General features: G+C 74.2%; 104 protein-coding genes, 1 tRNA gene and 4 pseudogenes (2 of these 109 running past the window's edge). 67 read left to right on the top strand and 42 right to left on the bottom strand.

What is annotated here, in order from left to right:
• Nucleotides 1-31, top strand: the final stretch of a protein-coding gene (locus tag ACIF6L_RS12710) for a family 20 glycosylhydrolase (RefSeq protein WP_396489262.1). The gene continues 1,895 nt to the left of window position 1, outside the view; only the last 31 of its 1,926 coding nucleotides appear in the window; its start codon lies beyond the left edge, outside the window; the stop codon is at nt 29-31.
• A 160-nt stretch (nt 32-191) separates the two neighbouring features.
• Here the strand turns inward: ACIF6L_RS12710 and ACIF6L_RS12705 are convergent, their stop codons facing one another.
• Entirely contained in the window at nt 192-1,349 is a 1,158-nt protein-coding gene (locus ACIF6L_RS12705) for a Dyp-type peroxidase (RefSeq protein ID WP_396492517.1), read from the bottom strand.
• A 112-nt stretch (nt 1,350-1,461) separates the two neighbouring features.
• Between ACIF6L_RS12705 and ACIF6L_RS12700 the strand changes: the two genes are divergently transcribed.
• Nucleotides 1,462-2,808 (top strand): right-handed parallel beta-helix repeat-containing protein, encoded by a 1,347-nt coding sequence (locus ACIF6L_RS12700; RefSeq protein WP_396489265.1) that lies wholly within the window; start codon nt 1,462-1,464, stop codon nt 2,806-2,808.
• A 78-nt stretch (nt 2,809-2,886) separates the two neighbouring features.
• Here ACIF6L_RS12700 and ACIF6L_RS12695 read toward each other — a convergent pair whose 3' ends face one another.
• Together ACIF6L_RS12695 and ACIF6L_RS12690 are read right to left on the bottom strand one after the other, a co-directional pair.
• The gene (locus tag ACIF6L_RS12695; protein WP_396489267.1) at nt 2,887-3,819 is read right to left on the bottom strand and encodes a hypothetical protein; all 933 of its coding nucleotides are present in this window, start codon (nt 3,817-3,819) and stop codon (nt 2,887-2,889) included.
• 125 nt (nt 3,820-3,944) lie between these two features.
• Nucleotides 3,945-6,656, bottom strand: a complete 2,712-nt coding sequence (locus tag ACIF6L_RS12690; RefSeq protein WP_396489268.1) for an SdrD B-like domain-containing protein — start codon at nt 6,654-6,656, stop codon at nt 3,945-3,947.
• A gap of 784 nt (nt 6,657-7,440) precedes the next feature.
• On the opposite strand from ACIF6L_RS12690, the gene ACIF6L_RS12685 reads away from it, so the two are divergent.
• From ACIF6L_RS12685 to ACIF6L_RS12650, 8 genes are all read left to right on the top strand, one after another.
• The gene (locus ACIF6L_RS12685) at nt 7,441-7,926 is read left to right on the top strand and encodes an NUDIX domain-containing protein (protein ID WP_396489270.1); all 486 of its coding nucleotides are present in this window, start codon (nt 7,441-7,443) and stop codon (nt 7,924-7,926) included.
• 5 nt (nt 7,927-7,931) lie between these two features.
• A complete protein-coding gene (locus ACIF6L_RS12680; protein WP_396489272.1) occupies nt 7,932-8,177 on the top strand; it encodes a hypothetical protein in 246 nt (81 codons plus the stop codon).
• 217 nt (nt 8,178-8,394) lie between these two features.
• Nucleotides 8,395-8,958: a papain-like cysteine protease family protein gene (locus ACIF6L_RS12675; RefSeq protein ID WP_396489274.1), complete on the top strand. Its 564-nt coding sequence runs from the start codon at nt 8,395-8,397 to the stop codon at nt 8,956-8,958.
• Nucleotides 8,959-8,983: 25 nt separating this feature from the next.
• Entirely contained in the window at nt 8,984-9,844 is an 861-nt protein-coding gene (locus tag ACIF6L_RS12670; RefSeq protein ID WP_396489275.1) for a hypothetical protein, read from the top strand.
• Nucleotides 9,845-10,100: 256 nt separating this feature from the next.
• The gene (locus ACIF6L_RS12665; protein ID WP_396489277.1) at nt 10,101-10,247 is read left to right on the top strand and encodes a hypothetical protein; all 147 of its coding nucleotides are present in this window, start codon (nt 10,101-10,103) and stop codon (nt 10,245-10,247) included.
• Nucleotides 10,223-10,456 carry a hypothetical protein gene (locus ACIF6L_RS12660; RefSeq protein ID WP_396489279.1) on the top strand — a complete coding sequence of 78 codons (234 nt, stop codon included), beginning with the start codon at nt 10,223-10,225 and terminating at the stop codon, nt 10,454-10,456. The genes ACIF6L_RS12665 and ACIF6L_RS12660 overlap by 25 nt, the downstream gene beginning before the upstream one ends.
• Before the next feature lie 116 nt (nt 10,457-10,572).
• Nucleotides 10,573-11,061 carry a GNAT family N-acetyltransferase gene (locus tag ACIF6L_RS12655; protein ID WP_396489281.1) on the top strand — a complete coding sequence of 163 codons (489 nt, stop codon included), beginning with the start codon at nt 10,573-10,575 and terminating at the stop codon, nt 11,059-11,061.
• Between the two features lie 169 nt (nt 11,062-11,230).
• The gene (locus tag ACIF6L_RS12650; RefSeq protein ID WP_396489283.1) at nt 11,231-12,400 is read left to right on the top strand and encodes a hypothetical protein; all 1,170 of its coding nucleotides are present in this window, start codon (nt 11,231-11,233) and stop codon (nt 12,398-12,400) included.
• Between the two features lie 117 nt (nt 12,401-12,517).
• Here the strand turns inward: ACIF6L_RS12650 and ACIF6L_RS12645 are convergent, their stop codons facing one another.
• The 6 genes from ACIF6L_RS12645 to ACIF6L_RS12620 form a co-directional block, all read right to left on the bottom strand.
• The gene (locus ACIF6L_RS12645; protein WP_396489285.1) at nt 12,518-13,501 is read right to left on the bottom strand and encodes an SDR family NAD(P)-dependent oxidoreductase; all 984 of its coding nucleotides are present in this window, start codon (nt 13,499-13,501) and stop codon (nt 12,518-12,520) included.
• Nucleotides 13,502-13,581: 80 nt separating this feature from the next.
• Nucleotides 13,582-14,766 (bottom strand): zinc-dependent alcohol dehydrogenase, encoded by a 1,185-nt coding sequence (locus tag ACIF6L_RS12640; protein ID WP_396489287.1) that lies wholly within the window; start codon nt 14,764-14,766, stop codon nt 13,582-13,584.
• A gap of 369 nt (nt 14,767-15,135) precedes the next feature.
• On the bottom strand, nt 15,136-16,581 hold the full coding sequence (gndA, locus tag ACIF6L_RS12635; protein WP_359808537.1) for an NADP-dependent phosphogluconate dehydrogenase: 1,446 nt from the start codon (nt 16,579-16,581) through the stop codon (nt 15,136-15,138).
• A 24-nt stretch (nt 16,582-16,605) separates the two neighbouring features.
• The gene (locus ACIF6L_RS12630) at nt 16,606-16,866 is read right to left on the bottom strand and encodes a co-chaperone GroES (protein ID WP_329485443.1); all 261 of its coding nucleotides are present in this window, start codon (nt 16,864-16,866) and stop codon (nt 16,606-16,608) included.
• A gap of 257 nt (nt 16,867-17,123) precedes the next feature.
• Nucleotides 17,124-17,510, bottom strand: a complete 387-nt coding sequence (locus ACIF6L_RS12625) for a VOC family protein (protein WP_396489289.1) — start codon at nt 17,508-17,510, stop codon at nt 17,124-17,126.
• Nucleotides 17,511-17,632: 122 nt separating this feature from the next.
• Nucleotides 17,633-18,850, bottom strand: coding sequence for an aminotransferase class V-fold PLP-dependent enzyme (locus ACIF6L_RS12620; RefSeq protein WP_396489291.1), 1,218 nt, complete (start codon nt 18,848-18,850; stop codon nt 17,633-17,635).
• A 194-nt stretch (nt 18,851-19,044) separates the two neighbouring features.
• Here ACIF6L_RS12620 and ACIF6L_RS12615 point away from each other — a divergent pair, with 194 nt between their 5' ends.
• From ACIF6L_RS12615 to ACIF6L_RS12585, 7 genes are all read left to right on the top strand, one after another.
• On the top strand, nt 19,045-19,554 hold the full coding sequence (locus ACIF6L_RS12615) for a GNAT family N-acetyltransferase (protein ID WP_380388823.1): 510 nt from the start codon (nt 19,045-19,047) through the stop codon (nt 19,552-19,554).
• A 225-nt stretch (nt 19,555-19,779) separates the two neighbouring features.
• Complete coding sequence (locus ACIF6L_RS12610) at nt 19,780-21,279, top strand: FAD-dependent oxidoreductase (RefSeq protein ID WP_396489293.1); 1,500 nt, start codon at nt 19,780-19,782, stop codon at nt 21,277-21,279.
• A gap of 68 nt (nt 21,280-21,347) precedes the next feature.
• Nucleotides 21,348-22,010: an SGNH/GDSL hydrolase family protein gene (locus ACIF6L_RS12605; protein WP_359808542.1), complete on the top strand. Its 663-nt coding sequence runs from the start codon at nt 21,348-21,350 to the stop codon at nt 22,008-22,010.
• A 77-nt stretch (nt 22,011-22,087) separates the two neighbouring features.
• Nucleotides 22,088-24,373, top strand: coding sequence for a PQQ-binding-like beta-propeller repeat protein (locus ACIF6L_RS12600; protein WP_396492515.1), 2,286 nt, complete (start codon nt 22,088-22,090; stop codon nt 24,371-24,373).
• A gap of 2 nt (nt 24,374-24,375) precedes the next feature.
• Nucleotides 24,376-26,751, top strand: coding sequence for a PQQ-binding-like beta-propeller repeat protein (locus ACIF6L_RS12595; protein WP_396489296.1), 2,376 nt, complete (start codon nt 24,376-24,378; stop codon nt 26,749-26,751).
• A gap of 156 nt (nt 26,752-26,907) precedes the next feature.
• Nucleotides 26,908-27,222, top strand: a complete 315-nt coding sequence (locus tag ACIF6L_RS12590; RefSeq protein ID WP_329485450.1) for a hypothetical protein — start codon at nt 26,908-26,910, stop codon at nt 27,220-27,222.
• A 170-nt stretch (nt 27,223-27,392) separates the two neighbouring features.
• A complete protein-coding gene (locus tag ACIF6L_RS12585) occupies nt 27,393-28,562 on the top strand; it encodes an acyl-CoA dehydrogenase family protein (protein ID WP_396489297.1) in 1,170 nt (389 codons plus the stop codon).
• Between the two features lie 152 nt (nt 28,563-28,714).
• On the opposite strand, the gene ACIF6L_RS12580 is transcribed toward ACIF6L_RS12585, so the two are convergent.
• Complete coding sequence (locus ACIF6L_RS12580; RefSeq protein ID WP_396489299.1) at nt 28,715-29,587, bottom strand: serine hydrolase; 873 nt, start codon at nt 29,585-29,587, stop codon at nt 28,715-28,717.
• A 175-nt stretch (nt 29,588-29,762) separates the two neighbouring features.
• Here ACIF6L_RS12580 and ACIF6L_RS12575 point away from each other — a divergent pair, with 175 nt between their 5' ends.
• Nucleotides 29,763-30,623, top strand: coding sequence for an NAD(+)/NADH kinase (locus ACIF6L_RS12575; RefSeq protein WP_359838649.1), 861 nt, complete (start codon nt 29,763-29,765; stop codon nt 30,621-30,623).
• A 202-nt stretch (nt 30,624-30,825) separates the two neighbouring features.
• On the opposite strand, the gene ACIF6L_RS12570 is transcribed toward ACIF6L_RS12575, so the two are convergent.
• The 3 genes from ACIF6L_RS12570 to ACIF6L_RS12560 form a co-directional block, all read right to left on the bottom strand.
• Nucleotides 30,826-32,229: an amidohydrolase family protein gene (locus ACIF6L_RS12570; protein ID WP_396489301.1), complete on the bottom strand. Its 1,404-nt coding sequence runs from the start codon at nt 32,227-32,229 to the stop codon at nt 30,826-30,828.
• Between the two features lie 209 nt (nt 32,230-32,438).
• A complete protein-coding gene (locus ACIF6L_RS12565) occupies nt 32,439-33,302 on the bottom strand; it encodes a helix-turn-helix domain-containing protein (RefSeq protein ID WP_396489302.1) in 864 nt (287 codons plus the stop codon).
• Nucleotides 33,303-33,693: 391 nt separating this feature from the next.
• Entirely contained in the window at nt 33,694-34,677 is a 984-nt protein-coding gene (locus ACIF6L_RS12560) for an aldo/keto reductase (protein ID WP_396489303.1), read from the bottom strand.
• Nucleotides 34,678-35,384: 707 nt separating this feature from the next.
• Between ACIF6L_RS12560 and ACIF6L_RS12555 the strand changes: the two genes are divergently transcribed.
• Nucleotides 35,385-37,472: a HelD family protein gene (locus ACIF6L_RS12555; protein WP_396489305.1), complete on the top strand. Its 2,088-nt coding sequence runs from the start codon at nt 35,385-35,387 to the stop codon at nt 37,470-37,472.
• 164 nt (nt 37,473-37,636) lie between these two features.
• On the opposite strand, the gene def is transcribed toward ACIF6L_RS12555, so the two are convergent.
• Entirely contained in the window at nt 37,637-38,299 is a 663-nt protein-coding gene (def, locus tag ACIF6L_RS12550; RefSeq protein WP_396489307.1) for a peptide deformylase, read from the bottom strand.
• An 81-nt stretch (nt 38,300-38,380) separates the two neighbouring features.
• Between def and ACIF6L_RS12545 the strand changes: the two genes are divergently transcribed.
• The 11 genes from ACIF6L_RS12545 (at nt 38,381) to ACIF6L_RS12495 (ending at nt 46,816) form a co-directional block, all read left to right on the top strand.
• Nucleotides 38,381-38,962 carry a helix-turn-helix domain-containing protein gene (locus ACIF6L_RS12545; RefSeq protein ID WP_396489309.1) on the top strand — a complete coding sequence of 194 codons (582 nt, stop codon included), beginning with the start codon at nt 38,381-38,383 and terminating at the stop codon, nt 38,960-38,962.
• Between the two features lie 111 nt (nt 38,963-39,073).
• A complete protein-coding gene (locus ACIF6L_RS12540; RefSeq protein WP_396489311.1) occupies nt 39,074-40,285 on the top strand; it encodes an XRE family transcriptional regulator in 1,212 nt (403 codons plus the stop codon).
• Nucleotides 40,286-40,454: 169 nt separating this feature from the next.
• Nucleotides 40,455-41,072, top strand: a complete 618-nt coding sequence (locus ACIF6L_RS12535) for a helix-turn-helix domain-containing protein (RefSeq protein WP_359838667.1) — start codon at nt 40,455-40,457, stop codon at nt 41,070-41,072.
• On the top strand, nt 41,069-41,980 hold the full coding sequence (locus ACIF6L_RS12530) for an SDR family oxidoreductase (RefSeq protein ID WP_396489312.1): 912 nt from the start codon (nt 41,069-41,071) through the stop codon (nt 41,978-41,980). The genes ACIF6L_RS12535 and ACIF6L_RS12530 overlap by 4 nt, the downstream gene beginning before the upstream one ends.
• A gap of 310 nt (nt 41,981-42,290) precedes the next feature.
• Entirely contained in the window at nt 42,291-42,695 is a 405-nt protein-coding gene (locus ACIF6L_RS12525; protein WP_396489314.1) for a DoxX-like family protein, read from the top strand.
• Nucleotides 42,692-43,603 carry a DUF3419 family protein gene (locus ACIF6L_RS12520; protein WP_396489315.1) on the top strand — a complete coding sequence of 304 codons (912 nt, stop codon included), beginning with the start codon at nt 42,692-42,694 and terminating at the stop codon, nt 43,601-43,603. Before ACIF6L_RS12525 ends, ACIF6L_RS12520 begins: the two co-directional genes overlap by 4 nt.
• A 152-nt stretch (nt 43,604-43,755) precedes the next feature.
• Nucleotides 43,756-44,535, top strand: a complete 780-nt coding sequence (locus tag ACIF6L_RS12515; RefSeq protein ID WP_396489317.1) for a DUF2071 domain-containing protein — start codon at nt 43,756-43,758, stop codon at nt 44,533-44,535.
• A complete protein-coding gene (locus ACIF6L_RS12510; protein ID WP_396489319.1) occupies nt 44,532-45,311 on the top strand; it encodes a class I SAM-dependent methyltransferase in 780 nt (259 codons plus the stop codon). Before ACIF6L_RS12515 ends, ACIF6L_RS12510 begins: the two co-directional genes overlap by 4 nt.
• Nucleotides 45,308-45,730, top strand: coding sequence for a hypothetical protein (locus ACIF6L_RS12505; protein ID WP_359811722.1), 423 nt, complete (start codon nt 45,308-45,310; stop codon nt 45,728-45,730). Before ACIF6L_RS12510 ends, ACIF6L_RS12505 begins: the two co-directional genes overlap by 4 nt.
• Before the next feature lie 5 nt (nt 45,731-45,735).
• Nucleotides 45,736-45,900 (top strand): hypothetical protein, encoded by a 165-nt coding sequence (locus ACIF6L_RS12500; protein WP_396489320.1) that lies wholly within the window; start codon nt 45,736-45,738, stop codon nt 45,898-45,900.
• A gap of 247 nt (nt 45,901-46,147) precedes the next feature.
• A complete protein-coding gene (locus ACIF6L_RS12495; RefSeq protein ID WP_396489322.1) occupies nt 46,148-46,816 on the top strand; it encodes a GntR family transcriptional regulator in 669 nt (222 codons plus the stop codon).
• A gap of 82 nt (nt 46,817-46,898) precedes the next feature.
• On the opposite strand, the gene ACIF6L_RS12490 is transcribed toward ACIF6L_RS12495, so the two are convergent.
• A complete protein-coding gene (locus ACIF6L_RS12490; RefSeq protein WP_396489324.1) occupies nt 46,899-47,300 on the bottom strand; it encodes a nuclear transport factor 2 family protein in 402 nt (133 codons plus the stop codon).
• Nucleotides 47,301-47,423: 123 nt separating this feature from the next.
• On the opposite strand from ACIF6L_RS12490, the gene ACIF6L_RS12485 reads away from it, so the two are divergent.
• Nucleotides 47,424-47,873, top strand: coding sequence for a MarR family winged helix-turn-helix transcriptional regulator (locus ACIF6L_RS12485; protein ID WP_396489326.1), 450 nt, complete (start codon nt 47,424-47,426; stop codon nt 47,871-47,873).
• Between the two features lie 223 nt (nt 47,874-48,096).
• Complete coding sequence (locus tag ACIF6L_RS12480) at nt 48,097-48,324, top strand: DUF2695 domain-containing protein (RefSeq protein WP_396489327.1); 228 nt, start codon at nt 48,097-48,099, stop codon at nt 48,322-48,324.
• A gap of 5 nt (nt 48,325-48,329) precedes the next feature.
• On the opposite strand, the pseudogene ACIF6L_RS12475 reads toward ACIF6L_RS12480, so the two are convergent.
• Nucleotides 48,330-48,778 (bottom strand): annotated as a pseudogene (locus tag ACIF6L_RS12475) (IS630 family transposase); the annotation flags it as partial.
• 167 nt (nt 48,779-48,945) lie between these two features.
• Between ACIF6L_RS12475 and ACIF6L_RS12470 the strand changes: the two are divergent.
• The 3 genes from ACIF6L_RS12470 to ACIF6L_RS12460 all read left to right on the top strand — a co-directional run bounded on the left by ACIF6L_RS12470 (nt 48,946) and on the right by ACIF6L_RS12460 (nt 52,720).
• Nucleotides 48,946-49,944 carry a hypothetical protein gene (locus ACIF6L_RS12470; protein ID WP_396489328.1) on the top strand — a complete coding sequence of 333 codons (999 nt, stop codon included), beginning with the start codon at nt 48,946-48,948 and terminating at the stop codon, nt 49,942-49,944.
• A gap of 64 nt (nt 49,945-50,008) precedes the next feature.
• Nucleotides 50,009-50,932, top strand: a complete 924-nt coding sequence (locus ACIF6L_RS12465; protein WP_396489330.1) for a GNAT family N-acetyltransferase — start codon at nt 50,009-50,011, stop codon at nt 50,930-50,932.
• 174 nt (nt 50,933-51,106) lie between these two features.
• Nucleotides 51,107-52,720, top strand: coding sequence for an alpha/beta fold hydrolase (locus ACIF6L_RS12460; protein WP_396489332.1), 1,614 nt, complete (start codon nt 51,107-51,109; stop codon nt 52,718-52,720).
• Between the two features lie 72 nt (nt 52,721-52,792).
• Here ACIF6L_RS12460 and ACIF6L_RS12455 read toward each other — a convergent pair whose 3' ends face one another.
• Both ACIF6L_RS12455 and ACIF6L_RS12450 read right to left on the bottom strand, forming a co-directional pair.
• Entirely contained in the window at nt 52,793-53,224 is a 432-nt protein-coding gene (locus tag ACIF6L_RS12455; RefSeq protein ID WP_396489334.1) for a GNAT family N-acetyltransferase, read from the bottom strand.
• 85 nt (nt 53,225-53,309) lie between these two features.
• Complete coding sequence (locus ACIF6L_RS12450) at nt 53,310-54,752, bottom strand: aldehyde dehydrogenase (protein ID WP_396489335.1); 1,443 nt, start codon at nt 54,750-54,752, stop codon at nt 53,310-53,312.
• Between the two features lie 353 nt (nt 54,753-55,105).
• Here ACIF6L_RS12450 and ACIF6L_RS12445 point away from each other — a divergent pair, with 353 nt between their 5' ends.
• The 4 genes from ACIF6L_RS12445 to ACIF6L_RS12430 all read left to right on the top strand — a co-directional run bounded on the left by ACIF6L_RS12445 (nt 55,106) and on the right by ACIF6L_RS12430 (nt 58,956).
• Nucleotides 55,106-56,176, top strand: a complete 1,071-nt coding sequence (locus ACIF6L_RS12445) for an alpha/beta fold hydrolase (protein WP_396489337.1) — start codon at nt 55,106-55,108, stop codon at nt 56,174-56,176.
• Between the two features lie 166 nt (nt 56,177-56,342).
• Nucleotides 56,343-56,831, top strand: a complete 489-nt coding sequence (locus ACIF6L_RS12440; RefSeq protein WP_396489477.1) for a TetR/AcrR family transcriptional regulator — start codon at nt 56,343-56,345, stop codon at nt 56,829-56,831.
• Nucleotides 56,832-57,101: 270 nt separating this feature from the next.
• Entirely contained in the window at nt 57,102-58,736 is a 1,635-nt protein-coding gene (locus tag ACIF6L_RS12435) for an ABC-F family ATP-binding cassette domain-containing protein (RefSeq protein WP_396489338.1), read from the top strand.
• Nucleotides 58,737-58,882: 146 nt separating this feature from the next.
• A tRNA-Met gene (locus tag ACIF6L_RS12430) sits at nt 58,883-58,956 on the top strand.
• A 124-nt stretch (nt 58,957-59,080) separates the two neighbouring features.
• Here the strand turns inward: ACIF6L_RS12430 and ACIF6L_RS12425 are convergent.
• The 4 genes from ACIF6L_RS12425 to ACIF6L_RS12410 form a co-directional block, all read right to left on the bottom strand.
• Complete coding sequence (locus tag ACIF6L_RS12425; RefSeq protein ID WP_396489339.1) at nt 59,081-59,932, bottom strand: phosphatase PAP2 family protein; 852 nt, start codon at nt 59,930-59,932, stop codon at nt 59,081-59,083.
• Between the two features lie 10 nt (nt 59,933-59,942).
• Nucleotides 59,943-60,914, bottom strand: coding sequence for a YihY/virulence factor BrkB family protein (locus ACIF6L_RS12420; RefSeq protein WP_396489341.1), 972 nt, complete (start codon nt 60,912-60,914; stop codon nt 59,943-59,945).
• A complete protein-coding gene (locus ACIF6L_RS12415) occupies nt 60,915-62,621 on the bottom strand; it encodes a diacylglycerol kinase family protein (protein WP_396489343.1) in 1,707 nt (568 codons plus the stop codon). It lies immediately after the preceding gene.
• Nucleotides 62,622-62,764: 143 nt separating this feature from the next.
• Nucleotides 62,765-64,132: a mycothione reductase gene (locus ACIF6L_RS12410; RefSeq protein WP_396489345.1), complete on the bottom strand. Its 1,368-nt coding sequence runs from the start codon at nt 64,130-64,132 to the stop codon at nt 62,765-62,767.
• 225 nt (nt 64,133-64,357) lie between these two features.
• On the opposite strand from ACIF6L_RS12410, the gene tkt reads away from it, so the two are divergent.
• Nucleotides 64,358-66,502: a transketolase gene (gene tkt / locus ACIF6L_RS12405; RefSeq protein WP_396489346.1), complete on the top strand. Its 2,145-nt coding sequence runs from the start codon at nt 64,358-64,360 to the stop codon at nt 66,500-66,502.
• A gap of 57 nt (nt 66,503-66,559) precedes the next feature.
• Here the strand turns inward: tkt and ACIF6L_RS12400 are convergent, their stop codons facing one another.
• Nucleotides 66,560-67,003 carry a DoxX family protein gene (locus ACIF6L_RS12400; RefSeq protein WP_396489348.1) on the bottom strand — a complete coding sequence of 148 codons (444 nt, stop codon included), beginning with the start codon at nt 67,001-67,003 and terminating at the stop codon, nt 66,560-66,562.
• Nucleotides 67,004-67,212: 209 nt separating this feature from the next.
• Between ACIF6L_RS12400 and ACIF6L_RS12395 the strand changes: the two genes are divergently transcribed.
• Nucleotides 67,213-67,368, top strand: coding sequence for a DUF6131 family protein (locus ACIF6L_RS12395; RefSeq protein ID WP_329485492.1), 156 nt, complete (start codon nt 67,213-67,215; stop codon nt 67,366-67,368).
• Between the two features lie 204 nt (nt 67,369-67,572).
• On the opposite strand, the gene ACIF6L_RS12390 is transcribed toward ACIF6L_RS12395, so the two are convergent.
• Complete coding sequence (locus ACIF6L_RS12390) at nt 67,573-68,028, bottom strand: ATP-binding protein (RefSeq protein ID WP_359808858.1); 456 nt, start codon at nt 68,026-68,028, stop codon at nt 67,573-67,575.
• Nucleotides 68,029-68,398: 370 nt separating this feature from the next.
• On the opposite strand from ACIF6L_RS12390, the gene ACIF6L_RS12385 reads away from it, so the two are divergent.
• Nucleotides 68,399-68,785: a hypothetical protein gene (locus tag ACIF6L_RS12385; protein WP_396489350.1), complete on the top strand. Its 387-nt coding sequence runs from the start codon at nt 68,399-68,401 to the stop codon at nt 68,783-68,785.
• Between the two features lie 228 nt (nt 68,786-69,013).
• On the opposite strand, the gene ACIF6L_RS12380 is transcribed toward ACIF6L_RS12385, so the two are convergent.
• A complete protein-coding gene (locus ACIF6L_RS12380) occupies nt 69,014-69,862 on the bottom strand; it encodes a patatin-like phospholipase family protein (protein ID WP_396489352.1) in 849 nt (282 codons plus the stop codon).
• 85 nt (nt 69,863-69,947) lie between these two features.
• Here ACIF6L_RS12380 and ACIF6L_RS12375 point away from each other — a divergent pair, with 85 nt between their 5' ends.
• Both ACIF6L_RS12375 and ACIF6L_RS12370 read left to right on the top strand, forming a co-directional pair.
• Nucleotides 69,948-70,508 carry a TetR/AcrR family transcriptional regulator gene (locus tag ACIF6L_RS12375; RefSeq protein WP_396489354.1) on the top strand — a complete coding sequence of 187 codons (561 nt, stop codon included), beginning with the start codon at nt 69,948-69,950 and terminating at the stop codon, nt 70,506-70,508.
• A gap of 78 nt (nt 70,509-70,586) precedes the next feature.
• Complete coding sequence (locus ACIF6L_RS12370; protein WP_396489356.1) at nt 70,587-71,384, top strand: hypothetical protein; 798 nt, start codon at nt 70,587-70,589, stop codon at nt 71,382-71,384.
• Nucleotides 71,385-71,470: 86 nt separating this feature from the next.
• On the opposite strand, the gene ACIF6L_RS12365 is transcribed toward ACIF6L_RS12370, so the two are convergent.
• Together ACIF6L_RS12365 and ACIF6L_RS12360 are read right to left on the bottom strand one after the other, a co-directional pair.
• Nucleotides 71,471-72,214 carry a class I SAM-dependent methyltransferase gene (locus tag ACIF6L_RS12365; RefSeq protein WP_329485498.1) on the bottom strand — a complete coding sequence of 248 codons (744 nt, stop codon included), beginning with the start codon at nt 72,212-72,214 and terminating at the stop codon, nt 71,471-71,473.
• Between the two features lie 192 nt (nt 72,215-72,406).
• Nucleotides 72,407-72,838: a hypothetical protein gene (locus ACIF6L_RS12360; RefSeq protein ID WP_396489359.1), complete on the bottom strand. Its 432-nt coding sequence runs from the start codon at nt 72,836-72,838 to the stop codon at nt 72,407-72,409.
• A gap of 469 nt (nt 72,839-73,307) precedes the next feature.
• On the opposite strand from ACIF6L_RS12360, the gene ACIF6L_RS12355 reads away from it, so the two are divergent.
• Together ACIF6L_RS12355 and ACIF6L_RS12350 are read left to right on the top strand one after the other, a co-directional pair.
• Nucleotides 73,308-74,780 carry an FAD-dependent oxidoreductase gene (locus ACIF6L_RS12355; protein WP_396489360.1) on the top strand — a complete coding sequence of 491 codons (1,473 nt, stop codon included), beginning with the start codon at nt 73,308-73,310 and terminating at the stop codon, nt 74,778-74,780.
• 23 nt (nt 74,781-74,803) lie between these two features.
• A pseudogene (locus tag ACIF6L_RS12350) lies at nt 74,804-75,700 on the top strand (class I SAM-dependent methyltransferase).
• A gap of 90 nt (nt 75,701-75,790) precedes the next feature.
• Here the strand turns inward: ACIF6L_RS12350 and ACIF6L_RS12345 are convergent.
• Nucleotides 75,791-77,092, bottom strand: a complete 1,302-nt coding sequence (locus ACIF6L_RS12345) for a hypothetical protein (RefSeq protein WP_396489362.1) — start codon at nt 77,090-77,092, stop codon at nt 75,791-75,793.
• Nucleotides 77,093-77,524: 432 nt separating this feature from the next.
• Here ACIF6L_RS12345 and glsA point away from each other — a divergent pair, with 432 nt between their 5' ends.
• A complete protein-coding gene (gene glsA / locus ACIF6L_RS12340) occupies nt 77,525-78,889 on the top strand; it encodes a glutaminase A (protein ID WP_396489364.1) in 1,365 nt (454 codons plus the stop codon).
• Between the two features lie 120 nt (nt 78,890-79,009).
• Here the strand turns inward: glsA and ACIF6L_RS12335 are convergent, their stop codons facing one another.
• Together ACIF6L_RS12335 and ACIF6L_RS12330 are read right to left on the bottom strand one after the other, a co-directional pair.
• Nucleotides 79,010-79,684: an RDD family protein gene (locus ACIF6L_RS12335; protein ID WP_396489366.1), complete on the bottom strand. Its 675-nt coding sequence runs from the start codon at nt 79,682-79,684 to the stop codon at nt 79,010-79,012.
• 203 nt (nt 79,685-79,887) lie between these two features.
• Nucleotides 79,888-80,868: an ROK family protein gene (locus ACIF6L_RS12330; RefSeq protein WP_359808838.1), complete on the bottom strand. Its 981-nt coding sequence runs from the start codon at nt 80,866-80,868 to the stop codon at nt 79,888-79,890.
• A 128-nt stretch (nt 80,869-80,996) separates the two neighbouring features.
• Here ACIF6L_RS12330 and ACIF6L_RS12325 point away from each other — a divergent pair, with 128 nt between their 5' ends.
• Nucleotides 80,997-81,782, top strand: coding sequence for a DeoR/GlpR family DNA-binding transcription regulator (locus ACIF6L_RS12325; RefSeq protein ID WP_352286541.1), 786 nt, complete (start codon nt 80,997-80,999; stop codon nt 81,780-81,782).
• A 66-nt stretch (nt 81,783-81,848) separates the two neighbouring features.
• Here the strand turns inward: ACIF6L_RS12325 and nagA are convergent, their stop codons facing one another.
• On the bottom strand, nt 81,849-83,021 hold the full coding sequence (gene nagA / locus ACIF6L_RS12320) for an N-acetylglucosamine-6-phosphate deacetylase (protein ID WP_396489368.1): 1,173 nt from the start codon (nt 83,019-83,021) through the stop codon (nt 81,849-81,851).
• 348 nt (nt 83,022-83,369) lie between these two features.
• On the opposite strand from nagA, the pseudogene ACIF6L_RS12315 reads away from it, so the two are divergent.
• Nucleotides 83,370-84,165 (top strand): annotated as a pseudogene (locus ACIF6L_RS12315) (SpoIIE family protein phosphatase); the annotation flags it as partial.
• 112 nt (nt 84,166-84,277) lie between these two features.
• Here the strand turns inward: ACIF6L_RS12315 and ACIF6L_RS12310 are convergent.
• The 3 genes from ACIF6L_RS12310 to ACIF6L_RS12300 all read right to left on the bottom strand — a co-directional run bounded on the left by ACIF6L_RS12310 (nt 84,278) and on the right by ACIF6L_RS12300 (nt 86,032).
• Nucleotides 84,278-84,478, bottom strand: coding sequence for a hypothetical protein (locus ACIF6L_RS12310; RefSeq protein ID WP_396489370.1), 201 nt, complete (start codon nt 84,476-84,478; stop codon nt 84,278-84,280).
• Nucleotides 84,475-84,891, bottom strand: coding sequence for a VOC family protein (locus ACIF6L_RS12305; RefSeq protein WP_329485508.1), 417 nt, complete (start codon nt 84,889-84,891; stop codon nt 84,475-84,477). The genes ACIF6L_RS12310 and ACIF6L_RS12305 overlap by 4 nt, the downstream gene beginning before the upstream one ends.
• A gap of 253 nt (nt 84,892-85,144) precedes the next feature.
• Complete coding sequence (locus tag ACIF6L_RS12300; protein ID WP_329485510.1) at nt 85,145-86,032, bottom strand: LysR family transcriptional regulator; 888 nt, start codon at nt 86,030-86,032, stop codon at nt 85,145-85,147.
• A gap of 532 nt (nt 86,033-86,564) precedes the next feature.
• On the opposite strand from ACIF6L_RS12300, the gene ACIF6L_RS12295 reads away from it, so the two are divergent.
• The 7 genes from ACIF6L_RS12295 to ACIF6L_RS12265 all read left to right on the top strand — a co-directional run bounded on the left by ACIF6L_RS12295 (nt 86,565) and on the right by ACIF6L_RS12265 (nt 94,108).
• A complete protein-coding gene (locus ACIF6L_RS12295) occupies nt 86,565-87,839 on the top strand; it encodes an extracellular solute-binding protein (RefSeq protein WP_359808831.1) in 1,275 nt (424 codons plus the stop codon).
• 121 nt (nt 87,840-87,960) lie between these two features.
• Entirely contained in the window at nt 87,961-88,899 is a 939-nt protein-coding gene (locus ACIF6L_RS12290; protein WP_396489372.1) for a carbohydrate ABC transporter permease, read from the top strand.
• Nucleotides 88,896-89,795, top strand: a complete 900-nt coding sequence (locus ACIF6L_RS12285; RefSeq protein WP_396489374.1) for a carbohydrate ABC transporter permease — start codon at nt 88,896-88,898, stop codon at nt 89,793-89,795. Before ACIF6L_RS12290 ends, ACIF6L_RS12285 begins: the two co-directional genes overlap by 4 nt.
• A 136-nt stretch (nt 89,796-89,931) precedes the next feature.
• Nucleotides 89,932-90,897 carry an ROK family protein gene (locus tag ACIF6L_RS12280; protein WP_396489375.1) on the top strand — a complete coding sequence of 322 codons (966 nt, stop codon included), beginning with the start codon at nt 89,932-89,934 and terminating at the stop codon, nt 90,895-90,897.
• A gap of 434 nt (nt 90,898-91,331) precedes the next feature.
• Nucleotides 91,332-92,216 carry an SIS domain-containing protein gene (locus ACIF6L_RS12275; RefSeq protein ID WP_352286528.1) on the top strand — a complete coding sequence of 295 codons (885 nt, stop codon included), beginning with the start codon at nt 91,332-91,334 and terminating at the stop codon, nt 92,214-92,216.
• Nucleotides 92,217-92,274: 58 nt separating this feature from the next.
• Nucleotides 92,275-93,192 (top strand): 1-phosphofructokinase family hexose kinase, encoded by a 918-nt coding sequence (locus ACIF6L_RS12270; RefSeq protein WP_396489378.1) that lies wholly within the window; start codon nt 92,275-92,277, stop codon nt 93,190-93,192.
• A 31-nt stretch (nt 93,193-93,223) separates the two neighbouring features.
• Nucleotides 93,224-94,108, top strand: coding sequence for a ketose-bisphosphate aldolase (locus ACIF6L_RS12265; RefSeq protein WP_396489380.1), 885 nt, complete (start codon nt 93,224-93,226; stop codon nt 94,106-94,108).
• 139 nt (nt 94,109-94,247) lie between these two features.
• Here ACIF6L_RS12265 and ACIF6L_RS12260 read toward each other — a convergent pair whose 3' ends face one another.
• Complete coding sequence (locus tag ACIF6L_RS12260; protein ID WP_396489381.1) at nt 94,248-95,522, bottom strand: ROK family protein; 1,275 nt, start codon at nt 95,520-95,522, stop codon at nt 94,248-94,250.
• A 193-nt stretch (nt 95,523-95,715) separates the two neighbouring features.
• Between ACIF6L_RS12260 and ACIF6L_RS12255 the strand changes: the two genes are divergently transcribed.
• The 6 genes from ACIF6L_RS12255 to ACIF6L_RS12230 all read left to right on the top strand — a co-directional run bounded on the left by ACIF6L_RS12255 (nt 95,716) and on the right by ACIF6L_RS12230 (nt 104,059).
• Nucleotides 95,716-97,014 carry an ABC transporter substrate-binding protein gene (locus ACIF6L_RS12255; RefSeq protein WP_396489383.1) on the top strand — a complete coding sequence of 433 codons (1,299 nt, stop codon included), beginning with the start codon at nt 95,716-95,718 and terminating at the stop codon, nt 97,012-97,014.
• 7 nt (nt 97,015-97,021) lie between these two features.
• Nucleotides 97,022-97,981 (top strand): sugar ABC transporter permease, encoded by a 960-nt coding sequence (locus ACIF6L_RS12250; protein ID WP_359808817.1) that lies wholly within the window; start codon nt 97,022-97,024, stop codon nt 97,979-97,981.
• A gap of 55 nt (nt 97,982-98,036) precedes the next feature.
• The gene (locus tag ACIF6L_RS12245) at nt 98,037-98,849 is read left to right on the top strand and encodes a carbohydrate ABC transporter permease (protein WP_352286517.1); all 813 of its coding nucleotides are present in this window, start codon (nt 98,037-98,039) and stop codon (nt 98,847-98,849) included.
• Nucleotides 98,846-100,735 carry a DUF5107 domain-containing protein gene (locus tag ACIF6L_RS12240; RefSeq protein ID WP_396489386.1) on the top strand — a complete coding sequence of 630 codons (1,890 nt, stop codon included), beginning with the start codon at nt 98,846-98,848 and terminating at the stop codon, nt 100,733-100,735. Before ACIF6L_RS12245 ends, ACIF6L_RS12240 begins: the two co-directional genes overlap by 4 nt.
• A 126-nt stretch (nt 100,736-100,861) precedes the next feature.
• Nucleotides 100,862-103,087 carry an RICIN domain-containing protein gene (locus ACIF6L_RS12235; RefSeq protein ID WP_396489388.1) on the top strand — a complete coding sequence of 742 codons (2,226 nt, stop codon included), beginning with the start codon at nt 100,862-100,864 and terminating at the stop codon, nt 103,085-103,087.
• A 126-nt stretch (nt 103,088-103,213) separates the two neighbouring features.
• Nucleotides 103,214-104,059 (top strand): DeoR/GlpR family DNA-binding transcription regulator, encoded by an 846-nt coding sequence (locus ACIF6L_RS12230; RefSeq protein WP_396489389.1) that lies wholly within the window; start codon nt 103,214-103,216, stop codon nt 104,057-104,059.
• A gap of 93 nt (nt 104,060-104,152) precedes the next feature.
• On the opposite strand, the gene ACIF6L_RS12225 is transcribed toward ACIF6L_RS12230, so the two are convergent.
• The 3 genes from ACIF6L_RS12225 to ACIF6L_RS12215 all read right to left on the bottom strand — a co-directional run bounded on the left by ACIF6L_RS12225 (nt 104,153) and on the right by ACIF6L_RS12215 (nt 107,017).
• A complete protein-coding gene (locus ACIF6L_RS12225; protein WP_396489391.1) occupies nt 104,153-105,481 on the bottom strand; it encodes a hypothetical protein in 1,329 nt (442 codons plus the stop codon).
• 247 nt (nt 105,482-105,728) lie between these two features.
• A complete protein-coding gene (locus ACIF6L_RS12220; protein ID WP_329485527.1) occupies nt 105,729-106,157 on the bottom strand; it encodes a nucleoside deaminase in 429 nt (142 codons plus the stop codon).
• The gene (locus ACIF6L_RS12215; protein WP_359838989.1) at nt 106,154-107,017 is read right to left on the bottom strand and encodes an LLM class flavin-dependent oxidoreductase; all 864 of its coding nucleotides are present in this window, start codon (nt 107,015-107,017) and stop codon (nt 106,154-106,156) included. Before ACIF6L_RS12215 ends, ACIF6L_RS12220 begins: the two co-directional genes overlap by 4 nt.
• A gap of 94 nt (nt 107,018-107,111) precedes the next feature.
• On the opposite strand from ACIF6L_RS12215, the gene ACIF6L_RS12210 reads away from it, so the two are divergent.
• Nucleotides 107,112-107,585, top strand: coding sequence for an Lrp/AsnC family transcriptional regulator (locus ACIF6L_RS12210; RefSeq protein ID WP_329485529.1), 474 nt, complete (start codon nt 107,112-107,114; stop codon nt 107,583-107,585).
• 85 nt (nt 107,586-107,670) lie between these two features.
• Here the strand turns inward: ACIF6L_RS12210 and ACIF6L_RS12205 are convergent, their stop codons facing one another.
• Entirely contained in the window at nt 107,671-107,898 is a 228-nt protein-coding gene (locus ACIF6L_RS12205; RefSeq protein WP_396489394.1) for a beta galactosidase jelly roll domain-containing protein, read from the bottom strand.
• Between the two features lie 297 nt (nt 107,899-108,195).
• Between ACIF6L_RS12205 and ACIF6L_RS12200 the strand changes: the two genes are divergently transcribed.
• Entirely contained in the window at nt 108,196-108,936 is a 741-nt protein-coding gene (locus ACIF6L_RS12200; protein ID WP_396489395.1) for a hypothetical protein, read from the top strand.
• 43 nt (nt 108,937-108,979) lie between these two features.
• Here the strand turns inward: ACIF6L_RS12200 and ACIF6L_RS12195 are convergent.
• The 3 genes and pseudogenes from ACIF6L_RS12195 to ACIF6L_RS12185 all read right to left on the bottom strand — a co-directional run.
• Nucleotides 108,980-109,102 (bottom strand): annotated as a pseudogene (locus ACIF6L_RS12195) (histidine phosphatase family protein); the annotation flags it as partial.
• Between the two features lie 256 nt (nt 109,103-109,358).
• The gene (locus ACIF6L_RS12190) at nt 109,359-109,925 is read right to left on the bottom strand and encodes a GNAT family protein (RefSeq protein ID WP_359808803.1); all 567 of its coding nucleotides are present in this window, start codon (nt 109,923-109,925) and stop codon (nt 109,359-109,361) included.
• A gap of 69 nt (nt 109,926-109,994) precedes the next feature.
• Nucleotides 109,995-110,528: a GNAT family N-acetyltransferase gene (locus ACIF6L_RS12185; RefSeq protein WP_396489397.1), complete on the bottom strand. Its 534-nt coding sequence runs from the start codon at nt 110,526-110,528 to the stop codon at nt 109,995-109,997.
• Nucleotides 110,529-110,883: 355 nt separating this feature from the next.
• On the opposite strand from ACIF6L_RS12185, the gene ACIF6L_RS12180 reads away from it, so the two are divergent.
• The 3 genes from ACIF6L_RS12180 to ACIF6L_RS12170 form a co-directional block, all read left to right on the top strand.
• A complete protein-coding gene (locus ACIF6L_RS12180; RefSeq protein ID WP_396489399.1) occupies nt 110,884-111,795 on the top strand; it encodes a phytoene/squalene synthase family protein in 912 nt (303 codons plus the stop codon).
• A gap of 132 nt (nt 111,796-111,927) precedes the next feature.
• Nucleotides 111,928-112,731 (top strand): glycerophosphodiester phosphodiesterase, encoded by an 804-nt coding sequence (locus ACIF6L_RS12175; RefSeq protein ID WP_396489400.1) that lies wholly within the window; start codon nt 111,928-111,930, stop codon nt 112,729-112,731.
• On the top strand, nt 112,728-112,732 hold the 5' portion of the coding sequence (locus ACIF6L_RS12170; protein ID WP_359808799.1) for an MFS transporter. It continues 1,378 nt past the right edge of the window; the window shows 5 of its 1,383 coding nt (coding positions 1-5); the start codon lies at nt 112,728-112,730; the stop codon falls past the right edge of the window. Before ACIF6L_RS12175 ends, ACIF6L_RS12170 begins: the two co-directional genes overlap by 4 nt.

Here is a 112,732-nt window from a genome sequence, read left to right as displayed (position 1 = left end):
CCTCTGGGAGTTCGAAGTCCGCGGCGTCTAGCCGGCGTTGGTCAGGTGTCTCGTCCCGGCCCTGCGCCTCTTCCGGGCCCGGAGCCGGGTCAGGGCGGAGCGAGCTGGGAGGACCGGTCGCCGGTCCTCCCAGCGACGTGCTCGGGGGTCGTAGCTCTCATGCGGCCCGGCGGGCGCGACCGCCGGTGGCCCTACGCCCAGAGCTGTTCGCCGAGCGTCCCGCCCGGTGCGGCGCCGGGGAGCACATAGGCCACGGCCGAGGCCCGGTGCTCGACGAACGGGCCCAGCGCGTCGCGTTCGGCCAGGCGGTTCTGGACCCGGGTGAACAGGGCGGGATCGCGCATGAAGGCGCAGAACAGCAGGCCGCGGTCGTCGAGGCCGTCGTCGTAGCTGTAGCTGCGGCGGAGCATCCGGGCGCCGCCGTCGAGACGGGGGCTGCTGAGGCGGACGTGCGCGGACGCGGGGATGACGTAGGAGCCGTCCGGGTTCTTGGCGTAGATGTCCGGGTCGTCGTGCTCGGCGGTGCCGGTGAGCGGGACGCCGTCGCCCCCGCGGCGGCCCATCACCGCGTCCTGCCGCTCCCCGGGGAGCGCCGCGAAGCCGTCGACGTCCATCCGGATCCGGCGGTACACGAGGACGGTCCCGTTCTCGTGCGGCCCCGGCGGGCCCCAGACCCACTGCCGGGCGGCGTCGTCGTCGGGATTGGCGGTGCCGTCCTTGAAGCCGAACAGGTTCCGCGGTGTCACGCCCCGGGGCGTGAGGGGCAGGAAGCCGGACTGGGTCCAGCGGGGGACGAGGCCGGCGGCCTTCGCGGCGGCGGTGGCCAGTTCCGCGACGACCGTCGGGGTCCAGCGGTCGGCGGCGCACAGCTGGACCACCAGATCGCCGTGGCTGCGCGCCGGGTCGAGGCGCTCGCCGGGGAACGGCGGCAGGTCGGCCAGTCCGGCGGGCACGTTCAGGCCGAGCCGGGAGGCGAGTCCGGGACCCACGCCGACCAGGGAGGCGAGCCGGGTCGGCACGCCCGTCCCCAGGCGCGGGTCGGGCAGCGTACCGGCGGCCGCGCCGGAGAGCGTGCGGGTCAGCGCGTCGAGGACGGCGCGGAGGGTCTGCCGGTCCGCAGCCGCGGTGGTCGCCGGGAGGTCGAACGACAGCAGCTGTGCGACAGGCAGTTGAGGCTCCGTCACCCCGGCCTGCCGGGGCCCGTGGAAGGGGACCGCCGACCCGGGCGGCGGGCCGGCGGGGTGCGACCGGTCGTCCGGCGTCAGGGCGTCGCCCGCCAGCGCCTCGGCGGCCGCGCCGATCCCGGCGGCCAGCACCGCGCCCGCCGCGAGCACGGCCCTGCGTCCCAAACCGGCCGCGGCTGGTCGTGCCGGTTCCTGCGGATTTCCCGGTTCGGTATGCATGGCCGATATTGGAGACGATAGAACACGTATCATGCAAATCCCCTCTCCTCAGCGCCTGTTGTCCGATCGGTCCGCCCGGCCCGCCGCATTCCGGGCGACGCTGCCGAGACGCCTGTCGGTGCTGGTCACCCTGGTCGCGGTGGCGGCGACGGGGTGCTCGGCGACGGATTCCCAGCCGTCCGGGAAACCGCATCCGGCCGGGAACGTCGTTCGCGTACCGGAGGACTTCGCCACGGTGCAGCAGGCGGTGGACATCGCGCGTGAGGGTGACACCGTGCTGATCCAGCCGGGGGTGTACCGCGAGAGCGTGCGGGTCACCGTGCCGCGGGTGGTCGTGCGCGGCACGGACCGGAACGCGGTGGTCCTCGACGGCGGGGTGCGGCTCGTCAACGGCATCACCGTCACCGGCGCCGGCTCGGTGGTGGAGAACCTCACCGTCCGCGGCTTCCTCGCCAACGGCGTCCTGTTCACCGGGGTCACCGACGACCAACTGCAGCGTCGCGGCGCCGGCGGCTCGGCCTACGACCCGCTGGACACCGTCCGGTTCCCGCCGGTCCAGGGCTTCCGCGCCTCCCGGGTGACGGCGTACAACAACGGGCTCTACGGCATCTACGCCTTCGACGCGCGCGGCGGCGTCATCGAGGACTCCTACGCCTCCGGCGGCGCCGACTCCGGCATCTACGTCGGCCAGTGCAAGCCCTGCGACACGCTGGTGCGCGGCAACACGGTCGAACGCAACGCGGTCGGCATCGAGATCACCAACGCCTCGGACAACCTCACGGTGCTCGGCAACCGCGTGGTCGGCAACCGCGTCGGCGTGACGGTCAACTCCAACGACCTGGAGGCCCTCGCCCCGCAGCACGGCGCGGTGATCGCCGGCAACGTGATCGCCGGCAACAACGCCGCGGACTCGCCCGAGCAGGCCGACGGCGGCTTCGGGATCGGCATCGGCATCGGCGGCGGCACCGCGAACCAGGTGCTGCGCAACCTCGTCCGGGACAACCGCGCGGCCGGGGTCGTCATCACCGACCCGCCCGGGCACCCCGCCGCCGGCAACCGCGTCGAGGGCAACCACGCCACGGCCAACGGCGTCGACCTCGTGCTGGCCTCGACCGATCCCGCGAACTGCTTCACCGGCAACTCGCCCGCGACGCAGAGCCCGAACGGCCTGGAGGAGGTGGCCGGGTGCGGCGCCGCCGCGCGCCAGGCCGTCCCGGCCGGTCGGCCGGCCGCCGTCGAACCACCGCCCGGCACACCGTTCAACTCCGTCCCCGTGCCGCCCGCCCAGCCTTCGATGCCCGATCCCTCCGCGCCCGGCCGCCCGGCGACGGACCTGCCCGGACCGGTCGATCCGAACCGCTACCCGCTGCCGACCGACGTCGCCGCCATGCCGCAGCCGAACTGAGCCGGGCCGGCCGCCAGCGCTGCCCGCCGGTCGGGGATCCCCGGGGGGACCCGGCGGCGCCCGGCCGGCGGCGCCGTGTCAGCCGGCGGCCCAGGGTGCCTCGGGCAGCTTCGCCGCCTCGTCGCGCCCGGTGATCTCGACGGTCGTCGGGGTGCCGAGGCCGGGCATCCGCATCGTCACCCGCCGCAGACCGCCGTCACCGTCGATCCAGTAGGTCAGCGGCGACAACTCACCGTCGGCCCCCGCCCCGTGCGCGGCGTCGCCGGAGCGCGGCCCGGAGAACCGGTCGTAGCTCCGGCCGTCGATCAGGTCGCGGCCCAGCCATCGCGGACCGGACTGCGCGAGCAGCAACGGGTTGTCGGGCCGGTCCGCACCCAGCTGGATCAGCAGTTGGAGGCCGGAGTCCAGGGGGTCCGCCGTGTAGCCGCGCGGCGACCAGCCCGGGCGGGGGATGTGCTCGGCCTGCTGCCAGGCCGGGCCGCCGCCACCACCCGCCTGCGGCGCCAGCCCCAGTCCGGCGCCGTCCCACACGATCAGCCCGTGGTCCAGCTCACCCGTGGGCCCGGTGACCCGGTAGCTGCCCGCCGCCCGGTGCGTGCGGTAGTCCACGACCCCCTCCACCCGCACCACCACGCCACCGCCCTCGGCGGCGGTGAGGGTCACCGTCGCCGGGCTCGCCTGGTACAGGTTGAGGCGCGACACCGCGATGCGCGATGCCTCGTCGACGGTCACCGGCCGGCTGGTGGTGCTGTCGGAGACGTTCCGGTAGACGACCACGCCGCCCGTGGCGGCCCCGCACACGGTGACCGCCAGCAGCACCCGGAGCCAGCCGGCCCGCCGCGGCGCGCGGGCGCCGCCGGACCGCTCCCGCGCCGTGGCGCCGCCGGACTTCCACCGGGCCGTGAAACCGCCGGGCTTCCGCCCGGCCGTCTTGTCGCCGCGCTTCGTCCCGGCCGTGCTGTCACCGGGCTTCCGCCCGGCCGTCTTGTCGCCGGACTTGCTCCGGGCCATGACCATGCCTTCTCTCACGTCGGTGACACACTCGGGCGGGTTCGCGAACCCGATGGTCCGCGAACCCGCCCGATCCGCCCCTGCCGGCCGCCGGCCCGTCGGGCTGCGACGGCCGGGCCGGGGTGTTACCGGTGCCGGGCCCTACGCCCGCGCAGTCCTACCAGCACCCCGCCGAGCGCCGTGAGCCCCACGGCGACGAGGGCCATCGGTACGAGCGGCCCCGTGCCGGTGCTCGCCAGGGGCGAGCCCGGCGCGGGCCGCGGCGGGCCCGGTGCGGCGGCCGGCACGACGGGCGGCTCCGGCGGGTTCGACGCGGGCGGTACGCCGGCCGTCTCCGTCGGGGTCGGCGTCGCGGCCGGCGTCGTGGGCGACGGGGTGGGCGTGGGGGTGGGCGACGGGGTGGGCAGCAGCCGGTTGACCGCCGTGACCGAGACGCCGTCCGCGAGGTTCTCGGACGTCAGCACCAGCGGACCGAACACCGTGGTGTCCGGCGCCGCGTAGCCCTCGGGCGGGCTGAGCTCCTGCCAGTAGTACGTCCCCGGCTCACCGGCGCCCCGGCACAGGCCGTCGGCGCCGGTGGTGCACGGGCTCCCCAGCTTCGCGTCCGGCTTGTCACCGGTGGGCTGCAGCCCGTCGGTGCCGTTCGTCTCGTGCCACAGCTGGAACCTCGCCCCCGCCAGCGGCTTGCCGTCCTGGTCGTGCTTGACCAGGCGCAGCGCGCCCTCCTGCCGGCGGAACCCGAAGTCGAAGGTGTGGTCGTTCTCGCCCGGCCCGCCGGTGGTCAGCGCCCGCTCGGGGAACCGTCCGCCGTCGGGGACGACGCCCTTGGAGTCGATGAAGTGGTTGTCGCCGACGTCCGCGTCGGTGGGCACCCACTGGTACAGGGGGCCGCCCTTGGCGTAGTCGGCCGGGTTGTCCAGCCTGATGGTGTACTTGGTGCGCGGCTTGAGGCCGCCGTCCACGTCGGAGTCGTCGAAGTAGTACTCGCCGCGGGCGGTCGTCCTCGTCGTGCCGACGAGCTTCCCCGACTCGTCGTAGAGGTGGACGGTCGCGCCGGGGACGGGACGCTGGCCCGGGCGCTGGACGCCGGTGCGCTCCGGGTCGTACCAGACCCGGTTGCCGATCTGCAGCGGCGCCTGGTCGCAGAGGACCTCCAGGTCGCCCATCGACGCGCCCTTGCCGAACGGGGCCACCGTTCCCGGCGGGTTGAGCCGCAGGCCGAACTTCGGGTCCTGCTTCCCGTCGCGCTGGAGGAACGACGTGCCGTACCCCAAGGCGGTGTGGTTGGGGTCGAAGGCGGAGACCGCGATGGTGTTCTCGGCCTTGGAGAGCGCCATGCCGGCGAACGCCGTGTTGCGGTGGCCGCCCCAGCTGGTGTCGAAGAACCGGGTGCCCCGGGGAGAGAGCCCGCAGCCGTTGTTGGTGTCCAGCACGAACGTGCCGCCCGCCGGGCAGGCCTTGTTCAGGTCGCCGCCGGACATGACGACGGCGACGGAGCCCGGTGCGGGGGCGGCCGGGGCGCGGTCGGCGAAGCGGTCGCGGAAGGCCAGCAGCATCGAGCCGTCGCTCTCGAAGGCGATCTCGCCCAGCTCGGGCTCGGGGTTGGCGATGGTGGAGGCGCCGCACGGGTTGCCGTTCTGCGACGTCGGGTAGGTGCTCGTCCACGGGAACCAGCCCGCGCCGTCGCACGGGCCACCGCCGACGGTCGACTGCCGCGGGTAGTCGAGCGGCTGGTCCAGCACCGGCTTGCCGAACACCCCGGTGGCGAGGTCGAACGGCAGGACGACCGCGCGGAGGTCGGCGACCTTGCCGGTGGACTCGCCGGAGCACACCCCGCCGAGGTAGCCCTTGCCGTCCTGGAGGCCCAGGCCGAAGGGGCGCCAGTCCCCCGCCGCCGGGCAGCCCGGATCCGGGACCGCGTAGGAGGCCTTCGGCGCCGCCGCGGTGGGCGCGGTGGCGTCGTAGCGGTAGAGCCTGCGGTCGTTGAGGTTCACGACGAACAGGTCCCGGCCGTCATCGGTGATCTTGAGGCCGCCCAGGCTCTCCTTGCCCGGCACACCGAGGAAGGCGTCGTCGGTGCCACCGCCGTGAACCGTCGCACCGGCCTCCGGGACGGTGGTGAACAGGGTAGTCCTCTTCTGGGCGAGGTCGGTGACGTAGATCGCCCCGGCGCCGCCCGGACCGTAGTCGGTGGTGCGCTTGGCCAGCGCTGAGGAGAACACCCGCCGGTCGGAGCGGTTCCACCCGATGCCGTAGAGCGTGCCGGTCTCGGCGTCGGTGGCGATGTCCGTGACGTTCACGTCCACGCCGTCCTGGCCGCGCGCGCTGTAGGGGAAGGACACCAGCGTGCGCTGGGCGCCGCCCTCGCGCGAGGTGGGCTGACAGGTCGTCATCAGCGGTGCGTTCTTCTGGCAGTAGTCACCGGGGTTCCACAGCCCCGTGGTGAACGCGACGTTCTTGCCGCCGGAGAGGTCGACGAACTCCTCGTTGCTGCTCAGCCTGTTCGGAGCGCCGTCCAGTCCCTCCCGGGAGGCGAAGGCCGGGAACAGCACGCCCGGCTTCGGATTCACCACCTGGACGCGGTACTTGCCGCCGGACAGCTTCGCCGCCGGGGCGAGGGTGACCGTGCCGTCCGCCGCCGTCGCCCCCTGGACCGCGGTGCCGGCGTCATCGGTGAGCGTCACCGTGACACCCGCGAGGCCGGGTTCCAGCGCCGGCGTCCAGACCCCGCTCGTGTCCACCGCCCGCACCACCCGGACCGTCACCGACCCGTCGCCGGACTGCGGGAACGCCGCCGGCGCCACGGCCAGCGAGCAGCCCGCGATCCCCAGTGCCACTGCCGCGGTTCTCGCCACGGCCCGGCGGCCGGGCGAACCCGACCGCCCCCAACCCGGCCCGCGCGCGGAGCCGTTCAACCGATCACTTGTAGATGTCATTCCCACTCTCATCGTCGAGGGCCTGCGCCCGGCCGCCTGAGGAGCCGTGTGGAGTGACGGAGCACCCGCCATTCAGCGGAAGCTTAAAGGCGTCGTAAGGAAGGTGCGGGCACAATCGTCATTTTGACGCTCCATCAGGTGACTCTCCCCGATCTCGGCGGCGACCAGGAGGTCCGCGGGCGGTACGTCTGCGGACCGACCCCCGACCCCGACATACCGACGCCCCAAACCTTCCCGGGCAGCTCGCCAGCCGAACGGGTGAATCCGCCGACGGCTGTCCGCCGCGCACCCTCCCCACCCGACGAGCACCCGCCACCGGCGCGAAGCCGCACGGTCCGCCAGTGCTCGAACGCGCGCTCGCCGCCTGTGCACTGGGCTCCGCCACCCTCGCCGCACTCCCTCGCGACCACCTCGGGGTGTCCTCGGAAGCGCGGGGGGTGCTCGAAAAGTCCCCGTTCGCCCCGGGCACGCCCGACGGAAATCCGCTTGAACGCCGCCCTCGAACAGCACCATCATCAGACGCCACCCGACCCGAGGTGACCACGCCAACTCAACCAGCCCACAGCACACTTGACGCTCACCGCCGGCCAGACGGCGCGCCGGCCGGCCTGAGCACGGGTGCCCCGCCGCACCCCGCCGACCACCGCGAGTCCCCGTCAGCCCGAGCAGTCCCGGAGGTAGCACCGTGGAGATCCTTCGCCAGGCCGTGTCCGTCATCGTCCACGACCAGGACCGAGATCTGGTCGCGACGCTCCGCTACGCCGCGCACGGCTGGCGCGCGACGCCGGCGTGGACGATCCCCGGCGGCAAGGTCGAGGAGGGCGAGCGGCTGGACGAGGCCGCCGCCCGCGAGTTGCGGGAGGAGACCGGGCTGATCACCGATCCCGGGGGCCTACGGCTCGTGCACACGATCCAGGTCCGCCAGGGCTGGGACGGCGAGGGCCCGTTCCTGCTGTCGGTGTTCCTCGCCACCGCCTGGAGCGGTGAACTGACGAACGCCGAGCCGGACAAGCACCTCGGCGCCCACTGGTCCCCGGTCGACGCGCCACCGCTGCCGATGTTCGCCACCGCCCACGCCGCCCTCACGCTCTACCGGGGCGGGGGCCGCGGCTTCTCCACCCACGGCTGGGGCGGCGAAGGGTCCGACCCGCGTGCGCTCGTCGGCGCGTGAGACCGGTGGGACGACACCGCCGACCGCCCGACCCGCACCTGCCGGACGACGCCGACCTGCGGCTGCGCGCGATCGCGCGGCAGCAGAACGTCGTGGAGGAGGGCGTCGCCGTCCTCCCCGGCAGCGCCGCCCCGTACGCCTACCGGACGGTGCACCGGCCGGACGGCGGAGTCGACCACCACCTCGTCCGCCTCGATCCCCCGCCACCCCCGCCGCCCCCGCTCTCCCCCTGGCCGGGTGAACCGCGATGACGCCCGCGCCCGCCCCGGCCCCGCCCCGCCGTGGAACCGCACCGCGGGGATCACCTGCCCCGGTGTGAGGTCCTCGGCGTCGTCTGCCCTGCATATATGACGATTCATCCTTGTAGGTGCAGTTTCTATACACACCATGGGTAACAGCGCGAATTCGTGCTGTCATAGCTGCGCCAGATCCCCGGCACGCATCGCACCTTCGCGGGAAGGCAGGAAGATGGGCAGATCCACGTTCGCGGCCACGACGATGGCCGTCGCACTGACGGTTTCGGGGTTGCTCGCCGCCGTAGGGAGCCCGGCCCACGCCGAGGCGGGGCAGGACAACATCGGCATGTACAAACAGGAGAAGACCCAGTGGTGCTGGGTCGCCTCCGGGCTGACGATCGCCAAGTTCCAGGGCTACGGCAGCACACAGACGGACTTCTGCACCCGGGCCCAACCCTCCTACGGCTGCAACAACCAGCCCGCCACACTCGACGACATGGCCAGGGGCTGGAACAGCCTCGGCATGGCCCACCCCGGCTCCGGCCTGAACAGCGCGGCCACGTTCAACCAGGTCTACACCGACGTCAAGGCGGCCCGCCCGGTCGCCGCCCGCATCGGGTGGACGTCCGGCGGTGGCCACATGAACGTCGTCTACGGCTTCGACACGTCGAACAACACCATCGCCGTCGCCGACCCGTGGCCGGACACCGCCACCTACACGTGGTGGAACTACAACGACTACGTCAGCAACAGCTCGTTCAAGTGGACCCACTCCCGGATCGGCATCTCCCGTTAAGGCAGGCGGCATGCACCGAGCAAGAATGTCCAGCAAGCGGGCGGCCTCCCGCCGCTCCCGCCTGACCACCGTCCTGGTACTGAGCGCGGCCGCGCTGCTGACAGCCGCCGGCCCCGCCCACGCGACCGCGCCCATGGACCCGCTCCCGGCGGACATCCCGGACTACCAGGCCGCCCTCGACCTGGTGAAGTCGGCCGACGTCCGCGCCACCGTCTGCCGGTTCCTCAGCGTGCCGGTGCCCCAGGGGGACGCGGTCGGCGCACCGCAGGCGATCCCCGACAAGGCCGACCCGTGCGAGGGCCTGCCGGCGTTCACCGTCAAGGACCCGTTGGCGCTGAACGAGATCACTCCCGGCTTCGCCGCGGGGACGTCCCTGCCGATCGCCACCGAGGCGGTCAAGCTGAGCTATCTGGTCTCCGCGCTGAACGCCCCGGTCAACGGGCGGAACGCCACCGTCATGCTCGCCCCCACGCAGGGCGGCGGGTGGCATCTGGCGGCCGTGCGCGAGGGCGACAGCGACGCCACGTTCGCGGGCAGGGCCACGGTGGGGACGCTGGTGTTCTCCGAGCCGCAGATCCGCGGCTGGTACCAGCTGAAGCTCACCACGGTCGAACCGCTCAACGACCAGGCGCGGCAGGGGCTGGACGGCCAGTCGGCGGTCTCGCTGAGCGCCTACCAGAAGCTGGTCAAGGCCCGTTACGCCGACAAGCTGCCCGGCTCGGTATACGACACCACGGGCATGTCCAGCGGCTACGGCGTCGCGAAGAAGTCGGCAGCCGCCCCTTCCTCGACACCCGTGCTCGTCGGCGGTTCGGGCGTGGCCCTGGCGCTCGCGGGTGGCGCCTTCGCCCTCCTCCGCCGCCGTCGGCGCGACAACGTCGCCTGAACGCGGCCACCATCGCCCCGACCCCGCCGCCGACCGGGGTCGGGGCGAAGCCGCCCACCGGTGCTGTCCCACGACGCCATCGAAGGGCACGACGTACCGCAGGGTGAATCCCTCGGGAGAGGTTCGACCGGGAATCGACCTGTCAGGACTGACGAGGCGTCATAGAACGGGGACTGACAGCGACTCAGGTGAATCGCCGGGCGTGCGTCGACGTGATGACGACGCACGCCCGGGGCCGTCCGTACGGGAGCCGACCATGTCCGACCGGGAGCGGCTGCACGACGCGGTGCTCGAAGTCCGCGAGTCCTACGACCGGCTGAACGAGCAGCGGCTCGGCCGCCGGTGGGACCTCACCGACTACGCGGTTTCGTGGGCGACGTGGGCGACCTCGCGAAGCCGGTGATGGCCCACGACGGCCACCGCACCGACGTGGCGGGCGGCCGCGAGCTGCTCGCCCGCGAGCTGTCGGACTGCCTGTTCTCCCTCCTGGTGATCGCCGAGGAGACCGGCATCGACCTCGAAGCCCGGTTCCCGGCCGACCTGTCCGCCCTCGCCGCCCGGGTCCGCGCGCAGCTCGCCACGGGAGCGCCGCCGCCTCCCGCCACCCCCTGACCCAGCCGGGCGCCACGCGGCACGAGCGTCGAACGCCCCGCCCCTGGGCGGATGCCCCGAAGGGTGTTGCGCCTCGCCGACGTGGGGTGGAACCTCTCAGGCTGGAGGTGGTCCAGGTGACCGACATCAGGGTCTCGCTGTCCGTGCGCGACCTCACCCACGAGGACCTGCCCTCGTGCGGCTGGGCGGGCTCCGCCCTGCACGTGCGCCGGCTCGCCGACCAGGTGCGGCGGGCCGAGCGCGGTGAGGTCGACTACCTGGCCGTGCACGGGCCCGCCGGCCTGCCGGTGGCGATCGGCGGCGTCGACTACACGGTCAGGAGCGGTGCCGGCACGCTCTGGCAGCTCGGCGTCCATCCGGCGCTCCGGTCGTGCGGCATCGGCACCCTGCTGATCGTCTCCGCGGAGGCCCGGATCACCGCCCGGGGCCTGACGGTGGCCGAACTGGGCGTGGAGGAGGGCAACCCCAGGGCCCGCGCCCTCTACGAGCGGCTCGGCTACCGGGCCTACGGCCGCGAACCGGACTCCTGGGAGGTGGAGACCGCGGAGGGCTCGGTCGAACGGTACGAGACCGTGTGCACGTTGATGCGCAAGGACCTCACGTAGCCGAGGACGGGCTGCACCGACGAAGTCGGCTGGGTGCCGCAGGCTCCGCCGAAGTACCCCGTCCCCGTGCGGTGCGTCACCGGGCGGAAAAGCTCACCCCCGGCCGCGGCGCACGCCAGAATCACCTCAGGCCAGTCGGTGCGCCGACACGATCCGAAGGAGCGCCGCCATGACCCGCTACAGTGTCGACCCCGCCCGGCACGAGCTGATCGCCGCCTGGGGAACCGGCGGCGGCGACCTCTCCGCCCGCGTCGCCGTCCTTCCCTCCGAGGCCGACACCGCCGCGCTGCTGCGCCTGGCCGGCACGCTCACCCAGCTGTCCGAGGCGGCCTGGCGCACCTACACCCACCCGGCCAGCGCCGCCGACTCCCTGGAGTCCGGCAGCGAGGGATGGCGGCGCGAGCGGGAGCGCGAGGCCTTCGGCGAGGTCGCCGCCGCCGTCGCCCGCCCCAACCTGCCCCAGGGCGGGATGCTGACCGTCTCCTACAGCCCCCTGGTGGAGTCCGCGAACCGGATCGGCCGTGCCCTGGTGGCCCTGGGCGACCCGGAACTCACCGCCACCGTCCTGGCCGAGGCCGCCCAGGAGCTCGCCGCCGTGGAGAGCGCCGAACTCGGCGACCTCTCCGGCCGCGCCCAGCAGGCCGTCCTGCTCAGTCGCGAGGACGCCTCGCCCGCCCAGGTCGCCGCCGCCGACCACCTCTTCCGTCAGGACCCGTTCGGCCCCGCTGAGCTCTTCTCCGGCATCGACCCCACCGCCGCGGCCGTCGCCGCGGCCCACTGGCTCACCGCCGCGGCCGAGATCGCCGCCGAGGCCTCCGGCCACGACCGCGCCACCGTCGTGCTCGAAGCCGACGCCATCGAGGCGCTCGCCCACGAGACCCCCACCCTCGTCCTCGAACTCATCGACGCCGGAGCGTCCCCGCACGACGCCGTCGCCGGGCTCGTCCGGCACGCCCTGCAGGTGGCCGACGGTCTGCTGCCCGACCCCACCGCCCTGCGGGACCAGCTCAACGACTTCGAGGAGGCCCTCGCCGAGTACGCGGAGGACGACGGCGACGAGGGCCTCGCTCCGGAGGACACCGGCCTGCGCCTGACCCCCCTCGACCCGCGGCGCCCCGCCCGCGACCTCCTCGAAGACCTCCTCGCCGGCATCCACGGCTGCTGGCTCCTCCACGACCAGTACACCGACGCCGACCACGACGAGGACGCGACCCCGGAGACCCCCGCCCACGAGGACGACGAGGAGACCGCTGAGGAGTTGCACCAGCAGCGCAGCCGTGGTCAGTTCGCCGCCCGGGTGCGCGCCGTCGCGGCCCGCGATCGCGACCGGCTGGTCTGACGCCGCAGCGCTGTCGAACCGCCACCGGCGGCCGCCGCTCCGCCGGCGCGACCCGGCGCGTGCCGGCGCGTGCCGGACCCCACACGCCGCCGGGATCGGGGGTCCGCCCGGAGCTCGTCAGCGGCCGGGTCCGGGTTCGCCGTAGCGGCGCCCCGCGCGGTCGCCGAGCACGGTGACGGCTGCGGGGAGCGGCGAGTCGGCCGCGGCCCGGGACCCGCGGACGTTGCGGCGCGGGTCCTGCCCCGGCCCCGGCAGGATCCGTGCGGCGAGGCCGAGCAGGCGGGTCGTGGTGGCGGGAGCGAGGCCCTGGAGCCGGACGCCCACCTTGGCCGCCGGGGTGAGGACGAGTTCGGGCCTGCGGCGCTCGGCGGCGCGGACGATGGCGCGGGCGGCGCGCTCCGCGTCCATGGACAGCAGGGGGAGCGACGCCGCCGCGGCGAACCAGCTGTACTCGGCGCCGGGCCTGCCGTGGAAGCGGGCCGCGGTGTGCGAGCCGGTCCGCATCAGGCCGGGCAGCACGGTGGTGACACTGACCCCGGCCCCCTCGCCCGCTCCGGCTCCCGCTCCGGCGAGTTCGGCCCGCAGTCCCTGCGACAGGCCGGCCGCGGCGAACTTCGCGGTGGCGTACGGGAGCAGGTGGGGTGCGGCGATGCGTCCGCCGACGGAGGAGATGTTCACCAGCGTGCCGGCCGTACTGGCCCGTAGGTCGGGCAGGGCCGCGAGGGTCAGCCGCAAGGGGGCGAAGAGCATCGTCTCCATCGCCTCGCGGAAGTCCTCCTCCCGCAGCGCGTCCAAGGGGCCGACCTGAATGATGCCGGCGTTGTTGACCAGCACGTCCAGGGGCCCGAAGCGGTCGTGCACCGCGTCCAGCAACGCGCGCGGGGCGGACTCGTCGGTGATGTCGCAGACCACGGACGCCACCTCGGCGCCCTCGGCACGCAGACGGCTCTCGGCGAATCCGAGCTCGCGCGGGTCGCGGGCGCAGAGCATCACCCGGCAGCCGCGCCGGGCGAGTTCCTGGGCGATGAGCAGGCCGAGCCCTCGCGACGAGCCCGTGACCAGGGCGGTCCGGTCGGCGAAGCGGTGCAGCGTTCGGGACATGGGGGCTCCCGGGAGCGGTCACGCCGGTGCGGCGTCGGGGACGGGGATCAGTCGGGGGCGGGATCAGTCGGGGACAGGGATCAGGGATTGAAGAGGATCTTGACGGCGCCGTCCTGCTTCTTCTGGAACAGGCGGTAGGCGTCGGGCGCCTCGGCGAGCGGGAGATGGTGGGTGGCGAAGGCCTCCACGCCCAGCGGGTCGTCGTCGGAGAGCAGCGGGAGGATGTCGTCGGACCAGCGGTGGACGTTGGCCTGGCCCATGCGCAGCTGGATCTGCTTGTCGAACAGGGTGAGCATCGGGAGCGGATCGGTCATGCCGCCGTAGACCCCGGACAGGGAGATGGTGCCGCCGCGGCGGACGATGTCGATGGCGAGGTGGAGGGCGTGGAGGCGGTCCACTCCGACGTGCTGCATGAGCCGGGCGGCCAGGGCGCTCGGCAGCAGGGCCGTGGACTGCTGGGCGAGGGTCGCGGCCGGCGAGCCGTGCGCCTCCATGCCGACGGCGTCGATGACGGCGTGCGGGCCGCGGCCCTCGGTCATCTCACGGATCGTGTCGGCCAGGCCCTTGCCGTGCCGGTCGAGGTCGAGGACGGTGGCCCCGCGGGCGCGGACCCGCTCCAGGCGTTCCGGTACGAGGTCCACCCCGATCACCTGGCCGGCGCCGCGGTGGGCGGCGATCCGGGTGCACATGTCGCCGATCGGCCCGAGGCCCAGGACGACCAGGCTGCCGCCGTCGGGCACGTCGGCGTACTCCACGGCCTGCCAGGCGGTCGGGAGGACGTCGGAGAGCAGGACGTACCGGTCGTCGGGCGGGCCCTGCGGCACCTTGATGGGCAGCGTGTTGCCGAACGGCACGCGCAGTAGCTCGGCCTGCCCACCGGGCACCTGGCCGTAGAGCTTCGTGTACCCGAACAGTGACGCCCCGGTGCCGTACTCGCGGACCTGGGTCGTCTCGCACTGCGAGTGCAGACCCTGCGCGCAGGTGAAGCAGGTGCCGCAGGAGACGTTGAAGGGCACCACGACCCGGTCGCCTGGCCGGACGGCGGTGACCTCGGGGCCGACCTCCTGGACCACGCCCATCGGTTCGTGGCCGAGGATGTCGCCCGGATCCAGGAACGGGCCGAGGACCTCGTAGAGGTGGAGGTCCGATCCGCACAGTCCGGTGGTGGTGATCTTCACGATGACGTCGGTCGGGTCCTCGATCACGGGATCGGGCACCGATTCGACCCGTACGTTCCGCCTTCCTTGCCAGGTCAGAGCCTTCACGGCCACTCCTCTCGCTGGATCCCCCCTCGGCGCCGCGGCTCGCAGGCGAGCCGCGCGGACGCGCGATTGCCGGTGCGCGCCCACCGGGAGGCGACTGTTTCCCGCCGTCCCGCACGGCCCGCGCCTGCCCGGGCGCGGGAACGTGAAACGCCCCCGCGCAGGGGTGCGGGTCGCCGCCGTCGCCCTCCCCCGCCGTGCGCGATCGGGCCGAAACTGCTCTGCTGGGTGCGGATGTGCCTTCCGCACGGGATGCCGGCCGGCGCCGCCCGCTTCGGGATGGTCGTCACCACCGGCTGACCCGTGGCGCCCGCGTGGCTCGGCCCTCCCGGGTGGACCCGGGAGGGCCGAGCCACGCTTCGGGCGGGCCGCTCAGCGCCGCTCCTCCGGGCGCTGCGGCTCCTCCCAGCGGGTGTGGAAGACCCCGTCGCGGTCGACCCGCCGGTAGGTGTGCGCGCCGAAGAAGTCCCGCTGCCCCTGGACCAGGGCGGCCGGCAGCCGCTCGGCCCGCAGGCTGTCGTAGTACGCGAGCGCGGTCGCGAAGCCCGGCGCCGGCACGCCCAGCTGGGCCGCCGTCGAGACCACCCGCCGCCAGGCCGACTGGGCGGACCCGAGCGCCTCCGTGAAGTGGGCGTCGGTCAGCAGGGTGGGCAGCTCCCGGTTCCCGTCGTAGGCGGCCTTGATCCGGTCGAGGAACCTGGCCCTGATGATGCATCCGCCGCGCCAGATGGCGGCCATCTCGCCGGGGTCGATCCGCCAGGAGTACTCGGCGCTGCCGGCCTGGATCTGCTGGAAGCCCTGGGCGTACGCGACCATCTTGGAGGCGTACAGGGCCTGCTCGACGTCGTCGGCGAAGCGGTCCGCGGCGGCGCTGTCCAGCCAGGTCTCGGTCGGTCCGGGCAGGCCGCGGCCCGCCTCGCGAAGGGACACGCCGCCGGACAGCGACCGGGCGAAGACCGCCTCGGCGATGCCTCCGACGGGCACCCCGAGCTCCAGCGCGGTCTGGACCGTCCAGCGCCCGGTGCCCTTCTGCTCGGCCCGGTCCAGCACGACGTCGACGAAGGGCCGGCCGGTGTCCGCGTCGGTGTGGGCGAGGATGTCCGCGGTGATCTCGATCAGGTAGGACTCCAGCCGCCCGCCGTTCCAGGTGCGGAACACCTCGGCGATCTGCGGCGGCTGCAGGCCCGCGGCGTGGCGCAGCAGGTCGTAGGCCTCGGCGATCAGCTGCATGTCCGCGTACTCGATGCCGTTGTGGACCATCTTGACGAAGTGGCCGGCACCGTCCGGTCCGACGTGCGTGCAGCAGGGCTTGCCGTCGACCCGGGCCGCGATGTCCTCCAGCAGCGGTCCCAGCAGCCGGTACGCCTCCGCCGTGCCGCCCGGCATGATGCTGGGGCCCTCCAGCGCGCCCTGCTCGCCGCCCGAGATGCCGCTTCCGACGAAGTGCAGCCCGCGTCCGCGCAGGGCGGCCTCCCGCCGTCGGGTGTCGAGGAAGTGGGCGTTCCCGCCGTCCACCAGCACGTCGCCCTCGTCGAGCAGCGGGACGAGTTCGTCGATGACCGCGTCGGTCGGCTCCCCGGCCTTGACCATGACGACGATCATGCGCGGGCGTTCGATCGCCGCGACGAACGCCTCCGGCGAGTCGGCCGGGACGAACTCGCCCTCGTGCCCGAACTCCTCCAGCAGGGCGGTGGTCCTGGCCCGGGTGCGGTTGTGCACGGCGACGCGGTAGCCGTGGCGGGCGAAGTTCCTGGCCAGGTTGCGGCCCATCACGGCCAGTCCGGTGACGCCGATCCGGGCCTTCGACTGCTCGGTCATGACGTTCTCCTCCTCGGCGGGCTCCTACTCGGCGGACAGCGAGAGGACCTCGTCCTCGGGGACCTCCAGGTACCGCTCCCCCGCGACCTCGATCTCCGAGCCCGAGAACGTGGCGAAGACGATCCGGTCGCCGACCTTGACGTCCACCGGGTGCGGCTTGCCGCTCTCCAGCGGCCGGCCGGGTCCCACCGCCACCACCTCGCCCGTACGGGTGTCGGCGTCGGCGGCGGGTTCCCCGATCGGCCTGACGACCAGGCGATCGTGCTCCGGGTGGAAGTCGGGCATGGGGTGCTCCTCTGTACTGGGCGGTACGGGTGCGGGCGGTGGAACCGGCGGAACCGGGCGGCCGACGCGCGGCCGAACCGGTCCGCCTCCGATTCTCCCGGGGTTCCCGGATCCTGCACGGTCTGGCCGCGCGCCTTCGGCCTCCCGGGGCTCGCCGGGTCCTTCCGTGGGCCTCACCCGGAGCACACGCGGACCACACTGCCACCTCGCCCGGACCACACGCGGACAGCGCAGCGCCGCGGGCGCTCGCTCAGCAGTCAGCGGGGCTGGAGCCGGGTGCGCAGGAGGCAGAACTCGTTGCCCTCCGGGTCGGCCAGCACGTGCCAGTCCTCGGCGCCGGTCTGGCCGATGTCGACGGGCCTGGCGCCGAGCGCGAGCAGCCGGGCCAGTTCGGCGTCCTGGTCCCGGTCGGTCGGGCTGACGTCGATGTGCAGCCGGAGCTTCCTCCCGGGCCGGGGGTCACCACTGGGGCTGAGGACCAGGGTGGGCTGCGGGCCGCCGAAGCCGACGCCGGGCGGCCCGATCTCGATGCTCCCGTCGGCCTCCCGGCCGAGTTCGACGTAGCCGAGGACCTCGCTCCAGAACGCGGCGAGTTGCTCGGGGTCGGCACAGTCGATGACCAGCTCACTGATGCGGCATGCCATGCCCGCCAGTGTACGGAGCCGGGCCGGGCGGCCGGCCTCGGTGCTCCCCCGAGCCGCCGGTTCCGGCCCCGGCGGCTCGGAGGCCTCCGACGGGAGGTGGCGGCCTCCCGTCGGAGGCCGGCTCAGTGCCGCTCCGCCGTGCCGCGGGCCCAGCTGCCGAGCACGGGGACGCAGCGCTCGGCGAAGTCCTCGTAGTCGGCGGCCGTGTTGTAGACGTGGGTCGAGAGGCGGAAGTAGCCGACGCCGTCGAAGCTGGTGAACGCGGCCTCGACGCCCAGCTCGGCCGCGACCCGGTCGCGCAGGGCGTCGGCTTCGAGGCGGGTGGCGGCCAGGCCGTCGGGGAGCCGGACCAGCCGCAGGGCGTTCACCGGCATGCCGACGTCGACGGCGGCGCTCTCGCCGGTCAGCTTCGTGACGGCCTCGCCGACGATGCGTTCGGCGTAGTCCGCCAGCTCGCGCAGGTAGTCGCGGGCGGCCGCCCAGCCCCAGGTCCGCTCGATGAAGCCCAGCGCCTCCGGGGCCGCCAGGTAGCTGCTGGCGTCGATCGTGCCCTGGGTGTCGAAGCGCTCGGGGAACGGGGCTTCGACCGCCCAGGAGTCGATCAACGGGTAGAGCTGGTGACGGAGTTCGCTGCGGACCACCAGGGCCGAGGCGCCGCGCGGGGAGCAGCCGAACTTGTGCAGGTTGCCGACCCAGACGTCGAACTCCAGCCCGGCCAGGGGGTCTTCGGCCAGGCCCGGTACGTGGGCCCCGTCTATCAGCAGGGGGATGCCCAGCTCCCGGGCCGCCGCGCCGATCTCCTTCACCGGCATCCAGCGGGCGGTGGCCGAGGTGATGTGGTCGAGGACGATCAGCGCGGTCCGGTCGGTGACCTCGGCGAGCACCGCGGCGCAGGCCTCCTCGGCCGTGGCGTCAAGCGGCACCCGTGCCGTCCGGACGCTGCCGCCCCAGCGGCGGGCCAGCCGCTCGGCGCCCATGGTGACGGCGCCGTAGCCGTGGTCGGTGACCAGCACATCGCCGCCGGGCCGGGCCGGGAGGTTGCCGTACACGACGCTCGCGCCCGCGCTGGCGTTGGGCACGAGGGCGAGGTCGCGCGGGTCGACCCGGAGGAAGTCCGCGACCTTCGACCGGGCGGCCGCCACCCGCCCGGGCAGGGCCGGGAACCACACCACCGGCGCCCGGTCCATCTCGGCACGCAGCCGCTGCTGCTCCTGCTGCGCGACCTCCGGGACGGCGCCGAAGGAGCCGTGGTTGAGGTGGGTCAGCGCCGGATCCAGCGTCCAGGCGCCGGCGGCGGGCCGGCCGTCCGGCAGCAGCAGGGGAAGCGGGGCGGGACTCATGTCGTCTCCAGGAGGGTGCCGTCGGTCGCAGGGTGAGGGTCGTCCGGTGGGACTGCCGGAGAATCCGGTCCATCATGACGTCCGAGGCCTACGGTGCTTACCGCGGCCCCCGGTTCGGGCCCCGGGCCCGGGCCGGCCCGTGGTGCTCGCGCCCTCCGGTGCGGGCACGGCGCCCGGCCCGGTAGCGTGCCGGGATGGGAAAGATCGTCACGTATCTGGAGATGACCGGTCGCGAGGAGCTGACGCCGGGTCGGGCGGTGCCCGGGATGGAGCTGCGGCGCGAGGAGGGCTTGTCGGCGCTGGTGCGTTCGGTCCAGGCCCGGGTCGGGGCCGCGTACGGCTGGCGCAGTTCCAGCCGGACCGACCAGCAGTGGACGGAGCTGGCGCGGGCGCACCCGCACCGCCAGTACTGGCTGGTCGAACTGTCGGGCACGACGGCCGGGATCGCCGCCCTGGAGCCCCAGGCCGGCGGGGAGGTGGAGATCGTCACCTTCGGGCTCCTGCCGGAGTACGTCGGGCAGGGGCTCGGCGGCCACGCGCTCACCCTCGCCCTGCGGCAGGCCTGGGCGACCGAGCCGTTCGAGGCGGAGTCGGTCCGCAGGGTGTGGCTGCACACCGATTCGAACGACCACCCGACCGCGCTGGGCAACTACCTGCGCCGGGGTTTGCGCGTCCACCGCACCGAGACCGTCGAGGGCGCCTGACCGGGCCGTCTCCCGCCGGCCGCGGCTGCCCCGGCGCCACACCGCGGCGGCCGCGGCCGCCCCCTCCTGCCGGTCGTGCCGCCCGCGCACCGCCTGGATCGCCCGCCCGTGCAGGCGCGCTGTCAGCGGCCTGTGATGTTGTGTCAGTGAGCTGTGTGCGATCCATCAGTGGCCCGGTGGAACCTCGGAGTGCCTGAAGGGTTCAGGCTTCGGAGGGGAGTTCCCGTGCATGACGTGGTAATCGTGGGCGCCGGCCCGGTCGGTCTGTTCCTCGCCTGTGAGCTCGGCCTCGCGGGCTGTTCGGTCCTGGTTCTCGAACGGGAGGCCGAGCCCGGCTCCCCCTGGCGGGCGGCGCCGCTCGGGAGCCGGGGCCTCAACACCGCGTCGGCCGAGGCGTTCCACCGCCGGGGGCTGCTGGACCGGCTGCGGAAGGCCGCCGGTCTCGACGACGCTCCCGGGTCGGCCCGGCCGCGCCTGGGCGGCCACTTCGGCGGAATGATGCTCGACCCGGCCAGGATCGACGTCGCCGCCCTGCCGTTCCGGCTTCCCGGCTCGGCCACGGAGAGCATGATGGCGTCCCTCGACGTGGTCGAGGGGCTGCTGTCCGAGCGGGCAACCGCACTCGGTGTGGAGATCAGGCGCGGCGTCACGGTCTCGGCGGTCACCCAGGACGACGAGGGCGTGGTGGCCCGGGCGGGCGAGGACTCGTACCCGGCGCGCTGGCTGGTCGGCTGCGACGGCGGACGCAGCGCCGTGCGCCGGCTCACGGGCTTCGACTTCGTCGGCACCGGGCCGCAGCTCACCGGCTACTCGATGCGCGCTACCCTGGCCGATCCCGAGGAGCTGGCTTTCGGCTTCAACCTCACGCCGACGGGCCTGTACGTCCGGATGCCCGGCAAGGGGCACGTCGCCATGATGGACTTCGACGGCGGCGCGTTCGACCGCTCGCAGCCGCCCACCCGCGCGCACCTCCAGTCGGTGCTGCGCCGGGTCTCCGGGACGGACGTGACGCTGGGCGAGGTCGACCTGGTGTCGACCTTCACCGACCGGGCGATGCAGACGACGACCTACCGGCAGGGGCGCGTCCTGCTCGCGGGCGACGCCGCGCACATCCACTCCCCGCTGGGCGGCCAGGGGCTCAACACCGGCATCGGCGACGCCGTGAACCTGGGCTGGAAGCTCGCGGCGACCGTGCACGGGCACGCGCCGGACGGACTCCTCGACAGCTACACCCGGGAGCGCCACCCGGTCGGCGCCGCGGTGCTCGACTGGACGCGCGCCCAGGTAGCGGCCATGCGGCCGGACCCGCACGGGCGGGCGATCCAGGCGGTGGTGCGCGAGCTGATCGGCACCCGTGACGGAGCGACCTTCGTATTCGAGCGGATATCGGGCGCCTCGGTCCGCTACGACCTCGGCGACGAGAACCCGCTGGTCGGCCGCAGCGCCCCGGACTTCCTCCTCGGGGACGGCACCCGCCTCGGCGAGCTGCTGCGGGACGGCCGGGGCGTCCTGCTCGACTTCACGGCCGACCGGCACCTGCGCGAGGCGGCCGGGGACCGGGAGAGCCGGATCCGGTACGCGGCCGGGCCGGCCGCGAACGACCTCGGGTTCGGCGCCGTACTCGTCCGGCCCGACGGCACCGTCGCCTGGGCGGACGGCCACGACCCCGACCGCAAGTCGCTCGCCTCCGCCGCCGACCGGTGGTTCGGCGCTCCGGCGTCCTGACGCGGTCCCGGCTCCTCCCCTCCTCTCCCCTCCTCTCCCCTGCTCGACCGACTTCCAGGAGCACGCCCATGACGATCAACCTCCGCCCCGGGAGCACGGTGATGTTCACCGGCGATTCGATCACCGACTGCGGGCGGCCGGCGACCGAGCACGGCCTCGGCTCCGGCTACCCGCTGCGGATCGCGGGCGAGTGGGGGCTGCGGCACCCCGAGCGGGCCGTGACCTGGCTGAACTCCGCGGTCCCGGGCGACAAGGTGCGGGACCTCGAAGCCCGTTGGCAGGCGGACGTGCTCGACGCGCGCCCGGACGTGGTGTCGGTCCTCGTCGGCATCAACGACGTCGGCTGGCACACGATCGCCCCGGAGGGACACGTGGTCCCCGTGGAGGACTTCGCGGCCGGCTACGACCGCCTGCTCGCTCCGCTCGCCGCGGCCGGCACCGAGCTGATCCTCGTCGAACCGTTCCTCCTGCCGATCGGCGCCACCGTCGAGGCGGGCGACGCCCTGGTCGACGCCGGGATCCGGAAGCAGTGGCGGGCCGATCTGGACCCGAAGATCCAGGTCGTGCGCGAGCTCGCCCGCACCTACGGGGCTCACCTGCTCGCGGCCGACGGCATGTTCGCCGAACTCTGCGCGACGGCTGGACCGGAGCACTGGTCCGAGGACGGCGTGCACCCGACACCGCCCGCCCACGCCGCGCTCGCGGCGGCCTGGCTTCGCCTGGTCGCCTGACCTCCGCCGGCGATCGCCGGTTTCCCGTGAGCAGCCGGCCGGACCGGGTTCCTGCGGGAAACCGGTGATCGCCTGTCATGACCCCACCGTTCCCCCTAGCCTGTGAGGGCTCACGGGAGGGGGACACGTTGGAGCGACTCGGGGCCGGGGACCCACGTCAGGCCGGGCCGTACACGCTGATGGGGCGGCTCGGGGCTGGCGGCATGGGCGCGGTGTATCTGGGGCGGTCGGCCGGCGGGCGGACCGTCGCGGTCAAGGTGGTGCGGCCGGAGCTGGCCGGGGACGGGTCCTTCCGGGCGCGCTTCCGGCAGGAGGTCGCGGCGGCCCGGCAGGTCTCCGGGGCGTTCACCGCCCCGGTGGTGGACGCCGACACCGAGGCCGCCACGCCCTGGATGGCGACCGCGTTCGTGGTCGGCGTCCCGCTCCAGGACGCGGTGGCCCGGCACGGCCCGCTGCCCGGGGTGACCGTGCGGACGCTGGCCGCCGGGCTGGCGGAGGCGCTGACCGAGGTGCACCGGGCCGGGCTGATCCACCGTGACCTGAAGCCCGGCAACGTGCTGCTGGCACTGGACGGGCCGCACGTCATCGACTTCGGGATCTCCCGGGCGGCCGACGGCACCGGGCTGACCACGACCGGCGCGGTCATCGGGTCGGCGCCGTACATGTCGCCGGAACAGGCGTTGGGCGAGCCGCTCACCCCGGCGAGCGACGTGTTCGCGCTGGGCTCGACGGTCGCCTACGCCGCGCTCGGCACCCGGCTGTTCGGCGACGGCGCCGGGGCGGCGGTGCTGTTCCGGGTGGTGAACACCGACCCGGACCTGAGCGGCCTGCCGGACGGGATCCGGCACCTGGTCGCCGGGTGCCTCGCCAAGAACCCGAACCACCGCCCGACACCGCGCCAACTGGTCGAGCTGGTGGAGCGGATCGGCCGCCCGGACCCGGCGGACGGCTGGCTCCCGCCGGCCGTCGCGACGGACGTGATCGCCGCACGCGGTGTGCTGACCGCGCTGCCCCTCCCGGACCCGGGCCCGCCCGGCGCTCCCCCCGCGGCGCCGCCGCTGCCCGCCGACCCCGGCCCCGAGGACGCGGTGCCCGCCCGCCGCCCGAGCCGCCGGACGGTGCTGTTCGGCGTCGGCGGCGGCGTGCTCGCGGCGGCGGGGGCCGCCACCACGATCGCGCTGCTGAACGACCGGGGCGGCCGCGGCGCCACGGCCGGCAGCACGGGCGGCAGCACGCCGTCCGCCCCCGTCCGCCCCTCGGGCGCCGACGTGCCCGAGGTCGGGCCGAGCTGGCAGGCGACCCAGCCGAACCCCTGTCCCCAGGTGCTCTCCGCGGACGGCGTGGTGGTCGGCGTCTCCATCCTCAACATCTGGGGGGTGGACGACACCGGCCGCACCAAGTGGACGGTGGACGGCGCCACCGTGGGCGGCGCCTTCGCGATCGACCCGACCACCCCGCGGTCCGTCGCCGGGCTCGACGGCGACCGGCTCTACGCCTTCGGAGGGTCACCCACGGCGCCCGAGCTCCTGGCGTTCACCCTGGCCGAGGGCAGACTCGACTGGCGGCTGCCGCAGGGCCGGAAGAACGCGGCGGGCGTCCTCTCCTTCGCCGGGATCCGCGCCGGCAAGGCCTACTGGCTCGGCTTCGGCGACGGCAACGACCACGGTGACCTCGTCCCGGCCGGCACCCACGTCTGGGCGGTGGACCTCGCCACCCGGCAGAGCCTCTGGTTCCACGGCGAGGACACCATGCTGCTCCAGTCGACGGTGCCGACGGACGACCGGATCGTGGTCTCCGACCTCGACCAGCTGAAGGCCCTGGACGCGAAGGGCGGGACCGTCTGGGAACGCAGGCTCGCCGCGTTCGGCCTCGGAACCGCCGGGAGGTACGTGCTCGCCCCGGACAAGGACGGCACGCTGACCGCCCTGGACCCGGACACCGGCGCCCCGGCGTGGACGGCGAGCGGCGTCGTCGGCGCCTCGAAGCTCGGTGACGGCTTCGCCACCAGCGAGGACGGCCGCCTGCTCTACCTCCTCTGGCGGGACGGGGACGGCGGTTGCTCGATCGGCACCGTGGACCCGGCGAACGGCCGCCCCGGCTGGCGGACCCCGCTGCCGCCCGACTCCCCCGACGCCCCCTTCCTCGGGGCCCGCCTGCTCCGCGCCGACGGCAACCTCTACCGGATGGGCGCCGACGCCGTGCTGTGGGCGCTCGACCCGGCCGACGGCAAGGCCCGCTGGAAGTACTCCGGGCTCAAGGGCCGGGACGCCACGAAGCTGGCCTGGAGCGCCGGCGCCGGACGGCTCTGCGTCTCCGACACGACGACCCGGACGATCACCTCGCTGCCCGCGAAAGGGGCCTGAGCATGCGCCGGCTGGAACCCGCCGACCCCACCCGGATCGGCCCGTACGCCCTGCTCGGCAGGCTGGGCGCCGGGGGCATGGGGGTGGTCTACCTCGGCCGGTCGGCGGGCGGCCGGACCGTCGCGGTCAAGGTGGTCCGGCCCGAACTGGCCGCCGACCCGGGGTTCCGCGCCCGCTTCCGGGCCGAGGTGAACGCGGCCCGGGCGGCCTCCTCCGCGTTCACCGCCCCGGTCGTGGACGCCGACACCGACGCGCCCGTGCCCTGGATGGCGACCGCCTTCGTGCCCGGGATCGCGCTGGACGAGGCGGTCCGGCTGGTCGGCGCGTTCCCCGAGCACGTGCTGCGCATCCTGGCGGCCGGGATCGCCGAGGAACTGAGGAACATCCACGCCGCCGGGCTGATCCACCGGGACCTCAAGCCGAGCAACGTGCTGCTGGCGCTGGACGGGCCGCACGTCATCGACTTCGGCATCGCCCGGGCGGCCGACGGCACCGCACTGACCGCCGAGGGCACCGTCCTCGGCTCGGCCGCCTTCATGTCGCCGGAACAGGCGAGCGGCGAGCGGGCGGGCCCGCCGAGCGACGTGTTCTCGCTCGGCTCGACGCTGGCCTACGCCGGTACCGGCGGGACCGCGCCGTTCGGCGGCGGGCATCCGCTGCACGTCCTGTACCAGGTGGTGCACGAGGAGCCGGACCTCGCGGCGGTGCCCGCCGGAGTTCGGTTGCTGGTCGCCGCCTGCCTGGCCAAGGCCCCGGGCGACCGGCCGACGCCGCAGCAGCTCGCCGCCTCCCAGGGCGCGGGACCGCTGACCCCGGGGACGTGGCTGCACCCCGCGCTGGTCGCGGCGATCGAGGAGGCGGCGGCCGTGATGGCCCCGTCGTCCGCCGCGGCGGCCCTGCCGCCGTCCGGGCTGCCGCCCCTGCCGCCGCTGCCGCCCGGGCAGCCGGCGGCGGGCCCGGACTCGCCGCCGACCGCGCGGCAGACGGTGCGGCTCGGACCGGTCGACGTCCGGCCCCGGCCCGGTCGACGCAAACTGCTGCTCGGCCTGGCCGGCGGGGTGGTGGTGGCCGCGGCCGGCGGCGGCACGGTGTTCCTCACCGGCGGCGGCGCGCCCGAGAAGCCGAAGACCCCCGGAGCCGGTGGCCCGCCGGCGACGGCGCCGGCCGCCGACCCGACCGACTCCTCGCGCTCGCTGGACACGGACGTGGTGGCGACCCCGCTCTGGACGGTTCCGCTGGTCGAACCGGTGATCGCGCTGACCGGGAGCGGCGACACCGTCGTGGCCGCCGGGATGACGGGCGTGTGGGCGGTCGACCGCGCCGGGCAGACCCGCTGGGGGCCGTTGACCAACTACACCTCGCCGTCCGGCGCCGGCCTCGGCGACCGCCCGGTGGCCGTCGACGCCACCATGGCCTACCTGATGGGCTATGGCGGCCCCGGCAACTTGACGTACGCCCTCAAGGCCGTCGACCTCGCGACCGGCGCCGCCGCCTGGACCCTCTCCCCGCCCGACCTGCACGTCTCGCCGTCCGCCTCGGTGGTCGGCCTCCTCGACGGCCTCGTCTACGTCGCCGGCGAGGCGAAGGGCACCTTCCACCTGGCCGACCCGACCGCCCCGGTCACCTACGCGGCGGCCTTCGTCTGGGCGGTGGAGCCGGCCACGGGCCGGCTCCGGTGGCAACTGGTGCGCCCGCACGACGTCCTGGAGAACTCCAGGCTCTCCGTCCCGTCCGCCGGGACCCGCCTGCTGTTCGAGACCTACGCGATGGACCTCACCACCTACCGGAGGACCGGGAAGCTGGAGGCGCTCGACACCGGCAACGGCGGAAAGAGCCTCTGGGAGCAGCTGGCCCCCGGCAGTGGCGCCCTCGTGCCCGGGCTGCCCTACTTCGCCGACGGCCCGCACACCTCGGCCGGCGGCTACTTCCTCCACCTCGCCGACCGGCTGTACGCGGTCGACCCGGCGGACGGCAAGGTGGTGTGGCAGTCGGCCGGGGAGTGCAACTTCCGGAGCGCCGTGGCGAGCCCCGACGGCACCACCGTCTTCGCCGTGGGATCGCACTACGCGAAGGGAGTGGTGGTCGTCCAGTCCTTCGACGCCCGGACCGGCGCCGTCCACTGGTCGGGCTCGCTGGCGAGCGCGCCGCTCCTCGACATGGCGGCGCACTACGCGGACGGCACCGTCTACATCTGGGTCCACGGCAAGGTCTGGGCGCTGGACCCGGCCACCGGCGCACCCCGCTGGACCTTCGGGTTCCACCCCAACGGAGGTTCGACGACCCCCGTGCCGTACTGGGCGGGCGGCGGGCGGATCTACGGCCCGACCGACAAGGGCCTGGCGGCGATCGCCGCCGACGGCAAGGCGGCCCACGGCTGAACCCGCCCGCCCCGGCCGGGAGCCGGGCGAGGCGGGGAACCCGGTCGGGGCGAGGAACCCGCCGGGCAGCGGAACCGGCCGGGCCGGGTGCCGCGTCGAAGCGAACGAGGGCGCGCCGGTTCGGCGGCAGCGCCGGGACGGGGGTCCGCACCGGTCATGGGATTCGTCATCCTGCTGCTCGTACTCGCCGGCGGGGCGGGCCTGATCCTGTCCGGCGTCAGCAAGCTGAACACCGCCGTACCCACCTGCTACGGCAAACCGATGGTGCCGGGCGACGTCTGCCACCCCAAGGTCACCGGGTCGTTCTCCGAGGGCATGCCCGAGCCCCACGACGCCACCTACCAGGAGCAGTTGAACAGCCTGACCAGCGGCGGCTGGACGTCCATCGGGCTCGGCGCGGTGCTGATGGTGCTCGCCGTGGTGATCGGCCTCGCCTGGGCCGCCGCCGCGGGCCGCGCCCAGGAGCCGTGAGGCGGCCCGCCGGCATCCGCTCCTCCCGCGCGTCGACCGCGGCCGGGCCGGTGCCGTACCCGGTCGCCCGTCCGCCGGGCTGCGTTTGGAGGGCGATCAAGGGGTAGGCGGGGCATGGTGGCGGCACCGATGTCGCCGCCCCTGTCGTCACCGAGCCGAGGAGCACACCCATGACCGACGACGTACTGGTCGAGGACCTGTACCGGTTCGAGGACCTGCTGGTCCCCGAGGAGGCCGAGGTGCTGCGGCGGGTCCGTGACTTCCTGCGGCAGGAGGTCGCCCCGCACGCCAACGAGTGGTGGGGCCGGGCCGCGTTCCCGCACCACCTGATCCCCCGCTACGCCGAGCTGGGCATCTGCGGCCTCGCCTACCGGGAGAATCCCGCCAGCAGCCTGCTGAACGGCTTCATCGCCCTGGAGATGGCCAGGGTGGACGCCTCCCTGTCGACCTTCTACGGGGTCCACGCCGGGCTGGCGATGGGCAGCATCGCCCGCTGCGGCTCGCCGGAGCAGCGCGAGCGTTGGCTCCCGGCGATGACCCGGATGGAGCAGATCGGCGCCTTCGCGCTGACCGAGCCGCAGGGCGGCTCCGACGTCGCCGCCGGGCTGCGCACCACCGCCCGGCGCGAGGGCGACACCTGGGTGCTCAACGGCGCCAAGCGCTGGATCGGCAACGCGACCTTCGCGGACCTGGTGGTCGTCTGGGCCAAGGACGAGGAGAGCGGCCACGTCCTGGGCTTCGTGGTGCACGGTGACAACCCCGGCTTCACCGCCACCAGGATCGAGAACAAGATGGCCCTGCGCACCGTGGAGAACGCGGACGTGGTGCTCACCGACTGCCTGGTCCCCGAAGCGGACCGGCTGCAGCGGGCGGAGGGCTTCCGCGACACCGCCGACGTGCTGCGGCACACCCGGAGCGGGGTGGCCTGGGAGGCGGTCGGGGTGATGCTGGGCGCCTACCGGATCGCCCTGGACTACACCCGTGAGCGCGAGCAGTTCGGCGGCCCGATCGCCCGCTTCCAGCTCGTCCAGGACCTGCTGGTGCGGATGCTCGGCAACGCCACCGCCTGCCTGGGCATGGTGGTGCGGCTGGCGCAGCTGGAGGACGCCGGCACGTTCCGGGACGAGCACTCCGCGCTGGCCAAGGCGTACTGCACCAGCCGGATGCGGGAGACCGTCGGCTGGGGCCGCGAGCTGCTGGCGGGCAACGGCATCGTGCTGGACTACAGCATCGCCCGCTTCGTCGCCGACGCCGAGGCGCTGTACTCCTACGAGGGCACCCGGGAGATCAACACCCTGATCGTCGGCCGCGCCGCGACGGGCATCGGCGCCTTCGTCTGACGCCCGCCCAGGACCCCCGGGCGCTGCCGGATCCTCGAACTCAACGCGGGCTCCACACCCGTCCGGGACGCCGTCGCGGCCAACCTACGCTCCTGAGCACGGAGGGCTGGAGGCGGCTCCGGCCGGGGAGCCCGGGTGGTGGCGGCGGTCGGTCACCGGCTCGCCGCCGCCACCCGGGCGGCGTGGACGACCTGCGCGACCGCCTGGACGGTGTCGATCCCGTACTCCTCGCTGGGGTTGTCCCGGGTGAGGATCGCGATGCGGTACGGCTCGCCCGGGTCGGTGAAGATCCCGAGGCTGTGCACGTGCCAGGCGTGGCGCTCCCGCGGCGCCCAGCCGTTCTTCACGTGGACGGTGGTGCCGTCGGGGGCGCCGAGCGGGGCGCCCCAGGCCTGGTCCTCCTCGACCTGGTTCATCAGGTCCAGGCCGAACGCGCGGTGCTCCGGGGTGAGCACCGGGCCCGGTGCGGCGAAGACGGCGAGCTGCTTCATCTCGTCACCGGCGGTGATCTGGGTGCGCCCCCACCGGTCGCCCTCCGCGAGGACGGTGTCCACCATGCCGGAGAGGCGCAGGAACTCCGCCAGCCGCGCCCGCCCCAGGTCCCGCCAGAGGGCGGTGGCCGCGTCGTTGTCCGACTGGACGATCATCGGCCGCAGGTTGTCCTCCTCGAACGGCGTCAGCGCGCGCCCTTCGTCCTGGGCGCGGCGCAGCACCGCACCCATGATCGTCACCTTGATGACACTGGCCGAGTCGAACCGCTCGCGGGCCCGGACCGCGCAGGACAGCCCGGTGCCCGGGTCCTCGACCGCGACGGCGACGGTGCTGTGACGCTCCGACACCACGCGGGTGATCGCGCGGGTCAGCTCCTCGGCGGGCCGGGAGTGGGCCACCGAGGAGCAGCGGCCGGACTCCGGGCCTGCGGGGCCGGTGACGGCCGGTGCGGATTCCGAGGCCACGAACAGCAGGGTCGCGGCGGTGATCAGCCTGGTCGTGGTGCGGCTGCCGGCGGGGAGCGGAAGGGTCATCGCCCGATCATCGCGGACGGGACGGGCGCCCGGCCGATGACGCACCGTGGCCGCCCGGGGCGGTGTGCGGGGCGGCGTGCCGGGGGCGCCGGCCCGGGTCCCGGTGACGTCGCCCCCGGTCCGGGTGGATGCTGGGAGGAGCGAGGCGGGCCGATCGGGATCGAGGAGGTCCGGGATGGGATTCATCGGCACGGTGGGGCTGGTGCTCCACCCCGAACGGACCAGCGCACCCACCGTGGCCACCGTGGTCCGCTGGAGCCGGGCGCGGGACGCCAAGGTCCTCGGACTGACGGCGGAGGTGGCCCGGATCGGGTGCGACGCCGTGGCGGTCGGGGCCGAGGAGATGGCCGCCACCGCCGATCTGCTGATCAGCCTGGGCGGGGACGGCACGATGCTGCGCGCGATGCGGCTGGTCGCCGGGGGCCGGGTCCCGGTGCTGGGCGTCAACGTCGGGCGGCTGGGCTTCCTCGCCGAGGTCGACATCCCGGAGCTGCCGGACGCCCTCGACGCGATCGACGATCTGCGGTTCACCGTGGAGTCCCGCTCCGGTGTCCAGGCCACGTTCGGTGACTCCCGGGAGACGGCGCTCAACGACGTGGTGCTGCTGCGCAGCCCCGGGCACAGGTCGGCGGCCGTGGCGGTCCGGGTCCAGGGGCAGCCCTTCGTGTCGTACACCGCCGACGCCGTCGTCGTGGCCACGCCGACCGGCTCCACGGCGTACAGCTTCTCCGCCGGCGGGCCGATCGTCTCCCCCAACGCCGAGGGCCTGCTGGTGACGCCGGTGGCCCCGCACGCGGCGTTCAACCGGTCCGTGTTCCTCTCCGGCGGGGAGCGGCTCGCCCTGGAGGTCCTGCCGCACAGCGGGGACCTCGCCATCGAGGCCGACGGCCTGCTGGTCGGCCGCGTCCGGCCGGGCGACGTCGTCGAGGTGACGATGCTCCCCGCCGCCTCGCGGGTCGTCCGGCTCGGCCGCACCACCTTCTACCAGCGCGCCCAGCGCAAGCTCCGGCTCACCGGCTCGGCGGAACCTGCCTGAGGAAGGCCCTCTCCCGAGGAAGGGCCGTCTCCCGACGGTGCCCGGCCGGTGCGCTGCTCGGGTCGGCCGGAGGCGGTCGTCGTCGCCCGAGCCGCTCGTCGCCCGAGCCGCTCGTCGCCCGGCCGCTCGTCGGCGGCCGGTGAGGGACCGGCCCCGGCCACGTCACCGGCGGTGTGGTCACGCCCCCGGGCCTCAGGGACGCTCAGGACGTGGGCGGGGCGCTCAGCACGTGGGCGCGGGAGGCGTGGACGTCGGCGCGCAGGGCGGTCAGGTCGACGTCGAGGACGTGTCCGTTCCACTTGCGGGGCTCACCGTCGATCAGGACCGCGGCGATGTTGCGGGCGTCGGAGCCGAGGACGAGCGTGCCGATCGGGTCGTTGAGCGGCATGTTGTTGAGGTCCTCGGCCCGGACCACCAGCAGGTCGGCCTTCTTGCCGGGGGTGAGGGAGCCGGTGACGGCGGCGAGGCCGTTGGTGCGGGCGCCCTGGAGGGTGGCGAAGTCCAGCACGTCGTGGGTGGTGATCCGGGAGGGCTGCCGGTCGGTGCCGTGGGCGGCGTTGACGGCGCGCATTCGCTGGATGGCGTGCAGGGTCCGCATCTGGGTGAACATGTCGCTGGCCAGGGCGACTTCGACGTCGATGCTCAGGCCGGGGCGGACGCCGGCGGCGAGGGCCTCGTCCACGGCGGGGATCGCGGTCTCCAGGCCGATCTGGGCGTCGGAGGTGGGGGCGAGTGCCACGGTGGTGCCGGTCTCCCCGATGGCCTTCCAGGCGTCGGAGGTGAGCCCGGTGGCGTGGATCAGGGTGACGTCGGGGCCGAGGATGCCGTGCTCCGCCCAGCGGAGCACCGCCTCGGAGGAGGCCGTGCCGAAGACGGCGTCCACGCTCACGCCGATGCCCAGGTCCTCCGCGACGCGGGCGAGTTCGGGACCGTAGGCGAGCGCGGGGCCGGCGATCTCCTCGGTGGCCAGGGCTGCCAGGCGCAGAGTGAGCAGTTGGTCGTCGCTGCCGAAGTAGCGGTCCCTGAGCCGGGTGAGGTCGCCGGGCCACTGCTGGTCCCAGGTGCCGAAGTGCGGGCCCATGGAGGCGTGCACGCCACGGATGCCGGTGTCGAGGAGGGCCTGGACGGCGGCGTCGGAGTGGTCGCGGGTGCGGGAGTTGTGGGAGAAGTCGAGCATGGTGGTGATGCCGCTGTCGATCGCGGTCAGGGCGGCCAGCCTGGTCCCGGTGTACATGTCCTCGGGCCGGTAGACGGTGGCGTAACCGGCCAGGGTCGCGGTGACGTAGCCGCCCAGGTCGTCGACGTCCGGCATGATCCGGCGCAACTGGGCCTCCCAGGCGTGGCGGTGGGTGTCGACGAAGCCGGGGCAGAGGATCGTGCCGGTGGCGTCGACGACGACGGCGTCGACCGCGCTCAGGCCGGGCCCGACGGCGGCGACGGTGTCGCCCTCGACGAGCAGGTCGCCCCGGTCGAGGACGCCGAGTGCCGGGTCCATGGTGACGACGGTGGCGCCGGTGAACAGGATCCGCCGCCGGTCGGCGGGCAGGCTCCGGATCCGGGCGAGGGCGGCGTCTTCGGCGGTGGGGCGGGCGTGGGGGACGTGCACGGGGGTTCCTTCCGGCGGTGGGTGCGGCGACTGCCGCGGAGCCAGCCTGCTGCTACGCCGTGGCCGGAACCAGGCCGCGCCGTCCCCGGGTGCCGGGCACCCACCCGCCGCGGCGCGCGCCGGTGTCGACCCGCGCCGACGGATACGGAACACCCGGCCCGTCGGTAGAGGCGGGCCGGGTTGCGGGTGTGGCAGGAGGACGCGCCGGGTCAGCCGGTGCTGAGCGCCCGGGCCGGTGCCACCCGCGTCGCCGGGGTGAGCCCGGCCCGGGCGCGGAGTCCGGCCAGGGCGGCGGCAGCGGCGGGTTCGGCCTGGTAGACGACCAGTTGCTGGTGCGGTGCGCCGTTGACGGTGAAGGCGGAGAACTCGATCTCCAGGGCGCCCACCTCGGGGTGCGCGAGCCGCTTCGACTGCTGGGTCTTGGCCCGCACGTCGTGCCGGGCCCACAGCTCGCCGAACTCCGGGCTCCGCGCGCGCAGGGTGGCGACGACTTCGGCGATCCGCGGCGAGTCGGGGTGGTGTCCGTGGGCGGCGCGGAGTTCGGCGACGCAGGAGTGCGCGGAGTGCTCCCAGTCCCGGTAGAAGGAGCGGCCGGCGGGGTCGAGGAAGGCCATCCCGGCCAGGTTGTCGAACCTCTGGAACCCGCTGTGCAGGGCGCCGGCGAGGCGGTTGTACGCCAGGACGTCCAGGGCGGGCCCCAGGACGAAGGCGGGCGTGTCGGGCCAGCTGTCGAGCAGTCGCCGCAGCTGGGGGCCGACGCGTTCGTGCCCGGCGGGCGCGCCCCGGCGTTCCTGGGGTGCCCGGACGAGTCGGCGCAGGTGGTCGAGCGCCTCGCCGTCGAGGTGGAGGGCGGCCGCGACGGCGTCGACGACCTGGGGCGAGGGATTGGCCTCGCGCCCCTGCTCCAGGCGCGTGTAGTAGTCGGCGCTCACGCCCGCCAGCATCGCGACCTCCTCGCGGCGCAGCCCCGGGACCCGACGGCGGCCGTGCTCCGGCAGGCCCACGCCCTGCGGCCGGAGGGCTTCGCGCCGTGCTCGGAGGTACTCGCCCAAGGAACTGCTGCCGTCGCTCATGACCCGACCCGGTGGAGGAGGAGGCCGGCTCCGTGGGTGCGGTGCGGGAGGCCCGGGCGTCCCGCACCGCACCCGCGGGGCCGATCCGACGCGGATCGGATCGCCGGGCCGCGGTCCGCGGTGCCCGGCGGCACGAGGTCATTCCTACCCTGTCGGCGGCCGGTGAGCCTGGCCCTGCCGCACCCAGGCAACCCCGCCCCTGGTCCCGGACGTCCCGGTCGCCAACCGGCCCGTCGTCGCCGCCTTTCTGGCGCACGGCTTCGCCGGTGCCGTCGCGGCCCGGCTCGGCGACGACGCCGTGACCAAGGCGGACCTGGTCGACGCCGCGGTGGCCGCCGCACCCTCCTGGTGGCGCTGACACCCCCGGAGCGCGGGCTCCGTCGGCCGGCGGTCAGCCGTTGAGCGTCTTCATGTACTCCGGCGGGTACCGGTCGCCGGTGACCGCGCCGTGGGGTGCGACCGCCTCGATCGCGGCGATGTCCTCGGGGGTGAGGGCCACCTCGGTCGCGGCGACGTTCTCCTCCAGGTAGCTGCGGCGCTTGGTGCCGGGGATGGCGACGGCGCCCTGGTGCCGGACCCAGGCGAGCGCCAGCTGGGAGGGCGTCACGCCCTTGGCGGCGGCGATCCGGCGGACCTCGCGCACGACCTCCAGGTTGCGGTCGAAGTTCTTCCCCTGGAAGCGCGGATCCGTCCGGCGCCAGTCGTCCGCGGCGAAGTCGTCGGGGCTGGTGATCGCGCCGGAGAGGAAGCCGCGGCCCAGCGGGGAGTAGGCGACCAGACCGATGCCCAGCTCCCGCAGCGTCTCCCGCACCCCGTCGTGCTCGATGCCGCGCTCGAAGAGCGAGTACTCGGTCTGCACGGCGGTGAGCGGGTGGACGGCGTGGGCACGCCGGATGGTCCGCGCGGACGCCTCGCAGACGCCGATGTAGCGGATCTTGCCGGCGGCCACCAGCTCGGCCAGCGCGCCGACGGTCTCCTCGATCGGCACCCCGGGGTCGATGCGGTGCAGGTAGTACAGGTCGACGTAGTCCGTGCCCAGGTGCCGCAGCGACCGGTCGAGCGCCCGCCGCACGTACTCCGGGTGGCCGTTGAGCCCGGACGCCCGACCGTCGTCCGCGAGCTCCACTCCGGTCTTGGTGGCCACCACCGCGTCCGCCCGGCGCCCGTGCAGCGCTTTGGCCAGCAGCTGCTCGTTGCGGAACGGTCCGTAGCTCTCGGCGGTGTCCAGCAGGGTGACGCCGAGCTCCAGCGCACGGTCGATGGTCGCCAGGGACTCGGTCTCGTCGGTGGCGCCGTAGAAGGCGCTCATCCCCATGCAGCCGAGACCCTGTACGCCTACGGTCAGGCCCTGGCTGCCCAGTGCTCGGTCTTCCATGATCTTCCCCTTACGTGACCGGTGACCGGTGACCGGCCGGCCCGGTGCGGGCCGGCGGCAGGTAGTTGACACCTGTACGTTACGCGCGCACCGGCCGTGACGCCCTCGGACGCCTCTCCGGCGCGCCCTCGGGCACGGGGAGCGCGCGAGGCCGGGAGCGCCTCGGCCGGAGCCCTGGGCAGTCGCCTTCCCGGTCTCCCGATGTCCAGTCAGAAACCCGCGCCGCGTGCCCAATCCTGGGCCGGGCGCAATGCGGACGGCCGCTTGGAAATCTTCGTCCACGACGGCGCGAGCGGGCCACTCTGGCACAGCTGGCAGTACACCGCCGGTGACGACGGGAGCTGGTCGAACTGGCGGCCGCTCGCCGGCGGTGTCGCCGGAGCCCCGGTCGTCGCCCCGAACGCCGACGGCCGCCTGGAGTTCTTCGCCCCCTTCACCGGCGGCAGCATCCGGCACATCCGACAGGTCACCGCCGGCTCGACCGCCTGGTCGGACTGGCGGTCACTCGGCAGTCCTCGACCGGCCGGTCCGGCCGAGCACGCGACCGGGCGACGGGCCGAGCGGCATCCTGCCCCGGAACGGCAGGTCGGCCCGGGGGTGTGCACCAGAGGTCATATTCCACCCGGTTCGGTCAATATTTACTTTCCCGGATTCCCTCTGCATAGTGGCGCCTCGAAACAGTGGTGGATCGAGCCGAGAGGGCTTTCTTGTCTCAGATCAACGAGGTTGCCGCCCGCGAGGTGGAGCTTGAGCGGGTGCACGTCTCCGCCCTGGGCGACCTGTTCGACCAGCGGCTGGCCGGGGTGCGGGAGCAGCTGGCGCGCGTCCTCGCGGCGCCGTCCGACGGCGCGGGCGAGGTGTACGAGAGGGACTTGGCGGCCGGACAACTGGCGCGCGAGGTACGGCGGTTGGAAGGGGCCGAGGACGGGCTGGCCTTCGGCCGGATCGACCTGGCGGACGGGACCGTCCTGCGGATCGGGCGGCTGGGGCTGCAACGGGACTCCGACGAGCTGCCGGTACTGGTGGACTGGCGGGCCGAGGCCGCACGGCCGTTCTACGAGGCGACGCCGGTGCACCCGATGGGGCTGCGGCGACGGCGCCATCTGCGGCTGACGGGCCGGACGGTGGTGGGGGTGAGCGACGAACTGCTCGACGGCTCCGCACCGACCGAGCAGGACGTGGTCGGTGACGGTCCGTTGGCGGCGGCGCTCCAGGCCAGGCGGACCGGCCGGATGGGGGCGGCGGTCGCCACGCTCCAGGTCGAGCAGGACGCGATCGTCCGGTCGCCGCACCGCGGGGTGACGGTGGTGCAGGGCGGTCCGGGCACCGGGAAGACGGTGGTGGCGCTGCACCGGGCCGCGTACGTGCTGTACGCGTTCCCGAGGGCGGCCGAGCGCGGTGTGCTCGTGCTGGGGCCGAACGCGCGGTTCCTCGACTACATCTCCCAGGTGCTGCCCTCGCTCGGCGAGAACGACGTCGTCCTGGCGACGTGCGAGGAACTGGCGGGCGTCGCGCCGGGCGCGGCGGACCCCTTCGAGGTGGCGCGCCTCAAGGGGAGTTCCGTACTCGCCGACGCGCTGGCCGCCGTGGTCCGGTCCCGGCAGGCCCCGGGCGGCGACTTCGAGGTCCGGGTCGGCCGGGAGTGGATCCGGCTCCCGGAGGCGGAGGTCGTCCGGGCCCGGGAGTCGGCGCGGAGCAACGGTCTCGCGCACAACCCGGCGCGCCGGCTGTTCAAGGAGCTGCTGGTCGACGCCCTCGTCGACGAGCTGGCCCGCAGCGGCGCCGAGGTGCTGGAGGAGATCGACGCCCAGGTCGCCGAGCTGACCGGACTCGACCTCGACCGGGCCGCGGCGGCGGACCTGCGCCGCCTCGGTCTCGACGACGCGCCGGCCACCGGGGCCGACGAGTTCGACGCCGACGCCGTCCGCGCCGACCTGCTGGACGACGCCTCGCTCGACCGGGCCGTCGAAGACTTGTGGCCCCGGCTCACGCCGGGCCAGGTGGTCCACACCCTGCTGGCGGAGGGCGACGATCCGGCCGGGCACCTGCAGCGGTTCACGGACGCGCAGTTGGCCCTGCTGCGGCGCACTCCGGAGGCGTCCTGGACGGACGGCGACGTGCCGCTCCTCGACGAGGCGGCCGGCCTGGTCGACGGCCCGCCGGAGCAGACGTTCGGGCACGTCGTCGTCGACGAGGCGCAGGAACTCACCGCCATGCAGTGGCGGATGATCGTGCGCCGCTGCCCGGGCCGGTCGATGACCCTGGTCGGGGACTTCGCCCAGGCGGGCCCGGCGACGGTGGCCCGGGACTGGAAGGAGGCGCTCGGCCCGGACCTCGGACGGCGCTACGACCTGCGCACCCTGACCGTCAGCTACCGGACCACCCAGGAGATCCTCGCCGTCACCGAGGACCTGCTCGCCCGGATCGCCCCGGACCGCACACCGATCCGCTCGATCCGGCACGGTGAGGTGCCGCGCACCCTCGCCGCGGACCGCGCGTCGCTCGTCACCGCCCTCCTGCGGGAGCTGCGCGAGCAAGGCACCGCGCACCCCGGCGAGTTGATCGGGGTGATCTGCGCCGACGACCGGACGGCGCAGCTCGCGGCCGCGGGCGTCGAACGGCACGCCCGGCTGGTGCCGGCCTCACAGGCGCGCGGGCTGGAGTTCGACACCGCCGTCGTGTTCGACCCGGACGGCATCACCGCCGCCCGCCCCGGCGGCGAACGCGACCTGTACGTCGCCCTGACCCGCGCCACCAAGCGCCTGTGCACCCTCGCCGCGGAGGCCACCGGCTGACACGGCCCGGCCCCGGCCGTCACCCGACGGCCGGGGCCGCGACCGTACCCGTCAGACCACCCGTCAAGCCACCCGCCGGACCACCCGACCGGGATCGTCGAGCCAGGCCGGGGCAGGTCCGGGCAGGGAGCACGGGCCCCCCGTGGTCCCTGCCGTCGGACCCATCAGCGGGCGAAGGTGGCGGCCCTGGCGGCGCGTTGGGCGAAGACGGTCTCCCGGCGGTCCACCGTCTGCCGGAGTGCGTCCCTGCGGTCCCGCTTGGACAGCCGGTCCAGGTACGTGTGGCCGTCGAGGTGGTCGCTCTCGTGCTGCAGGCACCGGGCGAAGTAGCCGGTCCCCTCGATGACGAGCGGCTTGCCGTCCTGGTCGAACCCGCGCACGACGGCGTGGTCGGTGCGGGGGACGGCCATGGCGGCACCGGGCACGGAGAGGCAGCCCTCCATGTCGTCGACCAGTCGGCGGTCGCCCGGCTCCGGCAGCTCCAGGACCGGGTTGAGGATGTGGCCGACGTGCCGGATCCCGTCGTCGTCCGGGCAGTCGTAGACGAAGAGCCGCAGGTCGACGTCGACCTGGTTGGCGGCCAGGCCGGCGCCTTCGGCCACGTGCATGGTGAGGAACATGTCGTCGATCAGTGCCGCCAGTTCGGCCGTGCCGAACTCGGTGACCTCCCGGCACGGGCGGTGCAGGACCTCCTCGCCCGCCTCCGTGACCCGGCGGACCGAGCCGCGCTCCGCCTCGGGTGACAGCGCCGGGTAGGAGTCCACCGGTCTGCCCTGGACCCGGACCCGCCGGTCGACGGGACCGGACCGCTCGTGACGAACGGACATGCTGTCTCCCCCACTCACCCTCTGGCCCACCCTGCGATGGACCGCTTGCCAGTCACTTTGCAAAGTAGCAGACTTTGCAAAGTGACTGAAGAAGACGTCAACACCCCACCCGGTCGGTCCCGACAGGCCGAGGACCGGCTGCCCGCGCACGAGGTCCGCACGGCGCTGCTGGAGCTGCTCGCCGAAGTCGGCACCGTCACGGCGACCGAGGCGGCGACACGGCTGGGGCACAGCTCCGGGCTCTGCTCGTTCCACCTGCGGCAGCTCGCCCGGCACGGACTCATCGAGGAAGCGCCGCACACCGGGGGCCGCGCACGGCCCTGGCGTCTGCGGCAGGAGGCGCCGGAGGCCGGTGCTCCCTCGGCGGAGGAATTCGGCGACCTGGCCCGGGGGCTGGAGGACGAGAGCTGGCGACGATGGCTCGGCCAACGCGAGCTGGCGCCCGCCGCATGGCGGCACGACGAGGCGTTCAGTGCCGTCGCCTACCTGACGCCCGAGGAGATGAGCGGGGTCGCGGCCGCGGTCCGGCAGGCGCTCGCCCCCTACCAGCACCGCGAACAGCGCCCCTTGGCCCGGCCCGAGGGCGCCCGGCCGGTGGCCCTCATCACCCGGCTGTTCCCCCTGCTCCCCGATCAGCCGGGCGACGAGGGCCGGCGGGGCTGAGCGGCCGGCAACCGCCGGGCTCGGCATACTTGGCCGGACCCCGGAAGCACCTGCCCTCCCCCGCGGTGCGTGGGGGCCGCCGGTGCGGATCGCCGACCCCCGAGGAGAGCCGTGTCCACCACCCCGCAGCCGGCGCCGGACGGCACGCCGGAGGTGACCCCGGCCGCGAGCCGGGCCCGCTGGCGGCAGGTGCGCGACCATCTGAACCGCCACCGCTTCGAGCTGACCCGGGCGGCCGCGGCCGAGCAGGCCGCCCGGCAGTTCGCGCCGGGCGGGCGGCTGCTGGCGCGCGAGCACTGGATTCCCGAGGCGCCCGTACCCCTGGAGCGGGTGCGGCTCCGGTGGCAGGAGCGGACCCCGGCCGCCCCCGTCGACGGCCGCGGCCCGGAACTGGACGCCACCCGCGCCCGGCGCGACGACGGCACCCCGTACCCCTGCTACGCCGACGCCGTCCGCGACCTGGCCAGGCCGAAGCTGTTCGAGGACCGGAGTTGCTACCGGCTCCTGGCGGTGGCGCCGGACGCGGTCGCGCCCACGCTGACCTTCGGCCGCGGCACCTACTTCGACGTCATCAACGTCTGCGAGGCCGCCGCTCACGAGTACGCCGCCGCCGCGCTGGCCGCGCCCGGCCGGCCCGTGCCGGCCGGCGGCGCCACGCCGCTGCGGGCCGCCCTCGGTGATCCCACCGATCTCGACCGGCGGCCGGTCATGACCGCCGTGAGCACCCTGGTCATCCGCCACGACCGGCGGACCGGCGCGGCCGAGTTCGTCCTGCACCGGCGCGACCCGGCCAAGGTCGCCACCGGCGGCGGCCTCTTCCAGGTCATGCCCGTGGGCATGTTCCAGGCCTCCCACGACGCGCCGTGGAACGAGGCCAACGACTTCGACCTGTGGCGCGCGGTCGTGCGCGAGCTCAGCGAGGAACTGCTCGGCGGCAGCGAGGACTACGGCAGCGGCGCGGCCCCGATCGACTACGACGGGTGGCCGTTCAACCGGACGCTGACCGAGGCCCGCGCGGCCGGCACGCTCCGGGTGTCCTGGCTGGGCCTGGGCATGGACCCGCTCACCTTCGTCACCGACCTGCTGACCGTCGCGGTGTTCGACGCCGAGCTGTTCGACACGGTGTTCGCGCGGATCGTCTCCACCAACGACGAGGGGCACCGCGTACGGCTGGACGACGGCACCGGGCACGCGGTGGGGATCCCGTTCACCGCCGAACAGGTCGAGCGCCTCACCACCGGCGAGCCGATGCAGCCGGCGGGCGCGGAACTGCTCCACCTCGCCTGGCTGCACCGGGAGACGCTCCTGAACGGGCCCGCGTAGCCCCGTGACCCGCGACCCGCGACCTCATGACCTCGTGGCCGCGTGATCGAGGGGCCCGGTTCCGTTGGCGGTGAGACGGGCCGTCGCAGCGGCCCGCGGCCCCCGGTTGCCCTGCGGGCGATCGGGGGCTTTAATAAATGAACAGGCATTTATTAATGAGGGGGTAGCGATGGCAGGACGTCCCCGAGGCGTGGACGACGTGGTGATCCTGCGCGCGACGGCCGAGGTGATCGGCCGGGTGGGGCCCGCCGGGCTGACGCTGGCCGCCGTGGCCCGCGAGGTCGGGCTGGTGCCCGGCACCCTCGTGCAGCGGTTCGGCTCCAAGCACGGCCTGCTGGTGGCGCTCGCCGAACAGTCCGTCAAGGACGCGGACGCGTTGCACGGCCGGGTGCGGGAGGCGCACCCATCGGTCCTCGGGGCGCTGGCCGCGCTGGTCGTCGAGTCGATGGCTCCGATGGCCACGCCGGAGAGCTTCGCCAACCACCTCGCCTTCCTGTGCACGGATCTCACGGACCCGCAGCTCTACGAGCCCGCCCTGGCCGCCCACCGGGCCCAGGAACGAGTGATCCGGGCACTGCTGGCGGAGGCCGTCGCCGCCGGCGAACTCCGGGCCGGGACGGACGTCGCGGCGGTGGCCGGGTCCGTCCAGGCGGTCACCGCCGGCGTGGGCCTCGTCTGGGCACTCGACCGCCGGGGCACCCTCGCGCAGCGGCTGCGCCGGGAGCTCGACGCCCTCCTGGCCCCGCACCAGCCACCCCGGCACCGCCACGACCTGGAGGAAGCATGACGAACGACACCCGGCCGCTGGCGGGGAAGGTGGCGCTGGTCGCCGGCGGGACCAGGGGCGGCGGGCGGGGCATCGCCGTCGAGCTCGGGGCGGCCGGCGCGACGGTGTACGTCACCGGCCGCAGCAGCACGGCCGGGCGCTCCGACCTGGACCGTCCGGAGACCGTCGAGGAGACCGCCGAGCGGATCACCGCCGCCGGCGGCGTCGGCGTCCCCGTCCGCACCGACCACAGCCGCCCGGAGGAGGTCCGCGCCCTGGTCGACCGGATCGCGGCCGAACAGGACGGCCGGCTCGACGTCCTGGTCAACTCCGTATGGGGCGGGGACCAGCTGACGGACTGGACGCACCCGCTGTGGGAGCAGGACCTCGACACCGGCCTCCGGCTGCTGCGGCGGGCGGTGGAGACCCATGTGATCACCAGCCGCTTCGCACTGCCGCTGATGGTCGCGCGCCGGAGCGGTCTGGTCGTGGAGGTCACCGACGGCAACACCGCCCGCTACCGCGGCTCGTTCTTCTACGACCTCGCGAAGTCCGCGGTGATCCGCCTCGCCGTCGCGCAGGCCGCCGAGCTGAAGGCGCACGACGTCGCGGCCGTCGCGATCACGCCGGGCTTCCTGCGCTCGGAGGCCATGCTGGAGCACTTCGGGGTGACGGAGGCCAACTGGCGCGACGGCGTCGCCCAGGACCCGAACTTCGCCCACTCGGAAACCCCCGCCTACCTGGGACGGGCGGTCGCCGCGCTGGCCGCCGACCCCGCCGTCATGGCCAAGACCGGCCGGGCGCTCGCCACCTGGGGCCTCTACCGGGAGTACGGGTTCACCGACGCCGACGGCACGCGACCGGACTTCGCCGCCCACTGGGCCGACTCCCTGGAGGCGGAGTTCGGGCCGCTGGGAGATCCGCTCTGACCGTCGCTCCGACCGGCCCGCCGTCCCGACCGTGGGCGCCCGCTCCGACGGGCCCGCCCTCCCGACCCGCCGCTGGGCGCCCGCTCGATCCGAGCGGGCGCCCAGCGGCGTCCCCGGGGCGGACACGGCGCCCGCGCGCCCGCCCGGCACCACGGCACGCCCCCTAGTTGAACATGTTCAAACCCGTGCGCCATGATGATCCCGAACGGGAGCCCCCGACCCCGACCGAGGGGTTCGGACCGCCCCGCCGTGCCCCGCCCTGCCCCGGCGCACCCGCGCTCGCCGGCAGCGGAAGAAAGGACCGTCCACCGTGCCGACTCCTTGGCAGACCCGGCTGACCGCCTCCGCGATCGCCCTGATGTGGGGCTACGAGGGCCTCTGGTGCAAGATCTTCCCCGGCCGCGCCGACCAGCGCGCCATCGTGGAAGGCCTGCCGCTCCTGCCCGGGAGCGCCGTGACGCCGCTGCTGATCACCATCGGCCTGGCCGAGCTGGCCCTCGGCGCCTGGGTGCTCAGCGGACGCCGGGCCAGGCTCGCCGCGATCGTCCAGACCCTGCTGGTCGTCGGGTTCAACACCGGCGGCCTGCTGTTCGGCGCCGACCGCATCCCCGAACCGGGCCGCCTCGTCGTCCAGGACATCGCCTTCCTGGCCCTGGTCTGGACCCTCCCCGCCGCCCGGCGCGACCGCACCCGCCCGATCGCGGTCGCCGCATGAGCACCGCCACGCCCTGGACCGAAGGCCGACTGCTCAGCCTCCAGACCCGCCGCCCGCGCGTCCTGTTCGGCCGGATGTACGAGGACCCGGCCGTCGAACTCGGCGCGTTCCCGGCACCGGGCGCCCGCGTGCTCTGCATCGCCTCGGCCGGCGACACCGCCGCCGCACTGGCCGCCGCCGGTTACGAGGTCACCGCCATCGACCTCAACCCCGCCCAGCTCGCCTACGCCCGCGGCCGGCTCACCACCGGCGCGCCCGCGGCCACCGGCTCCGCGGAACACCTGCTCGCCGCGGGCCGGGCGGCGGCCGCCGCCGTCCTCCCGGCCTGGCGACCCGCCGCCCTGGAACGCTTCCTGCGCCTGGACGACCCCGCCGCCCAGGCCCGCCACTGGCGCCACCGGCTCGACGGACCCGGCCTGCGCCTGCTGCTCGCCGCCGCCCTGCGCCCCGCCGGCACGCTCGCCACCGCCGTGCGGCCCGCCTTCCGGGACGTCCTGCCCCACCGCTTCGACACCGCCCTGCGGGCCCGGCTGGCCCGCGGGGTCGCCCGCCACCCCAACGCCGACAACCCCTACGCCTGGCGCCTGCTCCTCGGCCGCGAACTGCCCGGGCCGCCCGTCACCCCCGTCGGACCGGCCGCGGCCACCGTCCGGCTGCTCGCCGGCGACGTCCTCGACCACCTCGAACGCTCCCCCGCCGGCCACTACGACGCCGTCACCCTCTCCAACGTCCTGGACGGCCCCGGCCCGGCCTTCGCCCGGCGCCTGCGCGCCGCCGTCCAGCACGCCGTCCGCCCCGGCGGAACCGCCGTCCTGCGCAGCATCCGCGAACCGGGCCCCGCCGGCCCGGGCGCCGCCGCCGAGGACCGCTCCCTGCTCTGGGGCGTCATCCGGGTGCTCCGGTTCTGAGGCCCCCCGGTTCCGAGGACCACTCAGCTCCGAAGACCACCCGGCTCCGAAGGCCCACCGGCTCTCAAGGCCCCGGCTCTGAAAGCCCCGGCCCGTAAGGCCCCCGGTTCCGAGGACCACCCACCGCTTCGCGCCCACCCCCGGAGTCGACCGTGCGACACCTGCTCCAACGCCACCCCTTCCCGATGCGCACCCACTTCGCGCACTCCCTCGTCCTCACCTACGCCCTCCCGCCGCACCTCCTCGCGCCCCTCGTGCCGCCCGGCCTCGCCCTCGACACCTACACCGACCCCACCGGTACCGAGCACGGCTTCGTCGCCGCCGCCGTCGTCGACACCCGCGCACTGCGCCCGGCCGCCCTGCCCGCCCGCCTCGGCCGCGACTTCATCCTCACCGGCTACCGGATCTTCACCCAGTTCCCCACCCCGGGCGGGCGCACTATGCGCGGACTGCGGATCCTGCGCTCCGACACCGACAACCGGCTGATGGCCGCCGGCGGCAACCTCTTCTCCCGCTACCACTACCACTCCGCCAGGATCGGCACCCGGGTACTCGGCGACACCCTGGAGTTCAAGGTGCTCAGCACCGACGGCCGCGCCGACCTGCATGTGCGCGCCGACCTCGCGAGCAGCCCCGCACCCCTACCGCCCGGCAGTCCGTTCGCCGACGCCCGGGCCGCGCGCCGGTTCGCCGGACCACTGCCCTACACCTTCGAGTACGAGCCGGAAACCCGCTCCATGATCGTCGTCAAGGCCACCCGCACCCACTGGGACCCCGTCCCGGTGGCGGTCGAGGTCCCCCGGCTGACCTTCTTCGACCACGGCCCCTTCACCGGCAGCCGCCCCGTCCTCGCCAACGCCTTCCACGTCGCCGACGTCGACTACGGCTGGGAGGCCGGCCACCGCCGTGCCCTCGACGGAGCCCGCCGATGAACGCCCGGGCCGCCCGGCCCGCCGGGCCCGCGCGGCGCCCCTCGGGTGTCCGCGAGGTGATCCGCTACAACTGGCCGATGTACGCCGCCGGCGCCGTCACCGCCGCCACCGGCTGGGCGCTGGCCCGTCACCTCCCCGCCCGGCCCGCCGCCCTCGCCCGCGCCGCCTCGGCCGGCGCCGCCGCGCTCCTCACCACCAGCACCCTGGCCACCTGGCACGTCTACGACCGCTCCGAACTCCACTCCTACGACTGGCTGTCCGACCTGCTCCCCGACGGCCCGGGCGACCACCTGGTCGTCTGCACCGGACTCGACGAGGCCAGCCGCCCGGTCGCCGCCCGGTACCCCACCGCCCGCCAGGTCGTCGCCGACCTCTACGACCCGGCCCTGACCACCGAGGGCTCGATCCGGCGCGCCCGTCGCCACGCCCCGCCCGCCCCCGGCACCGTCTCCGCCCGCCCCGACGCCCTGCCCGCCGCCACCGGCTCCCTCGACACCGTGCTCACCGTCCTCGCCGCCCACGAACTGCGTCGGCCCGCCGACCGCACGGCGCTGTTCACCGAGGCCGTCCGCACCCTGCGGCCCGGCGGTACCCTGCTGCTGGTGGAGCACCTGCGCGACCTCGCCAACACCGCCGCCTACGGCCCGGGCGCCTGGCACTTCCAGCCGCGCGCCACCTGGCTGCGGCACGCCGCCGAGGCCGGACTGCACCCGGCCGCCGAACGCCGGATCGCCACACTGATCACCGCCTTCGCCTTCCGGAGTCCCGCCGCATGACCGAACTGTTCACCCTGGAAGCCCAGTTGAGGTTGGTCGGCGCGGCCCTGGTCGGCATGGGCCTGTTCCACGCCGTCCTGCCGCGCATCGTCCAGTGGCCGGCCGACCTGTCCGGCGCCAGCCTGCTGACCCGCCAGGTCTCCTACGTCCACCTCTTCTTCATCGCGCTGACCTGCGCGCTGCTCGGCCTGATGCCGCTCTGCCTGGCCGCCGACCTCCTCGCCGGCACCCGCCTGGGCACCGCCCTGCTGGCCGGGCAGACGCTCTTCTGGGGCCTGCGCTGGCTGTTCGAGTTCGCCGTCTTCTCCCCCAGGCTCTGGCGCGGCGACCCCCTGCGGACCGCCGCGCACATCGGCCTCTCGGTCCTCTGGACCTGGGTCGCCGCGGTCTTCGCGCTCGCCCTCTGGCGGGTCCTCTAGGGTCCGTGCCGAAGCCCCGGCGGGCGGCTCCCGCCCCGACGACCGCCCGGCGGAACTGGGACCTCCTGACGACCGGCTCCGTCCTCGCCGCCGTCCCCGTCGTCATCGGCTTCGTCCTCCTCCAACGCCTCTTCGTCCGCGGCCTCACCGGAGGAGCCGTCAAGGAATAGCGCGACGGGCGAGTGCTCCACCGCGGATCGGCCTACGAGGCGCGGTCGCAGGGAACGGGCCCGGGGGTCGGCCCGTTCCGCGCGCGACTCGGGCGGGACCGGACGACGGTCCCGTCACAGGCGGCTCGCAGGCACGGGATGAAGGTATTCGATATACGAAATCATCCCACGGCGCCTTCGGACGCCACCCGCGACACAGTGCCACCGGGCCGTTCGTCGCCGGAGAGATATCGCATACGATGAACGAATGAGCCAGAAGAGCTGGGCTGAGCCGATACCGCCCGTGAAGAGCAAGGCCGACCTCGTCTACGGCAGCCTGCACGACGCCATCGCCCGGGGCGACCTGCGTCCGGGCCAGCGCATCAACATGGACGAGCTGGCCCGCAATCTCGGCGTGAGCAAGATCCCCATCCGCGAGGCCGTCAAGCGCCTGGAGGCCGACGGCCTGGTCGTCTCCCGCGTGCACGCCGGTGTCACCGTCGCCGAGATCGACAAGACCGAGATGCGCGGGGTCTTCCTCGCCCGGGAGGCGATCGAGGGGCTGGTCGCCCGGCTGGCGGCCGAGCGGGTCACCGACGCCCTGCTGGCCGACCTCGAGGCGGCCCAGCACGACATGCGCGCCGCCCTGGCCACCGGAGCGGTCGACCGGCTGCCCGAGCACAACTCGGAGTTCCACCGCGCACTGGCCCGGGCCGGTGGCTACCGCGTCCTCGGCGAGCTCACCGAGCAGCTCCTGCTGACCATCCGCCGGCACCGGATCACCGCCCCGATGGACCTCCACAACTGGAAGGCCGTCATCGAGGAGCACGACACGATCATCGCCGCGCTGCGCAGCGGGGACCCGGAGGCGGCCGAGCGGGCCGCGCGGGCCCACATCGGCTCGCAGGCCGACCACGAGGTGGCCGAGGAGGACTGAACGGCCCCGGACGGACGGCGGCCCCGCCCTTCCATCCCGCCGCGCTCGGCGGGATGGAAGGGCGGGGCCGGGTCGTCGTCGGTCAGCGGGCGCTGCCGAGGTCGCGGTCCTCCTCGCCGCCCCGAAGCATCAGGGTGGTCTCCTCCAGGCGGCGGAACCGGCCGTCGGGGGCGAACTCGGCGAACACGTACACCTCCATGCGCACGGTGGAGCCGTCGGTCTTGGTGACGTCGACCACGTGGCGGTCGGCGTAGCGGTCCCCCTGGACCAGCTCGTCGAGGACCTCGACGCGGCCGCTCGCGACGACCTCGCGCAGGTGGGCGATGTGGGCGGTGAACTCCGCCCGGTCCGCCCAGCTGCCGTCGGTGCGCTGGCGGTAGTCCGGGGCGAAGTGCCGGTCGACGGCCTCGGCCAGGTCGAGCCCGGGGGTGAAGAGCAGGGCGGTGAGCGCAGTGGCGATGTCGGTCCGCGTGGCGGTGGTCATGACGGGTCCCCTTGGGCGTCGGAGTGACGCGTGAGCGTCGGAGTGACGAGACTTTGCGTGCGTCGAGCACGCATCTGAACAGTACCCCATGGTGCGTGCGTCGCGCACGCTATTCTTGGACGCATGCCGAACGACGTGGGACACGAGATCGCCGACGCACTTGCCGTCGTCCTCCGACGCAGCTCTCGCACACACCTCTACGAGCTCCTGACCAGCGGCCTGGACGGGGCGCTGGACGCCGTCACCTACCCCGTCCTCAGCGCGCTCGCCCGCACCGGGCCGTGCAGCGCCGCCAGACTCGCCGAGGAGATCGGCCTCGACCGCTCGGGCGTCACCCGCCGCGCCAGCCGCCTCGAAGAGGCCGACCTGCTGCGCCGCGTCCCCGACCCCGACGACGGGCGCGCGACGCTGCTGACCCTCACCGACGCCGGAGAGCGCGTCATCCGGACCACGCGCGAGCGCCTCGCCGCCCACATCGAGGCCTCGCTGGCCGACTGGCCCGCCGACGAGGCCCGGGCCTTCGCCCGCGGCTTCCACCGCTTCGTCACGGGCAGCCTGCTCCGACCGGAGTGACGCGGCCGGGGTACGGGCCGGGGTGCGGCTAGCGCCGCATCAGACAGCCTTCGCCCTGTTCAGAGGACGACGTCGTGATTTCGCCCCGGCTACGGGCTCTGGTGTCGACGACCGCAGGGTTGGGGCTCCAGCTGGTCTGATGAGGAGCGAGTAGCGCAGATGTCTTCGGAGAGGGAACGACGGCGGATCCTTCGCGACGCCTACAAGGCAGAGCGCAAGCGTGATGAGTGGGAACCTGCTCGGCATCGACCGTGAACAGCTCGACGGCCTTCTCGGTCACGTCGAAGAGCGTCTCGCGGAGACCGGATGTGATCACACGCTGAGGCACTCCCGGTCCTGGGCCGACTCCTGTTCAGTGGCGTGGTCCGAGCTGGAAGCGGGCCTGCTGGCCGATGGCGGCGGTTGCGACTGCGAGGTGCTCGCGAACGTGGATCCAGACGAACGGGTCTGATGCCCTCAGGCGACGTTCGCCCTGGTGACGACCTCGCAGAGGCGTTCGTCGGTGGCGTGCTTGTTCCGCCAGATGATGCAGCGGCGGATCATGCTGCCCCCGGGCCTTGTGGCTGGGGTGGTCGGTTCCGTCGAGGGCGAAGTAGCACAGAGCGGTGAGCTGGGCCTCGATCCGGTTGAGCCAGGAGCTGTTGGCCGGGGTGTAGGCGATCTCCATGGTGGTCGCGGCCGCCCATGTCCCGACCCGCTGACACCGCCTCGTTGTCAGGTGCGGCGAGGAGTTGTCACAGACCATCGCGATCCGCACGTCCGCCGGATGCAGTGAGCGCAGGAAGCGGCAGAACCCCGGGAACTTGGTGCGGTTCTTGGTCTTCTTGATGTGGCGGGTCCTTGTGCTGGCCGCCGCGCTCGGCCCCCTGCCTGCCGGGGTGGGGCTGGAGGTTGAACGGCTCGAACGGCATGGCGGCTCGGGTGGCACCGGGAGGGAGTGGACCCGGGCGAGGAGGGCCGCCGCGCCCGGGTCCACTCCCGACGACCCGGCCGGGGACCGGCGGCGTCGACCGTGCCCGACCGGGCGAGTCGTACCGGGCCGGAGCGGCCCGCGCCCGTAGGGTCCCGAACGATGGCCGGCAACGAACCCGACTTCGACGCGATCGCGGACGAGCTCCACACCCTCGCCCCGCAGGACTTCACGGCGGCCCGGAACCGGCACGCGGACGCCCTGAAGAAGACCGACCCGCAGCTCGCCAAGCAGGTCCGTGCGCTGCGCCGCCCCACCCAGGCCGCCTGGGCCGCCAACCTCCTCGCTCACCGGCACGGCGACCTGGTCGGGCAGCTGCTGGACCTGGGGCAGGCGCTGCGCGACGCCCAGGAGCACCTCGCCGGGGAGCAGTTGCGCACGCTCACCGAGCAGCGGCGGCAGCTGGTGCGGGCGCTGACGGGGCAGGCCGAGCGCGACGCGGCGGAGGCCGGACACCCGCTCGGCGCCGACGCCGTCGCCGAGGTGGACCGGACGCTGGGCGCCGCGCTGGCGGACCCGGACGCCGCCCGCGCCCTCGCGGCGGGGCGGCTGACGGCTCCGCTGGACCCGGTGCTGTGGCCGGGCGCCGGGAAGCCGGACAGCGAGAAGCCGGACGCCGGGAAGCCGGGGAGCCGGAAGCCGGGGAGCCGGAAGCCGGGGACCGGGGCCGCGACGAAGAAGGCCGCCGGGACGTCCCCCGCGTCGGCGCGCGACTCGCGCCCCACGAAGGCACAGGCCGCGGCCGAACTGCGGCGCCGGCGCGAACAGGAACAGGCCCGCAAGGCCTTGGCCGGCGCGGAACAGGCCGCGGACAAGGCCGACACCCGGGCCGCGGACGCCGCTCGGGCCCTCGACGAGGCGGAGTCGGCCCGCCGACGGGCGGAGACCGAAGCCGAGCAGGCCCGGGCCGCGCTCGCCGAGGCGCAGGACCGCGAAGCCCTCGCCCGGGAGCGCCTCACGCGCGCCGAGAAGCAGGCGCGATCCGCCGAGGACGCGGCGCGCACCGCCGACGACCGGGCCACCAAGGCCCACGAAGCCGTCCAGGGGGCGGCCGAGCGCCTGCGGGTGTCGCAGAGCGACGACGACCGACAGCCGGGCTGAGCGCCGCCGGTCACCACGCGGGAACTCGGTGGCAGGTCGATCAGTGGTCGTGTTGACTTCCGGCGTGAGTCACGTGGCCAACATCATGATCTCCGTCGAGTTCACCGACCGGCCGGCCGTCGAAGCGCTGAGCCAGTGGTTGCGGACGTCCGCCCCACGACGCGGCTACGAACCGGGCGCCGTCGGGTGGGTCGGGTCGCTGAACGAGACGACCGGGAGCGACACGCGCTGGGGCGGCGGCAAGTACCCGGAGTGCGAGGTCTTCGCCGGTGCGCTCAACCACGCGGACCTCGCCGGACTGGTCGCCCATGTCGAGCGCGTCCCGTGGGTCCACCCGGAGTTGGTGCAGCTGTTCGTGATGGACCAGGAGCAGTCCTACTTCCGGGTATGGATGTTCCACGGCCCGAGGCTGCGGCAGATCGCCCCCGAAGGCAGGGAGGACGACATCTACCCCGACGGGGGGCCGTCCGACATCCACACGCGGTTCGCGCTCGCCGACGACGCCGAGTTCCTCCGCGACCTGGTGGTCGCCGCCGTCAACTGGGCACCCGGCCGGGATGTCTCACGCGAGGCGGTGCTCTCCGACCCGCGCAACGCCCACTACGTGGACGGCTGGCCCGGTCGGGGCGACCTGGGCATCGTGGCCCTCTCGACCGGGGAGGCCACCGGGTGGCAGCCGCTCCCGGTCGGCGCCGCGTGGCTGCGGTACCTCCCGGCGGAGGACCCCGGCTACGGCTTCGTCGACCCGGCCGTGCCGGAGCTGAGCATCGGCATCACCGCCGCCCAGCGTGGCCGCGGCATCGGAACCCTGCTGATCAGGCGTCTGCTGCGGACCGCCGCCGAGGCCGGCGTCGAACGCGTCTCGCTGAGCGTCGAGCGGGACAACCCCGCCCTCCGGCTGTACGAGCGCGAGGGCTTCCGCGTGCACGACCCGCGCGAGGGCGAGGACGCGCTGACCATGGTCACCCGCCTCCGCCGGTACTCCTGACCGGGCGGCCGCCCGGGCCGTCGGGGCACCGGAGGCGGGCCGGACGGGCAGGAGTCCCGGCCGACGGCCGGTACTCCTGCCCGAAAGTGAAGGCGGCGGAGGGGGCTGTCCCCCGGGCGGGTCCGGGGGTGTGCTGTCGTGATCTTCGGCCGCCAGGTTCCTAGCGTTGGTCACATGACAGCTCATCACCTTCCCTTCGGTCCGGCCGCCGTGGCCCGGCCGGTCGCCCGCCGGGCCACGGCGGCGGGCCTCGCCCTCGCCGCCTGCCTGACGGTGGCGTCCGCCGTGACCGCTCCCGCCGCCGGGGCGGCGTCCGCCTCCGCCGACAGCGCCGCCTCCACCCCCCGGGGCCTGGAGCACTACTACCACCAGCCCCTCGACTGGCGCAGCTGCGTCCAGGGCCCGGACGACCAGGTCGGCGCGGGCCTGGAGGAGGCGGGCGCGACCTGCGCCGACGTCACCGTGCCACTCGACTACGGCGACCCCCGGGGCCGTACGATCACCGTCGCGATCTCCCGGATCAAGGCCACCGACACCCGCCACCGGATCGGTCCGCTGCTGCTCAACGACGGCGGCCCGGGCGGCCAGACCCTCGGGAGCCCGCCGCGGGTCCACACGGCGCTCAAGGAGACCGCCGGCCGCTACGACATCATCGGCATGGACCCGCGCTTCGTCGGCCGCAGCACCCCGCTGGACTGCGGCTGGCCGGTCGGCACCAACCTCGTCTCGGCCGGGCTCGGCCGGGCGAGCTTCGACCGGCAGGTCGTTCTCCAGAAGGACCTCGCCGCCAAGTGCCGGGCGGCGGCCGGACCGCTGCTGCCGCACGCCGGCACGCGCAACACGGCCCGCGACATGGACGTCATCCGCGGCGCGCTCGGCGAGCGGAGGATCTCCTACCTGGGGGTCTCGTACGGGACGTACCTGGGCACGGTCTACACCCAGATGTTCCCCGGCCGCTACGACCGGGTGGTCCTCGACGGGGCGCTCGACCCGCGCACCTACGGGCCGGTGCTGCTCCCCCACCTGCTGGCGGAGAACGAGCAGGCGCTCGCCGACTGGGCGGCCTGGACGGCGGACCGCCACGACACCTACCGGCTCGGCCGGACCGCCGAGGAGGTGACGGCGGGCATCCGGCGGCTCGTCGAGGCGTCGGCGCGCGCCCCGCTGACCGTCGGCAGCGGCACCGACACCTTCCGACTGGACGACACCCGGGTGCCGTTCCTGCTCTTCGCCGGACTCGCGGACGACACCGACGCCGCACGCGCGAGCCTGGCCGAGCAGATCGCGGTGCTCACCGAGGCGGCGGCGGGGCGGCCGGCCCTGCCGTCGGCGGCCTTCACCGCCATCCTCCGGTTCGCGTTCACCGGGGAGGCGTCGCCCACCGGCAGCTCCCAGCAGGCGGTCATGTGCGCGGACGCCTCGGCGCCGCGCGACCCCGAGGTGTACTGGCGGGAGATCGAGCGCAGCCGGGCCGAGCACCCGCTGTTCGGCCCGCTGGTCCACAACATCAACCCGTGCGCCTTCTGGGACCGCCCGCGCGAGCGCCGCACCGAGGTGCGGCGCGACGCCGAGGTGCTGATAGTCGCCGCCACCGGCGACCCGCGCACCACCTACCGGGACAGCGTCGCGCTGCACGGGCTGCTGCCCGCCTCCCGGCTGCTGACCTTGGAGGGTGCCAACCGGCACGCCCTGTACGGCCTGTACGGCAACGCCTGCGTGGACGACACGGTCAACGCCTACCTGGCGGGGGGCCGGCTGCCGAAGGGCGACCGGACCTGCGCGAAGTAGCGCTCCGCTCCGGCCGTCCCCACCCCGGGACGGCCGGAGCGTTGCGCGGGTGGTCCCCGCCCCGCGGCGCCCTCACTCCTCGCCGAGGACCATCCACTTCTCCGGCTTCTCCATCGGCACGAACCCAACCTTGGCGTAGACCTCGTGGGCGTCCGCCGTGGCCAGCATGACGCGGCGCAGCCCGTAGGGGGCGAGGTGGTCGCGGACGGCGGCGGCCAGGGCCGTGCCGAGCCCCCTGCCACGGGCCGAGGGCTCGATGTACACGTCGCAGAGCCAGGCGAAGGTGGTCCGGTCGGTGACCACCCGTGCGTAGCCGAGCTGGGTACCCGCAGCCCGGTCGTAGACACCGAAGTTGAGGGAGGCGGCGATCGCGGAGTCCTGCTTCTCCCGGGGGCGGCCGCGTGCCCAGTAGGCGTCCTGGGACAGCCACCGGTGGATCAGTTCGGCATCGAGGCGCGCCGGGTCCGTCGAGATCTCGTAGCCGTCGGAGAGGTCATTCGTCATACCGGAATCCAACCAGGCCGGGCCCCCACCGATCCAGGTGCGGGCCCGGTAGCCGGGCGTCCGGCCACCGCCGCGCGGGCGCGCGTCAGAGGGTGATGGTCTTGTACTCGGTGTAGGTGCCGAGGCCGACGGCGCCGAACTCGCGGCCGATGCCGCTGGCCTTGAAGCCGCCGAAGGGGCCGTCGAAGCCGACACCGGCCCCGTTCACGGTCACCGTGCCGGTCCGGATCCGGCGGGCGACCGCCAGGGCGTGCTCCTCGTCGGCGGACCACACGCCGCCCGACAGGCCGTACTCGGAGTCGTTGGCGATGCGGACGGCGTCGTCCTCGTCCTCGTAGGGGATGACCACCAGGACGGGGCCGAAGATCTCCTCCTGGGCGATGCGCATGGCGTTGTCCACGTCGGCGAAGAGGGTGGGGGTCACGTAGTTGCCGCCCTCCAGCCCCGCCGGGACCTCGGGGCCGCCGGTGACGAGGCGGGCGCCCTCCTCGATGCCGATCGCGATGTACCGGCGGACGCGCTCCTGCTGGTCGGGGCGGATCATCGGTCCGATGAAGGTGTCCGGGTCCGCCGGGTCACCGACCTTCAGGGACTCGACGAGCGCCTTGAGTTCCGCGACCACCTCCTCGTAGCGGCTGCGCGGGGCCAGGACGCGGGTCTGGGCGATGCAGGACTCGCCGTTGTTGAGCAGGGAGGAGAACTTCAGCCCCTGCACCGCCCGGTGGATGTCGGCGTCGGCCAGGATGACGGCCGCGGACTTGCCGCCCAGCTCCAGGCTGACCCGCTTGAGCTGCTCCCCCGCGATCGCGGCGATGCGCCGGCCGGCCGGGGTCGAGCCGGTGAAGGCGATCTTGTCGACCTCGGGGTGGGAGATCAGGTACTCGCTGGTCTCGCGGTCGGCGGGCAGCACGCTGATCACCCCGGCGGGCAGCCCCACCTGGGCCAGCAGGTCGGCGAGGAGGCCCATGCTGAGCGAGTTCTCCGGCGAGACCTTCAGGACCACCGAGTTGCCGGCGAGCAGCGCCGGGATGATCTTCGTGGTCGCGGAGGAGAAGGGCGAGTTCCACGGGATCACGGCGGCCACCACGCCGACGGCCTCACGACGGACCACGCTCCGCACCGGCGAGGCCGGGTCGGAGGGCGGCAGGGTCTCCTCCCACCCGAACTCCTCCGCCGCCTTCAGGTAGGCGTTGGCCTGGCGGGTCAGGCCCGGCTGGCCGGCCCGGGTGAACCAGCCCGCGGAGCCGTTCTCGGCGGCGATCAGGGCAGCGATCCGCTCCGCCTGCCGCTCGCGCAGCGCGTTGAAGCGCCGCAGCACCGCCACGCGCTCCAGCGGCGGGGTGTCGCGCCAGGTGCCCTCGACGAACGCGGCCCGGGCCGCCGCCACCGCACGGTCGACGTCCGCCCGCCGGGCCTGCGCGGCGCGGCCGATCACCGTCCGGTCGTGCGGGGACCGGATGTCGAGCAGGGCGGCCTCTTTCGGCTCGGTCCAGGCGCCTGCGATGAAGAGCCGGTCATAGACGATCACGCTTCCACTCCTTCGCTATCTGTCACCCAACAGTAGCACTTACTCGCTGTTTCAGCTCGCTGTGGTGGCATTTGTTGGCGGGGTGGTGCCGGCGGTCCGTCCGACCGCCGAGGTCCGATGCCGCGCGGACCGGGGGCCTCGCCCCGTCACGACGGTTCCGCACGGCGTCGGCGCGCGGCATCAGTCATTCGACTGCGGACCCGGAGACACCCGGAGGGGCGCGGCGCGGCCGCCGCCCCGACCGTCAACTGACTGATGTGCCGGCCCGCCGGGAACGGAAGAGTGCGGTGCGCCGGACGGGACGGACACCCGCCCCGTCCGGGGACACATCCGCGTCACACGGAAGGCTCGACATGATCGACAGGCGTAGCTTCAACAGGGCCCTGGGACTGGGTGCCGGTGCGGCCGCGGTCTCGATGGCCACCCTGCCGGGCACGGCCACCGCCGCGCCCGTCCCCGGCGGCCCCGGCGGCCCCGGCGCGGCCCCGGTCGTGCCCACGATCACCCCGGGCACGCACACGTCCTTCCCGCGGCTGAAGCAGGCCGAGGCCGGGCTGCTGAACGTGGGTTACGCCGAACTCGGCCCGGCGCACGGACCGGTCGTGCTCTGCCTGCACGGCTGGCCGTACGACATCCACAGCTACGTCGACGTCGCCCCGCTCCTGGCCGGCCTCGGGTACCGCGTGATCGTCCCCTACCTGCGCGGACACGGCACCACCCGGTTCCTGTCGCCCCGGACCTTCCGCAACGGCCAGCAGGCCGCCATCGCGATGGACGTCATCGCCCTGCTGGACACCCTCCGGATCGACCGCGCCGTGGTGGCCGGGTTCGACTGGGGGTCCCGGACCGGGGACGTCCTCGCGGCCCTGTGGCCCGAACGGGTCAAGGGCCTGGTGTCGGTGAGCGGCTACCTCATCACCAACCGCCAGGCGCAGCTGGACCCGATCGCGCCGGCGGGCGAGCACACCTGGTGGTACCAGTACTACTTCGCCACCGAGCGCGGCAGGAAGGCCATGGAGGACAAGGGCCTGCGCCACGATCTGACCCGCTTCGTCTGGCAGCAGGTCTCCCCCACCTGGAAGTTCGACGACGCGACCTTCGAGCGCACGGAGGCCGCCTTCGAGAACCCCGACTACGCCGCGGTCGTGATCCACAACTACCGCTGGCGGCTCAGCGTCGCCGACGGGGAGCGCCGCTACGACCGCTACGAGGACCGGCTGGCCCTGAAGCCGACCATCGGGGTGCCGACGATCACCCTCGACCCCGCGCTGGACCCGTTCACCGCTCCCGGCGACGGCGCCTCGTACCGGGCCATGTTCACCGGGAAGTACGAGCACCGGACGCTCGGCGGCATCGGCCACAACCTGCCCCAGGAGGCGCCGACCGCGTTCGCCCAGGCCGTCGTGGACGTGGACCACTTCTGACGGCGCGCCGCCGGGAGGGGACCGGCCCCCTCCCGGCGCAGGTCCCCGCACTACTGACACAGCGACGAGGTGGTTGCGAGCCGAAGCTGCACACCGCCGCTAGACTCCCCCCGTGAGAGCTGACGCCGCGCGGAACATCGAAGCCGTCCTGACGACGGGAGCGCGGATGCTGGCCGCCGACCCGGGCGCGAGCATCGCGAGCATCGCGGCCGAGGCGGGGGTGGACCGGCGGACCGTCTACCGGCGCTTCAGCTCCCGCGAGGACCTCCTCACCGCGATCCACTCCGCCCGCCTGGACGCCGTCGAGCGGGCCATCGCCGACGCCCGTCTGCGCGAGGCCCCCGTCGCCGTGGCCCTGCACCGCTACGTGGAGAACGTCATCGAGGTCAACCGCGCCTGGCCGGTGGACCTGGCCCGGATGCTCGCCGACGAGGAGACCCGCAGGCGCCGCGACAGCTCCGTCGCCGAGGTCGGGGACTTCCTCCGACGCGCCGTCACCGAAGGGCTGCTGCGCCCAGGCCTCCCCGAGGGCTGGGTCGCCGCCCTGCTGCCCCAGCTCGTGCACCTGGTGACACGTCAGGCGCCCGACCTGGCCGCCGGACCGGCGGCCGACCTGGTGGTCGACACCCTGCTGCGGGGGGCCGGCGCGCCGTGACGCGCCCGGCCCGGCGCGGCGGCCCGCCCCCCGCGGCCGGTCCCGACCGATCGCCCACACACGGTGCTATGCTCGACGGCGGAAAACCCATCTGACGGAAAGCGTGGAGCAGACATGGCGGGTGACGACGACATCTCCGGGTGAGACCCGGTCCTGAAGCCGTCGGCGGGCATCGGTGCCCCGGGCCAACGGCTTCGTTCGTCGTTCCCCTTCCCCCTGTCTGCTCGCAGGCCGAGGTGTCTCCGCCTGCCCATCCTCCGGGTTGTCCTCATGTCCGATGCGTCCATCGTCTGCTCCCAGCTCTCCTTCTCCTGGCCCGACGACACCCCCGTCTTCCAGGACCTCTCCTTCGCCCTCGGCACCGGCCGCACCGGCCTGGTCGCTCCCAACGGCGCGGGCAAGAGCACGCTGCTCAAGCTCATCGCCGGTCAACTGACGCCCGCCGCAGGATCGTTGACCATCAGCGGCACACCCGGCTACCTGCCTCAGGACCTCCCGCTGACGGCGGACCTCGCGGTCGCCGACGTCCTCGGCGTCGCCGGGGTGATCCGCGCCATCGACGCGGTGGAGTCCGGTGACGTGGCCGAGGAGCACTTCACCGCCATCGGCGACGACTGGGACGTCGAGGAGCGCAGCCTCGCCCAGCTCGAACGTCTCGGCCTGGCCGGCGTCGGCCTGGACCGGCGGCTGGGCACCCTCAGCGGCGGCCAGATCGTCCAGCTCGGCCTCGCGGCGCAACTGCTCAAGCGGCCCGACGTGCTGCTGCTCGACGAACCCACCAACAACCTCGACCTCGCCGCCCGCCACCGGCTCCACGGCGTCCTGGAGGACTTCTCCGGCTGCCTGCTGCTGGTCAGCCACGACCGTGCGCTGCTCGACCGGATGGACCGGATCGCCGAGCTCGACTCCGGCGAACTGCGGCTGTTCGGCGGCAACTTCACCGCATACGAGCAGGCCGCGGAGGCCGGGCGCGAGGTCGCGGCCAAGAACATCCGCAACGCCGAACAGGAACTCAAGCGGGAGAAGCGGGAGTTGCAGCAGGCCCGGGAGCGCGCCGACCGCCGGGCCAGCAACGCCGGCCGCAACCTCAAGAACGCCGGTCTGCCCCGCATCTTCGCCGGGACCATGAAGCGCGGCGCCCAGGAGTCCGCAGGACGCGCCGGCCAGGTCCACGCGGCCCGCCTCGGCGAGGCCAGGGCCCGGCTCGACGAGGCCGAGCGCGCCCTGCGCGACGACCAGCGCCTGACCCTGGACCTGTCCGGCACCCGGGTGCCGAGCGGGCGCGACCTCTTCGTCGGCGAGAACCTCCAGGTGCTGCGCGGCGGCACGCCCCTGTTCGCTGGTGGCGGCGTCGATCTGACCGTCCGCGGGCCCGAGCGGATCGCCCTGCTCGGACAGAACGGAACCGGCAAGACCACCCTCCTGCGCCTGCTGGTCGGGGACCTCGCCCCCGACGGCGGACGGCTCAGGCGCTCGGACGGCCGGGTCGCCTATCTCTCCCAGCGGCTGGACCTGTTGGACCCGGACCGCAGCGTGGCGGAGAACTTCGCGGCGGCCGCGCCGGAGCTGCCGGCGCCCGAGCGGATGAACGTGCTCGCCCGCTTCCTCTTCCGCGGCGCCCGCGCCCACCTCCCGGTCGGGGTGCTCTCGGGCGGCGAGCGGCTGCGCGCCACCCTGGCCTGTGTGCTGTGCGGCGACCCCGCGCCCCAGTTGCTCCTCCTCGACGAGCCGACCAACAACCTCGACCTGGTGAGCGTCGGACAGCTCGAAAGCGCCCTCACCTCCTACCAGGGCGCCTTCGTCGTGGTCAGCCACGACGAGCGCTTCCTGGCCGGCATCGGGGTGGACCGGTGGCTGCGGCTGGCCGGCGGCACGCTGGAGGAGGTGGCCGCGCCCGAGGCGTGAGACCCGTTCAGGTCCGGCCGGCGCGAAGGGACGGCGCCGGCCGGGCCCGCGAGGTCACCCGGGCCACACGGCTGCGCCGCGCCCGCCCGGGCGCTGGCCCTGATTTCGCCCTCGCCCCCGTGATGGCGTACAGTCGGGTTCACCGACGCGGGGTGGAGCAGCTCGGTAGCTCGCTGGGCTCATAACCCAGAGGTCGCAGGTTCAAATCCTGTCCCCGCTACGACGAAGGCCCGGGGTCGGCGCACAGTGTGCGCCGACCCCGGGCCTTGTTCGTTCACCCGGCCTGCCGGTCCGACCGGCAGGCCGGGTGGCTTCCCGCCCGCCCCCGGCGACCGGCCGGCGCCTCACCCCACCGGTCGGTGCGGGCGGCTGCCGGGGTCCTCGTCCATGGCGAGTTCGGGTTCCAGGCCCTCCGGGAGCCTCGGCGTGCGGAGGCCGCTCTCCCGCCGCCAGGCCTCGAACGCCCAGGCGGTCGAGGCGACCAGCGCGAACCCGAGCAGCCAGCCGCCGAGGACGTCGCTGACCCAGTGCACGCCGAGGGCGATCCTGGTCAGGCCCGTCCCGAGCACGGTCACCGCGGCGATCGCCCAGGCCACCGGGCGGGCCCGCCGGGGCACGACCGGCAGGAGCACCAGCAGCAGGATCGCGCACGAGGCCATGGCGGTCATGGCGTGCCCCGACGGGAAGGAGAAGCCCGGCGCGTGGGCGACGGGATCGGGCAGCCGGGGCCGGACCCGGGCCACCGTGACCTTGACCAGCAGGCCGGTCAGTCCGGCGGCCAGCTCGGTGAGGGCCGCCCACAGGGCCAGCCGCCAGGCCCGCCGCCACAGCAGCCAGCCGACGGTGGCCGCCACCAGCAGGCGCATCGTGACCGGGTCCCAGACCCAGTTGCTCAGCACCCGCGTGGTCTCCAGCAGGAGCGGGTGGTGCCGGACGGCTTCGTTCAGGTGCACCGCCGCCCCGGCGTCCAGCTCGCGCAGCGGCTCCCAGCCGGCCTCGATCAGCACCAGCAGGACGGCGGCCGGCACCGCCGCCACGGCGAACGCCAGGACGGCCCCGAGCAGGCGCTCCCCGAAGCGCCGGTCGGCCCGGCGCTGGGAGAAGCGGCGCCGGGTGATCCAGCGCCGGGAGAGGCGGCGCAACGCGGGGACCCGGGTACGGGCGGGGCTTCGGTGCGGCCTCCGGTCAGCTGTCATCACGGCTCGTCTACCCACGACCTGCGCAATCATCCTCGGGGTCGGGCAGCACCGGCTCCTCGACGCCCGCCCGGTCGGCCTCCAGCTGCGCGGCGAAGGCGATCCCGAGGAAGAGCGCGATCGCGGTCAGGTAGGCCCACATCAGGAGCGAGATGATCACGCTCAGCGGCCCGTACACCGCGTCGATCGAGTTGCTCAGCCGCAGGTACAGGCCGAGCAGCGCGGTCAGGCCGACCCACAGCACCAGGTACACGGCGGCGCCGAAGGCGAGCCAGGTGTGGCCGGGCTGTCGGCGGCGCGGTGCCCGGTGGAAGATGACGCTCGCGGACAGCAGGGCGAGCACGATGCCGGCCGGCCACCGCAGGACCGCCCAGACGAGGGCCTCCCGATGGGTCCCCGGCCCGCCCGCCTCGACGACCGCCGCGGCGATCTCCCGGCCCGCCACCAGCAGGACGAAGCCGAGGCCGAGCGGCAGACCGGCCAGCACGGCCATCAGCAGTCCGCGCGCGTACTTGCGGTGGAAGGGCCGGTCGCGTTCGATGCCGTAGATCCGGTTGGCCCCGCGCTCGATCTGGCACATCGCGGTGGCGACGTTGACGAGGGAGAACACGGCGCCGCCCCACAGGGCGACGCTCCCGCCGTCCCCCGCGCGCTCGCGGCCGCTCCGCAGGACCTGGTCGACCAGGTCGGAGCTCGGGCCCGCGGTGAGCCGGGCGATGGTCAGCTCGGTCACCCGGCCGAGCCACTGGGTGTGCAGCACGGACGAGAGGCCGACCACCGCGATCGCGAACGGGACGAGGGCGAGCACGGTCTGGAAGGCGAGGGCCCGGGCGTGGCTGAAGCCGTCGGCGTAGCGGAAGCGCAGGAAGGCGTCCCTGAGCAGCTGCCACCGGCCGTACGCGCGCAGCGTCGTGACGGCCTCGTCGGCGGAGAGCTCCTCGGGCTCGCGGCCGCGGTGGCCGACGCGGGTGGCGGTTCCCACTCAGCTGCTCCGTTCGGCCGGGACGGGATCGGCTCCGACCGGGTGGGACCCGTCGACCGCAGCCCCGTCACCCGCGGCTCCGTCGCCCGGGGGCCCGCCGACCGCAGCTCCGCCGACCGGGGGCCCGCCGGCCGTCGGCGTGTGGACCAGCAGGGCGCCGGGCCGGACGGCCAGCCGCAGGGTGCGGCCGGCCGGCAGGCACTCCCCGTCGAGCTCCCGCGGCTGGTCCCGGTCGGCGGTGAGGTGGATCCGGCGCGCCTGGAAGTGTTCGAACGGCGCCGACCCGCCCCCCGCGCCGGTCCGCCCGGTGAGCAGCCGCGCTGCCGCCGCCGGCCAGCCGGCGAGGCCGCGCGGGTGGACCAGGACGAGGTCGAGCAGGCCGTCGTCCGGCCGGGCGCCCGGCAGCAGCCGGATCCCGCCCTGCAGCGCGCCGACGTTGCCGATCACGGCCATCGCGGCCCGCCGGTGGAGCGGGCGCGCGTCGTCCAGGGTGACGGTGAGCCGCATCCGGCGGTCGCCGAGGTGGCGGAGCAGCGGGGGCAGGTAGGCGGGCCAGCCCCAGCGGTTCTTCGCGCGGCGGCTGGTGCCGGCCATCGCCGCGGCGTCCAGGCCGATGCCCGCCATGGCGCTGACCACCGTGGCGGTGATGCCGTCGCCGTCGGCCAGGGCGAGGTCGATCCGGCGGGGCCCGCCGGCGAGGGCGTCCGCCAGCGCCCGCGCCGGGTCCGCCGGCAGGCCGAGGTTGCGGGCGAGCAGGTTCCCGGTGCCGCAGGGGACGATGGCCAGCGCGACGCCCGTACCGGCGAGGGCGTGCGAGCACGCCGTCACGGTGCCGTCGCCGCCGCAGGCCACCACCAGGTCGGCCCCCGCGGCGACCGCGGCCGCCGCGGCGCCCCGGCCGGGGTCGGCCTCGCTGGTGGCGGTTCTGGTCGGCGCCGCCCAGCCGTGGCCGGCGAGGACGCGGTCGATCCGGTCGAGGGTGTCCTCGTCGACCAGGACGGGGTTGAAGACCACCACCGCCCGGCCGGCGGACGGGTGATCGGGTACGGCTGCCACGGTGGTCTCCCTGGGGTCGGAGAGGAAAGCCCGCCACATGATCCAGAGCACGGCGCCGCCGTTCACCAGCCCGGCCAGCACGTCGGTCGGGTGGTGCATGCCGCGGTACAGCCGGCTGAACCCGACCAGCACCGGCAGCAGCGCCGCCAGGGCGCACAGCGGCAGCCGGAGCGGCCCCCGCAGGCGCAGGACGGCGAGGACGGCCAGTGCGCCGTACAGCGCGACCGCCGCGCCGACGTGGCCGGACGGGAAGCTGGAGGTCGGCGGTGCGCCGTCGAGCCGGGGCGCGGTCGGCCGGGGCCGGTCCACGCACAGGGTGACCAGCAGGAAGACCGCGGACTGGGCGGCCACGGAGCCGCCGAGGAAGGCGGCCTCGCGCCACCACCGGGCGCCCAGCAGCAGCGCGAGCACGGCGACGCCCGCCACGGCGATCACGGCCCCGGTGCTCGCGAGGACCGAGAGCCACGCGGTGACGGTGTCGAGGACGGGTACCCGGCCCGCGGCGAGCCGGTCGGTCAGCGCGTTCTCCCCCGGCCGCCAGAGGTGCAGCGGCGGGTGGGTGATCGTGAGACCGGCCAGCACCATGAGCACCGTCTGGGCGAGCAGTGCCGGTGCGATCGTTCGGAGCGGACGCCTTACCCCTGTGGTCACGTCCCTCGTCTGCCCGGACACCGCCGTTTCATGGCCGGGCCGGCGCATCCCGTCCGGACGGCGCCCTCCGGACGCCCGCGCCGCCTGCCCGTCCGGGCCCGCCGTCAGAGGTCGGGCACCGTCCGCCCGTCCCGGCGCCGCTGTCAGAGGTCGAGGTCGAGCAGGGCGTTGGCGACGACCTCGGTGAGGGCGGGGTGGATCCAGTACGGGGTGCCGGCCAGGGTGGGGACGTCGATGCCGAGGCTCATCGCGACGACCAGGGGCTGGATCAGGGTGGACGCCTGCGGGCCGAGGACGTGGGCGCCCAGCAGGCGGCCGGTCCCCGGGTCCGCGATCACCTTGCAGAAGCCGGCGGTGTCCTCCAGCGCCCATCCGTAGGCGACGTCCGCGTACCGGCGGGTGGCGGTCGTGTAGTCGAGGCCGGCGTCCCGGCACTCCTGCTCGGTCCGGCCCACCTGGGCGATCTGGGGGCGGGTGAAGACCGCGGCGGGGACGGCGTCGTAGCTGGTGGCGATCAGGTCGTCGGGGTGCAGCAGATTGTGCGCGACCACCTGCGCCTCCCGGTTGGCGACGTGCTTGAGCGGTACGGGGGTGCACACGTCACCGAGGGCGAAGACGCCCGGCGCGGTGGTCCGCTGGTGGGCGTCCACCACCACGCGGCCGTCCTCCCGCAGGGCGATGCCGGCCCGGTCGGCGTCGATGGTGTCGCTGTTGGGGGTCCGGCCGACCGCCACCAGCAGGGCGTCGGCCTCGACCGCGGAGCCGTCGTCCAGACGCAGCCGCAGCCGGCCCGGTTCCCCCTCCAGTCCGGTCAGCTCGACGCCGGTGCGCACGTCGAACGCGGAGCGGGCCAGTCGGGTGTAGGCACGGGACACCGACTCGTCCTGCGGGGCGAGCAGGGTCTCCTGCTTCTCGATGACCGTGATCCGGCTGCCGGCCGCGTGGAAGACGTGCGCCAGCTCGGCGGCGATGTAGCCGCCGCCGAGGACGGCCAGGTGCCGCGGCGGCGTCGGGCGCCGCATGATCGTGTCCGAGGTCTCGTAGGGCAGCCCGCTGTCGCGGACCGGCGGCGGGACCACCGGGCGGCTGCCGACTGCCACCACGACCCGGTCCGCGGTGATGTGCACCTCTCTCCCGTCGCCCTCCACCACCAGCGTCCGTTCGCCGGTGAAGCGCGCCCGGCCGCGGTGGACGGTGACGAAGTCCGAGCCGCGCCGGCCCTGCTCCCCCTCCGCGGCCTGCCCGTCGAGGCGCCCGAAGACGCGGTCGCGTACCCGTGGCCACCGCAGGACGCCCGGTGCGGCGTCCACGTCGAAGCGGCCGGCCTCCCGCACGGTGTCCGCGACGTCGGCCGTGTGGGCGAGCATCTTGCTGGGGATGCAGCCCCGGTTCAGACAGGTCCCGCCGAACGGCCCCTCCTCGACGACGGCGACGTCGAGGCCGCCGAAGCGGTCGTCGATCACCGTGTTGCCGGAGCCCGCGCCCAGGACGACAAGATCGTGGTGTGGCATGTCGGGAGGCTACCCCCGCGCGCCGCCCCGACACCGGAGTGCGGAGGGCCCGCCCTTCGGGTCGCGGACGGGGCAGCCGCGCGCCGGCCGGACCGGGCGGGTGAATCCCGGACCGGATCGGGCCATGCGGGTCCGGTCACCGGGTAGGCGCTGGAGGCCGCACGGACGCGCCGAACCGTCCCCGGCGACCTCACCGACCCCGACCGGCCCCCTGGGAGGACACCCGTGACACCCCCCGACAAGCACCCCGCGACCCGCCACCAGTCGCTGGCCGACCCCGTCGCCGCACGGGCGGGCTGGGACGCCGTGGACGTCCGGGCCGTGGACACCGCCCGGCTGCTCGCGGCCGACGCCGTGCAGCGCACCGGGAACGGCCACCCCGGGACGGCGATGAGCCTGGCGCCACTGGCCCACCTGCTGTTCCAGAACGTCCTGCGCCACGACCCCGGTGACGACCAGTGGCTGGGCCGCGACCGCTTCGTACTGTCCTGCGGACACACCAGCCTCACCCTGTACGTCCAGCTGTACCTCACCGGCTACGGCCTGGAGCTCTCCGACCTGGAAGCCCTGCGGACCTGGGGTTCCGCCACCCCCGGCCACCCCGAGTACCGGCACACCCGGGGCGTGGAGATCACCACCGGCCCGCTCGGCCAGGGGCTGGGCGCGGCCGTCGGCATGGCGATGGCGGCCCGCCGGGAACGCGGCCTGCTCGACCCGGACGCCCCGGACGGCGAGAGCCCCTTCGACCACCACGTCTACGTCCTCGCCTCGGACGGCGACCTCATGGAGGGCGTCACCGCGGAGGCGAGCTCGCTGGCCGGCCACCAGCGGCTGGGCAACCTGACCATGGTGTACGACCAGAACCACATCTCGATCGAGGACGACACCGACGTCTCGTTCAGCGAGGACGTCGCCGCCCGCTACCGCGCCTACGGCTGGCACGTGCAGACCGTCGACTGGACCCGTACCGGCCGCTACGTCGAGGACGTCGACGCCGTCCTCGACGCGCTCCGGGCCGCCCGCGCGGAGACCACCCGGCCCTCGCTGCTGGTGCTGCGGACGGTCATCGGCTGGCCCGCCCCCAACCTCCAGAACTCCGGCAAGGCCCACGGCTCCGCGCTCGGCGACGAGGAGGTCGCCGCCACCAAGGAACTGCTCGGCTTCGACCCCGCGCGCAGCTTCACCGTCGAGGACGACGTCCTCACCCGCACCCGCCGGGCACGCGAGCGCGGCCGTGAACTCCGCGAGGCCTGGACCCCGCACTACGAGCGCTGGCGCGACGAGCACCCCGAGCGCGCGGCACTGCTGGACCGGCTGACGGAGCGCCGGCTGCCGGACGGCTGGGCCGACCACCTGCCGGCCTTCCCCGCGGACCGGGAGGGGCTGGCCACCCGCGCCGCCTCGGGCCGGGTGCTCACCGCGCTCGCACCGGTCCTGCCCGAGCTGTGGGGCGGCTCGGCCGACCTCGCCGGGAGCAACAACACCACCATGGACGGCGAGCCCTCCTTCCTGCCCGAGGGCGTGGAGACCGCGGAGTGGAAGGGCGGCCCGTACGGCCGCACCCTGCACTTCGGGATCCGGGAGCACGCCATGGGGGCCATCCTCAACGGGATCGCCCTGCAGAGCCTGACCCGCCCCTACGGCGGCACCTTCCTGACCTTCAGCGACTACATGCGGCCCGCGGTGCGACTGGCCGCGCTGATGGAGCTCCCGACCGTCTACGTCTGGACGCACGACTCGATCGGCCTCGGCGAGGACGGCCCCACCCACCAGCCGGTGGAGCACCTCGCGGCGCTGCGCGCGATCCCCGGCCTCGACGTGGTGCGCCCCTGCGACGCCAACGAGACGGCCGCCTGCTGGCACGCGCTGCTGGAGCACCACGACCGGCCGACCGGCCTCGTCCTCACCCGGCAGAAGGTGCCCGTCCTCGACCGCGGGACCGGCGGGTGCGCACCGGCGGACGCCGCCGCCCGCGGCGGCTACGTGCTGCGCGACCCGGCCGACGGCGCCCCGCCCCGGGTCCTGCTGCTGGCCACCGGCTCCGAGGTGCACCTCGCGCTGGCGGCGCAGGAGCAGCTGGCCGGTGAGGGCGTGGCGAGCCGGGTGGTGTCGCTGCCGTGCCTGGAGTGGTTCGCCGCGCAGCCGCGCGAGTACCGCGACGGCGTCCTGCCGCCCGCGGTGGCGGCGCGGGTGAGCGTGGAGGCGGGCGTGGCGCTCGGCTGGCGCGAGCTGGTCGGCCCGCACGGCCGGATCGTCAGCCTCGACCACTTCGGCGCCTCCGCCGACTACCGGCGCCTGTACAGCGAGTTCGGACTCACCGCCGAGGCCGTGGCCGGGGCCGCGCGGGAGAGCCTCGCGGCGGCCGGCTGACGCCGGGTCCGCCCCGGTGCGCCCGCCCGTCGTGGGCGGGCGCACCGGGAGCGGGCGTCAGCCGGTCCACCGCCGGTGCCGGGCGCGCCAGGCCAGCGACGGCCCCGCTCCGGAGTCCGCCGCCGTGATCAGCAGCCCGCCGCACATCGACAGGTTCTTCAGGAAGTGGATGCGCTGCCGGGCGCGCTCCTCCTCGTCCTTGACCTCCCAGAACCGGTGGCCGGCCAGGGTGACCGGGACGAGGGTCGCCGCAAGCGCGAGGGCGGCGGGCCGGGTGAGACGGCCGGACGCCAGCAGCGCGCCGGCCACCACCTGGACCCCGGCGTTGAGGCGGATCGCCGTTTCGGGCCGGCGCGGAACGGCCGGGACGCGCTCGGCGAGCGGGTCGACCACCGGTTCGGCGGCGGCCTCCAGCCGGGCGGGGTTCAGTAGGGCGTCGGCGCCCCCGTAGAGGAACATCGACGCCAGCATCGGTCGGGCACAGGCTCGCAAGATGGACATACCCCGCGTCTTTCCCGTCCCCCGGCGGCCAATCCCCGTCGCGCGGGGCGTCCCGACGGGCGGCCCGGGGCTCGGCGGGGCACCTCGGGCTCGTTCGGGTGGGGCGGCCCGTCCGGGCGACAACAAACCGGCGAGGGCCGGTTGACCCGTCGGCAATCGGGCAGACGCACGGCGCGGGGGAAGAGCTCACAGAGCCCAAGGAGCGCGGCATGATCGTCCTCGGAATCATCCTTCTCGTCATCGGTCTCCTCACCGGCCTCGGCATCCTGTGGACGATCGGAGCGGTCCTCGTCGTCGTGGGACTGATCCTGTGGATCCTGGGAGCGGTCGGGCACGCCGTCGGCGGACGCAAGCACTACTGGTGACGGAGCCCGTCGACCGACCGGGCACAGCGCCGTCCCGGGGCCGCCGGGGAGGCGCCGGCCGTCTCCCCGGCCCCAGGGCCGGGCCCTCACGGGCGGGCAGCCGAGCACCCTGCCCGCCCCGTCCTCGACGCCGCCACCGGCACGGTCCCCCTGCACAATGCGCTGCGCGGACCGCGACATCGGCGGGCGGGCCCCGGCGGACCCTCAGGCCGGGCCGCACAGCCGCCCGGCGGTGTCGCGCGGGTGCGGGTCCCGCTCGCCTGGCGGGTGGAAACAGGCGATCACCGTCTTCCCCTCCCGCTGGCGGCGGATCTCCCACTCGTCGGCGAGGGCGTCCACGATCGCCATCCCCCGCCCGTTGAGCGCGTCGGTGCCCGCGCTGCGCGGCTCCGGCACCGCGGTGCTCCCGTCGTGGACGGACACGTGCAGGCACCGGCCGTCCCACACCAGCACCAGCTCGGCGCTGCTGTGGGCATGGATGTGGGCGTTGGTCAGCAGCTCGGAGACGGTGAGCAGGACGGCGTCCACGGTCTCGGGCGCGTCCCGCGTCCACGCGAGCGAGCGCAGGTGGTTCCGAGTCCACCGCCGCCCCGCCCGGACACCGCCCGCTATGGGGAATGAACGGGCCCATCCCGTGGCCCTCACCGACGCGTCGCCCATGGCCCGATCCTCCGTCCGTTTTCAGTCCGTATCCAGCGCCTGCCCCCAAAACCCGCCCCCACGCACCCGAGGGGCGGAGACCCGATGCCGGGCGGTGATCCTGCCCGTCGTCGGCCGGCGCCGGCGCCCTCCTGCGCCGCGACGGGGCGCGGCGGGCGCCCGGCCGGACCGGCACGCCCGGCCGCCGACGGCGGACGCAACGGCTTCCGGCCGCGGACAATGGCCGTTGTCCGCGGCCGAACTGCGGTTCCGCCCGTTCCTGTTGTGGACAACGTGAGCTCTCGCGAAGGTGGAGAGCCCGGCGGGACACCTCGACCGGGAACGAGCCCCGGAGATCGCGCACGGTTCCGGCGGCATGAGTGGAGGAAGCATGATGCGAAAGACTCTCGGCCGCTTCGCCGTGGTCACCGCGGCGATGGCCGTCGGCCTGGGCAGCGTCGTCACGACGGCCACCGCCCGCCCCGCGACACCTGCCTGTGGGAGCGCGCTCAACACCATCGACGACATCGCCGCCCAGGCCGAGCAGGCCATCAGCTACCGGGACAAGGGCAACGCCGCCGTCGGCCTCACGGACGCCGCCCAGCTGTCCTACGCGGCTCCGTGCTTCACCGAGGAGCTGCAGGACCTCCTCCGGAGGGCCGCATCGCGGTTCAACGATGCGGCCGGCACCCTGTACTACGACAACTGGGACGACGCCTACGCCAGTGCGGCCGCCGGGCGGGGACTGATCTGGCAGGCCCAGGACGCGAACCACTGACTGCGCGCCGTGGGAGCGGGAGCCGACGACGACTGACCTCCGCCAGGACGGGCCGGAAGGCTGCCCGCTCGGCCGACCGCGGCACCGTCGTCGGCCGGTTGAGCGGGCCCGGAAGAGGCTGGACAGCGGGACAGCGGTCCCGGCGGGGGCTCGGGGAGGGCGGGTCTGCCTATGCCGTGACCGTCCGGTGGGCTGTCGCCGCCGGCGGTGTGCCGACGTGGTCGGGGGTCAGCGCGCGTCGGGCTCCGGCGTCGACGTGGCGCGGAGTTCCTCGTCGACGTCGCCCGCCTGGCGAAGGCCCGCCTGGTAGGCCGGCTCCCAGGCCGCCAGGTCGCCCAGGTCCGGGCCGAAAGCGCTGACCGAGGCCGGATCGGGACCGATGGTCACGACGCGCGCCGCTCCCACGGCCGCCAGCTGCTGGTCGAGCAGCTCCCGGGGGAACAGGTGGGCCATCGGCTCGACCACGACCAGCGTGCGGGCTCCCACGGCGAGGTCGGCGTTGGGCCCCGCGCGCAGCGCACCGTCCATGTACCGCCGGCCGTCGACGGCGACGGGCGGCGCGACCCCGGGGAAGGCGCTGCTCGCCGCCACCGCGTGCGCCAGCGGCACACCGCTGTCGCGGTCCCACACCACGGGTTCACCGGAGGTCGTGTCCACGGCGGTGATCAGCAGTCGGCGCTCGGGCCAGGTGTCCGCGCCGATCAGCGCGGCGCGGCCCGCTATCAGCGCCTCCTCGGCGTGGGGGTCGGCGCCGTCGAGCGCGAGGCGGCCGACGCGGCGGCGGGCCTCGTCGGGCTCCAGGCCGGGGTCGCCGAGCACGGCGAACACCTCGCCCGTCCGTCCGGGGTCCGCCGTGACCCGGTGCTCCGGCCGGCGGGCCGCCGTCGCGAGCCGCTCCAGGTCCTGGCCGGTGGCGAGCAGCGCCGCGACGATCGCGCCGGACGAGGTCCCGACGATCACGTCGGCTCCGCCCAGTTCCACACCGCGCAGGCGCAACCCGTGGGCCAGCCCTGCCATCCAGGCGGTGCCGACGTGGCCCCCGGGACCCAGGACGAGTGCTCGGTCGAAGGTGTGCAAGGTGATCTCCCCTCATTAGTGAAACAGTCGTACCATATACTCGCTGATGCTGTCTCAACTTCGAGAAACCGAGCGGAGATCCACCGTGGGGCGACCCGCCGACCCCGCCCGTCGGGAGCGCACGCTGGCACGGGCGACCGACTACGTGCTGGCGCACGGCCTGACCGGACTCAGCCTGCGGCCGATGGCCGCGGCCCTCGACACCAGCCCGCGGATGCTGCTCTACGACTTCGGCAGCAAACAGGAGTTGGTCGCGGCGGTCCTCGCCGAGGCTCGGCGCCGAGGTGCCGCGCGCCTGACCGGGCACGTTGGGCCGACGACGGGCACCGCCCAGGAGCGGCTGCGCGGCATCTGGGCGTGGATCAGCGCGGAGGAACGTGCCCCGTTCGTCCGGCTGTTCTTCGAGGTGCACGCCGACGGGCTGGTTCACCCCGAGGCCTACCCCGAGCAGGGCGAGGCGATCACGGACTGGTTCGACACGCTCGGCGCCACCTTCCGCGACGTCTCCAGCGGCCCCGGCGACACCGTGACGCCCACGTTGATCATGGCCGTCGTCCGGGGCCTGCTGTTCGACCTCACCACCACCGGCGACCGCGACCGCACGAATCGCGCGCTGGACCGCTTCGCGGAACTGCTGGACCGCTGAACGGCCCTGGCGGGCCTTCGGTCATGGCCGGTGTCGGAGCGTGCCTCCCTGTCGGAGGGCCGTGGCACACTGCGGCACATGTCCCTCAGCGCCCTCAGCCTCGACCAGTGGCGGTCGTTCGACCTGCCGACCGCACGCCGCGTCGCCCACGGGGCGGCGGAGCTGGTGGGCGGCCGGGTGACCGCGCTGGAGACCGTCGAGCACCTCGGCGCCCCGCTGCACCGCGTCCGGATCGAACGGGATGACCAGGAGTTCGCGCTGATCCCCGGCGGCCGGGTGACGCTCGGGTTCGACCTCGACGCCTGGCGGCCGACGCCCGAGCAGAGCGCCGACTACGCGGCGAGCCTGGAGAACGGCTTCGGCTACGGCGCCGACCTCCGGGAGCACCTCGCCCAGGTGCTCAGCCCGCGACGGACCGTCACCCTGGCCACCGTGCTGATGGCCGTGGAGGACGAGGAGCTGACCGAGGCCTCCTGCGACATGCCGGCCGTCCTCGCGGCCCGCGGGCTGCGGATGCCGAGCCCGGACGAGTGGGAGCACGCCTGCGGGGCCGGCGCCACCACCCTCTTCCGCTGGGGCGACGACTGCCCGCTCGACCGCCTCCCCTACGGAGAGCCGGACGGGCCGCAGAGCCGGCCGAACGCCTTCGGGCTGCGCATCGCCTACGACACCTACCGCACCGAGGTGAGCAGCGACACCGCGTCCGTCCACGGCGGGGACGGCGGCGAGTCGGTGTGCGGCGGGTACGGCTTCCTGCTGGGGTGGCTGCCGCTGGCCACGGCCAACCGGAACCCCTTCATGGCCGAGTTCGTGCACGGCCCGGACGGCGACGGTCTCTGCGAGGACTTCTCGACCCGTCCCGTCCTCCCGCTCTGAGGGCCGGATCGCCCGGGGTCCGGTGCCGAAGCTTCTTCGGCACCGGACCCGACACCAACCTCAGGCACGCACCTCAGGCACGCACCTCAGGCACGACAGCGCAGCATCACCAGCGGCGGCTTGGCCAGGAGGTCCGCCCAGAACTCCGCGCCGAACTCGCGGAGGCCGGCTTCGGACACCTGGATCGGCACCCACTCCAGGTCACGGAATCCGGCCGCCCGCAGGCACTCCTCGTAGACCTCGCGACGCGGAACGGTGCTGACGATGCTGATCGGCCGCGGGTCGAGGAGCGCCGTGACCCGCACCCGCGGACCGGTCCCGGCCTCCTCACCGATCGGCTCGCAGCGGAACCCGTACCGCTCCAGGGACGGACAGTCGAACGCGTAGTCGGGCCGCTGGGCGAACACGAAGAACTCGCCGCCGGGCACCAGGTTCCGGTGGATGTTGCGGCACATCCGCTCCAGCTGCTCCACGGATTCCGCGTAGTTGAGACACTGCACGGCCAGCGCGAGGTCGAACCGCCGATCCAGCGGCGCCAGCTCGGCGACGTCGCCGACCTCGTAGCGCACGTCCAGCGGCTCACGCCGTTCCATGTCCCGCGCGGCGGCGATCATCTCGACGGAGATGTCGACGCCGAACACCTCGGAGGCGCCGCGCCGCTTGAACTCCCTGCTGTAGAAGCCGGTGCCGCACGCCAGGTCGAGGACCGACCTGCCCTTCACGTCCCCGACCATGCCGAGGAAGCTCGGCACCTCCCCGTAACGCATCAGCGGCAGGGACTTGAAACCCTCGAACGCCTCGCCGATCCCGTCGTACTGCTGCACGCTCACGTGCCGCCCCCTTTATGTCCTTCGCCCGTGCTTCGTCCGGTACGCGGCCACTCCGGCTCGCCGGACGCGGCGGGTGGAGGCCCGCCGGGGCCGTGGCGACGAGTCTCCTCCGCGCGGTGCGACGGCCGTACTGGCGGATGACACAAAGAAGTCGGCCGGGTGACGCGCGGGCATCGGCGTCCCGACACGACGTCACAGCTCGTTCAGGGGCGGCCGTTCGGGGCCGCCGTGCCCCCGTAGCCGGCCCCGGACCCGCTCGAGGTACCGGTCGGCGCTCCCGTGGGGGTGGTCCTGGGCGCCGTGTCGGTGCAGGTCGATCCGACCGTCGGCGTGCAGGCGCAGCGTGGTGGTCGCCCGGCGGGGTGGCTCGGCCGGGTCGCGGCCGGCGCCGGTGAGGGAGGTGGCGCCGAGCACGGGCACGGTGTCGGGGAACATCGCGGTGGCATCGGCGGCCGAGGCGGCGGGTGGGTGGCCGGTGCGGTTGGCGCTGCTGACGTAGCGGATCGGGTGGTCCTCCAGGACGGGCAGCAGGGGTGTCGAGCGGGCGCCGAACAGCAGGGTCCAGCCGTCCCGACTGGCCGGGGACAGCCAGTCGGGGAGCGTGGCGCCGGGGCGGAGCGGCACGAGCAGGGTGACGCGTTCCTCGGTGAGCAGGCGGCGGGCCGCCCACCGCGCACCCCGATCCCCGCCCGGCCGGACCGCGCGGCGTTCGTACCCTCGTCGGCTGGGAGCAGCCGGCGACCCACTCCAGCGAGCCGGTCGGACGGCGAGGGGCCGGCCGAGGCGACCGGGGTTCCGCCCGGCCCGCATCGACTCTCTCAACTCCCTTGCGACACAGTCTCCTTCGCGCGGCAGACGCGGGTACCTCCGGAGACCGAGGACCGGATCCTCAGTCAGGACGACGCGGGACGGCTCTCCGACCCCCGCCGCCCCGCCCGGACGGACCCCCGGCGGCCGCGGTACGACCGACGGAGTGCGACGGGGCACATGGGGGCGCGTGGAAGCAGTGGGCGGGCGTCGCTCTGGTCAGCGGTCCCGACGCGCCTGCACCCTGGTGCGGGAGACGGGCACCGGGCCGTCGGAGGAGGGGTCCATGGGAACGCGGGCGCACGAGTCGGACCGTCGCTGGGAGAGGGCCGTGGTCATCGGCGGTGGGTACGCCGGTCTCGTCACGGCGCGGGTGCTGACCGACTGCTTCCGCGAGGTCGTCCTCCTGGAGCGGGACGAGGTGGACGAGCACACCGGCGTCCACCCGCACGCCCCGCAGGGCCACCACGCGCACGCCATGCTGGCCAGGGGCGCGGAGGTGCTGGAGACGCTCTTCCCGGGCCTGCGCGAGGAGCTGCGTGAACTCGGCGCCCCGGTCTACGACTACGGGGAGCGGATGAGCTTCCTGCAGCCGGCCGGCTTCGCCCCGCGGCACCCGACGGGCGTGCTGATCCAGTCGTTCACCCGGGACGAGCTGGAACGCCGGCTGCGGCGCCGGGTGCTGGCCCTGCCCGGTGTGAGGCTGCTGGCCCCGGCACGCTGCGAGGGTCTGCTCGCGGAGCGTCCCGGGGCCGTGACCGGGGTGGTGTACCGGGTGGCCGGCGCCGAGGAGCCGGCCACCCTGGCGGCGGACCTGGTGGTCGACGCCTCGGGGCGCGCCGGCGGGCTGGACGACCGGCTCGACGCCCTGGGCGTGCGGGTGCCCGCGCCGCGTGTGGTGAAGGCGAAGATCACCTACACCTCGATGGTCTTCGCCAGGCCGGAGCGGGACCACCCGGACTTCGACGCCGCCTACCAGATGACCTTCGCGCCGGGCATCCCGCGCGGCGGCGTCATCCTGGCCGTCGAGCGGAACCGCTGGACGTGCTCGCTGTTCGGCTTCGACGACCAGGTGCCGCCGACCGACGACCAGGGGTACCTCGACTTCGCCCGGAGCCTGGCGAACCCCCTGCTGGCCGAGCTGATCGAGCGCCGCACCCGCCCGGAGCCGACCCGCCGGTACGTCAATCCCAACAACCAGTGGAGCCAGTACCACCGGGTCAGGGACTGGCCCGAGCGCCTGCTCGCCGTCGGCGACTCGGTCTGCGTGTTCAACCCGGTGTACGGGCAGGGGCTCACCGTGGCGGCGCTGGAGGCCCGGCTCCTGCAGCGGATGCTGGCCGCCCGCCGGGCCGGGGGCGAGGGACTGGACGGACTGGGCCGCCGGTTCCAGCGCCGGCTGGCCCGCGTGCTGCTGGTGCCCTGGACGCTGTCGAGCAACTCGGACCTGATGTGGAACCCGGACGGGCGGCCGCTGCCGGCCCGGGTGGCCCACTGGTACAACTCCCAGGTCTTCACGGTGGCGGTGCACGACCCGGAGGTGTGGTCCCGGTTCGTCCGGGTCGCCAACATGGTCGCGCCGCCCACCCTGCTCTTCCAGCCCTCCGTCCTGCGGAAGGTCGTCGGCGCGGCGCTGCGTCGCCGCCGTGCCGCGCCGCCGGCCCGCACCACGCCGACGGCCCGCACGGCCCGCACCGCCGGCCACCCGGTGCCCGGGCCGGCGACGGAAGCGCCGTCCTCGACCACGCCATCGCGGTAGGGCTTCACCCCAGGGAGGGACGCATGACCGACACCACGGATCGGAACAGCGGCGTGGAAGGGGGCGTCGGGGTCACCGCGCTGCTGGTCGCCGCCGCACGGGCGATCGAGACCCACCGCCGGGACAGCCTGGCCCAGGACGCCTTCGCGGAGCACTTCGTGCGCGCCGCCCCGGCCTCCGCGGGCTGGCCGGTCCGGGGGCGGGAGGCCCCGGGCGGGGACGCGAACCCGCTCTGGGGGCGGTTCGCCCGCTACTTCGGTCTGCGAACGAGGGTCCTCGACGACTTCCTGCTCCGCTCGGTCCGCGCCGACGCCCGCCAAGTGGTGCTGCTCGGAGCCGGGTTGGACGCACGGGCGTTCCGGCTGGACTGGCCGCCCGGCTGCGTGGTCTTCGAGATCGACCGGCCCGGGGTGCTGGCGTTCAAGCACCGGGTCCTCGACGGGCTGTCCGCCGTCCCGAGGGCGACGCGCGTACCCGTCCCGGCCGATCTGCGCGCCGACTGGGTCGGGGCGCTGACCGGCGCGGGCTTCGACCCGGCCGCCCCGAGCGTCTGACTGGCCGAGGGGCTGCTGTTCTACCTGCCCAGCGCCGTCGAGTCGCACCTCGTCGGCGCGGTGGACCGGTTGAGCACCGGCGGCAGCGCCCTGGCGTACGAGGCCAAGCTCGAACCGGACCTGCTGCGGTACCGAGACAGCCCGCTCTACACCGCGACGAGGGAGCAGATCGGGATCGACCTGCTCACCCTGTTCAACCTCGAACCCCGGCCCGACTCGGCGGGCGCCCTGGCGGACCGGGGCTGGACCACCTCCGTCAGCACCCCCTTCGAGTTCACCCACCGGCACGGCCGCGGCCCGTTGCCCGAGCAGAACGACGCGCTGGCGGGCAACCGCTGGGTGTTCGCGCACAAGCCCCGGCGCTGACCTGCCGACCGGGCCGGAGCACCGGGCCCGGGCCTCCGGTCCGGTGCTCGGACCGGAACACCGGACCCGAGCACCGGGCCCGACGGCGGGTCACGCGCCCGGGCTCGGCTCCCGCTCCTCGTCGGCCGGCGCGAGCGGCCGGAGCCGGCGCAGCGCCGCGGCGACCGTACCGCCGGGCGTGACGTCGACGGTCTCGACCCACAGCGCGGTGTCCGCCGGGAGGACGGCTCCGGTGGCGGCCACCCGCTCGCGCACCCGTGCGCAGAAGGCGTCCGGATCGCCGTCCGCGGCGGCGTACTCGCGCGACAGTCCGGCCGTGGAGCAGCCCGCCGTCGCGGGGGCCGGCAGGATGTCCGCACCGTTGGAGCAGCGGAGCGTGACCACGGGCGAGGGGCGGTAGGCGTCCGCGAACATGGGCAGGTTCGAGAAGGGGTAGACCCGGTCGTCCAGGGCGAACGAGAGCACCGCGCACACCGCGAACGCCACCGGGCCCGTCCAGTCCGGGGCGAGGCCCGGCCCCGCACCGGCCGGCAGCGGCAGGGCGGCCAGCCCCGCCAGCATGGCGTTCTCCCGGAAGTCGACCGCGAGCAGCCACCGCGAGCCCAGGTGGAAGAGCACCAGGCCCAGACCGATCGCCGCGCGCGGCCAGAACCCGGCGAGCATCAGCGGGGTGCCGGCCTCCAGCAGCAGCGTCGCCCACAGGAGCGGCACGCCCGCGCCCGGCCGGCGGACCAGGAGGCGGACCGGGCGGGCGTCCCGGACGCGCTCGCCGTCCCCGGTCCGGAACCGGTCGAACAGGGTGAGGTAGAAGGGGAAGAGCCGGCGGTCCGGCCAGCGCAGCCCGCGCTTGCGCACCTTGGAGACGGCCGAGACGACGTAGTGGGCCACCACCGCCCCCCACAGCCCTCCGGCCATCGACGCGGTCACCCGGTGCGGGTCGGCGCCGGGAGCGGCGGCGAGCCCGGCACCCGCCATGGCGAGCAGCGCCAGCCCGGTCAGGTGGAGGTGGTGGTGCACCTTGAAGTGGCGGGTGCCGTCGTCGTCCTCGGTGACGTACCCGGCGAACTCCTGCGACAGGTGGACGGTGGTGACCGGCACGAAGACCGCGGCCATGACCACCGTCGCCGTCACCGGGAGGAGACCGGCCGTGAACGCGCACCCGGCGAGCACCAGCACGGCGGCGAGGACGGTCCGGACCGCGGGCCCGACGAGGCGGTCGCCCACCCGCGCGCCGAGCGTGCCCGGCCGCCAGGTCGCACCGACTCCCAGCCCGCGCAGCGGCTCCTGGGCGGCCGACAGGACGACGACGGTGAGCAGGGCCCGGAAGAGCACGTCCTGCCACGGGCCCGGGGCGCCCTCGGGCAGGGGCCAGGAGACAGCTGCGGACCACATTCGGCACTCCCCCGGGGTGGGTGACCACTCGTCCGTCCAGGATCGGGCCTGCCGGGGGGATCCGGACAGCCTTCCGCGAGATGTCCCGAATAGAGGGCTCATCACACCAAGGCCGGTCAGCGTCCGTTCCCGGCACCCGCGGAACGGACGCTGCGCCCGAGCGGGCCCCGTGCGCCGGGCGCCCCGGGCACCGGCGCCCCCCGGTCGGCGGGGCGGCGGGGCGGCGACCGCCGCCGGTGCGTCGCGGGCGGGTGCGGGCCGCGCCCCTGGCATGCTGCTGAGCGCGGCTTCGTCCGGCCCCACCCGACCGGGCCTCCCGACCGGCCTCCCGACCGATGGGCCGCCGGGTGGGCCTCCCGGTGGGCAGCGGCAGCGGGCGCCCTGGGGACCGGGAGACCGGAACGGCGGAGCGGGAACGGAAGGGGTGCGCGCATGGACCCGGTGACGAAGGCGCTCAACGAACTGCACCGGCGGATCAGCGGGCTGACGGACGGCGAAGTCGCCTCCTACATCCCGAGGCTCGCCCAGGCCGACCCCGACGACTTCGGGATCGCCATCACCAGCATGGGCGGCCGCCGCTACCAGGCGGGCAAGGCCGACACCGAGTTCACCATCCAATCGGTCTCCAAGCCCTTCGTCTACGCACTGGCCCTCACCGACCTCGGGCCCGACGAGATGCTCCGACGGGTCGGCGCCGAGCCCAGCGGCGAGGCCTTCAACGCCATCAGCCTGGAGCCGGTCACCGGGCGCCCGGCCAACCCGATGGTCAACGCCGGCGCGATCGCCACCACCGCCCTGGTCGCGGCGGCCGACCCCGAGGCGCGGTCCGCCCGGATCCTGGACTGCCTGTCCGCGTTCGCCGGCCGCCGACTGGGCTACGACGAGGAGGTGTACGCCTCCGAGGCCGCCAGCGGCGACCGCAACCGCGCGCTGGCCTACCTGATGCGCTCGGCCGGCTCGTTGACCGACGACCCGTACGCCGTGACGGCCACCTACTTCCGCCAGTGCTCCGTCCTGGTCACCGCGGCCGACCTCGCGGTGATGGCCGCGACCCTGGCCAACGGCGGCCGCAACCCGGTCACCGGCGAGCGGGTCGTGGAGCGGAGCGTGGCGGTACGGACCCTGGCGGTCATGGCCACCTGCGGGATGTACGACGGCGCCGGGGAGTGGCTGCTGAACGTCGGGCTGCCGGCCAAGAGCGGGGTCGCCGGCGGGCTGATCGCGGCCAGCCCGGGCCGGTTCGGGGTCGCGGTCTACAGCCCGCCGCTGGACCGGGAGGGCAACTCCGTGCGGGGCGTGGCCGCGCTCACCGCGATGTCCGAGCGGCTCACCCTCCACCTCATGCACGCACCGGTGCACCTGACGGCCACCGTCACCGACACCGGGCACGGCGCGCGCTCCTCCCGCACCCGCAGCCCGGAGCAGACCGCGCTGCTCAACCGCAGCCGGCAGCGCATCATCGCCGTCGGCGCCCAGGGCGAGCTGGAGTTCACCGAGACCGAGCAGCTGCTGGGCGCCGTCGAGGGGGCCGTCCCCGCGACACCCGGCTGGCTGGTGCTTGACCTGATGGCCGTCACCGGCATCCGCCCCGGCTCCGCCGCGATGCTCGCCGCCGGTCTGGCGGACATCGCCCAGCGGGGCCACCGGATCGTCGTCGCCGCCCAGGAGCCGTTCCTGGCCGCGGCCGACGGGCACCCCGACTGGCAGGCCTTCACCAGCCGCGACGACGCGGTGGCCTGGTGCGAGGACCGGCTCCTGGCCGGCGAAGCGCCCCTCGCCCCGTCCGCCCCGAGCTGACCTCGTCGGGGCGTGCCGCCGGGCCGCCCGGTGCGACCAGAACGCACGGAGCCCGGTCACCGCCGACGACGATCGGGGCGACCGGGCTCCATCGGGCCCGCCGGGCGGACCGGCCCGCGGTCAGGACTCCTTGACCACCACGGTCTTGGCCGCTTTGTCGTGGAAGCACTGCTGGAGCGGCTTGTCCCAGAGCAGCGACAACACGTTCACCAGCGAGAACACCGAGCCGACGCAGTAGACCGCCTGGGGCAGGCCGTAGACCGCGCTGCGGGTCCACAGCTCGTTGTCGCTCGGGCGGCCGCCGTGCGTCGCCGAGACCACCCGCAGCTTCATCGCCTTCTTGCCGACGGTCTGCTGGCCCTGGCTGAGCATCATCGCCGCCTCGTAGGCGAAGACGATCAGCGCGCCGATGACGGCGGCCAGGATCGAACCCGCCACGGTCGTGAAGGCCAGCTGGAGCACGATCAACGGGATCAGCAGCACGCCCAGGTCGATCAGACGGGCCAGGAAGCGGTCGGCCGGGGTGGCCAGGGTCCGGCTCCCGGGCGGCGGCGGTCCGTACGGACCCGCCGGGCCGACCCACGGCGGAGCCTGGCCGCCGCCCTGCGGGTAACCCTGCGCGGGCGGCGGGTAGCCGGGAGCGCCCTGGGCGTAGCCGGGCGGCGGGTAGGCGGCGCCGGGCTGCGGGTCGTAGGGGCCCTGCGGGGCCCCGTAGCCCGGCTGCGCCGGCGGCGGCTGCTTGCCGTACGGGTTCTCGTCCGACGGGTGGCCGTAGCCGGGGGGTGGGTTCGTCATCGTCCTGCTCGTTTCGTCGCGGCTTGTCCCTCGGGTCTAGTGGCTCCGACGATCGTTTAGGAAGACCCTGGGGCCAACCGTTACGTGAACACCCCGGACCTGCCCCCTCGTCACCCGCCCCCGGCACCCTCGTTCCCGGCCGGACACGTCCATCGGTACCGGGTCCCGGGCGATGGGGAGTTCGGCGTCTCGCCACCCCCCGGCTACGCGCAGTGGTGCCCGGCGGCCTCCGCGCCGGCCGGGTGACGGGGTGGGCGCAGGTCCTGGGCGAGCAGGGCCGCGCCCAGTGCCGCGGCCCGGCGGCCGAGGGCGGCGGCGACGACGCGGGGTGGGTCCGGGGAGGTCAGGCGCTCGGACAGGGCTTTCCGGAGCGGGTCGAGGTAGGTCCGCCCGGCGAGGGACAGGGGGCCGCCGATGACGATCCGTTCGGGGGCGGTGTCGCCGACCGCGGCGGCCAGGACCTCGGCGAGGCCTTCGACGGCCTCCTGCCAGATGGCGGCGGCCGTCCCGTCGCCCGCCGCGGCCCGGGCCTGGACGTCGCTGGCGGTCACGCGCGCCTCGCCGGTGGCGAGGCGGTAGCGGCGGGCGATCGCGGCGGCCGAGGCGATCGTCTCCAGGCAGCCGCTCCCGCCGCAGGGGCAGGGGTCGCCGCCCGGGCGGACCACGACGTGGCCGAGTTCGCCGTCGCCGCCCGGCGCGTGCCCGTCGAGCACCATCGAGGCGGCGATGCCGGTGCCGACCGGGACGTAGAGGAAGGAGCGGCACGAGCGGCCGGCGCCGAGCCGGGCCTCGGCCAGGCCACCGGCGCGGACGTCGTGGCCGAAGGCCACCGGAACGTCGAGTTCCTCGGCCAGCCAGCGCCGGACGGGGATCTCGCGCCAGCCGAGGTGGGCGGCGAAGACGGCGGTGCCGGTCGCCTCACCGACCAGGCCGGGCACCGCGATGCCGGCCGCCGACGGCGCGTGGTGCCGGGCGAGGTCGGCGGCGTACTCCAGGACGGTCTCCAGGACGGCGTCCGGTCCGCGGTCGGCACGGGTCGGCCGCCGACCGCTGTGCACGAGCGAGCCGTCCGGCGCCATCGCGACGGCCCGGATCTGCGCGACGCCGACCTCCAGCCCGATCACCACGGCGCTCGGGACCTCGGCGCGGTGGGTCACGGGGTTCTCCGCAGCCGTGATCTCCACCTGCTCTCCGTGATCGAATATGATAACTGCCTAGCCAATCCAATCACAGAGATGCACGATCTCTGGCGGTTCGGTCACTGCGCCCGCGATAGGCTTCACCTGCCGACACGACATGTAAGGGAGAGACCATGGGGACGCACGAGAGGTGGACGCGTCTGCTGGAGATCCTGGGCGACCGGGGCCGGCTGGAGGTCGGCGAGGCCGTCGAGCTGCTGAGCGTCTCCGCGGCGACCGTGCGTCGTGACATGGACGAGCTCGCGAACCAGCAGCTGCTGGTGCGCACCCGCGGCGGCGCGGTGCTGAGCGGTGTCGCGTACGACCTGCCGCTGCGCTACAAGACCGCCCGGCAGGCGAACGAGAAGCTCAGGATCGCCAAGGCCGCGGCCGCGCTCATCCCGCCGGGGGCGGTGGTCGGCCTCAACGGCGGCACCACCACGTCGGAGGTCGCCCGGGAGCTCGCGACCCGGCCCGACTTCGCCGAACACAGCAACGGAACCGCGCTGACCGTCGTCACCAACGCGATCAACATCGCCAACGAGCTGGCCGTGCGCCCGTACGTGAAGACGGTGGTCACCGGCGGAGTGGCCCGCCCGAACTCCTACGAGCTGACCGGGCCGCTGGCCACCATGGTGCTCCAGGGCCTCGCCCTCGACTACGCCATCCTCGGCGTCAACGCCGTGGACGCCAAGAACGGCGCCGCCACCCACGACGAGGGAGAGGCCAGCGCCAACCGCGCCATGGCCGAGCGGGCGGACAAGGTGATCATCGTCGCGGACGCCACCAAGATCGGCCGCCGCGCCTTCGCGCAGGTCTGCGCGGTCAACGAGTTCACGGTGCTGATCACCGACAAGGACGCCCCGGAGGAGATCGTCGAGCAGCTGATCGCCCAGGGCGTGGACGTGCACTCGGTCTGACCGCCCCCGGCACCGCGACGTTCGAAGGGGCCCGGCAGCCGCCGGGCCCCTTCGCGTGCGACCGCCTCAGGACTTCGCGCGGAGCGTCGGCAGATGGCCCGCCCCGGCGACCCAGACGCCCTTCTGCATCACGGCGACGACGTCGTGGGCGGCGTCCAGCACCACCAGGTCGGCCTGCTTGCCGGTCTCCAGCGAGCCGACGCAGTCGCCCAGCCCCAGCAGTCGGGCGGGCACCGCGGAGAGCGACCGCGAGGCCTGCTCGGGAGTGAACCCGTCGACCGTCACCGCCCGCTTGAACGCCCGGTCGAGGGTCAGCGTGGAGCCGGCGATGGAGCTGCCGTCGGCGAGTTCCGCGACGCCGGCACGGACCCGGATGTCCAGCGGCCCCAGCCGGTAGGCGCCGTCGCCCATGCCCGCGGCGCTCATCGCGTCGGTGACCAGCGCGATCCGCCCGGCGCCGACCGCGCGGTGGACGAGGCCGACCACCGCGGGGTGCACGTGCACGCCGTCGTTGATGAGCTCGACGGTGACCCGGTCGTCCTCCAGCAGCGCGCCGACCGGCCCGGGGTCCCGGTGGCCGAGGGCGGGCATGCCGTTGAAGAGGTGGGTGGCCACGGTGGCCCCGGCGTCGATGGCGGCGCGGACCGTGCGGTAGTCCGCGGCCGAGTGGCCGACCGCCGCGACGACCCCCGCGTCCACCAGGGTCCGGACGGCGTCGAGCCCCCCGGGCAGCTCCGGCGCGAGGGTGACCATGCGGGCGTGGCCCTTGGCGGCGTCCAGCAGCCGGCGCAGCGGTTCGGGGGCGGGGTCGCGCAGCAGGGCGGGGGCGTGGGCGCCGCACCGGCCGCGGGCGATGAACGGACCCTCGAAGTGGACCCCGGCCAGTACGCCGTCCTGGGTGAGTTCGGCGAGCACGGCGGCCTGGTGGCAGAGCTCGTCCAGCTCGGCTGTGACGGTGCTGGCGACGGTGGTGGTGGTCCCGTGCAGGCGGTGGAACCGCGCGGCGGCCATCACCTCCTCGCCGTCGGCGGAGGTGTACGAGGCGCCGCCGCCGCCGTGGACGTGCAGGTCGACGAAGCCGGGCACGACCAGGTGGCCGGTCAGATCCACGTCACCGGGTTCGGGAGTGCCCCCGAACCCGGTGATCAGGGCTCCTTCGACCGTGAGGCGTCCGCCGTCGACGGTGCCGGTGGCGGTCACCAGGCGAGCCCCGGACAGGGAGGTGCGGGTGGCGGTCATGCGGCGCCCGCCGGGCCGTGGGCAGCGTTCGCGTGGTCCATGGAGCCTCTCTTGCGGCGATCGTGCGGCGAGGAGCAGGGCGGCCCCGGGAGGGCGCTGGGCGCGGCAGATCTGCACTCTTGTGCAGCACTCGCGGGCTCTGCGATCAGATCACATCATTGTGGATGAGCCGAAAGTTGCACGCAAGGGCTCCCGGGGGGCCGGAACGGGCGGACCGCCGACGGGCGGCGCAGTCGTCGGCGGTCACCCGGAGGCGTCCGCAGGTCCCGGGTGGCACTCCCGTCCGGGACGGACCGGGAGTTGCTGGACATATAGGCGAACGCTATGGATGGGGGGTGATCAGACGCCATCACCGGCTCGACCTGCGTCTACGCGGTCTACGACCCGGTCTCCGGCGTCTGCACGCTCGCCCGCGCCGGTCACCTCGGGCCCGCCGTCGTCGCTCCCGACGGCACCGTGGCCTTCCCGGAGACGCCGCTCTCGCCGCCGCTCGGCGTGGGCGGCCACCCCTTCGAGACCGCGGAACTCCCCCTCGACGCCGGCTCCCAGCTCGTCCTGTTCACCGACGGCCTGGTGGAGGCCCGCACCGAGGACATCGACCCGGGGCCTGGAGCGGCTCCGCTCGGCGCTCGCCGGCGACGGGTGGCGCACCCCCGACGAGACCTGCCGGGCCGCGATGCGGGCCCTGCCCGTGCCGCACCCCACCGACGACGTGGCCCTGGTCGTCGCGCGGACCGGTCGGCTGGCACCGGACCGGGTGGCCGCGTGGGACGTCCCCGTGGACCCCTCGGCGGTGGCACCCGTCCGCGCCGCCTGCGTCCGCCGCCTGACCGAGTGGGGGCTCGACGAGCTCGCCTGCACCACCGAGCTGATCCTCAGCGAGCTGATCACCAACGCGATCCGGTACGGCGCGCCGCCCGTCCGGGTCCGGCTGCTCCTCGACACCAGCCTGGTCTGCGAGGTGTCCGACGGGAGCAGCACCGCGCCGCACCTCCGCTGGGCCGCCGCCGCCGACGAGGGCGGCCGGGGCATCTTCCTGATCGCCCAGCTCGCCCACCGCTGGGGCACCCGGTACACGCCGAGCGGCAAGGTCATCCGGTCCGAGCAGCCGCTCCCCGGCGACGGCTCCCCGACGGCGGGCTGACGCCGCCCGCGCGCCCGACGGCGGCGGGCCCGCGGACCACACCCCGTCGCCGCGGGAGCGACGGGGGGCCCGAGGGCGACGCGGCCGACGGGGGGCGCGCAGCGTCCGGCGGTCAGAGCCGGCAGGATCCGCACCGGGGCGGCTCCGTCCGCGGCGCGGGGACGAACAGGCCGAACACCGTGTCGGCGACCACCCCGAAGTCGCCTCCCCCCAGGGCCTTCCGGTCGCCACCGGGCGCCCGCGGACCGACGGCGGGGTCCAGCAGGGCGGGGGCGGGCCCTTCGACGACCGGCGACGGATGGACGTCGGTCACGGCCGGCCCCCCTCGCCCGTGCGGACGCCGGAGGACCGGGCCGCTCCCCCGGGCTCGCTCCACTCCGCGAGCTGGACGTCGATGCCGTTGGGGTCGAGCACCCCGAACGTCCACGCGCCCCACGGCTGCAGGGTCAGCGGCGCGGTCACCTTCACCCCTGCCGCTACCAGGCGGGCCGCCTCCTCCGCGATGCCGGTGACGGTGAACGACACGTAGCCGTCGAGCGGCGGGTTCGGTGCCACCGCGAAGTCCGACAGGACCAGGGTGATGTCCGTGGCGGCGTCGTCCCGTTCGAGCTGGACGAAGCCGTCCGTGCGCAGGACTTCACGGAATCCGAGGTGCTCGGTGAAGAAACGGCTGGAGGCGGCCGGGTCACCGACCACCAGCGCCACGGTGGTGGACGTGATGTTCATGCCGTCCAGCCTGGTCGCCGTGCCGGGAGCGAACAACGGCGATTCTCGCAACGATCGTTAACCCCCGGCTTCACGATCCGGTCGGGCGAGCGGCCCCGCCGCGGAAGGCGTGAGGGGGACGGCGTGACGCGGACGGCGTGCCGCGGACCCCAGAAGAGCGTCCCGCCGTTCGCCGAGTACGTCGCCCGGTTCTCGGCGCCCCGAGGCGCTCCGGGCATCCGGCGGACCACCCGCCCGACCAGCCGGGCGGACCCTAGAAGGCGAACACGCCGAGGTCGCGGACGGTGGCGGCGAGGGCGCGGATGGCGTCGTCCTCCGCCTCCGTGCGCCACACGAGGGCGAAGGAGAGGGGGGCGAGGTCGGTGATCGGCAGCCAGCGGACGTCGGGCATGCCCCAGTACCGGGTGACGTGGCTCGGGAAGGGCTGGACGATGTCGCCCATGGCGACCAGGTCGATCAGTTCGGAGGAGTGCGTCACCTGGTACGCGCGCTCGATCGGGCGGCCCTTGGGGGTGGTGAAGGGCAGGTACCCCTCCTCCCAGTAGTCCAGTCCGATCCGGCCGCTGCCCTGCGGGAAGTCGGCGAGGTTCTCGAGCCGGACCGACGACCGGCCGCCGAGCGGGTGGTCCGCCGCTACGGCGAGGATGCGCGGGTCGGTGAACAGGGTGGGGCCGACGGTCAGATCGGGCTCCTCGACGGGGAGCCAGGCGACGAAGACGTCGCATTCGCCGTCGCGCAGCTTGCCGAACGGGTCGTCCAGGACCGACAGCCGGACCTGCAGCTCCCACTGGGGGTGGCGCTTGCGGAACGTCTTCCAGTAGACGTGCAGGTCGCCGACGTTGAACGGCATCATCAGGACCCGCAGCCGCCCGCTCACCCCCTGGGCGGCCATTCGCGCGCGCTCCAGCGAGTCCTGGAGGCCCTGGTAGCACGGCCGCAGGTCGTCCCGCAGCTGCCGGCCGACCTCGGTCAGCCGCACCGTCCGGCTGGTGCGCTCGAACAGCATCGCCCCGACGCTGCGCTCCTGCTTCCTGATCGCCTGGCTGACCCGGGCCGGGGAGATGTGCAGCCGCTCGGCGGTCCGGCCGAAGTGCAGTTCCTCGGCCAGCGCCAGAAAGATCTCGATGTCCCGCAGCTCCACCAGCGTCCCCCGATGTTCCCCGTGCCGATCTTCCGATCGCCGCGAAGTCTACGGCGCCCGCCCCCTGGCCGGTATGACGGGCGGCCGCCGCCGGGGGGCCTCGGACCGACGGTTCCGGCCCCGGGCGGACGCGCCGTCGCGGCCCCTCCCGGCGACGACGACGCGGGGCCGCTTGGCGTGATTGATTGTGATTCGTCAGGCCGATTTCCGAGCATGGGCGCGCAGTGCAGCTGACTCGTCACGGGGTGTATCGCAAGGACACGTCAAGGGTCGATAGTGGGTGTCGCATTGACAACGGTCTGGCAACAGGGCTGGACCGGCTCGAACGGCTGATGAACACTGAGCCATCAGAAGACGCCACAAGATGATTCATTCCTGCTAGATTTGCGCATATTCGCGCAGCAAGTCGCAGTCTCTCCGTCGGTCGAGCAGGTCTGACGACGGTCCTCCCAGAAGCCCGGATGCGACGTTCCGTGGCTCGAAGAACACGTCCGGCACCCGGCATCGCCCCCGGGGCCAGAGGAGGTCTCCCATGAAGAACCGCGCGCTCACGCTCCTGTCCGCCTGTACGGTCGGCGCGCTCGCCCTCACCGCCTGCGGCAGCAGCGGCGGCGACAGCGCGTCAGCGGACGGCACGGTCACCCTCAAGCTGGTGGCGGCCGACTACGGGGACAAGGCGAGCAACAGCTCCAAGGCCTACTGGGACGACGTCGCCCAGCGCTTCCAGGCCGCCAACCCCAAGATCAGGATCGATGTCCAGGTCGTGAACTGGAACGACATCGACAAGCAGGTCAAGACGATGATCCAGAGCGGCAACGAGCCCGACATCCTGCAGACCGGCGGGTACGCCGACAAGGTCACGGACGACCTGCTCTACAAGGCCGACGACGTCATCTCGATGGCCACCAAGGCCAACCTCATCTCCACCTTCGCCTCGGCCGGCGAGGTCAACGGTGTCCAGTACGGCATACCGTTCGTCTCCTCGGCCCGCGCGTTCTTCTACAACAAGGCCCTGTTCACCCAGGCCGGCATCACCGAGGCCCCCAAGAGCTGGGACGACGTCAAGAAGGACGCCGAGCTGATCAAGGCCAAGGTCCCCGGCGTCACCCCGTACGCGCTCCCCCTCGGCCCGGAGGAGGCCCAGGGCGAGAGCGCGATGTGGGAGTTCGGCAACGGCGGTGCGATCACCGACGATTCGGGCAACTACACGCTCAACAGCGCGGCCAACGTGGACACCTTCAAGTGGCTGAAGACCAACCTGGTCGACCCCGGCCTGACCTACGCCAACCCGGCCACCACCGACCGCAAGACCGCCTTCGCGGACTTCGCCGCGGGCAAGGCCGCCATGCTCAACGGCCACCCGTCCCTGATCCAGATGGCCGCCGACGGCAAGGTCGACTACGGCGTCGCGCCGATCCCCGGCAAGGACGGCGCGCTCAAGTCCACCCTCGGCGTGGCCGACTGGACGATGGCCTTCAAGAAGAACGGCCACAAGGAGCAGATCAAGCAGTTCCTGGACTTCGCGTACTCCAAGGAGAACACGCTGAAGTTCGACGAGCTCTACAACCTCATGCCCGTCACCCAGGACACCCTGACCGAGATGACGGCCAGCGGCAAGCACAAGGACCTGGAGCCGTTCTTCGCGCTGCTCCCGCAGGCCAAGTTCTACCCGCTCGGCAAGACCAGCTGGGACACCGTCTCCGCCGAGATGAAGAAGACCATCGGCACCGCCGTCAAGGAGGACCCGGCCAAGGTGCTGGGCGACCTGCAGAAGAAGGCCGAAGCCGCGGCCGCCGACACCAAGTAGGCGCCCCGGCCCCCCGACCGCGGGGGCGGCGGACCGCCCTGACTCAGCGCCGCCGCCCCCGCACCACCACCGTCCCGCTCCGTGCGGCACCCAGGCCGCACGCGCACGGAAGGCGCCTCCGGTGTCCCTCAACCCCTCCCGCACCAAGGCGGCCGGGCCGGCCCCCGGCCCGAAGGCCTCCCGCCGACGCGGCCTCGACCGCCTCGGCCCGCTCCCCTGGATCGGCCCCGCCGTCCTGCTGATCATCGCCGTCGTCCTGTGGCCCGTCTACGAGATGGTCCACACCTCGTTCCAGCGGATCAGCACCAGCGGCTTCGTCCGCGGCTCGGCCGGCTTCGACAAGTACCGCAAGCTCTTCGACGAGACCGACCTCGGACACGTCCTGACCGCCACCGTCGTCTGGACCGTGGTCGTCGTCAGCATCACCATGGTCGCCTCACTGGCCCTCGCCCAGCTGTTCAACCAGCAGTTCCCCGGCCGCCGCCTCACCCGCTGGGCGCTGATCGCGCCCTGGGCGGCGTCCGTCCTGATGACCGCCATCGGCTTCAAGTGGATGCTCAACCAGACCGCCGGCGTCCTCAACACCGCGATGGTCGACCTCGGGATCATCGACGGCCCCAAGGACTGGCTCGGCGACCCGTCCACCGCCTGGCCGTGGATGATGTTCGTGGCGATCTTCGTCTCGCTCCCCTTCACCACCTACACCCTGCTCGCCGGTCTGCAGACCGTGCCCGCGGAGCTCTACGAGGCGGCGGAGGTCGACGGCGCCGGCACCTGGCGCACCTACCGCCTGATCACCCTGCCGCTGCTGCGCCCGGCCTTCCTCGTCGGTGTCGTCATCAACCTGATCAACGTCTTCAACTCCTTCCCCATCATCTGGGGCATGACGCAGGGCGGGCCGAGCAGCGACACCGCCACCACCACCGTCTTCATGTACCAGCTGAAGAACACCGACATCGGCGAGAGCGCGGCCATGTCCGTCGTCAACTTCGCCCTGGTCGTCGTCATGGTGCTGCTCTTCCTCAAGGTCAGCCGCTGGAACGAGGAGGAGAACCGATGACCCAGCAGACCCTCACCGAGCCCCGTACCGCGCAGCGCCGGCGCCGGCCCGCCGCCCCGGCCGCGCCGCCGGCCGGCCGGCGCTTGCGCCCCCGGACCGTGGTCGTCGCGGCCACCGCCTGGCTGCTGGCCGCCGTCTTCCTGCTGCCCTACGCGCAGATGGTGATCACCGCGCTGCGCCCGGCCGACGAGCTGCGCGACAACACCTACCTCCCGGAGCACTTCGCCTGGTCCAACTTCGTCGACGTCTGGCGCGAGTCCAACCTCGGCTCGAACCTGCGCGTCACCCTGCTCGTGGCCGGCGGGTCCACCGTGCTGGTCCTGCTGGTGGCGCTGCCCGCCGCGTACTACACGGCCCGGATGACCTTCCGCGGACGCAAGCTCTTCCTGCTGCTCGTGCTGGTCACCCAGATGTTCCAGCCGACGTCGCTCCTGGTGGGCCTCTACCGCGAGTTCTACCAGCTGGACATGCTCAACTCGGTCTGGACGCTGATCCTCTGCAACGCCGCCTTCAACCTGGCGTTCGCGATCTGGATCCTCAGCGCCTACATCGGCTCCATCCCGGTGGCGCTGGAGGAGGCGGCCATGATCGACGGTCTGAGCCGGTTCAGGGCGCTCCTGCGCGTCACGCTCCCGCTCGCGCTGCCCGGGGTCGTCACCGCCGTGATCTTCACCTTCATCGCGGCCTGGAACGAGTTCGTCATGGGCCTGACCCTGTCCACCGTGCCCGACAGCCAGCCGCTCACCGTCGGCATCAACAGCTTCGTCGGCAACTACACGGTGCAGTGGAACTTCCTGTTCGCCGGGTCGATCGTCGCCATCCTCCCGGTCGTGGTGCTCTTCGCCTTCATCGAGCGCCAGGTCGTCTCCGGACTGACCGCCGGATCCGTGAAGTAGCCCGCCGGCCCGCACCCGCCGACCGTCGAGGACCGGCGGTCGGCAGGCCGCTGTGACCACCCCCCGAGCACCAGGGAGCCCACCGTGCCCGAGAGCAGTACGAGAGCCCGTCACCCCGTCGCATCGGAGGCGCGCGATGGCTGAGCACGCCCGGCCCGACGAGTGCGTCATCGCCCTGGACGTGGGCGGCACCGGGATGAAGGGGGCGCTGGTCGACCGGCGGTCGGGCGTCCTGCTCACCGAGCGGCGCCGCACGCCCCGGGCGGCCGGGCCCGAGGCCGTCGTCGACGCCGTCACGGCGGCCCTGCGGTCCCTCGCCGGCCAGGCCGCGGACCTCGGCCTCACCGTCCGGCAGGCCGGGGTGGTCGTCCCCGGCATCGTCGACGCCGAGCGGGCCGTGGCCGTCTACGCCGCCAACCTCGGCTGGCGCGACCTGCCGCTGGCCGCCCTGCTCGAAGAACGCACCGGACTGCCGGTCACGCTGGGCCACGACGTACGGGCCGGCGGCCTGGCGGAGGTCCGGCTGGGCGCCGCGCGGGGCGCCCGGGACGCGCTGTTCGTCGCGATCGGCACCGGCATCTCGGCCGCGATCGTCCACGACGGCCGGCTGCTGACCGCCGGCGGCTACGCGGGCGAGCTCGGCCACCTCGTCGTCGAACCGGACGGCCGGCCGTGCCCCTGCGGCGCCCGGGGCTGCCTGGAGACCATCGCCTCCGCGGCGGGCATCGCCGCGGCCTACAGCGGCCGCACCGGCCGGCCCGTCCACGGCGCCGCCGAGGTCGCCGCCCTGCTCGCCGAGGGGGACGAGGCCGCCCTGGCCGTCTGGCAGCGCGCCGTCCACGGGCTGGCGACCGCGCTCACCACCGCCGTGACGCTGCTCGCCCCCGAGGTCGTCGTCCTCGGCGGCGGGCTCGCCGAGTCGGACGGCCTGCTGCTGGACCCGCTGCGGGCCGGCCTCGACCGGAGACTGACGTTCCACCGGCGCCCCCGCCTGGTGGCCGCCGCGCTGGGCGACGAGGCGGGCTGCCTCGGCGCCGGGCTGCACGCCTGGGACACGGTGGACCGGCTGGGAACAGCGCTGGGCGCTCCCGACCGTCACTGACCGGGCCGCCGTACCGGCACCCCTCCGGCCCCCGCCGGCCCCCGCCCCGCCCCCGCCCGCGCCGCTCGTCCGGCAGGCCCTGGCGCGGCCCCGCGGGGTCCGCGGGCGCCCGCCCGGACCTCAAGTGAACCTGCGATCAATACTGTCGCAAACTCTCACTCTTGACTCATGGACAATCACGCCCTCCGAGGCGGCGAACGGCATCGTTCCGCGATCATTCCCCTCTCCACGCACGGGCGATCGCCCCAGCTCACGCGCCATGCAACGGTGTTGATCCGATGGACGGGCGGTCGAGGGCGGATCGCGAGAGAACTTCTGCATGCGCACTTCAAAGTCGGCATCAGGCCGCATCACCCTGGTATCAAATGCTTGAAGATGCTTAAATGTGCATCATCTAGCTCAGCTTTCATCAGATGATCTTGAAAGGGTCAGCAATGACGCACGTAGAGGCAGAGATCGCCGACCAGCCGCAGTGCTGGGCGCGCGCGGCGGCACTGGCCGCGGCCGGCCACCCCGCCCTGCCCGGCGCGGGCGAGCGGGTCGCCGTCGTCGGGTGCGGGACGTCGTACTTCATGGGCCAGGCGTACGCCGCCCTGCGCGAGTCCGGCGGCCAGGGCGTGACCGACGCGTTCGCCGCGTCCGAGTTCCCGACCGGCCGCTCCTACGACCGGGTGATCGCACTCACCCGCTCCGGCACCACGACCGAGGTGCTGGAACTGCTCGACGGCCTGCGCGGAAAGGTCCGGACCAGTGCGATCACGGCGGATCCGAACACGCCCGTCATGTCGGCCGCGGACGACGTCGTCGTCCTGGACTTCGCCGACGAGCGGTCGGTCGTGCAGACGCGCTTCGCCACCACCGCGCTGACGTTCCTGCGCGCGCACCTGGGCCTGCACACCGAGGCGGTGGAGGAGGACGCCCGCCGCGCCCTGGCGGAGCCCCTGCCGGCCGGCCTGGTCGAGTGCGGCCAGTTCACCTTCCTGGGGCGCGGCTGGACGGTCGGCCTGGCCAACGAGGCCGCGCTGAAGATGCGCGAGGCGGCCCTCGCCTGGACCGAGTCGTACCCGGCCATGGAGTACCGGCACGGCCCGATCAGCATCGCCGCGCCGTCCACCGCCACCTGGATGCTCGGCGACGCCCCGGTCGGCCTCGCCGAGCAGGTCGACTCGACCGGTGCCCACTGGATCGAGGGCCGGCTGGACCCGCTGGCCGAGCTGGTCCGCGTGCACCGCCTGGCCGTCGCCGTCGCGGCGGCCAGGGGCCTCGACCCCGACCAGCCGCGCAACCTGACGCGCTCCGTGATCCTCGCCGACGCGTGACCCCCACCGTCCAGCTCCCCGCGGCCGGGCGTACCGCAGCGGCAGGGAGGCAGCCGTCGTGATCGTGACCGTCACGCCCAACCCGGCGCTCGACATCACTTACACCCTCGCCGCGCTGCGGCCGCACGAGAGCCACCGCGTGGAGACCGTCCACGAGCAGGCCGGCGGCAAGGGCGTCAACGTGGCCCGGGTGCTGCACGCCCTGGGGCGGCGGACCACGGCGGTCCTGCCGCTCGGCGGGGCCGCGGGCAGCGCCGTCAAGGCCGACCTCGACCGGTCGGGGATCGTCCATCTGACGATCCCGCTCACCGGAGCGGCGACCCGACGGACGATCGCCGTCGTGCACGACGGCGACGCCACGATGCTCAACGAACCCGGGCCGGAGCTGTCCGCGCTCCAGTGGACCGCGCTCCGCGCGGGGGTGGCGAGCCTGGTGCCGGCCGCCCGGGCCCTGGTGCTGTCCGGCAGCCTGCCCCGGGGCGTTCCGCCCGGCGGCTACGCCGAGTTGGTGCGGCTCGCCCGCGACCGGGGCGTCCCGGTGATCCTCGACGCCGCCGGCCCGGCGCTCACCGAAGCCCTCGACGCCCGGCCGACGATCATCAAACCGAACGCCGCCGAACTGCGGGAGGCCACCGGGACGGACGATCCGCCGACGGCCGCCCGGGCGCTCGTGCGGGCGGGCGCCGGAACGGTCATCGCCTCCCTCGGACCGGACGGGCTGCTGGCCGTCGACCCGGCCGGGGCCTGGCGGGCCTTCCTCCCGGCGGACGCCGGCATCAGCGGCAACCCCACCGGAGCCGGGGACTCCGTGGTGGCCGCCCTCGCCGTCGGCCTCGCCGAGCACAGCCCGCTGCCGGTCGCGCTGACCCGGGCCGTCGCGCTGTCGGCCGCCACCGTCCAGGCCCGCTACGCCGGCATGTTCGACCGCGACGGCTACCGGCGTCTGCTCCCCCAGGTCCAGGTCGTCCCGGCCTGACCACCCACCCTCACCCCGAGAAGGGTCCGCCATGCCTCTCAGCACCACGGGCGAACTGGTCGCCGAAGCCGCCGCCCGGCGCGGCGCCGTCGCCGCGTTCAACGTCATCACCCTGGAACACATCGAGGCCGTCGTCGCCGCCGCCGAGGCCACCGGGGAGCCGGTCATCCTCCAGGTGAGCGAGAACGCCGTGAAGTTCCACGGCGGCCGCCCGCACCCGATAGCCGCGGCCGCCGTCAGCGCCGCGCGCCGCAGCGGCGCCCGGGTGGCACTGCACCTCGACCACGTGAAGAGTGAGGCGCTGCTCCGCGAGGCCGCGGACTGCGGATTCAGCTCCGCCATGTTCGACGCCGCGCACCTGTCCTACGGGGAGAACGTCGCCGCCACCCGCCGGGCCGCCGACTGGGCCCACGCCAACGGCCTCTGGCTGGAGGCCGAACTCGGCGAGGTGGGCGGCAAGGACGGCACCGGGCCGCTGAGCGCCCACGCCCCCGGGGCCCGCACCGATCCCGACGAGGCCCGGCGCTTCGTGGCCGAGACCGGCATCGACGCGCTCGCCGTCGCCGTCGGCAGCTCGCACGCGATGACCACCCGCGACGCGACGATCGACCACACCCTGCTCGCCGCGCTGCACCACGCCCTGGACCTCCCCCTGGTCCTGCACGGCTCCTCCGGCGTCAGCGACCCGGAACTCCAGCGCGCGATCCGGGTCGGCATCAGCAAGGTCAACATCGGCACCGCCCTGAGCATCGCCATGACCGGCGCGATCCGGTCCCACCTGCGCGGCGACCCCAACGGCGTGGACCCGCGCCACTACCTCGCGGCCGGCCGCGAGGCCGTCACCGACACCACCGCCCAGCTCCTGACGACCGTCGGCGCGGCGGACCGGGGCGGCGTCCCGGCCTCCAGCGGCTGACGGACGGCGGCCGGCCCGGCCCGTGGACCCCGTGGACGGCGGGACCGCGCGGGAGGGTGCCGGAGGGCGCACCGGACAGGGCCGCGACGGCCGGACAGGCCGTCGCGGCCCCTCGGCGTGCTTCCCCGCCCCGGCCTCCTCAGGCGCCCGCGTCCACCCGGCGCTCCGGCGCGCTCGTCGGGTCGAGGAAGATGCCCTCCAGGGTCAGATACGCCCCGCCCTGGGCCGCGTTGGAGAGCCCGAGGGTGGAGGCGGCCACCACGACGCGCTCGGCGGTGGGCCTGATCCGGCGCTCGTCGAGCACCCGCTGCACGGCGTCGACCAGATAGCGGCCGAAGACCGCGAAGTACCCGCCGAGGACGATCCTCGGCGGGTTCAGCACGTCCACCAGGATGCCCAGCCCGAGGGCCAGGTCGTCCGCGATCAGGGCCAGCGCAGCCAGCGTCCGCTGCTCGCCCCGGTCCGCCCGCGCCAGCAGCTCGTCCAGGCGCTGCGCGAGGTCGACCGACCGGTCGTGCACCCGGTCGGTGCGGTCGGCAGCCGCGTCCAGGAAGGCCTGCAGGCCCACCGCGGTCTCCCAGCAGCCCGTCCGGCCGCAGGCGCAGGGGCGCTCCCGGCGGTCGACGTGCATGTGCCCGATCTCGGAGCCGCGCAGCAGCTTGCCGCCGGAGAGGCTGGCGCCGCCGACGCCGATCCCGCCGGTGACGTAGACCAGTTCGCGGACGTCGTCGGCGGCCGCGCGGAGGTACTCGGCCAGCGCCCCTGACTCGGCGTCGTTCGCGAGCAGAACGGGCGGGGCGGCCGGGCCGAGCCGCGCGCGCAGTTCGGCGGCGGCCGGCACGTCGCGCCAGCCGAAGTTGGTGGCCACCAGGACGGTGCCCGACCCGGCGTCGACCTCGCCCTGGGTGACCAGGGTGACGCCCGCCGCGCTCATCCCCCGGGCGCCGATCTCGCGCAGACAGGCGCGGACCATCCCCGCGACCTCGTGCAGCGCCTCCTGCGGGCTCAGCTCCGGCAGGTCGATCCCGCGCCGCCGCTCGTGGACGACGGTGCCGCTCAGATCCACCGCCAGCACGGTGATGTGATCGACGCCCAGCTCGGCACCGACCCCACAGACCCAGCGCCCGTCGAGCGTGACCATGCGGTGCGGGCGGCCCACCGCGCCCGCCCGGTCCAGCTCGCCCTCGCGGACCAGGCCGCGCTGGATCAGCTCGGTGACCAGCACCGAGACGGTGGCCTTCGGCAGCCCGGCGACGGCGGCGATCCGGGTGCGCGACTGCTCGCCGCTCTCCCTCAGCAGGCGCAGCACCAGGCCCAGGTTGTTGCGGCGCATGGACCCCTTGTCGGCGGCGTCGGGGTAGCCCGCCATGATGCCGGCGGCCCCGGTGGTGCCACTGCCCCGTGCTTCCTGCACTGTCTCTCCTGTTCCCGAGGGTGCCGACGGCGCCCATGGTAGTTGTCGCGGCGATCGGAATAACGGCCTTGCCTGCGCTGGACCTTGACAATACCCACCTTAGTTCAGACACTAGCCGAACTAACAAGCCCGAGGGTGCGGCCTTCCCCCCCAGGCCCCCTCCACCGCTTGTCCCCTGGAGAGGAATCACACGATGGGCAGAACCTCGACCACCACCCGGGTCCTCGGCACCGCCACCGTGGCGGTGCTGGCCCTGACCGCCACCGCCTGCGGCAGCGGCTCCGAGAGCACGGCCGGCGGCTCGTCCGGCAGCTTCGCCTACTGGTCGATGTGGCGGGCCGACGAGGCCCAGGCCAAGGTGATCAAGGCGGCGATCGACCAGTTCCAGACCGACACCGGCATCAAGGTCGACATCACCTGGGCCGGACGCGACGTCAAGAAGAAGATCGGCCCGGCGATCGCCACCAACCAGGCCCCCGACCTGTGGGACCAGGGCGCCGACGGCGTCTACGGGGCGACCGCCCAGGCCGGCCAGGCGCTCGACCTGTCCGACGTCCTCGGCATGGAGGTGCCCGGCGAGGGCAGGAAGGTGTCCGACGTCGTCCCCGCGAAGTACCTGGACGCCCTGCCCAAGGACCCGGACGGCAGGAACCACTACGTGATCCCGTACGAGATCTCCTCGGGCGCCCTCTTCTACAACACGGCCGACCCCGACATCGCCGCCGCCATGCCGAGCCCGCCGGCGAGCTGGGTCGACTTCCTCAAGGTCTGCGACGCGCTCAAGGCCAGGGGCCGGGCCTGTCTGGCCTCCGACGGTGAACTCGCCTGGGAGAACGGCCTGATCCTGGACTACCTGCTGTCCGCCGGCGGGGTCGGCTTCAGCGCGCTGAGCTCCGACCCGTCCGGCGCGAGCTGGGACGCCCCGGCCGTGCTCACCGCCGCCAGGCAGACCGAGCAACTGGTGAAGGGCGGCCACCTGATCAGCGGCTACGACGCCACCAAGTTCCCCGCCCAGGAGACCAACTGGGCCGCCGGCAAGGCCGCGTTCTACCCGGACGGCAGCTGGGTCACCGACGAGGTGGCCAAGCAGCTCCCCGCGGACTGGAAGATGGGCGCGATGCTGCCGCCCGGCGCCGTCAACGCGGACTCGATGATGTTCGGCTTCGCGATACCGAAGAAGGCCAAGCACTCCGCCGCGGCCAAGAGGTTCATCGCCTACTTCCTGCAGAAGAAGACCCTCGCCGGGATCTCCACCGAGGCCGGGAACATCACGCCGCGCTCCGACATCCCCGCCCCGGCCGCGCTCACCGACATCCAGAAGGCGCTGGACGCCGCACCCGTCCGCCTCACCTACGACGGCGTGGCCGGCGACTACCCCACCAAGGTCTTCAACCAGAACTTCCTCGACCTCTGGCACGGCAAGACCTCCGCCGAGCAGTTCGTCGCGAAGATGAAGTCCGACCAGGCCGCCTTCTGGAAGAGCCAGGGCTGAGGCGACGATGGCCACCGCACTCCAGGACCCGCCCGCCGTGCGCGGCGGCGGGCGCGCGCAGCCGGTGAACGCCGGCACCTCACCGCTGGAACGCCAGCACCGGCGCATCTTCTGGCCGTTCGTCGGTCCCGCGCTGCTCGTCTACGGCGTGCTGTTCCTGGTCCCGATCGGCTACGCCGCCTGGACCAGCCTCTACAAGTGGGACGGCATGGGCGCCAAGCACTGGCGCGGCCTGCGGAACTACCGGATCCTCTTCGAGGACGCGGCGTTCCGGACCTCCCTGGTCAACACACTGGAGATCCTCTTCGTCGGCGGCGCGATCACCTTCGCGATCAGCCTGGCGCTCACCCTGGTCCTGCGCGAGATGCGGGCCCGGCTGTTCGCCCGCTCGGTGCTCTTCTTCCCGTGTTTGGTGAACGCGATGGTGTTCGGCATCGCGGCCGGCTTCCTGTTCTCCCCCGACGGGCCGGTCAACACCGTGCTGCACTGGCTCGGCACCGCGACGCCGCCCAAGTGGCTCGCCACCGACAACCTCTTCCCGATGATCGTCGCCACCCTGGTCTGGACGGCCACCGGCTACTACACCGCGATCATCATGGCGGCGGTCGACCAGATTCCCGAATACCTCTACGAGGCGGCCGAGTTGGACGGCGCCAGCGCCTTCCGCCGGTTCCGGCACATCACCCTGCCGCTCGCCTGGGACGTGATCTCGGTCTGCGCCGTGCTCTGGACGGTCAGCTCGGTGAAGATCTTCGAACTGATCCTGATGTACGGCGGCAGCAACTCCAGCCAGCCCCCGGTCGACACCTGGAACACCGCGATGTACGTCTACGCCGAGGCGTTCCCGCAGACCTCGGCGCCGCAGCTCGGCATGGCCACCGCCGCCGCCCTGGTCAGCCTGGTGATGGTCGGGGTGATCACGTTGGCGCTGCGCCGGCTGATGCGCCGCGCCGCCGTCGAATACTGACCCCCTCAGAAAGGCAACTCCCGTGCGTACCAAGCACAGAGCCGCGGGGCCTGCGATGCGGATCGCCAGAGGCGTGGTGTGGGTCGTCGTCGCCGTCGACCTGCTGCTCATCCTGTGGGTCTTCCTGACCTCGCTGCGCGGCAGCACCGACATCTTCGCCCACCCCTTCGGCCTGCCCACCGACCCGCACCCGGACAACTACGGGCGCGCGCTGGACGACGGCGGCTTCGGCCGGGCCGCGCTCAACAGCGTGCTCGTCGCCGCGCTCTCCTCGGTGGCGGCCGTCGCCCTGGCCGCACCCGCCGCCTACATGCTGGCGCGGCGCCGCACCCGCACCTCCTCGGCGCTGACCATGACCTTCGCCATGGGACTCGGCGTCCCCGGGCAGGTCCTGGTCGTGCCGCTCTTCATCGGCCTGGCCCAGGTGAACCTGACGGACAGCCTGCTCGGCCTCGGCCTGGTCTACGTGGGCCTGGCGATGCCGTTCACCGTCTACCTGCTGACCGGCTTCTTCAGCGGGGTCCCGGCCGTCCTGGAGGAGGCCGCCACCCTCGACGGGGCCGGGCCGCTGCGGACCTTCCTCCAGGTGATCGTCCCGGTCGCCCGGGGCGGACTCATCACCGCCTTCCTGCTCCAGGTCATCGGGGCCTGGAACGAGACCCTCTTCGCCCTGGTGCTCAACCACGGCGAGGACAAGATCACGCTGCCGGTCGCGCTGGCGAACTTCGTCGCCACCGAGCAGCTCAACGGAATGGACTGGGGGACCATGTTCGCCGGCGTCTGCCTCATCCTCGCACCGATGCTCGCCCTCTTCTCCTGGCTGGGCACCCGGATCATCCAGGGCATGACGGTGGGGATCGGCAAATGACCTCCACCCTGCGCACCGGCCTGCTGCGGATCGAGGGCGCGGCCGACCCGGCCGCCGGCTGCCTCCCGATCCTGCGCGGACTGCCCGCCCGCACCGCCGACGACGCCGGGGCCACCGACCCCGAGATGCGCCGCAACCTCGGCTACGGCCGCCCGCACACCCTGCTGCCCTACACCCGGCAGGACCGCTACGACCGCTCCCGCACCACGCGTGAACTGCCCACCGTCGTCCTGGAGAACGAGCACCTCACCGCCACCTTCCTGCCCGGCTACGGCGGCCGGCTCTGGTCCCTGGTGCACCGCCCCTCCGGCCGCGAACTGCTGCACCGCAACCCCGTCCTGCAGCCCGCCAACCTCGCCCTGCGGGACGCCTGGATCGCCGGCGGGGTGGAGTGGAACCTCGGCACCACCGGGCACTGGCCGCTCACCTGCGAGCCGCTGCACGCCGTCCGGACCACCACCGCGGACGGCACGCCGGTGCTGCGGATGTACGAGTTCGAACGGCTGCGGCGGCTGGTGCTGCAGATCGACGCCTGGCTGCCGGCCGGCTCGCCGGTGCTGTACGTCCACGTCTCCGTCCAGAACCCGAACGACGCCGAGGTCCCGGTCTACTGGTGGTCCAACATCGCCGTCCCCGAGACCGGGCAAACCAGGGTGGTCGGCCCCGCCGACCACGCCTTCCACTTCGACTACACCGCCGACCTGCGGCACGTCCCGTTCCCCGAGTACGACGGGGCCGACCGCAGCTACCCCGGCCGGCTGCCCCGCGCGGCGGACTACTTCCTGGACATCCCGGACGCCGAGCGCCGGTGGATCACCGCCCTGGACGGCACCGGCGCCGGCCTGGTGCAGGCCTCGACCGACCGGCTGCGCGGCCGCAAGCTCTTCCACTGGGGCACCGCCACCGGCGGCGCGCACTGGCAGGAGTGGCTCTCCGGTCCCGACGCGCCCTACCTGGAGATCCAGGCCGGCCTGGCCAGGACCCAGCTGGAGCACCTGCCGATGCCGGCCGGCGAGAGCTGGTCCTGGGTCGAGGCCTACGGGCTGCTGGAAGTCGACCCGGCCGCCGCGCACGGCGACTGGGGGACGGCCCGCTCGGCCGCCGCGGCCGCGCTGGCCGCCCTCGTCCCGCCCGGCCGCCTGGAGGACGCGCTGTCCCGGGTGGCGGAGTTCGGCGAACCGACGGAACTGCTCGGCGAGGGGTCCGGCTGGGGAGCGCTGGAGATCGCGGCCGGCGCCCTGCGCGCCTCGGCCGCCCGGCCGTTCGGTGACGCGCGGGCCGAACAGCGGCCGTGGGCCGAGCTGCTGGCCACCGGCCGGCTGCCGCTCTGCGACCCGCCGGCCGCCCCGGTCACCGGAGGCCACTGGCGCGAACGGCTGGAGGCCGCCGAGCCGGACTGGCACGTACTCCACCAGCTCGCTCTCGTGTACCTGTCCGAGGGCGAGGACGACGCCGCCCGCACCGCCTGGAAGCGCTCCGTCGCCGAACGGCCGACCCCGTGGGCGCTGCGCGCCCTGGCGTTCCTCACCGACTCCCCCGCGGAGTCGGCCGACCTGCTGGCCCACGCGGTCCGGCTGCGCCCGGACCTCCTGGAGCTCACCGTCGAGTTCCTCGACGCCCTGGCCGCGGCCGGCCGCCACCGGCAGGCCCTCGCCGTCGTCGAGGGCCTGACCGGGAGCGTCCGCCGGCACGGCCGGATCCGCCTCGCCGAGGCGAGGGCGGCGCACGCCCTGGGCGACCAGGACCGGGTGCGCCGGCTGCTCGCCGAGGGCATCCAGGTCGACAACATGCGCGAGGGCGAGGACTCGCTGGACACCCTCTGGCTCGCCGTCCACCCCGGGACGCCGGTCCCGCCGGTCTACGACTTCCGGATGTCGCAGACCTGACCCCCCGACCTCCGCCCCGCCCCGGCGGGGCGGAGCCGCGGCGGCCCTCCCTCCGTGGCCGCCGCGGCCGCGGACCGACCCCGGGTCCGCGCACCGCAGTACGCCCCCACCCCCGAAGGAGTGCTCGTGCCATCCCTTCCCAGAACCCTCGTGGCCACCCTCACGGCCGCCACCCTCACCCTGGCCGGCGGCGCCCTCGCGGCCCCACCCGCGTCGGCGGCCCCCGCCGTCACCGGCTACACCGTCAGCATCGGCTCGACCGGCCGCTACCCCACCCCGACCGACACCACGGCGGCCCCGTACACCGACAAGGACGGCACCTTCTACTTCCAGCAGTCCGCGGCGCTGTACGGGTCCACCGACCCGCGTGAGTGGGAGTTCTTCACCGGCGCGGACTTCGACTCCGCCACCAGGTCCGCCGCGATCAGCGACGCGGTGAACCCCGCCAACCCGCAGGACGCGAACAACAACACGACCTGGCGCTGCAACAACAGCCCCACCGGCCGGGAGTCGAGCTTCGCGCCGAGCGGCTCCGGCTACGCCCAGAAGAACTACTGCGACCTCACCGGGGTCTGGGTCGACCCGGACACCGGCGACTGGTACGGCCTGGTGCACAACGAGTTCACCCCGCAGCCCTTCGGGGACGGCCTGCACTTCGACGCGATCGACTACACGGTCTCGACCGACCAGGGCCGGACGTGGACCATCAGGAACCACGTCATCACCTCGCCGTACAGCACCGTACGCGGTGACACCGCCGCCTTCCCGAACCAGACCTACGACTACGGCGACGGTGACCCGCGGCTCTTCGTGGACACCGCCTCCGGCTACTTCTACGTCTACTACGGCTCGCGGATCGTCGACAAGGGCGGCAGCTGGAAGGCGTTCTACGAACACGTCGCCCGGGCGCCGATGTCCGCCAAGATGGCGCCCGACTCCTGGCAGAAGTGGTACGACGGCGCGTGGTCGCAGCCCGGCGTCGGCGGCCGGGAGAGCAACATGGTCCCGGTCGACGCGGCCAGCAGCACGGGGTACACCCCCGTCGCCAAGGAGTACGACCCGGCGAACACCGGCACCGCGGCCCAGCAGATCGCCGCCGGGAAGATGCCGCCGACCTCGCCGCTCTTCGTCATGGACATCACCTACAACGCCTACCTCGGCCTGTACATCGGTGAGCCCCAGGCGGTCAACCAGGACGGCACCTCGCCGCAGTACCTCTACGCGACCGACGACCTCGCGACCCAGAAGTGGTTCCCGATCGGCGACACCGGCAGTTACCACACCGCCTCGTGGTACCGCTGGTTCGTCGACAGCGCGAACCGGACGAACTCGACGATCGTCGGCAAGAACTTCCGTGCCTACTGCGCGTTCGGCTGCTCGGCGGGCGCCTCCGGCGAGTACGTCAACCTCGGCATCACCTCCTCGTCCCCCGCGCCCGCGCCCGTCGACCCGGCCAAGACCTACCGGATCGCCAACGGAACCGGCCGGGTGCTCGCCCAGGTCTCCGGCAGCCAGGCGACCACCTCGACGGCCGCCGCCGGCGGATCGGGCCTGGAGTCGTGGAGCTTCGCCCCCACCGGCGACGGCGCCTACCGGGTCGTCAACTCCGCCACCGGCGGCCTGCTGGGCGTCGGCTCCACCGGCAAGGCCGACCGCGCCTGGGGGACGGCGCCGACCGTCACCGCGGCCGGACCGGGCGGGCCCGCCGTCGGCCAGCAGTGGTTCGTCATCCCCGGCAAGACCGCCGCGGGCGCGTCGACCGGCGCCTTCCGGCTGGTCAACCGCTACAGCGGACTGGTGCTCGGCATGACGTCCGCCGCAGGCGCGCTGACCGGCACCACGCCCACCCGCAGCTGGACCGACACCACCGGCAACCCCGTCGGCGGCGGCGCCACCGCGGCCGACCAGGTGCTGACCCTGACTGCCACCGGTGACGCCGGCGGCTCACTCGACGGGATCCACACGCTCACCACCGGAGGCAAGGCGCTCGACGTCCCCGACCACTCCAAGACCCAGGGCACCCAGCTCGTCACCTGGACCGCCAACGGCGGCACCAACCAGAGCTGGACCTTCGCCCGGCAGTCCGACGGCAGCTACCGGCTCACCAACCGCGAGTCCGCGCTCTGCCTGGACGACAGCGGCGGCTCCACCGCGGCCGGCAACCCGATCATCCAGTGGGCCTGCACGGGCGCGACCAACCAGCGCTGGATCCTCACCCCGGTGAGCGGCGGCTACACCGTCGCCTCGAAGGCGAGCGGCCTGCTCCTCACCACCGCCGGCACCGCCAACGGCGCCCTGGTGACCCAGCAGCCGGACACCGGGTCGACCCGGCAGATCTGGTCCGTCAACTAGGGCTGGTCCGCCGGGGCTCCGGCCCCGCGGGCGGCAGCCTGCGGGGCCGGAGCCGGACCGGCGTCCGCACACCGGCGAGGACGACGGCGGTGCCCACCGCCACGCGTGCACCAGGAGGCCCACGACATGATTCAGGACGCCCGGCCGCCGGCGACCCTCCTGGCGGAACAGCGCCGCCGGCTGATCCACACCAGTGTGCGGGAGCACGGCACCGCCGTCACCGACCAGCTCGCCCACGAGTTCGGCGTCTCCGCCGCCACCGTCCGGCGTGACCTGTGCGCGCTCGCCGAGCAGGGCCTGCTGCACCGGACCCGCGGTGGAGCCGTCCGCTCCGAGGCCGCCCGGGGCGGGGGCGGACGCCGGGTTCCGCCGGACACCGGCCCGCTGCCGAACCTCGACGTGATCGCCCGGGCCGCCGCCGCGCTGGTCCGGCCGGGCGACGTCGTCGGCCTCGGCGCCGGCCCGGCGACCTACGCCGTCGCCCGGCACCTGACCGCCGTGGACCACCTGGCGGTCGTCACCAACTCCCTCCGGATCGCCCGGGTCTTCACCCACCCCGCCGGTCCGCCCGGGGTGGCCCCGACCGCCGCCGTCACGCTCACCGGCGGCCTCCGGACGGCCTCCGGCGCCCTGGTGGGCCCGATCGCCGACCAGGCCGTCCGCTCGACCCGGCTGGACCTGCTCCTCCTCGACTGCCGCGGGATCACCCGCCGGGGGGACCTGACCCTCGCCGACCTCACCGAGGCGGCCACCCAGCGGGCCTTCCTGCACGCCGCCCGCCGGGTGGTGCTCGTCGCCGACCGCTCCAGGTGGAGCAGCGGCGGGCTGGCCGTCTTCGGCACCCTGGACCAGGTCGACGTCCTGGTCACCGGCACCGACCTGCCCGCCGCCCAGCGGGCGGCCGCCGCCAGACGGGTGGGCACGCTGCTCGTGGTCGACGCCGCCGGAGGCGCGTCCGCCGTCCGGCGCTGAGCGGAAGGCACCGGGGCGCGGAGCGCGGGGCACCGGCCCGGCTCCCCCCTCGGGAGCCGGGCCGACGCCGCCGGGTCGGGGCGGTCGGGACACTTAGGCGACGAGCTTGATCACCGCCTCGGCCGCGGCCTTGCCCGCCGCGGAGACGATCGCCTTCACCAGGTCGCCCAGGGCTCCCGTGACGCCGGCCGCGAGGGTGTCGGTGCCGTCCAGGGTGGCCTTGAAGGTGCCGTTGAGGATGCCGTCCCACTTGGCGGTGATCTGCGGGTTGTTGCCGACGAAGGTGAAGTCGTCGTTGCGGTCCGGGGTGCCGAAGGGCAGTCCGGCGACGGTCCCCTCGGTGTGGCCGGAGTGCTGGAAGGTGAACACCGTGCCGTCCGGCGTCATGACGGCGGCCGAGATGGTGTAGTCGATGTTGTCGAAGCCGCTGTCGTGGGCGTGCGTGGTGAACGAGTAGAACCCGTCCTGCCGCATCACGACGTGCGCCGAGCCTCCGACGGCGATGTCGGTCGTGACGTCCTGGTCGAAGTTCTTGCTCGACGTGTCGTACCAGAAGTGGTCCCGGACGGAGGCGTCGCCGCCGACGAACCACAGCTCCATGCTCCCGGGGATCCGCGAGACCGCCGCGACCCCGCTGGTGATCGAGGCGCTGCCGGCCGGGGCCGGCTCGAAGCCCTGCCAGGTGGCTCCCTCGTACCAGTACCGGTCCTGCACCGAGCCGTTGGCGCCGACGAACCACAGCTCCATGCTCCCGGGGATCCGCGAGACCGCCGCGATGCCGGTGTGGGTGGAGGCGCTGCCGGCCGGGGCCAGCTCGAAGCCCTGCCAGGCGGCGCCCTCGTACCAGTACCGGTCCTGCACCGAGCCGTTGGCGCCGACGAACCACACCTCCATGCTCCCGGGGATCCGCGAGACGGCCGCGACCCCGCCGGTGGGGGCGGCGCTGCCGGGGCCCGAGAGTTCGAAGCCCTGCCAGGCGGCGCCCTCGTACCAGTACCGGTCCTGGACGGAGCCGTTGGCGCCGACGAAGAAGACCTCCATGCTGCCCGGGATCCGCGACACCGCCGCGATCCCGCCGTTGACGGAGGCGCTGCCGGGGCCCGACAGCTCGAAGCCCTGCCAGGCGGCGCCCTCGTACCAGTACCGGTCCTGGACCGACCCGTTGGCGCCGACGAAGAAGACCTCCATGCTGCCCGGGATCCGGGAGACGGCCGCGATGCCGCCGTTGACGGAGGCGCTGCCGGCCGGCGCCAGCTGGTAGCGCCGCCACGGCGACCCGTCGTACCAGTACGCGCCCTGGACCGAGCCGTCCTGGGCGACCCACCAGAGCTCCATGCTCCCGGGGATCCGGGAGACCGCGGCGACCCTGCTCGACACCGACGCGCTGCCGGCCGAGGAGAGCGTGAATTGGTTCCAACTCATCTGGGACCTCCCGTAGTCCGCTGGAGAAGCGACGGACCGGAAGGCTCCCGGCCCGCTCCGCGCGGGGCGCTCTCCGGTCTCCCGCGCCGAGCGCCCCACCGCGTGCTCCCACGGTAGGAATCCGCCGGGGCGAGGGCATGAGGCCGTGGTCCTGCCTGTGTCCCGGGACCAGTGCACCACCCGGGCCCGCACCGCCCTGGGACACCGGCCCGGGCCCACCGGGGCCGCCGGGCCACGGTCCTGACGGTCAGTGGTAGTAGCCCGCGACCACCGCCCGCACCTCGTCGTACAGGGCCGGGCCCTCCTGCGGGACGGGCGGCCGGCCGCTGCCCGGCCGGATGCCCAGGAGCTGATCGTTCGACAGGGCGAACACGACCCGCCGCAGCCCCGCCTGCTGGACGGCCGCCTCGCACATGGAACACGGCTGGCAGCTGGTGTACATCGTGGTCGCCGCCGCCGTGGCCGCGTCCAACTCCCGTGCGGCCCAGCGCGCCAGCTTCAGTTCGGGGTGCGCGGTGATGTCCCGCTCGGTGCGGGTCGTGTTCCGCTCCTCCGCGAGCACCGCGCCGTCCGGGCCGGCCAGCAGCGATCCGAACGGCGGGTTGCCGCTCGCGCGGGCCTCGGCCGCGAGCGCGATCGCCCGCCGGAGGAGGGTGTGGTCGTCGGGGACGGTCATGACTGCTCCGTAGGGGTGAGAGGGGGCTGGATGTGCGCGGCCACGGTGGCGAGTGCCTGCCAGGCCGCCTGCGGACGGCGGGTCTCGCGCGGGTCGCCGTGGTAGGGGTCGAGGACGACGGTGTCGGCGCCCAGCAGCCGGAGCCGGTCGAGGTCGGCCATGACCTGCTCGATCGTGCCCTCGCCGGCGAGCCGCTCCGGTGCGGTGACCGGCTCCGCGGTGAGCCGGAGCGCGATCCGGGGGGCGAAGGCGGGGACGGGGCGCCGCTCTTCGGCGGCGAGCTCCCCCAGCCGGGCCACGGATCCGCGCAGCATCGGCAGGGTGCAGCGCAGCGGGTGCCAGGCGTCCGCGAACCGCACCGCGCGGCGCAGGCCGGCCTCGCTGTTGCCGCCGACCCAGAGCGGGATGCGCGCGGTCCCGTAGGAGGCGGTGTCCGCCCAGGCCGCCCTGAGGTCCGCCAGGTGGGCGTCGGTCAGCCGCCCCCGCCGCTCGAACGGGACCCCGAGGGCGGCGAACTCCTGCCGGGCCCAGCCCACCCCCACGCCGAGGACCAGCCGGCCGCCGCTCAGCTCGTTCAGGTTGGCCGCCATCCGGGCGACGAGCAGCGGGTGCCGGTACGGGGCGATGAGGACGGTCGTGCCGAGCCGGACCCGGCCGGTGACACCGGCCAGCCAGGACAGCGTGGTGAACGGCTCGTAGAAGGGGGCGGGGTAGCGCTCGGCGACATCGGGCGTGATGGCCACGTGGTCCGAGACCATCAGCAGGTCGAAGCCCAGGTCTTCCACCGTCCGGGCCCAGTCGCGCAGGACTCCCGGGTCGGTGCCCGGGCCGAAGTTGGGGACGTTGATTCCGATCTTCACACCGCACAGGCTAGCCAGGCCGGACCGGCCGTCAGAAGGGATTCCTGCCTGTTCAGGGGGGCTCCGGCCGTGGATTCACCGGTAATCTGAGCGGATGACCGAGACTCTCGACGCGACGGACTGGGCCATCCTGACCGAGCTCCAGCAGGACGGCCGGCTGCCCTTCACGGAGCTGGCCCGCCGGGTGAACCTGAGCGCGTCGGCGACGACGGAACGGGTCCGGCGACTGGAGACGGCCGGGGTGATCACCGGCTACCGCGCCGAGGTGGACCTGGAGCGGACGGGGCATCCGGTGCTGGCGGTGGTCCGGCTGAAGTACCCGGGGCCGGGGACGCGGCACGAGCCGCTGCGCCGGCTGGTCGGCGAGCGTCCGGAGATCCTGGAGTGCCTGCGCACCACCGGGGACGACTGCTACGTCCTGAAGGTGGCGACCACGTCGATGGGCCATCTGGAAGAGGTCGTGGACGCGCTGGCCCAGCTGGGAAGCACGACCACCAACCTCGTCCTGAGCCGGACGCTGCCGTTCCGCGGCCCGCGCGTACCGCGCGCGGACGGCGGGCCGCTCTGAGTGGGCACAGCCGAGGGGACGCGGTGGGCGGCGCCGAGCACCGTCCACCGCGCCCGCGGGGCTCGGGTGGCACGGGTCAGGGCTCCTAGCGCCCGCTATCGTAGCGGGGGCTGTCGTTCTGCCGGACGGCGAGCGAGGAGGCGTAGCTGCCGTAGGCGGTGAGGGCGACCTCGCCGAGACCGCCGGTGGAGCCGTCGAGGTTCCACACCGCGATCGCGACGGTGTTCGTCCCGTGGGGGTCGAGGATGCCGTTCGGGACCGGGAAGCTGCCGCCCGCGACGGCACCGGCACCGGCGCATCGCTCGAATGTCATCATCCGATGGATTACCGAAGGATGACTGATCGTCACATACAAGGTCAATCGGGCATCTTGGGCAGTCGTACGGGATGGCCGATGCACCGTCAACGACGCCGACACGGTGGCTCGCCCGACCGGACCAGCCCCACCGGGCGGGCGGCGCCCGTAGCAGTCCGGTGACACGGAATGATCCATTCCGTCGACTGTTCGTACTACCTTCGATCACGCACAGCACCGCCGCAGCCCGGCCCCCACCAGGGAGGGGGCGGACAACGTGCCCGTCCTCACCCTTACTTGCACGGGAGAACCCGCATGTCCCTCAAGACGACCCGCCGCGCGTCCGCCGTCCGCTCGCTGGCCGGCACGGTCCTGACCACCGCCGTGCTGGTGTCCGCCGCGACGGCCTGCTCCTCCTCCCCCGGCACCGCCGCCGGCACCGCCGCGCCGACCACTGCCGCGACGGGGGCGCCCGGCGCGACCGGGACGCCCGCACCGACCGGTACCCCCGGCTCGACCGGCACCGCCGCGCCGAGCACCGCACCGAGCACCGCGCCCGGCACCGCGCCCGGCACCGCGAAGCCGACCGCCACGCCCACCGCGCGCCCGACCACCCCGCCGGCCGTACCGCCCAAGGCGACGTCGCCCGGCCACACCCAGACCCTGGTGGACGGCAGCACCGCCGAGATCCAGGACCTCGGCAACCAGAACTACCGCGCCAAGATCGTCAGCCGCGGCTCGGTCCTGGCCACGCTGGAGACGAACAACAGCGACACCGGGCTGGACGCCAACGACATGTTCGTCGTGCTCTCGATGGACGGCCAGGTCCACTCCTGGATGGGCGGCGCGCAGCAGGGGCCGGGCACCTTCAAGCTCGCGGGCGGCTGGACGGCGAAGGTCACCAAGGTCGGCGAGCTGCACTACCGCGCGCAGATCCTCGGCATGGGGAACGAGGAGGTCGGCACCCTGGAGGCCAACCAGCAGGACGACGGCGCCGTCGCCAACGGCGTGTACATCGTGCTCAGCACCGGCGGCCGGATCAGCGCCCACATGTGAGCCGCGCCCCGGGCCGGCCCGCCGTCGGCGCCCGGCCCTACCCGAGGTCCCGGCCGCAGCGCAGGTTCCACCGCCCCGCGCGCCCGGACAGTTCGGTGACCGACAGCGGACGGACGTCGAGCCGCCAGAAGACCGCCGGGGGCAGGCCGGGCGCGTGCACCCCCGCGACGACCTTGGCGGCGCTCCCGCGACACGGTACCGTCCCTGCGACAACTGAAGACGACGGTGTGTGGAAGACCGGTGAGAAGCCGGCACGGTCGCGCCACTGTGAATCCGGAGCCTGGAGTACGTACGGGCCCCGGCGAGTCAGACCCGCCCCCGTCGTCCGTGCTCCACCGAGCCGCCCTCGCGTTCGCATTCGATGGCACTGCGCCCATCTCCCCACTGAGTTGTCGCGCCGACGGCTTCAGCCGGGGGGCCGGTCATGACCGCGGGCGGGTGAGGTCCGGTTCGTCGTCCCACCGCACCGGTGTGGCGGTGCCCGCGAGCCAGTCACGGCGCAGGACGGCGTACCCGACGCTGTCGTGAGCCGGGCCGTCGCCCGCGGGCCAGGCCTCCCGGTAGTGCGCCTCCTTGACGTAGCCGCAGCGCAGGAACGTGCGACGCATGGCCAGGTTGTCCCGGCGGGTGGTTCCCTCGACACGGTTCACCTGCGGGAACTCGTCGAACAGATAGCGCGTCAGCCAGTCCAGTGCCCGGCTGCCGAGACCCTGGCCGCGGTGCGGTGCGGCGAGCCTCAGGTCGAACACCGGGGTCTCGTCGCCCAGGTCCTCCAGGCGGATCAGACCGACGTCCCGGCCGTCGGCGGTGATCCAGAACGTCCGGGTCCGCGGACCGTCGAACAGGCCGTCCGCCACCCACCGGCGAGCCTGGTCGGCGTGGACCCGGGCGGTGCTGTGGAACGGCCACTCGTGGCCGCCGAGGAAGGCGACCAGCGCGTCCGTCTCGGCGGGCCGGTCGGGCAGGGAACGTCGGTAGGTGATCTCCACCGGGGCACCCTACGCGCGGGAGGCGCCGGGCTCCCAGGCGTTTTCGACGGGACAGCGGCCCGTCCGGCCTCACCGGCGGCCGGACTCCGGTCCGACAGCCGGGCGGGCGGTCAGCACGCGGGTGGTGCTGCCGTCGTCCTCCTGGATGTCCCGGACGTGTGCGAAGCCGATCCTGGTCAGCAGGGTCAGCGAGGCGCTGTTCGGCGCGGCCACCGTGGCATGCACCTCGGGCAGCCCGAGGGTGCCGAAGCCGTGGCCCACGAGGGCCCGGGCCAACTCCGTGCCCAGGCCGGACCCCCACACCGCCGGAGCCAGCGCGTAGACGATCTCGTGGCCCCCGACCGCGTCGGTCGGCTTGATCTCGGCGTGCCCGATCAACACGCCGTCCCGGCGGACGGCCCAGACGTCGAAGAGGTCCTGCGCGTAGACCTTGGTGAAGATCCGCCCGAACAGGGCCCGGTCCTCCTCCTCGGAGGCGGGGCCGTCGCCCATCCACCGCGACACCCGCACGTCCTGGAACAGGGCCACGAAGGCCTCCTCGTCCTCGGGGACGTAGCGGTCGAGGAGCAGCCGCTCGGTGCGCAGGATCGGGGTCTGCCTCATGAACGGCGACGCTACCCACCGGACGCCGCACCCGACAAACCACTGTCTCGGGCAGGTGAACCGGTCGGCGTGTCGGGCCGTAGGCCGTGCTGACCCTGCCTTCCCCCGGGGCGGGCCCACCGCCGTGGACCACGCGGCCTGACGGGCCCTCCGGGCCTCCGGGGCTTCCAGGCGGTCAGAACGGGGCCGGCAATCGGCGTGATGGGCTCACCAGGATCTTGCGTCCCCGTCCGGCCTCGAAGCCGGCGGCTTCGGCGCACCCCGGCTTCCGCGCCGTAGCGAGCCGCTCGCTGCCGCGGGCCCCGGGTGCACCCTCTAGGCTCGGCGGGTCGGCGATCAAGGAAGAGGGCGACACGTGGGCGGTTGGGACAGGGCACTGGACGCGGCCGGGGTGACCGACCCCGGGCTGCGCGAGGACTACGGCCGGCAGCGCCGGCAGGTGACGCGGTACAAGCCGGAGGCCGTCCTGGCCGCCCGGCTCCTGCTGCCCGCCCGGCTCGTGCCGCACGTCATCGCGGCCACCGCCTACATGCACCGCACCGACACCCTGCTCGACAGCGGCCCGCCGGCCGGCCGGAAGGCGGTGTACGCGCGCTGGGAACGGGAGGTCGCCGACAGCCTCGCCGCCGGCCGGACCGACGACCCCGAGCTGCGGCCGCTGCTGAACACCGTCGCCGCGCACCCCGCCCTGCGCGACCGCGCGCTGGAGCACCTCGCCGGAGCCGTCGCCGACCTCGACTTCACCGGCTTCGCCACTGAGGCCGACTACCAGCGCTACCTGGACGCCTACTCGTTGCCCGCGTTCATGGTCGTCGCCACCCTGCTCGGCCCGGACGGTGACCAGACCGCCTACCGCAGCGCCTGCCGCACCTTCATCGACGCCAGCCAGCGGCTGGACTTCGTCAGCGACCTCGCCGAGGACCTCGCCGACGGCCGTCTGACGATCCCCGAGCAGACCCTGGCCCGGCACGGGGTGGCCCGCGCCGATCTGGAGCGGGGCGAGAACCTCCCGGCCGTCCGGGCGCTGGTCACCGAACAGCTCGACCTGGTCGACCGCGCCCTCGCCGAGGGCCCCGCCCTGATCGCCCTCGTCCCGCCCGCCCACCGGCCGATGGTCCGCTGCATGATCGGCCTGGACGAACTGACCAGCGCCGCCGCCCGCGCCGACGTCCCGGCCCTGCTGCGCCGTTCGGCCGCACCGCGCAGGCCCGCCGCCCTCCGCCTGCTCGGCCGCGAGTACCTCCGGGCCCGCCGGGTGCGCGGCTGAGCGGTACCCGACCTGCCCACCACGCCAGCGGGCATTACTGCTTGACAGGGTGCGTAATACTGTAACGCGCACGGGCCCGAGCGCCGGCGGCGCCGGACCGACGGGCCCCTCCCAGCGAGCTCGGAGCACGACATGCACCCCTTCCTCGACCAGCCGGGGCCGCTGGCCTTCGCACACCGGGGCGGTGACCTCGGCCGTCCGGAGAACTCGCTCGCGGCCTTCGAGGCCGCCGTGGCCCTCGGGTACCGCTACCTCGAAACGGATGTGCACGCCACCGCCGACGGCGTCCTGGTGGCCTTCCACGACTCCCGCCTGGACCGCGTCACCGACCGCAGCGGCGCGGTGGCCGACCTGCCCTGGGAGACCGTCAGGCAGGCCCGGATCGGCGGCACCGAACCGGTACCGCTGCTGGAGGACCTGCTCGGCGCGTTCCCGGAGGCCCGCTTCAACGTCGACGTCAAGGCGATGCCGGCCGTCGGACCGCTGGTCGGAGCGGTCCGCCGGACGAACTCCTGGGACCGGGTCTGCGTCGGCGGCTTCTCCGACAGCCGCCTCTCGGCCGTCCGCGCCGCCGCCGGCCCCCGGCTGGCCACCTCGCTCGGCCCCCGCGAGGTGGCCCGGCTGCGGCTGCGCTCGCTGGCCGGGCCGCTGCTGCGGGGCCCCGGGGCGCCGTTCGCCGGGGTGTGCGCGCAGGTGCCGGAGCGGCACCGGGGCGTGCCGGTCGTCGACCGCGCCTTCGTCCGCGCCGCCCACCGGCTCGGCCTGCCGGTGCACGTCTGGACGGTGGACGACCCCACACGGATCGGGGCTCTCCTCGACCTCGGGGTGGATGGCATCATGGCCGATCGCATCGACGTCCTGCGGGACGTCCTCGGCGAGCGCGGCTGCTGGACCGACGGCAGCACCGGCTCCAGCACGGTGACAGGAGCCTCATGAG

This window comes from Kitasatospora sp. NPDC086009 (genome assembly GCF_044540385.1).
Lineage (GTDB): Bacteria > Actinomycetota > Actinomycetes > Streptomycetales > Streptomycetaceae > Kitasatospora.
Note: the sequence above shows the minus strand (reverse complement) of the source record. Positions and strands in the feature narration are given on the sequence as shown.

Coding starts and splice junctions, on each gene's coding strand:
- ACIF6L_RS12625 (WP_396489289.1), bottom strand. CDS start 17,510: ATGGCATGCCGCATCAGTGAGCTGGTCATCGACTGTGCCGACCCCGAG.
- ACIF6L_RS12455 (WP_396489334.1), bottom strand. CDS start 53,224: ATGACGAATGACCTCTCCGACGGCTACGAGATCTCGACGGACCCGGCG.
- ACIF6L_RS12460 (WP_396489332.1), top strand. CDS start 51,107: ATGACAGCTCATCACCTTCCCTTCGGTCCGGCCGCCGTGGCCCGGCCG.
- ACIF6L_RS12280 (WP_396489375.1), top strand. CDS start 89,932: ATGGCTGAGCACGCCCGGCCCGACGAGTGCGTCATCGCCCTGGACGTG.
- ACIF6L_RS12355 (WP_396489360.1), top strand. CDS start 73,308: ATGGGAACGCGGGCGCACGAGTCGGACCGTCGCTGGGAGAGGGCCGTG.
- ACIF6L_RS12295 (WP_359808831.1), top strand. CDS start 86,565: ATGAAGAACCGCGCGCTCACGCTCCTGTCCGCCTGTACGGTCGGCGCG.
- ACIF6L_RS12325 (WP_352286541.1), top strand. CDS start 80,997: ATGGGGACGCACGAGAGGTGGACGCGTCTGCTGGAGATCCTGGGCGAC.
- ACIF6L_RS12395 (WP_329485492.1), top strand. CDS start 67,213: ATGATCGTCCTCGGAATCATCCTTCTCGTCATCGGTCTCCTCACCGGC.
- nagA (WP_396489368.1), bottom strand. CDS start 83,021: ATGACCGCCACCCGCACCTCCCTGTCCGGGGCTCGCCTGGTGACCGCC.
- ACIF6L_RS12470 (WP_396489328.1), top strand. CDS start 48,946: ATGGCCGGCAACGAACCCGACTTCGACGCGATCGCGGACGAGCTCCAC.
- ACIF6L_RS12230 (WP_396489389.1), top strand. CDS start 103,214: ATGATTCAGGACGCCCGGCCGCCGGCGACCCTCCTGGCGGAACAGCGC.
- ACIF6L_RS12245 (WP_352286517.1), top strand. CDS start 98,037: ATGCGGATCGCCAGAGGCGTGGTGTGGGTCGTCGTCGCCGTCGACCTG.
- ACIF6L_RS12205 (WP_396489394.1), bottom strand. CDS start 107,898: ATGACATTCGAGCGATGCGCCGGTGCCGGTGCCGTCGCGGGCGGCAGC.
- ACIF6L_RS12255 (WP_396489383.1), top strand. CDS start 95,716: ATGGGCAGAACCTCGACCACCACCCGGGTCCTCGGCACCGCCACCGTG.
- ACIF6L_RS12530 (WP_396489312.1), top strand. CDS start 41,069: ATGACGAACGACACCCGGCCGCTGGCGGGGAAGGTGGCGCTGGTCGCC.
- ACIF6L_RS12520 (WP_396489315.1), top strand. CDS start 42,692: ATGAGCACCGCCACGCCCTGGACCGAAGGCCGACTGCTCAGCCTCCAG.
- ACIF6L_RS12495 (WP_396489322.1), top strand. CDS start 46,148: ATGAGCCAGAAGAGCTGGGCTGAGCCGATACCGCCCGTGAAGAGCAAG.
- ACIF6L_RS12425 (WP_396489339.1), bottom strand. CDS start 59,932: ATGACAGCTGACCGGAGGCCGCACCGAAGCCCCGCCCGTACCCGGGTC.
- ACIF6L_RS12480 (WP_396489327.1), top strand. CDS start 48,097: ATGAGTGGGAACCTGCTCGGCATCGACCGTGAACAGCTCGACGGCCTT.
- ACIF6L_RS12200 (WP_396489395.1), top strand. CDS start 108,196: ATGTCCCTCAAGACGACCCGCCGCGCGTCCGCCGTCCGCTCGCTGGCC.
- ACIF6L_RS12175 (WP_396489400.1), top strand. CDS start 111,928: ATGCACCCCTTCCTCGACCAGCCGGGGCCGCTGGCCTTCGCACACCGG.
- ACIF6L_RS12590 (WP_329485450.1), top strand. CDS start 26,908: ATGGGATTCGTCATCCTGCTGCTCGTACTCGCCGGCGGGGCGGGCCTG.
- ACIF6L_RS12615 (WP_380388823.1), top strand. CDS start 19,045: ATGGGAAAGATCGTCACGTATCTGGAGATGACCGGTCGCGAGGAGCTG.
- ACIF6L_RS12565 (WP_396489302.1), bottom strand. CDS start 33,302: ATGAGCGACGGCAGCAGTTCCTTGGGCGAGTACCTCCGAGCACGGCGC.
- ACIF6L_RS12445 (WP_396489337.1), top strand. CDS start 55,106: ATGATCGACAGGCGTAGCTTCAACAGGGCCCTGGGACTGGGTGCCGGT.
- ACIF6L_RS12560 (WP_396489303.1), bottom strand. CDS start 34,677: ATGGAAGACCGAGCACTGGGCAGCCAGGGCCTGACCGTAGGCGTACAG.
- ACIF6L_RS12275 (WP_352286528.1), top strand. CDS start 91,332: ATGACGCACGTAGAGGCAGAGATCGCCGACCAGCCGCAGTGCTGGGCG.
- ACIF6L_RS12585 (WP_396489297.1), top strand. CDS start 27,393: ATGACCGACGACGTACTGGTCGAGGACCTGTACCGGTTCGAGGACCTG.
- ACIF6L_RS12630 (WP_329485443.1), bottom strand. CDS start 16,866: ATGCCCGACTTCCACCCGGAGCACGATCGCCTGGTCGTCAGGCCGATC.
- gndA (WP_359808537.1), bottom strand. CDS start 16,581: ATGACCGAGCAGTCGAAGGCCCGGATCGGCGTCACCGGACTGGCCGTG.
- ACIF6L_RS12580 (WP_396489299.1), bottom strand. CDS start 29,587: ATGACCCTTCCGCTCCCCGCCGGCAGCCGCACCACGACCAGGCTGATC.
- ACIF6L_RS12410 (WP_396489345.1), bottom strand. CDS start 64,132: ATGCCACACCACGATCTTGTCGTCCTGGGCGCGGGCTCCGGCAACACG.
- ACIF6L_RS12510 (WP_396489319.1), top strand. CDS start 44,532: ATGAACGCCCGGGCCGCCCGGCCCGCCGGGCCCGCGCGGCGCCCCTCG.
- ACIF6L_RS12250 (WP_359808817.1), top strand. CDS start 97,022: ATGGCCACCGCACTCCAGGACCCGCCCGCCGTGCGCGGCGGCGGGCGC.
- ACIF6L_RS12605 (WP_359808542.1), top strand. CDS start 21,348: ATGACGATCAACCTCCGCCCCGGGAGCACGGTGATGTTCACCGGCGAT.
- glsA (WP_396489364.1), top strand. CDS start 77,525: ATGGACCCGGTGACGAAGGCGCTCAACGAACTGCACCGGCGGATCAGC.
- ACIF6L_RS12435 (WP_396489338.1), top strand. CDS start 57,102: ATGTCCGATGCGTCCATCGTCTGCTCCCAGCTCTCCTTCTCCTGGCCC.
- ACIF6L_RS12400 (WP_396489348.1), bottom strand. CDS start 67,003: ATGTCCATCTTGCGAGCCTGTGCCCGACCGATGCTGGCGTCGATGTTC.
- ACIF6L_RS12220 (WP_329485527.1), bottom strand. CDS start 106,157: ATGACCGTCCCCGACGACCACACCCTCCTCCGGCGGGCGATCGCGCTC.
- ACIF6L_RS12345 (WP_396489362.1), bottom strand. CDS start 77,092: ATGTGGTCCGCAGCTGTCTCCTGGCCCCTGCCCGAGGGCGCCCCGGGC.
- ACIF6L_RS12185 (WP_396489397.1), bottom strand. CDS start 110,528: ATGAGGCAGACCCCGATCCTGCGCACCGAGCGGCTGCTCCTCGACCGC.
- ACIF6L_RS12210 (WP_329485529.1), top strand. CDS start 107,112: ATGACCGAGACTCTCGACGCGACGGACTGGGCCATCCTGACCGAGCTC.
- ACIF6L_RS12335 (WP_396489366.1), bottom strand. CDS start 79,684: ATGACGAACCCACCCCCCGGCTACGGCCACCCGTCGGACGAGAACCCG.
- ACIF6L_RS12665 (WP_396489277.1), top strand. CDS start 10,101: ATGTCCGACCGGGAGCGGCTGCACGACGCGGTGCTCGAAGTCCGCGAG.
- ACIF6L_RS12575 (WP_359838649.1), top strand. CDS start 29,763: ATGGGATTCATCGGCACGGTGGGGCTGGTGCTCCACCCCGAACGGACC.
- ACIF6L_RS12600 (WP_396492515.1), top strand. CDS start 22,088: ATGACCCCACCGTTCCCCCTAGCCTGTGAGGGCTCACGGGAGGGGGAC.
- ACIF6L_RS12305 (WP_329485508.1), bottom strand. CDS start 84,891: ATGAACATCACGTCCACCACCGTGGCGCTGGTGGTCGGTGACCCGGCC.
- ACIF6L_RS12285 (WP_396489374.1), top strand. CDS start 88,896: ATGACCCAGCAGACCCTCACCGAGCCCCGTACCGCGCAGCGCCGGCGC.
- ACIF6L_RS12225 (WP_396489391.1), bottom strand. CDS start 105,481: ATGAGTTGGAACCAATTCACGCTCTCCTCGGCCGGCAGCGCGTCGGTG.
- ACIF6L_RS12240 (WP_396489386.1), top strand. CDS start 98,846: ATGACCTCCACCCTGCGCACCGGCCTGCTGCGGATCGAGGGCGCGGCC.
- ACIF6L_RS12440 (WP_396489477.1), top strand. CDS start 56,343: ATGCTGGCCGCCGACCCGGGCGCGAGCATCGCGAGCATCGCGGCCGAG.
- ACIF6L_RS12620 (WP_396489291.1), bottom strand. CDS start 18,850: ATGAGTCCCGCCCCGCTTCCCCTGCTGCTGCCGGACGGCCGGCCCGCC.
- ACIF6L_RS12390 (WP_359808858.1), bottom strand. CDS start 68,028: ATGGGCGACGCGTCGGTGAGGGCCACGGGATGGGCCCGTTCATTCCCC.
- ACIF6L_RS12670 (WP_396489275.1), top strand. CDS start 8,984: ATGTCCAGCAAGCGGGCGGCCTCCCGCCGCTCCCGCCTGACCACCGTC.
- ACIF6L_RS12695 (WP_396489267.1), bottom strand. CDS start 3,819: ATGGCCCGGAGCAAGTCCGGCGACAAGACGGCCGGGCGGAAGCCCGGT.
- def (WP_396489307.1), bottom strand. CDS start 38,299: ATGTCCGTTCGTCACGAGCGGTCCGGTCCCGTCGACCGGCGGGTCCGG.
- ACIF6L_RS12370 (WP_396489356.1), top strand. CDS start 70,587: ATGTCCCTCAGCGCCCTCAGCCTCGACCAGTGGCGGTCGTTCGACCTG.
- ACIF6L_RS12675 (WP_396489274.1), top strand. CDS start 8,395: ATGGGCAGATCCACGTTCGCGGCCACGACGATGGCCGTCGCACTGACG.
- ACIF6L_RS12385 (WP_396489350.1), top strand. CDS start 68,399: ATGATGCGAAAGACTCTCGGCCGCTTCGCCGTGGTCACCGCGGCGATG.
- ACIF6L_RS12595 (WP_396489296.1), top strand. CDS start 24,376: ATGCGCCGGCTGGAACCCGCCGACCCCACCCGGATCGGCCCGTACGCC.
- ACIF6L_RS12645 (WP_396489285.1), bottom strand. CDS start 13,501: ATGTCCCGAACGCTGCACCGCTTCGCCGACCGGACCGCCCTGGTCACG.
- ACIF6L_RS12650 (WP_396489283.1), top strand. CDS start 11,231: ATGACCCGCTACAGTGTCGACCCCGCCCGGCACGAGCTGATCGCCGCC.
- ACIF6L_RS12485 (WP_396489326.1), top strand. CDS start 47,424: ATGCCGAACGACGTGGGACACGAGATCGCCGACGCACTTGCCGTCGTC.
- ACIF6L_RS12490 (WP_396489324.1), bottom strand. CDS start 47,300: ATGACCACCGCCACGCGGACCGACATCGCCACTGCGCTCACCGCCCTG.
- ACIF6L_RS12265 (WP_396489380.1), top strand. CDS start 93,224: ATGCCTCTCAGCACCACGGGCGAACTGGTCGCCGAAGCCGCCGCCCGG.
- ACIF6L_RS12505 (WP_359811722.1), top strand. CDS start 45,308: ATGACCGAACTGTTCACCCTGGAAGCCCAGTTGAGGTTGGTCGGCGCG.
- ACIF6L_RS12535 (WP_359838667.1), top strand. CDS start 40,455: ATGGCAGGACGTCCCCGAGGCGTGGACGACGTGGTGATCCTGCGCGCG.